Consider the following 115343-nt stretch of genomic DNA (forward strand, 5'->3'; position numbering starts at 1 on the left):
AAGCAGGAACCCCAGTGGAAGAGCCGGGCAGACCGGCAACTCCTGCACGCCCTCACTCCAGCCCCGACATCCTGCCGCCGACAGCGACCTCCTCAGCAGCTCATCGGTGGATCGAGGCTAAGCCAGCCAACCCGCTGAAGTCCGTGCTCTCGGTGGGCGCCCTGGGGCTGCTGTGCCTCGTGGTGCTCGTGCCCATGGCCTGGATGGTCCTCACGGCCTTCAAGGACCGGCCCGAATCGATGCGCCAGCCACCGACGATCCTCCCGGACGCCTGGAACCTGGACAACTTCGTCGACGTCTTCGCCACCGTCCCCTTCGCCACCCAGCTGGTCAACACCGTCATAGTCACCGCGGCGACGGTGGTGCTGACGGTCCTGATCGCGGCGATGGCGGCCTTCGGCCTCGAAGTGGTCCGGGTGCCGGGCCGCAACGCGATCCTCCTGGGGATGCTGATGGTCACGATGGTGCCGGGCCAGATCTTCCTGCTGCCGCAGTACCAGATCTTCGTGGCGCTGGGGATGACCGATACCCTCGCGGCGCTCGTCGTGCCCAGCGTCTTCAGCGCCATCGGCGCCTTCCTGCTGGCGCAGTCCTTCCGGTCCTTCCCCCGCGAGCTGATCGAGGCGGCCGTCATCGACGGCGCCGGCTACGGCCGGATCTTCCTGCAGATCGTGGTCCCCAACGCCAAGGGGCCGCTGACCGCGCTGGCGGTGATGAGCATGCTGGCCTCCTGGGACGACCTGCTGTGGCCCCTGGTGGTCAACCGCTCCCCCGACAAGCTCACCCTCGCCCCCGGCCTCACCCAACTCCAGGGCAGTTACGTGAGCAACGTCCCCCTGATGCTCGCGGCCGGAACCATGGCGATGGTGCCGATGTTGCTGCTCTTCCTCGTAATGCAACGCCAGTTCACACAGAGCTTCACCCAGTCCGGCCTCAAGTAGAAGGACCCCGCGATGCCCAGCAATAACGGTGCCCACCTCTCTCACGACTTCACCCTCACCGCGCACCGCGGTGCGGTGGACCGCGCCCCCGAGAACACCCTGCTGGCCTTCACCGCCGCCGAGGAGCTGGGCTTCCGGGAGGCCGAGCTCGACGTCCAACTGACCCGCGACGGCGTGCTGGTGCTCTCGCACGACCGGACGCTGCGCCGGGTCGCCCGGGACAGCAGCCCCTTCGCGGGGATACCGATCGAGGCGCTCGGACTGGACGAGCTGCAGTCCGTCGACCTGGGGCTGGGGCAGCGGGTCCCCACCTTCGCCGACGTCCTCGACCACACCGCCCTGAACCTGCAGGTGGAGATCAAGGCCCCCCGGGCCGCCCACGCACTGGCCGAGTTCCTGCGCACGCGCAGCGCCGAGGACCGCGCCAGATGCCGCGTGAGCAGCTTCGACCCCTTCTCCCTGCGGGTATTCCATGACACCGGCGTGCAGTTGGAACGCGGCAGCGCCCTGCTGGTGGCCGACGTCCTCAGCGACTGGCCGTACATCGTCGACGAACTACCGGTGACCAACCTCCTGCTCCACTGGCCCGGGTTGACCCGCGAGATCGTCGAGCACTGGCGGGGCCGCGGCTACGGCGTCTGCGCCTCGATGTTCAACGACGCCGGGGACCTGCAGCGGGTCCTCGAGACCGGCGTCGACGGCTCCAGCACGGACCGGCCCCTGCTGGCGCTCTCCCTGCTCGCGGAGGTCCGCGACCGGCAGTCCGACCTGCAGGGGCACTCGCGCGGGTTCGCGAACCTGGTGCTGGACCCGCAGGGCAACCCGGCCGACTCGGTCACCGGCATCCCGCAGCTGACCATCGCCGACGTCGGCACCCCGCCGTACTACGCGGCTGACCAGGGCGGCTTCTTCCACTTCGGCCTGCTGCACGTCAACCCCGACGGCACGGTGCAGTTCGCCGTCGAGCCGCTGCTCAAGTCGGTGGCAATCGACCAGGGCGCCGACGACGCGCTGGCCGTGGGCGAGACCAAGCAGTACACGGCCACAGCCGTGAACACCAACGGTGCGAACATCGCCAACCCGCCGGTCATCCCGGTGGCGAACCCGATGTCGCACGTGTGGACCAGCTCGAACACCGCCGTGGCCACCGTCGACGCCGTGACCGGCGAGGTCACCGCAACGGGTGCCGGATCCGCCACGATCTCGGTCCAGGCCGGTGGCATCACCACCAGCCTGGAACTCACCGTCAGCGGACAGTGAGCTAGGCGGGTCGTTCGATCCAGTGGGGCCGGTCCGAAAGGGCCGGCCCCTTTGGCGTCGGGTGGCTTGTGAGCCAGAACGCGGCGTCGGGGTCCCAGCCGGCCAGGACCGAGGCGACGCCGTCGGCAACTTCCACCGCTACCCCAGCCGTGGTGAGCCAACCGGCGACGGACAGGTGCACGACGTCGGCCTCCCGGGCCACGGCAGCCCAGTCCGGCACCACCCACTCGACGTCGCCGCGGCCGGTGGTGCGGTACCAGTCGTGCCGCTTCGAGGCGGTCACCCGCAGCGGGTGCCGTCGGCAGAGGTCGGCCCAGGCATCGGGTGAGTCGAGCTCCAGGACCCGCACCCCGTCGGGCACCTCGACGGCGGTGACGAGCGCCCGCGTCCAGCCGGTTTCATCCTCCACCAGCCAGAACCCCGCCGGACCGCGGCCTGGCAGGCTGCGAGTGGTGCGGAACAACCCGTGCGGCGGGATGGACCACCACTCCCCGCTGTGGTCGGCCGTGGGGTCGGCGGGCCGGTCCTTGGCCGCGCGTTCCTCCCCCGCCACCTGGTCGCGGCGCCAGGCGTCGAGCACCGCGGCGGGGTGGCCGCTGCTGGCCGGTTGGCCGGGCCCGTCCCAGTCGAGGAGCGCCTGGCCGTCCGCGTCGAACGGAGTGGTCCACCAGCGGGCGTGGGGGGAGTCGGCCACGGCCGCCGCGAGCGGGCCCAGCGCTCGCCGGACGTCGTCGTTTACTGCCAGGACGTCCTCGCCATCGGGTTCCTGCCAGTACCGGGCGTTCGCGACGGCGTCGGTGAGCGCGGCCCAGAGTTCTTCGTCGCCGATCTCTGGGACTCCGGCGGCCGCGATGGCCGCGGCCACTGCGTCGGCGCTGACCTCCGGCGCCTGGGTGTTGCCGAAGCCGAACAGCACCCGCGACGTCCCGGCTCCGGGGTCCATGCGGTGGGAGGCGTAGAAGATGGCGTGCGCGACGTCGTCGCCGAGGCTCCGGCGGGCGAGTTCAAGACAGAGACGCCTGCCGCGCGGACCGGACAGGAGTGCGGCGGCGTCGATGGCCCCGTGGGTTTCCATAGCGGCAGGGTACTTGCGGCCCGGCTCAGGACGCGGCGAACAGCACCAGGCTGGCGGCCACCGTCGCCATCCCCGCGACCATCCCGTAGATCGTCTGGTGCTTGTCGGTCTGGTACCGCCACGACGCCTGCAGCATCTCGTCGAGCGCGAGGAACACCATCATCCCCGCCACCAGCCCGTAGAACAGGCCGAGCACCGACTCCGGCACCACCCAGCTGATCAGCGCCGCGGCCACCAGCGCGCCAATCGGCTCGGTCAGGCCGGAGACGGTTGCCCACCCGAGCGCCTTCTTGCGCGACCCCGTCGCCGCGTACACCGGTGCCGCGACGGCGATCCCCTCCGGCACGTTGTGGATGGCGACGGCGACCGCGAGCGTGATGCCGACGCGCGGGTCCTGGTAGGTGGTGAAGAAGGTGGCCATGCCCTCGGGGAAGTTGTGCAGTCCCAGCACCAGCCCCACCAGCAGGCCGCTGCGCAGGAGCCGGGTGTTGCGGGCCTCGTCGTCGGACTGCATGGCGCCCTCGCGGCCCTCGATCTCGCTGGGGTTCAGCGACGACGGCAACAGCCGGTCGATCACGAGCACCAGCACGATCCCCGCGAAGAACGCGAGGAACACCAGCGCCTCGGCGGTGGCGCGCGGGTAGGTCTGGGTCATCCACGTGATCCCCAGCGGGAGCACCTGCATGAAGGAGATCAGCACCATCGCGCCCGCCGCGAACGCAAGTGCGACGGCGAGGAACTCCCGCCCGAGGCTCTTGCGCTGGATGACGAGCACCCCGCCGATGGTCGTGGCCAGACCGGCGAGGAGCGAGATCAGCAGGGCGAGTTGCATGGTGGACACAGGCTATCCACGCGGTGCCGCTCAGCGCGACAACCGCGCCGCCCGGACAGGTAGCCTCTAACGGGTGAGCATCCGAACCGACGTTTCCGCCAAGCCGTCCGAGGACCAGCCTGTCGTCGCCGAGGAGAGGGAGACCAAACCCCGGGCCGCCGCCCGCCCGGCGCGGACGCCGAAACCGGCACCCGAGAGCGCGCCGGCACCGCAGGCGCCGCAACCGGCAGAGGACTCCGACGAGCTCCCCGAGATCAGCTTCGACGAGCAGCGCTTCGCCGCCCGGCCCGCCAAGCTGAGGCCGCGCGCACGCCGTCGCTTCGCCGACGAGAGCCCGATCGCCCCGCCGTTCGAGGCCTCCGGCGCCAACACCGCCTACGTCGAGTGGCTCGAGGAGCAGTCCATGCTCCACGACGCCTCCCGTGTGGCTCGGCAGCTGGCCGGCAAGCACACCATGTGGGCCCACCCCTACGCGCACCCGGACCCGCGCGCCGCCCTCGCGCAGGCGTCGGTCTGGTACACCGCCTACCCGCTGTCCCACATCACCAAGCCGGGCCAGTCCTACCTCGGCGCGCTGGGGGCTCCCGAGCTGTGGGAGGCGTTCGCGCAGATCGGGATCGACGCCATGCACACCGGCCCGGTGAAGCTGGCGGGCGGCATCGACGGCTGGGAGCCGACCCCCAGCGTCGACGGCCACTTCGACCGCATCTCCATGGCCATGGACCCGATGTTCGGCACCGAGGAGGAGTTCCGCACTATGTGCGAGACCGCCTCCCGCTTCAACGGCACCATCATCGACGACATCGTCCCCGGCCACACCGGCAAGGGCGCCGACTTCCGCCTGGCGGAGCTGAACTACCGCGACTACCCGGGCATCTACCACATGATCGACATCCCCGAGGCGGCCTGGCACCTGCTGCCCGACGTCCCCGAGGGCCGCGACTCGATCAACCTGACCCCCGAGGCCGAGGCCGCGCTCGCCGAGCAGGGCCTGATCATCGGGGCGCTGCAGCGCGTCATCTTCTACGAGCCGGGCGTCAAGGAGACCAACTGGTCGGTCACCCCGCCCATCCGCGACTACAAGGGCAACCTGCACCGCTGGGTCTACCTGCACTACTTCAAGGAGGGCCAGCCCACCATCAACTGGCTGGACCCGACGTGCGCCGGCATGCGGCTGGTCATGGGCGACGCGCTGCACTCGCTGCTGGACCTGGGCTCCGGCGGCCTGCGCCTCGACGCCAACGGTTTCCTCGGCGTCGAGCGCGCTGTCGACCACTCCCCCGCCTGGTCCGAGGGCCACCCGCTGTCGCTGGCGGCCAATCAGCTGATCGGGTCGCTGGTGCGGAAGGTGGGCGGGTTCACGTTCCAGGAACTGAACCTGGCCATCGACGACATCCAGCGAACAGGCGCCGTCGGGCCGGACCTGTCCTACGACTTCATCACCCGCCCGGCCGCGCAGGTGGCGCTGGCCACCGGCGACACCGAGTTCCTGCGGCTGGTGCTGCGCGAGGCCATGGACCTCGGCGTCGACCAGGCCTCCCTGGTCCATGCCCTCCAGAACCACGACGAGCTCACCTACGAACTGGTGCACTTCGCCGCCGCGCACCGCGACGACGTCTACACCCTCGGCGGTGAGGAGTACACCGGGCAGGACCTGGCCGAGCACATCCGCCAGACCATGCGGGACAAGCTCACCGGGGAGGCGGCGCCGTACAACTCGGTGTTCACCCAGAACGGGATCGCCTCGACGACGGCGTCCATCGTCGCCGCCAGCCTGGGCATCACCGACCTCGACGAGATCACCGACGGCGACGCCCGCCGGATCGCCAGCGCGCACCTGCTGCTGTGCATGTACAACGCGTGGCAGCCGGGCGTGTTCGCGCTGTCCGGGTGGGACCTCGTCGGAGCGCTGCCGCTGCCGCGCTCGGAGGTGCGCTCCCTGATCGCCTCCGGTGACACCCGCTGGATCCACCGCGGCGCCTACGACCTGCTGGGCGCGTCCCCGGATGCGAAGAAGTCGTCCTCCGGCATGCCCCGTGCCCGCGCCCTCTACGGCCCCGTGCCTGAGCAGCTGAAGCGGGAGTCGTCGTTCGCCTCCCGGCTGGCCGGGATCCTGAAGGTCCGCAAGCGCAACGGACTGGCGTCGGGGGCGCTGGTGGACGTGCCGGAGGTGGGCAACAAGTCGCTGCTGGTGCTGGTGAACGAACTGGAGATCGGCGCCACGCAGATCACGGCGCTCAACTTCAGCGCCGAGAAGCTCGACGCCCGCGTCCAGTCCGAACTGCTGCCCCCAGGCCGCGTCTTCGACCTCACCACCCGTCGCAAGGTGGGCAAGGTCGACGACCTGGGCGGCTTCAACGTGGAGCTGCCCGCCTTCGCCGGCATGGCGATGGTGATCCGCGACTGACCCCGCCCCGCTGGTCGAGACCCCACCCCCGCTGGTCGAGTAGGGCCAGCGAGCTCTGCGAGCGCCCGTGTCGGGGCCACACCCGCTGGTCGAGTAGGGCCAGCGAGCTCCGCGAGCGCCCGTGTCGAGACCGCACCCGCTGGTCGAGTAGGGCCAGCGAGCTCTGCGAGCGCCCGTGTCGAGACCACCCGCTGGTCGAGACCCCACCCCGCTGGTCGAGTAGGGCCAGCGAGCTCTGCGAGCGCCCGTGTCGAGACCCACCCCCGCTGGTCGAGTAGGGCCAGCGAGCTCTGCGAGCGCCCGTGTCGAGACCCCACCCCCGCTGGTCGAGTAGCCGCGGCGAAGCCCGGCGTGTCGAGACCCCACCCCCGCTGGTCGAGCGGGCCCCACCCCGCTGGTCGAGTAGCCGCGGCGAAGCCCGGCGTGTCGAGACCACACCCCCGCTGGTCGAGCGGGCCCCACCCCCGCTCACTCGACCACTCGTGAGGCCAAGGCCTTCTTCGCCTCCAACAGTTCGCGATGCCACCCGTCACACAGCGCGCGGGCCTCGTCGAGCGCGGCCTGCCGCTCGTCGAGGCGGCGGCTCAATTCCTCGATGATCCCGAGGCCCGCTTCCAGCCGCTGCGCCGGCGAGTCATCCGCGCGTTTGGCGCCGATCACCTCCCTGACCACGCGGATCCCGAACCCGGCCCCGCGCAAGGCGTTGATGACGGCTAGCGCGTCCTGGTCCTTCGTGGAGTAGCGACGGCGACCGCTGTCGTCGCGCTCAGGGCTGAGCAGACCGGCCGACTCGTAGTAGCGGACGGTCTCGACGCTCAGGCCTGCTGCGCGGGCGACTTCGCCGATACCGAGGAACGAACCAGAAGCCATGTGACCAGCATGCCGCTCACGACACCCAATCGGACAACGTGGTGGGCCAACTCGAAGGGTTCGACCCCAGTCAGGCCCACCAGCAGCGGCACGATCAACGCGAGTGCAGAGCCCAGCTTCAGGTTGCGTCGGCACCCGCGCAGCGCCCCGCGCCCCAGCAGCGCTGCCGCGGCCAGGAACAGAAGTGCGATCCACCAGGATCGGGACACCACGGCAATCGCCAGCACCACCTGCAGCACGGCTCCGGCTGCGAACAGGACCCTCAGAACACGCTCGAAATTCTTCATGCCACCGACGCTAGGAGCTGAAGTGCACTTCAGGTCAACTCCGACTGCACGGTGATCTCGGAGGGGCCCAAGGGGGATCTCGACACGCGGCCCGCTCGTTCCTCACGGGCGCTACTCGATCAACGGCGAGAGAGACCCGTTCGTTCCTCACGGGCGCTACTCGATCAACGGCGAGAGTGACCCTCTCGTTCCTCACGGGCGCTACTCGATCAACGGCGAGAGAGACCCTCTCGTTCCTCACGGGCGCTACTCGATCATCGGCGAGAGAGACCCTCTCGTTCCTCACGGGCGCTACTCGATCAACGAAGGAAGCACTCACTTTGGCTCTCGTATACCCCCCGGGGTATATTGGAGCTACCCGACCGAGGAGAACCCAATGGCGAAGATCATCACCCTTGAGACCCCCACGCTGGGCGACCGCAGCTATGTCGTCCACGACGGCGACGCCGCGTTCGTCGTCGACCCGCAGCGCGACATCGACCGCGTCCTGGACATCCTGGAAGAAGAAGGTGTGACCCTCAAGGCCGTCTTCGAGACCCACATCCACAACGACTACGTCACCGGCGGGCTCGCCCTGGCCCAGCGCCTCGGCGCCGACTACTACGTCAACGCCGCCGACGACGTCGCGTTCGAGCGCACCCCCATCGTCGACTCCGAGGTGGTCGAGGTCAGCCCCACCATGTCTGTGAAGGCGCTTGCCACCCCGGGCCACACGTTCACGCACCTGTCCTACGTCCTGCTCGACCCCACCGCGAACGACGACGACGCCCGCGGCCAGGCGGTCTTCAGCGGCGGCTCCCTGCTGTTCGGCGCGACGGGGCGGCCTGACCTGCGCGGCGAGGCCCACACCCACGAACTGGTCCGCCACCAGTACAACTCCGCGCGCAGGCTGGCCGCCGAGCTGCCCGACCAGACCGAGGTCATGCCCACCCACGGCTTCGGCAGCTTCTGCGCCGCCACCGAGACCGAGGGCACCGAGTCCACGATCGGGCGCGAGAAGAAGTCCAACCCGGTCCTGACGAAGGACGAGCAGGAGTGGATCGAGGAAATCCTCGCCGGCCTGGACGTGTACCCGGCCTACTACGCCCACATGGCCCCCGCCAACGCCGAGGGCCCGCATGAGGCCGACCTCTCCGAGCCCGCCCCGGCGGACAAGGAGCAGATCCGCGAGCGGCTGGAGCGCGGCGAGTGGGTCGTCGATCTACGCAACCGCACCGTCTACGCCGCCGGCCACGTGCCCGGCTCGTTCAACTTCCCCGGCGACGGTCAACTGGCCACCTACCTAGGCTGGCTGATCCCATGGGGCACCCCGCTCACCCTCCTGGGCGAGTCACGCGAGCAGGTGGCCGAGGCCCAGCGCGAGCTGATCCGCATCGGTATCGAGCACATCGAGGCCAGCGCCACCGGCCGCCCCGACGACTGGACCGACCACGTCGCCAGCTACCCGCAGGCCAACTTCGGAGACCTGTCCCAGGTCCGGCACCACCGCGAGGTCGCCATCCTCGACGTCCGCCGCGCCTCCGAGTACGGCGACTCCCACATCGACGGCGCCGCCAACATCCCGCTGCACGAACTGCTCAAGCGGATGGACGACGCCCCCGACGGCGAGGTCTGGGTGCACTGCGCCAGCGGCTACCGCTCGTCGATAGCGGCCTCGATGCTCGCGGCGGCCGGACGCAAGGTCGTCGTCATCGACGACGACTTCGGCAACGCGGCCAAGAACGGCCTGCCGATGGTCGGGGGGCATTGACATGACCGAGATCCAAGAAGTCGCGATCTCCGACCTGCACGCCGCCCACAAGCGCGGCGACTTCATCCTCGACGTCCGCGAGCCCGATGAGTTCGCCGAGGGTCACGTCCCGTCCGCGGTCTGCATTCCGCTCGGCGACCTGCCCGACCGCATCTCCGAGGTCCCCACCGACGGGCAGGTCTACGTCGTCTGCCGCAGCGGACGACGCTCGCTGCGAGGCGCGGAGACGCTGGCGGCATTCGGGATCGACGCGGTCTCCGTCCGCGGGGGCACGAAGGCCTGGATCGCAGCCGGGCACCCCGTCTCCGCCCGACCCTGCCTGGCATAGCACCCATGACGTGGTGGCTTATCCCCCTCGCCGTCGCCGTGGGGCTCGTTATGGGCGCCCTCGGCGGCGGCGGCGCGATCATCACGGTGCCGGTGCTGGTCTACCTCGCGCAGCAGTCACCCGCCGCCGCGATGGTCGGGTCCCTCATCGTCGTCACGGCGACGGCGTCGGCGGGACTGGTCGGCCACTGGCGGGCCGGGCACGTGCGGGCTTGGGAGGGCGTCGTGTTCTCCGTGCTGGGGATCGTCGGCGCCGTCGGCGGCTCGCTGTTGTCCATGCGGATGCCCGGCGACGTGCTGATGATCCTGTTCGCGGTCCTGCTGCTGGTGGTGGCTGGCGTGATGGCGCGCAAGTACTCGCGCAAATCGCGGGCCAGGGACACCCCAGACACCCCGCCGATGGTGGAGCGCAACCCCCTGCGCATCAACTGGCGACGGGTGGCGCTCGTGGCCGCGGCGGCCACCGGCGTCGGCCTCCTGACCGGGTTCTTCGGCGTCGGCGGCGGATTCGCGATCGTGCCCGCGCTGGTGTTCGCGCTCGGGTTCGGAATGCAACAGGCGGTGGCGACGTCCCTGCTGGTGATCGTGCTCAACTCGATCGTCGCGCTCGCCACCCGCCTGACGGGTGCCGTCGAGATCGACTGGCCGCTGATCGGCTGGTTCAGCGTCCTCGCCGCAGCGGGGGCCATCGCCGGCGGGAAACTCGGCCGCCGCCTCCCTGCGCGCACCCTTGGGATCGGGTTCACCGTGTTCCTCGCGGTGGCCGCGGTCTTGATCCTGACGCAGTCCCTACTCTCACTCTGAACAGGCGGTCGACAACCGCCTCGAACGGCAACGGAGTAACCCTCCGATGGTCGAGTAGGGCCAGCGAGCTCTGCGAGCGCCCGTGTCGAGACCACACGAACCCACAGCCCTGATCTCGACACATGGCCGGCTCGCTCCGCTCGCGCGGCATTACTCGATCAACGGTGGGGACCACCCCCGCTGTTCGAGACCAACCCCGCTGGTCGAGTAGGGCCAGCGAGCTCTGCGAGCGCCCGTGTCGAGACCACACGAACCCACAGCCCTGATCTCGACACATGGCCGGCTCGCTCCGCCCGCGCGGCATTACTCGATCAACGGGGGAAGAGACCCCTCCCGCTGGTCGAGTAGGGCCGGCGAGCTCTGCGAGCGCCCGTGTCGAGACCACACCCCCGCCGCAACGCTGATCTCGACACATGGCCGGCTCGCTCCGCTCGCGCGGCATTACTCGATCACCGGGGGAAGAGACCCCTTCCCGCTGGTCGAGTAGGGCCAGCGAGCTCTGCGAGCGCCCGTGTCGAGCCCCCCCCCCGCCGCAGCCCTGATCTCGACACATGGCCGGCTCGCTCCGCTCGCGCGGCATTACTCGATCAACGGTGGAAGGACCCGCACCTCGCGCGGCACTACCCGATCAACGGTGAGCGAGACCACCTCCGCTGGTCGAGTAGGGCCAGCGAGCTCTGCGAGCGCCCGTGTCGAGACCCCCCCCCGCCGCAGCCCTGATCTCGACACATGGCCGGCTCGCTCCGCTCGCGCGGCATTACTCGATCAACGGGTGAGGGGCCCGCCCCCTCGCGCGGCACTACTCGATCAACGGGTCGACGCCGCCCACTCGGACACGCGCCGGGCGCTCTCCTCCTCCGAGATGTCCTCCACCTTCGACATCACGGACCACCGCACCCCGAACGGGTCCCGGATGGAGGCGAAGCGGTCACCGGAGACGAAGTCACTCACCGGCTCGCGCACCTTGGCACCGGCCGCGACGGCGCGCTCCACCAGCGCGTCGACGTCGCCGCAGTACATCCCAATCGAGTAGCAGTCCTCGTCCCCCTCGGGTGGCGGCACCAGCTTGAAGTCGGGGCTGGGCTCGCCGAGTTGCAACTTCCCGTTGCCGAAGTCGAGTTCGGCGTGGACGACGACGCCACCCATCTCCGTCACGTCCACGACGCGGGCGCCGAACACGTCGCGGTAGAACTCGATTGCCTCCGCTGCCCCGGGGATCGCGAGGAAGGGGGTGAGGCTCGTGGAGCCGCGCGGGACGCCGTCGATGACGTGCTGCCCGGTGGCACCCTTGCGGGGCTGGTTGTCGGCTGATTCAGGGTTCTCGTTCATGGACGCAACGCTAGGATCGCCAGCGTCTGACCGCTTGGAGATTCGCGACAGGAGGTGCGACGTGGACCCCGACTCCCGAGGGATCCTCTACCCCGCCCGCCTGCCGACGTTCCACCGCTCGCCAGCGCCGCAGCCCGTCGAGGTGTTCGTCCGGTGGTTCTGGCTTCCCAGTTGGCACCTCGCCCCGGGCCGCACCTCGCGTCAGGAGGTGCTGCCGTTCCCGGCGTCGAACCTCACCGTGATGCCCGACGGCGTCGCCGTCTCCGGCCCGACCACGCGGATCTCGCACCGCGACCTCACCGGCACCGGCTGGGCCGTGGGGGCACTGCTGCGGCCGGCGGGAATCGCCGGGCTGGGGATCGCGCCGTCGGCAATCCGCGACGCCGAGTCCCCCGTCGACGCTGCCGACCTGCATCGAGAAGTCGTCGCCGCCATGACCGAGGGCGACCGCGACGCCGCCGTCGGGGCCTTCAGCGCCTGGATACTGGGCACCTTCACGGCGCCGGACGACGGCGCGCTCGCGGCCAACGCGCTGGAGGACCTGGTCCGGACCGACCGGTCAATCGTGCGCGTCGAGCAACTTGCCGAGCACCTGCACCTCTCCGTCCGCAGCGTGCAGCGCCTGGCCGAGCGCTACGTCGGCCGCCCGCCGCTGGCGATCATCCGCCGCTACCGCCTGCAGGAGGCGGCGCAGCGGCTCCGGGAGGAAACGGGCGCGACGGTGGCGCAGGTGGCCGCCGACCTCGGCTACGCCGACCATGCCCACCTGACCGCTGACTTCCGCGACGTCCTGGGCCTCACTCCGCGGAGCTATCGGGCGTCGCAGCCTCCTGCTCCACGAGCTTGACGGTCACGACGTCGTCGCCGGACTTCACGTCGTGCTCGCGGAACGCCTCCACCACCCGCTGGATGACGGCGTCCTGGACGGTGCGGATCTCGAGCTGCCTGGCACCCGACCAGAACCGCAGGTCCATCCGCACGGTGGCGGTGCCGATCTCGCGCAGCAGCGCCTCCGGGGCCGGATCGTCGAGGACCGACGGGATCTGGCTCATGGCCTCCAGCGCGACGCGGCGGGCGTGCGACAGGTCGGTGGCGTCATCGAGGTCGACGGCGACGGTGGAGCGCACCCGCTCGTAGCCGGTCTGGACCGTGACGATCTCGGAGTGCAGCGAGGAGTTGGGGATCAGCACCAGGCGGCCGTCGAAGGTCCGCAGCGCGGTGTGGGACAGGCCCATCTCGCTGACGGTGCCCGCGTGTTCGAGGACTGAGATCTGGTCGCCGACGCGGAAGCGGTCCCGGGCGAGGATTACGATCCCGGCGAACATGTTTCCGAGCACGGTCTGGAACGCGATGCCGGCTGCCAGCGACACGATGGTGATGCCGCCCAGCACGTCGACCGGTTTGACGCTGGGGAACACCACGGTGATGGCAGCGGCGGTGAACAGCACGACGATGGCCACCTGGACCAGCGACGAGAACACGCGTGTGGAACTCTCGCTGCGACGGCGCCAGGTGAGGAACGCTCGCATCAGGAACCGCGCAAGGTAGCCCAGCACGATGCCGACCGCCAGCACACCCAGCCCGACGAGTACCGCCTCCCACGTGATTGGCGGTAGGTCGATCATGCGGAGTGCTCCTTCCGGTATGGCAGGGCTTCATCCACGGAGATGCACCCCTTCGACCCCATCACCCTACGGCGCCTTCGCAGCCGGGGCTACCTGTTGCGCGCCCAGTAGAGGACGGGGATCAGGAGCAACGCGAGCACCCCGACGGCGAGGGAGAGCAAGCCGTAGTTGGTGGCGGCCATGACGACGCCCGACATCACGCCGCTGCCTGCGCCCGTCACGGCGATCCCGACGTCGATGGTCCCCTGCACCCGGGCGCGGTTCCCCGGAACAGTCCCGTCGACCACCAGCGCCGTGCCCGAGATCAGGCCGAAGTTCCAGCCCAGGCCCAGCAGCACCAGCGCCAGGATCAGCAGCCCCAGCGAATCCTCCGGGCTGAGGGCGGCGACGAGGCCGGCTACGAGCAGCGTCAGTCCGGAAGCCAGTGCCATCTTCCTGCGACCGAGCCGGTCCACCAGGATCCCGGTCAGCGGTGAGGGCAGGAACATCGCCGCGATGTGGAAGCTGATCACCAGCCCGACGGCGCCCAGCGAATGGTCGTGGGCCAGCATGTGGACCGGCGTCATCGTCATGATCGCCACCATCGCGATCTGCGCCAGGACCATGACGGCGGCGCCGACGTACGCGCCGACCCCAGCCTTCGGGACCTCGCCGACCTGCGCATCGGTCCCGGCCTCAGCCGCGTCGAGGGCCTTGGCGAGCAGGTAGGGGTCGGGGCGCAGGAGCGCGAGCAGCACCGACCCGGCGCCGAGGTAGGCGACGGCGGCCAGCAGGAACGGGCCGGCCAGGGCCGGGATGCCCAGCGAGGTGGCTAACCGCCCCAGCGGCTCCACGAGGTTAGGGCCGGCCACCGCACCCAAGGTGGTGGAGACCATGGCGACGCTGATCGCGGTCCCGCGTTTCGCCGTCGGCGCCAGGTCCGTGGCCGCGTAACGGGCCTGCAGGTTCGTAGCGGTGCCCGCGCCGTAGATGAAGAAGGACAGGAAAAGCGCGACGATGTTGCCGCTCACGGCCGAGAGGACGACGCCGATCGCGCCGATCCCACCGGCACCGAAGCCCAGCCCGAGTCCGATCCGTCGGCCCCAGCGGTGGGTGGTGCGGCCGACGAGGAGCGCCGTCAGCGCCGACCCAAGGGTGAACAACGCCGTCGGCAGCCCCGCGACGGCGTCGGACCCGAGCATTTCGGCCGCCAGCAGCGCCCCGACGGTGACCCCCGCGGCCAGACCTGCGCCGCCGAGCACCTGGCTCGCGACGACGACCCACAACGTGCGCCGCTGCACCCGCTCCCGCTCGCCCTGCGCTGCCGGAAGTGCGGTTCCCATCTGGTCGGTCTTCACTCGAGAAAGTCTCCCCGCTGCACTGGTCGCTTGCAATGGGGCGTCGGCGCTGGGCCGACCGTGCTGGTCGAGCAGCTGGTGCGAGTAACCTCGCTGGTCGAGTAGCCGCGGCGAAGCCCGGCGTGTCGAGACCAAACCGCGCGGCCCTCCATGGTCTCGACACGGGCGCTCGCAGAGCTCGCCGGCCCTACTCGACCACCGGGGAGGAGTCTCCCCCACCGTTGATCGAGTAGTGCCGCGCGAGCGGAGCGAGCCGGCCACGTGTCGAGATCAGTGCTGTGGGTTCGGGTGGTCTCGACACGGGCGCTCGCAGAGCTCGCCGGCCCTACTCGACCACCGGAGAAAGGGAACCCGCTGGTCCCAGCCCACCTCGCTGGTCGAGTAGCCGCGGCGAAGCCCGGCGTGTCGAGACCACCAGCCGCGGCCCTCCATGGTCTCGACACGGGCGCTCGCAGAGCTCGCCGGCCCTACTCGACCACCGGAGAGGACACACGGGCGGTGAAGGCAACCGGGGTCGCCCCGACTTCCAATTCCCGCTCCTCATCGCCGTAGGCAACCAGCACCTTCCGCGCGACGCCGTCACGCGCGCGCAGCGTCGCGCCGATGAGCACCCCGTCGCTCCACTCCATGTCGACCACGATCCCCGGCCGCGCCACCAGCCCCCACGCCCGACCCGTCGGCAGCTGCTCCGGCAGGGCGGGCAGCAGCTCCACCCGACCACGGTGGCTCTGCACCAGGCACTCCGCCAGGGCCGCGACGTAGCCCAGGTTCCCGTCGATCTGGAACGGCGGATGCGCCGAGAAGAGGTTCGGATACAGACCCCCGCTCATGCCGCCACGATCCTCCGACATCCCGCGCGTGACCAGGCGCAGCAACCGCGTGACCGCAGGGGCGTCCCGCAGCCGGGCGCGCAGCGCGAGCCGCCACGCCAGCGACCAGCCGGTGCTGTCGTCGCCGCGCAAGTCGAGGGACCGCCGAACCGCCGCCTCCAGCTCGTCATCGACGGCGGCGACGCCCGGGTAGGCGAAGTACAGGTGCGACTGGTGCCGGTGCAACGGGTCCACCTGCTCGGGGTCGTCGATCCACTCGCGAACGGCGCCGTCGCGGCCCGCGCTCGGCTGCGGGATCAGCGGCAGCGCCTCCCGGGCGCGGACGACGAGCGGATCGTCGTCGCGTCCGAGGATCCCGGCCAGCAGCACCAGCAGCTCCAAGGTGTCGCGCGACAGGCCGAGGTCCAGCGTCGAGGACCGCCCCGCGGACGCAACCCGGCCGGTCGCGTCCAGGAACTGGTTCTCCGGCGAGGTCGACGGGCTGGTGTCGAGCAGCCCGTCGGGACCCGGGCGCGACCAGGACAGCACGAACTCCGCCGCACCCGCCGTCGGCTCCCACGCCCGCCGCGCCAGCTCTTCGCGGCTGGAGGTGGCAGCGCCGAAGTCGAGGTGCTGCCGGTACCCCTGCAGCAGCCACGCGCCACCGAAGGGCCAGAACGCCCAGCTCGGATCGTGCTGCCCGTGGCCGACGGGGAGGGTATAGCCCCAGACGTCGGTGTTGTGGTGTGCCGCCCAACCAGCGGCGCCGTGCAGCGTCTCGGCCGTCCGGCGCCCCGAGCGGGGCAGCGCATCCACGAGGTCCAGCAGCGGCTCGACGGTCTCGGGCAGGTTGGCGACGTCGGCGCCCCAGTAGTTCATGGGCAGGTTGATGTTGGTGGTGTAGTTGCTGCTCCACGGCGGCCTGGGGTCTGCGTTCCAGATCCCCTGCAGGTTCGCGGGCGGCGATCCCGGGCGCGAGCACGACGCCAACAGGTAGCGTCCGAAGTTGAAGAGCAGCGCCAGCAAGCCTGGCGTCGCCGCTCCCGGCAGCAAGTCAGCACCCACCGGCTCCGGCACCTCGATCCCACACCGGTCGTAGAGCTCGCGGTGCGCGCTCAGGTGCTGCTCGTACAGTTCCTCCGGCGCGACGGCGGACGCCGCGGCCAAGGCGTCGCGGGCCTCGGCCAGCATCTCCGCGAAGTCGCGGACACCGTCGGCGCCCAGACCCGCGAAGGTGGTGGCGGTGGTTAGCCACAGCGTCGCGGAACTGACGCCGTCGGCCGCCAGCAGGTGGCCGTGCGCGGAGTCATCTACGCCGTCGTGGCGCCAGTCGACGACGACGGCCGCCCGCCCCGCCTGCAGCGGATCATTGTCGAAGACGAACGGCTCCTCGTCGGGGTCGTGCGACGGCGCGACGTCGCTGGGCAACTGCATCACGACTACCCTGGGCCCCTCGCCCCCGGCGACCTCGAGCACCGGCCAGGGCGCCTCGTGGCCCACCTCCACACGAAGTCCATCCGGCCGGTCTGTGGAGATCTCCACAACCGCCACCCCTGCGGGCTGGCTCACCCAGGTCCGCTGCGTCAGCGTCCAGCCGCCGCGGGTGCTGGTGGTGGTGTGCGTGGCGGTGGCCAGGTCCAGCTGACGCTCGTAGTGCGACCGCTCCCCCACGTGCCCCTCGAACCGGACCGTCAGCGCCCCCAATGGGAGGAACGCCTGGGTGTGACGGTGCTGCAGCCGATGCAGCGACGGCGTGGCGTCGGCCGCCCGGCCGTCCCGGATCGCCGCCCTTGCCTCGGCCAAGGCCTTGCGCGCGTCCTCCGCGGTCACCGTCGGCCCCCGCAGCTCGGCCGCCGGTCCGCCCGACCACGCCGTCGAGTCGTTGAGGTGAAACTGCTCGGCCTGGTCGTCCCCGAAGACCATCAGCCCCTGCCGTCCGTTGCCGAGCGGGAGGGCCTCGGTCCAGGCCCGGGCGGGCGCCTCGCGCACGATGGCGTGGGTGGCAGTCGTTGTCGGCCTCATCCTCATCCTTTGCGAAAGGGCTTGTCGCGGGTCGCATCCGCGCCCCGACGACACACTCTAGGGTGGGATTGCCGACCCGCCGCCAGACCCGCTAGGAATCACCCATGCTGTCCAACATCCTGCTCCGCGCCGACGGCGTCTCCTTGGCCCTCAGCGCCGACGGCCTGCTGCCGGAGGTGGTCCACTGGGGCGCCGACCTGGGCTCGCTGACGGAGGCGGAGTTCGACGCGCTTGCCCTGGCCCGGACCTGGCCTCTGGCACCCAACTCCCTGGACCGCGAGCCCCGCTACGGGATCCTCCTGGAGGAGCGCTTCGGCTGGCTCGGCAAGCCGGGACTCATCGGCTCCCGGCGGGGCAAGGCGTGGACCCCGGCCTGGGAACTCGCGGAGGTTCTCCTCGACGGCGTCGCCAGCTCCGGCTACGTGGTCACCGGCGCCGCCAGCGTCCGCTACGTCGCCCGGGCGGAAGACCTGGAGTTGCGGCTCATCGTGGAACTGACGGATCAGGGCCTGGTCAAGCTGCGGGCAGACCTCACAAACCTCGCGGACGAGGAGTACGAGGTCGGCGAGCTGACCCTCGCCCTCCCTGCCCCTCGCCACGCCGAGGAGGTCCTCGACTTCGGGGGCCGGTGGGGAGCCGAGCGGATGCCCCAGCGCACCGCGCTCGGGCTGGGCTCACACCGTCGCGAGAACCGCCGCGGCCGGACCGGAGCGGACTCGGCCTACATCCTGCACCTGGGCACGAGCGGCTTCGACTTCTCCACCGGCGAGACCTGGGCGGTGCACACCGCGTGGAGCGGCAATCACATCCACTTCGCCGAACGCGACTTCGTCGGCTTCCAGGCCATCGGCGGCGGGGAGCTGCTGCTCCCTGGAGAGGTGAGGCTCAGCAGGGGTGATAGTTACGAGACGCCGTGGCTGTTCTTCAACTGGGGCATCGGCCTCGACGCCCAGGCCGACCGGTTCCACCGCTACCAGCGCGCGCTGCCCGCTGCCCCCGACTGGAACCGACCGGTGGCGCTCAACGTGTGGGAGGCGGTCTACTTCGACCACGACCTCGACAGGCTCATCGACCTCGCCGAGCGGGCGGCGCGCCTCGGCGTCGAGCGTTACGTCGTCGACGACGGCTGGTTCGGCGCCCGCCGCGACGACTCCGCGGGCCTGGGCGACTGGGTGGTGGCGGCCGACGTCTGGCCCGACGGCCTGCATCCGCTGGTCGACCGCGTGAAGGACCTCGGCATGCAGTTCGGCCTGTGGTTCGAGCCGGAGATGGTCAACCTGGGCTCCGACGTCGCCCGCGCCCACCCCGAGTGGGTCATGCAGCCGGGTGGCCGACTCCCCATCGAGTCGCGCCACCAGCACGTGCTGAACCTGTCGATCCCCGGCGCCTGGCAGCACGTCCACGACCAGCTCGACGCCATCTTGTCGGAGTACCGGATCGACTACGTCAAGTGGGACCACAACCGGGACCTCATCGACGCCGGCACAGCTCCCGACGGGCGCCCCGCCGTCCACGAACAGACCAAGGCGTTCTACCGGCTCCTCGACGCGTTGCGCGCCGCCCACCCGGGCGTCGAGTTCGAGTCCTGCAGTTCCGGCGGTGCCCGGATCGACCTGGAGGTGATGAGCCGCGCGGAACGGGTCTGGGTCTCCGACGTCACCGACCCGGCCGAGCGCCAGCGCATGCTGATCTGGACGTCGCAGCTGCTGCCGCCTGAGTACCTGGGCAGCCACATCGCTGCCGGCGTCTCGCACCAGACCCGACGCTGGCACGGCATCGACTTCCGGGCCGCAACCGCCGTCTTCGGGCACCTGGGCATCGAGTGGGATCTCGCGAAGGCGACGCCGGAGGAACTGGAGGCCATCGGCTGGTGGCTGGCCTGGTACAAGACCAACCGCCGCACGCTGCTGACCGGCCGACTGGTCCGCTGCGACCTCCCGGACCCGAACACCTACTTCAAGGGCGTGGTCACGCCTGAGAAGGCCATCTTCTCGCTAGCTGTGCTCAACACCCCCGCGACTGCCAGCCTCGGGACGCTGCGTTTCCCGGGACTGGACCCGGATGCCAGCTACCGGGTCCGGACGGTCCGGCGCGAGTCGTCGGCGCAACTCGACGTGCCGTGGGCGCGGGAAGAGGGCGGGATCGTCCTGTCGGGCCGGACCCTCGCGACGGCCGGGCTCAACGCCCCGACCCTTGTCCCCGAGTCCGCGGTAATCCTCGAACTCGACCGCCTCGAGGCGGAGTGACCCCGCTGATCGAGCAGGCATCACAACTCCCGCTGATCGAGCAGGCATCACAACTCCCGCTGATCGAGTAGGAGCCCGCGAGGAACGAGCGGGCGACGTGTCGAGATCCCGCGGCCATCACGTCTCCGCTGATCGAGTAGGAGCCGTCGAGATCCCGCGGCCATCACATCTCCGCTGATCGAGTAGGAGCCCGCGAGGAACGAGCGGGCGACGTGTCGAGATCCCGCGACCAGCACATCTCCGCTGATCGAGTAGGAGCCCGCGAGGAACGAGCGGCCGACGTGTCGAGATCCCGCAGCCAGCGCCCGTCACCGCCTCCCCCGGCCGCGGAGGGCCAGCACAGCGACGCCCGACCCTACGACCGCCACCAGCCCGAGCACCACCCAAGCAGGCCCACGGGGAACAAGGCCGCCGGGCACCGCGCCCGCCGCCAGCACCAGCGCGATCCCAACCACACACGCCACCAGGTACCCGAGGGCCCAGGCCACCAGCCGCCGAACTCCCCGGCCCGGGATGGCCGCGTACGACGGCGCCGCCGCGGCCCAGGCTGCGCCCAGGTGCGCGACGGCCAGCAGCCCCGCCACCGACGCCGTCTGCCACCACGCCGCGTCGCCCCCGCCGGCGAGCCACCACAGCCCGACCACCGCCACCCCCGCGAACGGTGCCCACGAACCGGGCCGCGCCCCGGTCCACAACGCCGCCAGCACGACGCCGCCCAGCAGCACCGGCCACACCAGCACCGGGTACCAGGCCAGGCAGGCCAGCCCGGCCCCGACCAGGCCCAGGAAGCCGGCCAGCCGCAGCACCCACTGCGCCGGGTCGGCGATCTGCAGGGCGTAGATCAGGCCGGCGACGCCCTCGACGAGCTCCCTCATCGGGCCACCCCGCGCCGCGGCGCCGAGCGGGCCGCCTCCATCGCCAGGAGCACGTTGGCCAGGCTGCCCGTGCCGCGCCAGGGCGTGACGGGGATGCCGAGCGTTCGCAGCCGGGCGAGCACCTCGTCGCGTTGCAGCCTCCGCACCAGCCACGCCTCCCCCAGGAACGTCTCCTTGCGGAAGCTGCCGACGTCGGCGAACCGGCCGATCCCCTCCGGCAGCGTGTCCACGCCGATCACCTCCGCCCCCAGGCGCCGGAGCCGCACCAGTTCGTCCTGCACCTGCCGGTCGAGCAGCGGCGAGCAGAAGAACACCAGCGTCCCACTGGCGATGCGCGGCACCTGCCGAACCGTGGTCCAGTCGTCGCCGCTGCGCCGCGCGCGGGACAGCACGTTCAGCACGATCCGCGCCTGGCGCGGCCCGGTGCCGGCGCGCACCCGACCGATCCGCCGGCCCAGGTCGTGGACCGCCACCCGGTCCCCGAAGCCGACGTAGTGGTGGGAGATGGCGGCGATCGCCCGCACCGTCGCGTCCAGGCTGGTGGTGCCGTGGGGGTCGGCAGGGGTGATGTCGGCCAGGGTGTCGGCGACGATCAGCACGTCGGTGTCCCGCTCCACCAGCATCGAGTTGACGTGCAACCCACCCAGCCGCGACGTCACGCGCCAGTTGATGCGACGCAGCCGGTCACCGGCGCGGAACTCGCGCACCTCGGCGAGGTCGCTGCCGTCGCCGCGGTGCCGCGACCGGTGCGAGCCGACCATCCCGATCGGGTGCGCCACCCCGCTGCCGCCCTCCAGCGTCGACGACGACGGCCGCACGGTCACGGTCACGGCGTCGGTGCGGGTCTCGGCGCGCCAGGCGCCGCTCGGATCGGTCAGCACCACCAGAGCCGGTGAGAGTTCGTAGCGGCCCCACCGTTCGGGTTCGAAGTCCATGGCCAGCGCGCCGCCCCCGGGGACGTCCAGCGCGGTCGCGGTCTCCGGGTCCCACGCCGCCGACGGGAGCTGGCCCCACTGCGCGGCCACGAGGAAGTCGGTGCGCGGGGTGTCCAACTTGATGCCGACGGAGACCGCGTCGCCCTCGGGCACCACCACCCGACGCGGGGTCGCCCTGGCGGCCACCACCGCCGTCGGCCGCGACACCAGCGCCCACCCGACGTGCACCACGAACGGGACGGCCAGCACCAGCAGGTCGACGCGGCCCAGCACCAGCGCGAACCCGCCCAGCACCAGTGCCAGCACGAACGAGCGGACCAACGCGTGCGTGCCGCGGAACGACATCAGGGCCTGCCCTGCGGCGCATCCGGCACCGGCACCGACCCCAGCACCGCCACCACGACGCTGCTCGGCGCCACGTCGTTCAGCCACAGCTCCGGCCGGATCACGATCCGGTGCGCCAGCGCCGGCACCGCCAGCCGCTTGATGTCCTCCGGCACGACGAAGTCGCGGCCCTCGATCAGCGCCATCGCCCGCGAGCACACCAGCAACGCCAGCGACCCGCGCGGCGACGCCCCCACCAACGTGTCCGGGTGCTGCCGCGTGGCGCGCACGACGTCGATGGCGTAGCGGCCCACCGATTCAGCCACGTGCACCTCCTCGACGGCGGCCTGCAGCGCAAGCAGACCCTCGGCGTCGATGACGGCCTCGACGCTCTGGTCCTCCTGCTTGCGTCCGATCCGCCGGCTGAGCACGTCCCACTCCTCGTCGAGCGTGGGGTAGCCGAAGCTCAGCCGCAGCAGGAACCGGTCCAGCTGCGCCTCGGGCAGCGGGTAGGTGCCCTCGTGCTCGATGGGGTTCGCTGTCGCCAGCACGTGGAACGGCCGGGGCAGGGGGAAGGTGCGGCCCTCGACGGTGACCTGGTGCTCCTGCATGGCCTCCAGCAGCGCCGACTGGGTCTTGGGCGGGGTGCGGTTGATCTCGTCGGCCAGCAGCAGGCCGGTGAAGACAGGACCCTCCCGGAAGACGAACTCGCCGGCCCGCTGCTCGTACATGAAGGAGCCGGTGAGGTCGGCGGGGAGCAGGTCCGGCGTGAACTGGGCGCGGGTGAACTGCAGCCCCAGCGCCTGCGCGAGCGACCGCGCGGCCAGCGTCTTGCCGAGGCCCGGCATGTCCTCCAGCAGGACGTGCCCGCCCGCCAGCACCCCGGCCAGGACGAGGGACATCTGCTCGCGCTTGCCCACGAGGGCGCCGTCGACGGCGTCCAGCACCCGTCCGGCGATGGCGGCGGCTTCGGCGGTGGGGAGGGGATGCGTGGTCACAGTTGGTCGATCTCCTTGAGGTGGGCGTGCAGGGCGCGACGCGTCAGGGGGCGGGGTTTGTCGGCGCGGGCGGCGCGGGCGTAGGCGAGCAGTTCGGGGCTGAGCAGGTCGTGGGCGCGCTCGACGGGGTCGTCGGCGGGGACGTCGTGGTTGCGCACCAGCCGGCGCTCGACCAGTTCCGTGAGCACCCGCGCGACTGCCCCCGTCTCGAACTCGCTTCCCGGTTGAGCGCGGGCGAGCATCGTCGCCAGCCGACGCGTGGTGACGTCGGCGGCGAACCTGGCGCCGTGCGGCGGCGGGTGCGGCTGCTCCCACGCCGGGCGCGGCGGCGGCTCGTCGAACAGCCAGCTGAACCAGGCGACGACCCCGGCGAGCAGTCCGATGACCACCGTCGGCACCGGGGCGAACGCCAGGTTGAGGAACCGGCCCGCGATGGTGACGACCACGGCCCCCGCCGCCCCCACCGCCAACCGGAGCGCCAGACCGCTCCAGGCGAAGTCAGCGCGCATCGTCGCCCCCTCCCCCCTCCGACGTCTCCTCCGCTGATCGAGTAGGAGCCTGCGACGCCCCCTCCGCTGATCGAGTAGGAGCCTGCGAGGAACGAGCAGGCGACGTGTCGAGATCCCCCACCGACGTGTCGAGATCCCCCGCCAACCGCTCCAGACAACTGATCGCGCGCTCGCGTTCGGCGTCGCCCAGGACGTGGCCGGAGAACAGCGCGCGCCGGTAGAGGGCGGCGAGCTCAGCCAGGGCGTTGCCGTCGACGACGGCGTGGCCGAGGATCTCGACGGTGAACTCCAGCGACGTCTGGCTGGGTCCGCGTCTGATCCCGGTCTCTGCCGCGATCCCCTCCAGCCGGTGCCAGCACTCGACCACCGCGTCATCGACGGCCATTCCGGAGCGCAGGGAGGCGATGGTGTCGCTGAGCGACTGGACCACTTCATCCTCGTCGATGTCCGGGATCTCGACGGCGCTCCCGGACGCCTCGCCGGCGCGGTCGAGCTCGCTAGACTGCAGCGCGCGCACCACCCGGTAGACGAACCAGCCCACCAAGGCGGCGACGGCGAGGACCGCGAGCGTGCGCAGCAGGTCGCCCACCCATTCGGGGATCTGGAACATCGGCAGGATGTCGGGCAAGCCATCACCGGGCGGCTCCGACGGCGTGGGCTCCGGCTCCAGCGTGGGCAGCGGACCCGTCTCCACCGGCGTCGGCGGCGGTGGCAGCACTTCCACCACGGGTCCCCAGGAACTGGTGGCGCCCAGCGCGGCCAGGACCAGCACCGCGGCGCAGATCAGACCGACGACCACCGAACGCGTCGGCGGCCGACCCGCCTCCCGCCCTGGATCGCGCACGAGCCCGAGTCTAGGGCGCTGGCACCGCGCCCGGCCGCGACGTCGCCGTCGCCATCCCCGCATGAGCCTCTGCGGCGTCCCCGGGTCTGGATACAAGCCTTGGTGCTGGATACCCGCCGTACACGGCTTGTATCCAGCACGAAGACCCGTATCCAGCGCGGCCCAGGAGAGCCACCAAGCGGCGCGACCACAACCCTTCCCCCACCCCCACGTCGCAGGTTTTCCACAGGCGGGCCCGAGCCCCTTGCGCGACGAGAGAGGCTCGGCTGGAATGCCAGCCATGGACTTCGAGCCAGAGCTGCACTTCACACATGCGCAACTCCTGACCACCGGCCTGAACCACCACGACATCGCAACGCAGATCCGGCAGGGAACGCTCACCCGCGTCCGTCGCGGCTTCTACGCCCCCACCCTGGAGCTGGACCCTCAGCAGGAGCACCTCAGGCTGCTCCACGCCACGGTCCCCACCGTCGACCGGTCCCACGTCCTGAGCCACGTCTCCGCGGGCGTGGTCCACGGCCTTCCGGGGCCTCGCACGGCACTCGACCGGGTGACCATGACGCGACGCACCCCCGGGCACGCGCACTCGTCGCCGGTCCTCAGGCTGTTCGACACCAAGCTCGCCGACGACGAGGTGGCCGAGGTGGGAGGCCTGCCGGTCACGACGCTGGCCCGCACTGCGTCCGACCTCGCCCGGACCCATCCCTACGCGTGGGCAGTCGCGGCCTGCGACGCCGCCCTCGCGCTGGGCCTCCCACCGGATTCTTTGCTCGACGCGCTCGAACGCCACCCTCGGCTGCGCGGCCTCCCCCAGGCGCGGCTGGCTGCGGCGTTCGCGGACGGGCGCAGCCAGTCACCGGCCGAGTCCCTGAGCCGCGTGCAGTTCGCCAGGCACGGGATCCCCGCCCCGGAGCTGCAGTTAGAGGTGTTCGACGCGCAGGGGAAGCTGGTCGCGCAGACCGACTTCGCCTGGCCCGAGTTCAGACTGGTGGGCGAGGTGGACGGGAAGGCCAAGTACGGCGCCCTTCTCAAACCGGGACAGGAGCCCGAGGACGCCATCATGCGGGAGAAGCGCCGCGAGGAGGCCATCCGCCAGGCCGGCTACTGGATCGTCCGGTGGGACTGGGAACTGGCCTCCCAGGGAGCCGCACTCGCGCGTCGGATCCGCCAGGCGATGGCGTGGCAGGGCAACGTGGGACGGGGCTGAGCTACTTACGGGTCCTGGTGCTGGATACAAGCCGTGTACGGCGGGTATCCAGCACCAAGGCTTGTATCCAGCCCGACGGCGCGCGCCCCGCCGACGCTCGCCCCACCTGGCCCGCCCGCCGGCGGCCAGTCAGGCCTTGATCGCGTGGACCCGCTCGATGGCGCCGAAGGTGCGCCGGTCGGACTCCACCAGCCGGAACCCGTGCCCCGGCAGCTTCAGCGAGGGCCGCCGGGTCCAGTGCTCCCCCTCCCGGGGAATCGTGAAGCGCTCGACGAGCCGCTGCAGCCAGCGCAGCGGCGCCACCGTCGAGACCACGTGGTCAGCCAGCAACAGCCGACCCCCGGGGCGCAGCACCCGCGCTGCCTCGGCCAGGGCACCGTCGTCGTCGGGGATGCAGCAGAAGGAGAACGTGCACAACACCGTGTCGAAGGAGGCGTCGTCGAACGGGAGGCCCGCGGCGTCGGCCACCTGGATGTCGGCGTCAACGCCGGTCTCGCGGGCGCGCCGACGTGCCACGACCGCCATCGCCGGGCTCCACTCCACCCCGGTCACGCGGGTGCCCGGCGGGTAGTGGGGGAAGTTGAGTCCGGTACCGACGGCGAGCTCGAGGACCTCGCCGTCGACGCGGCTGCACACCCAGTCGCGGCTGGCCGCCAGCACGCGCCGGTCCAGCGGCGCGATCATCGCGTCGAACCTGCCCGCCTGCTCGTTCCAGTGCTGCCGGAACCGGTCCTCGGTCATTGGCCCTCCTCCAGCATCCGTTGTCCGTTGCCCTGACCCTGTCGAACGGCGACGGCTCCAGTATCGGCGCGGACCGGTGCCACCCTCGCACATCCGGGCGCGGCGCGAGGGCTATGGTGGGAGGAAAGCTGGAGTCGCGCCCCGAAGGAGTGGAAGTGACAGAGGCAGAAACGACCAACCGCCCGACCACGCTGCCCACAACCGGCCGGATTCCCACCCATCCCGGGATCCTCGCCTGGGTGGAGCAGACCGCCGCCATGACGACACCTGATGCCATCCACTACTGCGACGGCTCCGACGAGGAGTGGGACCGCCTCGTCGACGGCCTGGTCGCGGCTGGCACCGTTGTGCGCCTGAACCCGGAGCGCAAACCGAACTCCGTCTACGCCCGCACCGACCCCGACGACGTCGCCCGCGTCGAGGACCAGACCTTCATCTGCTCGGTCCGCGAGGACGACGCCGGGCCCACCAACAACTGGATGGCGCCGGACCAGATGAAGGCCATCCTGCGCGACCGCTTCGCCGGCTGCATGCGCGGCCGCACCATGTACGTGATCCCGTTCTGCATGGGACACATCGACGCCGCCGACCCCAAGTTCGGAGTCGAGATCACCGATTCGGCCTACGTCGCCATCTCCATGCGGATCATGACGCGCATGGGCGCCGACGTGCTGGAGGCGATGGAGGCGAACCGTGCCGCGTTCGTCCCTGCCCTGCACTCGGTGGGCATGCCGCTGGCCGACGGCGTCGCCGACGTCCCCTGGCCCTGCAACGACGAGAAGTACATCGCCCACTTCCCCGAGGAGCGCGCAATCTGGAGCTACGGCTCCGGCTACGGCGGCAACTCGCTGCTGGGCAAGAAGTGCTACGCGCTGCGGATCGCATCGGTGATGGCCCGCGACGAGGGCTGGCTGGCCGAACACATGCTGATCCTCAAGATCACCTCACCGGCGGGCCGTTCGTTCCACCTGTGCGCGGCCTTCCCGTCGGCGTGCGGCAAGACGAACCTCGCCATGCTGCAGCCCACCATCCCCGGCTGGAAGGTCGAGACCCTGGGCGACGACATCGCTTGGCTGCGGTTCGGCGACGACGGCCGACTCTGGGCCGTGAACCCGGAGACCGGGCTGTTCGGCGTCGCCCCCGGCACGGGCGCCGACACAAACCCCAACGCGATGGCCGCCGTCGAGGCCGGCAACTCCATCTTCACCAACGTGGCGCTCACCCCCGACGGCGACGTCTGGTGGGAGGGCATGACCAAGGAGAAGCCGGAGCGCCTGATCGACTGGAAGGGGCGGCCGTGGACACCCGCGGGCCCCGAGGGAGGCCGCGCCGGCGAGAAGGCGGCGCACCCGAACAGCCGGTTCTGCACGCCCATCACCCAGTGCCCCATCCTCAGCGACGAGTACCACAACCCGGCCGGCGTCCCCATCGACGCCATCATCTTCGGCGGCCGGCGCGAGAACACCATCCCGCTGGTGGCACAGTCGCGGAGCTGGGCGCACGGCGTGTTCATGGGCGCCACCTGCTCGTCGGAGACGACGGCGGCGGCCAGCGGCGCAGTCGGGGTGCTGCGGCGCGACCCCATGGCGATGCTGCCCTTCATCGGCTACCACGTGGCCGACTACCTGCGGCACTGGATCGACATCGGCGCAGCTTCCGACGAGGACAAGCTGCCGAAGATCTTCTACGTCAACTGGTTCCGGCGCGACCCCGCCGACGGCAGCTTCCTGTGGCCCGGGTTCGGCGAGAACTCGCGGGTCCTGAAGTGGATCGTGGAGCGCATCGAGGGGCGGGTCGGGGCGCGGACCACGCCGGCGGGACTCGTGCCGTTCCAGGCAGACCTCGACGTCGAGGGCCTCGACATCAGCGCCGAGGACGTCGCCGCCTGCCTGGGAGTCTCCAAGGACGAGTGGGCCGACGAGCTGCCCCGGCTGCGGCGCTGGCTGCGGTCCATGGGCAGCAAGGTTCCGCCGGAGCTGTTCGACGAGCTGTGGCTGGTTGCGGAGGCCGCGGCCCGGCACTAGGACTCGAGCTTGGGGTGGCTCTCCCGCTTCCGGTGGGCGTTCAGCAGCAGTCTGTGAGCCGTGATGACGATGGCCAGCCAGGCGAGTCCCAGCAGCCAGGCGGCCACGACGTCGGTGAACCAGTGGTGTCCGAGGAACACCCGGCTCATCCCCATGGTGAGTGCGAACACCGCTGCCAGCGTGATGCTGAGGACCTGCACCAGCCTGCGGTGCTGCTGCTCCAGCAGGATGACGTAGACGACGATGCCGGCGACCACCGTCGCGTTGAGGGTGTGTCCCGAGGGGAACGACGGCGAGGTCTCGAACGGCGCGACGGCGTCGAGCTCGGGTGGCCGGGTCCGGCCGATCAGCTGCTTGCCCGCGACCGTCATGAGCAGCGACCCGACGCCGGCGCCCGCGATCAGGATCACTGGCGTCCACGACCTGCGCTGCACCGCCAGCAGCACCATGATCCCCAGTGCGAGCAGCGGCATCCCGATGACGCCGCCGACGTTGGTGAAGTAGGTGATGAAGCTGTCCGCCGCTGGGGACCGGAACTGGAGCATGGCGTCGAGGATCGGCCGGTCCAGCAGGGCCACGCCGTTCTCCTGCGTGACCGCCTCGTAGACCTCTGCGGCCAGCGCCGTCATGACAGCGGCGATCACGGCACCGACGGCGATGGTCAGCGCCAGCACCTGGTACGGCCCCAGGAACGAGGTCAGCCTGAGGACGAGTTCTACGATCCGGCGCCACGCCTGCCCGACCACACCCCGCTCGCCGGCGGGACTCTTTTCAGGCAGCTGGTCGGGCATGCATCAACCCTGCCACGGCGGCAGGGCAAGGCGGCGGGTGGAGCGGTAGCGGCCCTGGTGGATGGCGCCGGTGGCCTCGGCCGTGAAGATTCGGGCAGCCTCGGGTGAGGCCTGGACGCGATGGAGCGTCTCGTTCAGCCTTGCGACCTGCTGCTGCAGCGTCTCGACGTGCTCCTCGAGCTGCAGGATCCGCCGGATCCCCTCTAGGTTGATCCCCTCGTCCTGGCTCATCCGCTGGATGTGGCGCAGGCGCCCGACGTCGCGCAGCGAGTACCGCCTGCCGCGGCCGCGGGCGCGGCGGGGCACCACCAGGCCGAGCCGGTCGTAGCCGCGCAGGGTCTGGGGGTGCATGTCGGCAAGCGACGCGGCCACCGAGACGGGGAAGACGGGCGCGTCGTAGTCGAACTGCTGCGGGAGGTTGTCGCTGGTCACTGCGATCAGCTCCTGAACAGCTCGGCACGCGGGTCGCTCTGACCGGACTTCTCCGCGTACTCCAGCAGCGCGGCCTTCGCGGCCTCGCTCAGGTGTTCGGGCACCTCCACCTGGACGGTCACCAGCAGGTCGCCGGTGGTGCCGTCGGAGCGGCGGGCGCCCTTGCCGCGGACTCGCATGGTTCGTCCGTTGGGGGTGTTCGGCGGGATCCGCAGCTTCACGGGGGCGCCACCCAGCGTCGGGATGGTCACCTCGGCACCCAGCGTGGCCTCGGCGAACGTGACCGGCACGTCGAGGGTGAGGTTGCTCCCGCTGCGGCCGAAGAGCTTGTGTGGGGCCACGTGGACGGTGACGTAGAGGTCGCCGGGCGCTCCCCCGTTCTCGCCGGCCGCGCCCTTGCCCTTGATGCGGATGCGCTGGCCGTCGCCGACGCCGGACGGGATGCGGACGTTCATGGACTTGGCGGAGCGCGCCCGCCCGGAGCCGTTGCACTCGGGGCACGGGTCCTCGACGAGGAGGCCGCGGCCCAGGCAGTCGACGCAGGGCTCGCTCATGGAGAACACGCCCCCGGCGGCGGAACTCTGCATGCCGGAGCCCTCGCACGTCGGGCAGACCTTGGGCAGGGTTCCGGCTTTCGCGCCGGTGCCACGGCAGGCCGGGCAGGGGTCGTCGGAGGGGAATCGCATGGACACCGTGGTGCCCTCGACGGCCTGCTCGAAGGTGAGCTTGACCTCGCCCTCGATGTCGGCGCCACGACGGGGGCCCCGGGTGGACGCCCGGCGGGTGGTGCCATCCGCGGCGTTGAACAGGTTGCCGAACAGGTCACCGAAGCCGCCGGCGGTGCCGGTGCCGGCGTTGCGGAACAGGTCCTCGAACCCGCCGCCGCCGGGGGTGGTGCCGGGCCGCCCGAAGCGGATCCCGCCACCGCCGAAGAGGCTGCGTGCCTCGTCGTACTCCTTGCGCTTGGCGGGGTCCGCCAGCACGGAGTTGGCCTCCGAGGCCTCCTTGAACCTGGCCTCGGCGGCCTTGTCGCCCGGGTTCTGGTCCGGGTGGTTGGAGCGCGCGATCTTGCGGAACGCCTTCTTGACCTCGTCCGAAGTCGCATTCTTGGAGACGCCCAGAATCTTGTAGTAGTCCTTCTCGATCCAGTCCTTCGTACTCACTGGGCGTTCTCCTCGAATCTCAGCTCAACTCACGGGTTTGCGACGCCGACTCTCGCCGGGCGGATGACTCGGTCACCCAGCACGTAGCCTTGCTGCATCACCTGGGAGACCGTGGTGACCGACACGCCGCCCTCGATGGGAACTTCCATCAGCGCGTCGTGCTTGTTGGGGTCGAACTCCTCGCCCACCTCACCGAACTGGACCAGGCCGTACTTGGCCGTGACCTTCTCCAACTCGTCGGCCACCAGCTTGAAGCCACCGACGAGGTCCTCGTGTGAGCGGGCCAGGCTGATGCTGTCCAGCACGGGCATGAGGTCGGTAACGACCGACTCGATCCCCGCCTGCCTGGACAGCGACCTGTCCCGGTCCACGCGACGCTTGTAGTTGACGTACTCGGCCTGGAGACGCTGCAGGTCGGCGGTGCGCTCCATGGCGAGCGCCTCCCAGTCGGTCTCCTCGACCTCGTCAGCCGTGGATTCGTCGACGGCGGGCGCCTCGGCGGCCGGTTCCCCGGCCCCCTCGGCGGCTCCTGCAGTCTCCTCGACGTCGGCGTCCTCGTGCGGGAGCGGCCCGACGACTTCCTCATGCGGATGGTCGGTCACTTGTTCTCACCCTGTCCCGACTCTTCCTCGACGATCTCGGCGTCCACGACGTCGTCGGCCCCGGCCTCGGCGCCCGCACCGGCGGCGTTCTCACCGTCGGTCCCCTGCGAAGCCTGCGACTGCTGCGCGGCCTGCGCGGCGGCGTACATCGCCTGGCCCATGGCAGCGGCCTTGGTGTTGAGGTCGTCGATCGCGGCCTTCACCTCGTCGTCGTTGCCCTCGCCCTTCAGCGCTTCCTTCAGCTTGTCGAGCGCCTCGACGACGGGTGCCTTGGTGTCCTCACCGATCTGCTCGGCGTTGTCCTCCAGCAGCTTCTCGGTGCGGAAGACCAGGGCGTCGCCCTCGTTGCGCATCTCGACGGCCTCGCGACGCTTGCGGTCCTCCTCGGCGTGCGCCTCGGCGTCCTTGACCATGCGGTCGATGTCGTCCTTGGCGAGCGCGGAGCCACCGGTGACGGTCATGGACTGCTCCTTGCCGGTTGCCAGGTCCTTGGCGCCGACGTGCACGATGCCGTTGGCGTCGATGTCGAAGGTCACCTCGATCTGCGGGACCGAGCGCGGCGCGGGCAGCAGGCCGGTCAACTCGAAGTTGCCGAGCGACTTGTTGTCACGGGCGAACTCGCGCTCGCCCTGGTACACCTGGATCATCACGGCGGGCTGGTTGTCCTCGGCGGTGGTGAAGACCTCGGAGCGCTTGGTGGGGATGGTGGTGTTGCGCTCGATGATCTTGGTCATCACGCCACCCTTGGTCTCGATGCCGAGGCTCAGCGGGGTGACGTCGAGCAGCAGCACGTCCTTGACCTCGCCCTTCAGCACGCCTGCCTGCAGCGATGCGCCCAGGGCGACGACCTCGTCGGGGTTGACGCCCTTGTTGGGCTCCTTGCCACCGGTCAGCTCACGGACGAGTTCGACGACGGCGGGCATGCGGGTGGAGCCACCCACGAGCAGCACCTGGTCGATCTTGTCCACCGAGGTCTTGGCGTCGGCGATCACGGCGTTGAACGGTGCGCGGCAGCGCTCGAGCAGCGACTGGGTGAGGCGCTGGAACTCGGCGCGCGTCAGCTTCTCGTCGAGGTGGAGCGGGCCCGCCGACGACGCGGTGATGTAGGGCAGGTTGATGGCGGTCTCGGAAGCGGCCGACAGCTCGATCTTGGCGCGCTCGGCGGCCTCCTGGAGGCGCTGGCGGGCCATCTTGTCCTGGGACAGGTCGACGCCGTGCTTGTTCTTGAACTGGGTGACCAACCAGTCGACCACAGCCGCGTCCCAGTCGTCGCCACCGAGGCGGTTGTCGCCCTTGGTGGCCTTGACCTCGAACACGCCGTCGGCGATGTCGAGCAGGGAGACGTCGAAGGTGCCGCCACCGAGGTCGAAGACGAGGACGGTCTGCTCGACGTCGCCCTTGTCCAGTCCGTAGGCGAGCGCCGCGGCGGTGGGCTCGTTGATGATGCGGTCAACGGTCAGGCCCGCGATCTCGCCGGCCTCCTTGGTGGCCTGACGCTCGGCGTCGCCGAAGTAGGCGGGCACCGTGATGACGGCGTTGGTGACCTGCTCGCCCAGGTAGGCCTCGGCGTCGCGCTTCAGCTTCTGCAGCACGAAGGCGGAGATCTGCTGGGGGTGGTACTCCTTGCCGTCCAGCTCGAGCTTCCAGTTGGTGCCCATGTGGCGCTTGACGGAGCGGATGGTCCGGTCGACGTTGGTGACGGCCTGACGCTTCGCGACCTCACCGACGAGAACCTCGCCGGACTGCGAGAACGCGACCACCGACGGCGTGGTGCGGGCACCTTCGGCGTTGGGGATGACGGTGGGCTCACCACCCTCGAGGACTGCGACGACCGAGTTGGTGGTGCCGAGGTCGATGCCTACTGCACGAGCCATGAGTTTCTCCTCTTTGTGTGCAAGATTGTTCGGATCCCTTGAGCGGGTATGACTCAACCTTGCCACCTCAGGCGGGAATCTTCAAGCTGACTTGAGCGTATCCGGCTCAACCCCTAGAGAGATCAGGGTCCTCCAGTTGCTTGTGGGGGCATGAGCGGGCATCCCGATATGGGACCCATACTGGTATGATGTGTTCATGACCATTCAGATCGCGATCCGGCTTCCCGATGACATGGTGGCCTTCCTGGACAAGGCCGTAGCCGCCGGCAGCGCTCCCAGCCGGGCGGCGCTGGTGGCGCGTGCCGTCGAGCGCGAGATGCGGCGCCAGGTTGCCGCGCAGGACGCCGCCATCCTGCGCGAGCGGGGCACCGCTGACGAACTCGACGATCTGGTCGACTGGTCCGTCGCACACACGACCGTTGAGGACTGACGTATGCGCGAAATCTGCCTGGTGCGGCTCGACAAGACACGACCAGCAGTGGTGCTGACTCGCGAGGCCGCACGGGCGGCCATGACGAAAGTCACCATCGCGCCGATCACCTCCACCATCAAGGGCCTCTCCAGTCAGGTTCCGGTCGGAACTGCCAACGGCCTCGACCACGATGGCGTGATCTCCCTTGACAACGTCGTGACCGTCCCGAGCAAGCTGCTGGGCAGGACCGTGGGGTTCCTTACCTACGCGCAAGAAGCCGAGCTCGCCCGGGCGGTCGTCCTGGCCTACGACCTCGACATCCCGCTGCTGACCTGACAACGCACACTGGCCAATGGCCCACTGGCAGGGACAAGCTCCGGGGAAGGTGTTGGGCGAGTCAGTGCCGCTTGGGCTTGGCCAGTTTCACGTCGCTGCCGGCCCACCACAGGAAGCCACGGATGATCAGCGTGCCGTTGGAGCCGTCGCCCCGTGCGTCCCCATGGATGTCGTTGCCCGCCATGATGGCGATCGACTCGTCGACGACGCGCACGCCCTCCGGCACCCAGATGTTGTGGCCCGCCATGATGCAGTGCAGTTCGAGGGTGACCACGACGCCGGGGCCCATCGCGTCGCTGAGGTGGATGTCGTCGCCGCCCCACCAGGCGAAGTTCCGGTACACCTGCGTGCCAGGGAGGATGTCGACCGACTTGCCGGTCATGAAGGTCACCGAGACCGGCTCGGGATTGTTGGTCATGGGCAGATTCGAGATCGGGCGGGGTGCGGGCGCGCCAGCCGCGGGACCAGTCACCGCCGGCAGGAAACCAGCGCCTTCGGGGAGGTCATCGATGAGCGCGGGGAACTCGTCGAGGTATCTCGCCTGCAGCACCGCGTCCTGGCGCTCCCCCAGCTCTTCGACGGTCAGCCGACCGGCCGCGTGCGCTCGCTGCAGGACCGTGAGGACGGCGTCCCGCTCCGCGTCGCTGGCCCGCAGGCGCCTACTCGGGACCGGGTGCTCTGACATGGCCCGAGTCTAGCGATCAGGGGCGCCACCAGTCGTCGAGGATGGTGACCGGAGTAGTGCGCTTGTGCCTTGTGGCGAGGTATTTCGCCTCGATCCGCTCTGCTACCTCGTCCGGGACTTCGTGGCCTTCCAGGTAGGCGTCGATCTCGTCGTAGCTGAGCCCGAGCTCGTCCTCGTCGGAACGCAGCGGCCGGCCGTCGAGCAGGTCCGCCGTCGGCACCTTGGACCAAAGCCGTTCCGGGGCGCCCAGGTGGCGCAGCAGCTGGCGGTTCTGGCCCTTGTCGAGGCCGAACAGGGGCAGGATGTCCGCGCCGCCGTCGCCGAACTTGGTGAAGAAGCCGGTGACGGACTCCGCGCCGTGGTCGGTTCCGATGACCAGCAGGTTGGCCTCGCCGGCCAACGCGTACTGGGCCACCATCCGGAGCCGGGCCTTCACGTTGCCCCGGTTGAAGTCGGTGATGTCCCGGCCGGTGGCGTCCTCGAAACCCTGTTCGAGCCCGTTCACCGCTGCCTCGATGTTGAGCGTCACCTCGGTGGGCGCACCAATGAAGTCCAGGGCCTCCTGCGCGTCGGCCTCGTCGAGCTGGACGCCGTGGGGCAGCCGGACAGCGATGAAGTCGGCCTCGACGCCGTCGGCCTTCAGCTTCTCGACGGCGAGCGTCGCGAGCCGCCCCGCCAGCGTCGAATCGAGTCCGCCAGAGATTCCCAGGACGAACCCCTTGGTTCCCGTGGCGCGGACGTAATCACACAGGAAGGCAACGCGGCGCTCCACCTCGGCGGCCGGGTCGATCTCCGGGCGGACGCCCATCTCCGCGACGATCTTTGCCTGAAGTTCTCGCATGGGCACACACTAGCGCCGCGTCAGTCGAGCTTCGCCCGGATCAGGGCCTTGATCGCCTCGGCGTCGTTCGGGGCCTCAACGACGTGGCGCGGCAGGTCCTCGATCCCGTCGAAGCGCGCGGGGCGGGGCGGGACGATGCCGAGCGCTTCGGTGATGGTGGCCGAGAACTTGACGGGCAGCGCCGTCTCCAGCGCGACGACGGGGCCGCCGAGGACGCCGTCGGCCAGCAGGGTGCGGGCGACGTGCACCGCGTCGGCGGTGTGGGGGTCGATGAGGGTGCCGTCGGCCTCGTAGGTCTCCCGGATCCGTGCCAGCCGGTCAGCGTGCGTGGACGAGCCGCTCACGAAACCGAACCGTTCCGGCTGATCCCGGAACGCGGGCTCCCCGGACAGGTCGAACTGGCCCGACTCCCTGAGTTCCCGCCCGAAGAGTTCGGCCACGCGGGCGCCGTCGCGTTCGAGGAGGTCGGCGACGAAGCGCTCGAAGTTGGAGGCCTTGGAGATGTCCATCGACGGCGACGACGTCTCGTGCGTCTCCGCACCGCTGCGCACCCGGTACCGGCCGGTGCGGAAGAACTCGTCGAGCACGTCGTTCTCGTTGGTGGCCAGGACCAGCCGGTCGATGGGCAGCCCCATCTGGCGCGCGACGTGTCCGGCGGCGATGTTGCCGAAGTTGCCCGAGGGCACCGCGAAGCTGACGGGTCCGCCAACCCCTCCCGGGCCGGCCGAATCCTCGCGCGAGACCTGCAGCCAGGCGGCGAAGTAGTAGACCACCTGAGCCAGCAGCCGGCCCCAGTTGATGGAGTTGACCGCGCCGATGTTGTACTGCGCCTTGAACGCGGCATCCGCGTTGATCTCCTTGACGATGTCCTGGCAGTCGTCGAAGACCCCCTCCACCGCGATGTTGGTGATGCCCGGGTCATCGATGGAGAACATCTGCGCCTGCTGGAAGGGGGTCATCCGCCCCTTCGGCGAGAGCATGAAAACCTGCACCTGCGGTTTGCCCATCAGCGCGTACTCGGCCGCGGACCCCGTGTCCCCGGAGGTGGCGCCGAGGATGGTGATGGTCGCTCCGCGCCGCTCGAGCTCGTAGGAGAAGAACTCCCCCAGCAACTGCATCGCCATGTCCTTGAAAGCGGCGCTGGGACCGTTGGAGAGATGCGCCAGCCACAGCCCGTCGGGCAACTGGGTCACTGGCACGATGGCGTCGTCGAGGAACTTGCCCGGCGCGTAGGCGCGCTCGACGATGCCGCGCAGATCAGCTGCGGGGATGTCGTCGATGAACAGGCTGGTGACCTCGAAGGCGAGGGCGGCGTACCCGTCGGAGCGCAGGACCTCACGGAAGCGCAAGAGATCAGCGGCGCTCACCCGGGGGTACTGCTCGGGGAGATAGAGGCCGCCGTCGGGCGCCAGACCCTCGAGGAGGATGTCGCAGAACGGGCGCCCGGGCAGGCCGGAGGAGTCGCGGGTGGAGACGTAGCGCACGCGGCCAGACTACTTGTCTCCACACCGCCCGCGCGTCCCGCTCATGAGGTCGTGGCGTGGAGGGTCCAGACTGGGAGGACACCGGCCCCCTCCGCGACGGGGAGTTGGACCGCGCCCGCACCTGGCACGGGGTGCCGCGGGGCGCGATCTCAGCGGATGCCGCAGAAGCTGAAACGGAACTGCAGCTCCTGCCCCTCGGGCAACCGGTACTCGGGGTGCGTCAAGGCCCCCCACGTGTCGTCGCCACCCACACCGCGGCGCATCAGCGCCGGCCGGAAGACGGTGCGCTGGATCGGGGGCAGGTCCACCGGGTGCGCAGCGTTCTCGACCTCGAACGGCGTCCACGGCAACGCTGAGAACTCCATCCCCTCGGTGCACTCGAAACGCAGGCCCGAGCCCCGCGCGTCGGTGACCGTCGCCCAACGCACCCCCGTGTGGCTGCCGGCCTCCTGCGGCCGGAGGTAGGGCGTGAGCTGGTCGCCGACCTTCGCCGAGTACACCCCGAGCCGGGCGCCGAGGCGCCGGTCGACATAACACTCGTCGGGACCCTCGCCGTACCAGGTCAGGTTGGCCAGGTCGGCGTCGGCGGTCAGCAGCATGCCGAACTCCGGCATGTCAGGCAGCCCGTCGCCGGGCCGCACCGTGAGCGTCACGTCGACGCGGCCCTCGCTGTCCACCCGGTAGGCGACGTCGCACGCCCCCGCCGGCTGACTCGGCAGCTCATAGGTGTAGCGCACCTCGACATGATCCTCGTGCGTCTCCACCGACGGGCCGCTGCTCGCCCTGGCGTAGCGGCTCGCGAGCAGCCACTGCCCGTCACGGAACGGCATGCCCCAGCCGCGTTCGTTCGACGTCGGCGCATGCCAGAAGTTCGGCTTGGGGATGCTGCGCAGCAACTCCCGGCCGCCGTCGGAGCTCAGCCCGTAGCGGTAGGACACCAGCCCGCCGTAGAGCTTGGAGAAGAGCGCGGTGAAGTGGCGGCCGCGCACTCCGACGTTGTGGATGCCGTCGATGACCTCGGGCGCCTTGCCGGGGCTGCGGGTGGGCACCCCGTCGACCGTGAACACGCCCTGCCCCCAGGCGACCTCGTGGCCGGCGCCTGCCCAGCGCGTGTCCTCCGCCAGACGGAAGGACACGTCGACGGTGTACTCTCCGGGGACTTCGGGGAGGCTGATGGGCAGATCGTGGCTTGCGGTCCCGCCCGGCGCAACGGCGGTGTGCACCCGCTCCCGGGCCAGGACGCGACCCTCGCGGGAGAGGGTGACGACGCAGTCGAAGGAGTCCGTGCTCGTGAACAGGTACCGGTTCGTCACCTCGAACGAGTCCTCGGAGACGACGACCTTCAGGCCCTCGTAGACCTTCTTGACCTCCTGGATCCGCGGGGTCGGGGTGTGGTCGGCGAAGAAGATGCCATTGCCGCTGAACTCCGCGTCGTGCGGTGCCTCCAGGTTGTCGCCCCCGTAGCCGAAGAACTCCCGGCCGTGGCGGTCGGTCATCGCGATGGCCTGGTCCGCGAAGTCCCAGATGAACCCGCCCTGGAACAGGGGTTCGCGGTGGGCGAGCTCGACGTACTTGTCGACGGCGCCGAACGAGTTGCCCATGGCGTGGGCGTACTCGCACAGGATGAACGGCTTGTCGCGGTTCTCCAACAGGTACTCCTCGATGTCGGCGGCCGGGGTGTACATCTGGCTGACGACGTCGGTGGTGTCCGGATACCGCGGATCCCAGGTGATGCCCTCGTAGTGGACGGGGCGGTCGTCGACGGAGCGGAACCAGTCGGCGACGGCCAGGATGTTGGTGCCGCCGTAGGACTCGTTGCCGCAGGACCACATCACGATGCTCGGGTGGTTCTTGTCGCGCTGCAGCATGCTGGCCGCGCGGGTCAGCAGCGACTCGCGCCACTCGGCAAGGCTGCCGGGGACCGCCTGCTCGATGGTGATGCGCTCATTCCTGATCGCGTCCCACATCCCGTGCGACTCGAGGTTCATCTCGTCGATCACGTACAGCCCGTACTCGTCACACAGTTCGTAGAGGAACGAGTTGTTCGGGTAGTGGCTGGTGCGCACGGCGTTGATGTTGGCGGCCTTCATCGCGCGCAGGTCCGCCTCGGTCCGATCCCGGGTCATCACCCGGCCCTGCAATCCGAACTCATGGCGGTTGACGCCGTTGAAAACGACCCGGCTCCCGTTGATCCTGAGCACGCCTTCCTCGATGCCGAAGCGGCGGATCCCGACGCGCTGCGGGATGACCTCGAAGACGGAGCCGCCGGCGTCAAGCACCTCCAGATCCAGGCGGTACATGTGCGGGTGCTCGGCGCTCCACAGGCGTGGCTGGTCGACGGTGATGCTGAGGGTGCCGTCGTCGGCCGCCGCGAGCTCACCGACCCCGTCGAGGACGGCGCGAACGCTGCCCTCGCCCTGCAGCTCGACGGCGAGCCTCACCACGGCGGAGCCGAGGTCGTCGGCCACGTCAGTGGTGATGCGCAGATCCTCGGCGTGCACGGCCGGGCGGCGGTGGAGCACGACGTCGCGGAAGATGCCGGAGAAGCGGTAGAAGTCCTGGTCCTCGATCCAGGCCTGGCCGCTCCACTTGTACACCTGGGCGGCGAGCTTGTTCTCGCCGTCGACGAGGTGGTCCGTGAGGTCGAACTCGGAGGGTGTGAACGCGTCGGTGCCGTAGCCGACGTAGGCGCCGTTCAGCCAGACCGCGATCGCGCTCTCCGCGCCGTTGAAGGAGACGCTGAGCCGCTCCCCCTCGCCCAGTGGCTCCGTCAGCGTGAACTGCTTGACGTAACTGCCGACGGGGTTGTACCGCTCGGGGACCTGGCCGGGCCAGATGTCCTCGAATCCGTCCCAGGGGTGTTGCACGTTCGCGTACTGGGGGCGGTCGTAGCCCTGCAGTTGGATGTGGGCGGGAACGGGGATGTCGTCCCACGCGTCGGTGTCGTAGTCGGGCGCCTCGAAGCCCTGTGGGGCCAGCGCGGGGTTCTTGGCGTGGTGGAACTTCCACGTCCCGTTGAGGCACTGCTCGAAACGGCTGCGCCCGGCGCGGGCCTCTCCCGCATCGCCGAACCACCGGTGGTCCGAATGGGCCGGCATCCGGTTCTCTGCCACGAAGGTCGGCTCGGCGATGCGGCTTGGGTCGAATGTCACTTGATTGCTCCTGTGATTCCTTGGGCGAATTGGCGCTGAAGGACGAGGAAGATCACCATCGCAGGCAGCGAGGCGATCAGCACGGCCAGCATGAGGACGCCGTAGTCGGTGACGTAACCGGCGCGCAGGTTTGAGATGAGCATGGGCATGGTCTGGAAGTCGTTGTTTACGATGACCACCCTTGGCCACAGGAAGTTGTTCCAGGAGAACATGAAGGTGATGACGGCGGCCGCGGCCATCGTCGATTTCATGGTCGGCAGGAAGATCCTGAAAAAGATGGAGACCTCACTGAGGCCATCGAGGCGCGCGGCCTCCACGATCTCGTGCGGGAAGGACCGGGCGGCCTGCCGGAACAGGAGCACCAGCAGCGGGGTGGAGATGAATGGCACGACCACGGCGAACCACGAGTTGACCAGTCCGAAGTCCGCGAACATGCGGAACAGGGGGATCATGGTGGCCGCGAACGGGATCATGATGGCCAGCAGCAGGACCGCCATCAGGATGTCCTTGCCCTTGGAGTGGAACACCTCGAAGCCGTAGCCGGCGATCGAGCACACGATCAGGGCCAGCACCGTGGTGCCGACGGCGATGAGCGACGAGTAGAACATGGCCGAGGCGATGTCCTGCTGCCCGATGAGCTTCGCGAGGTTCTCGAACAGGTGCGTGCCCGGCAGCAGTTTGGAGCCCAGCACCTCCTGGCTGGTGTTGGTCGAGGAGACCACCATGAAGTACAGCGGGAACAGCGACAGGATCGCCGCGACGGTCAGGAAAGCGTACCCGGGGACGCGACGGAGACTCCTCCTAGTCACGCTTGTCACCCACCTTCATCTGGAAAACTGCCAGGATCGCGACCATCACGAGGATCACGTAGGACAGCGCGGCGCCGTAGCCGAAGTTGGGATTGCGCAGGAACGACACCTCGAACAGGTAGTGCGACATCGTCATTGAGGTGTAGGCCGGGCCGCCCTGGGTCAGGTTCCACGACTCGTCGAACAGCTGGAGGGTGCCGTTGGTGGACAGGATCGCGGTGAGCAGGATCATGGGCTTCAGCTGTGGCATCGTCACGTACCAGAAGGTCTTGAAGGGGCCGGCGCCGTCGATCTTGGCCGCCTCGATGGACGAGTGGTCGATGTTCTGCAGCCCGGCCAGGTAGAACACCATGTTGTAGCCGGTCCAGCGCCACAGCAGGCCGAGGATGATGACGAAGCGGGCGGTGTCGGTCTCCCCCAGCCAGTTGATGGGGGAGTCGATGAACCCGAGCGTGATCAGCGCGTCGTTGGCGAAGCCGTCGGTGGCGAACATGGTGCGGAACACCAACGAGTAGCTCACCAGGGAGACGGCGGCGGGCAGGAAGATCGCGGTGCGCCAGAACGCCTTGAACCTCAGGTTCGGATCGTTGAGGAGGTTGGCGAGGATCAGCGCCAGGACCAGCATGATCGGAACCTGGACAATGAGGTAGAGGAAGGTGTTGGTTACGGTCAGCCGGAAGATGTCGTCACTGAACATCCGCTGGTAGTTGAACCACAGCGGGTCGGCGTAGTCGAGCCGGCTGCCGCGGCCGGTCTGCAGCGAGAGCAGGAAAGCCCGGAACATCGGATAGAAGTTCATCCAGAGGATGAGCAGGGCGGCCGGGAGGAGGAACACCCAGCCGGTCAGGTTGCGGCGTTGCTCGATGCCGAATCGGCTGCGCTTGTGGGCGGGCTTGGAGCCCACGCCCTCGGGTGGTGCGGCGCTCCGCCGTTGCGCCACCGGGGTGCTGTGTGACATTTCAGGTCCCTTCAGGCATGGGTGGGGGCCGGAGACCGGCCCCCACCCAGGTGGTTGTCAGCGGAGGGTCACCCCATCGCGAACTCGACGTTGGCCTGGGCCTCCTCGAGAGCGGTATTGGGATCGGCGCCGCCCATGATCTTGGTGATGGCTGCGCTCACGGCGTCGCGGCCCTCGTAGTAGTAGACACCCGTGTTGTTGCTGGGGACCTGCTCGGCGTACTCGATGACCTTGGTGAACACGGGTTCGCCACCGAAGAACTCGTGCGGCTCGGCGTAGACTTCGCTGTCCGCGGCGGGAAGCCAGTTGGCCACGGCTCCGGACGCGGGGAGGATGGTGTCATACAGCTCCGGGGAGCCGGCGAAGGTCTTGCTCAGGAAGTCTGCCGCCAGTTCCTTGTCAGCGCTTGAACTGATGGCCCAGGAGGATCCTCCATTCGCGCTGAAGTGCGTGGCATTCTCCACGTTGTCGAGCTTGGGCAGGTTGGTGATGCCCCACTTGCCGGCCTGATCCTCGGCGGACTGGATCGATCCGAGGATCCACACGCCCTGCATGACACCGGCGACGTTGCCGTTCACGAAGGTACCCACGAACTCATCCCATGAGTTCACCTCGACGAAGACCCCGGAATCCACCAGCCGCTGGTAGACATCGATCGCCTCCAGCAGAGCCTCGTTCCCGACGATGGTGGGGTTGCCCTCCTCGTCGAAGAGGCTCGCTCCGGCGGACTGCAGCATCATCATGATCAGGTCGACCGATCCCGCCATCCCCGACGCGAGCGGCTTTCCGGTCTTGGCGAGGACGTCCTCTCCCTTTTCGATGAACTCACTCCAGGTGATATCGGTGAAGTCCTCGACCGTGTAGCCGGCCTCCTCGAGCACGTCGGTGCGAAGCGCGCTAATGGCAGTACCGTTGTCGAAAGGGACCCCGTAGTTGACGCCGTCGACTGTCGAGTAGGCGACGACTCCCTCAGGGAACTCGCTGAAGTCAACGTCGGTATCCGAGAAGTCACTGAAGAGATCCGGGTAGTTGATCACGTTCTTCTGGAACGCAAGGTTCTGCATCAGGAAGATATCGGGAAGTTCATCGAACTCCTGGGACTGCGCGAGCGTGGTCAGCTTCGCCTGGAGGTCGTCCCACGGGGTCTCGACGACCTCGACCTTGACGTCGGGATTCTCCTGCTGATAGATCTTCGCGGCCTCCTCCATCGCGTAGATGTTGAACGCCGGATCCCAGGTCCAGACGGTGAGGGTGCCGCTGCCCTCGGCAGCGTTGTCCCCGGTTGCACCGTCGGTGTTGCCGCCGGAGTCGCCGCCGCAGGCCGCGGCCGCGAGTGCGAGCGGGGTGAGCAGCGAGATGGCCGCGATCCTCTTCCACTTCGTCATTGAAGACTTCCTTAAAGTCGCTGGTGGACGGTGCCGAAGTAACGCTCTCGGCTCCGCGATGGGCCCGCTTTCGTAGCGAGGTCCATGTTTACGTAAACTTAGCAGCACAGCTGAACCGGTGTCTCCGACCTCGTGTAACGGTCACATAACAATCGAATCGACAGCTTAGGTCTCAGAATCTCGGCATGTTTACCTAAACTTCTCCTCCTCCGTCTAGACTCCTGACCATGCGCGCATCAGGCCTCCCGGGTCGCAAGACCGGCCCGTCCATCCAGGATGTGGCTCGGCTTGCCGGCGTGTCCGCACAAACGGTGTCGCGGGTCTCAACGGGATCGCAACCTGTCCGCCCGGAGACTCGCAGAATGGTGCTCGAAGCCATGGACCAACTTGGGTACAGCCCCAACCGAGCTGCACGAGCGCTGCGAGACGGCACGTTCGGCACCGTCGGGATCCTGGCACACCGCTATGATCGCACCGGCGCTGCACTGACCACGGCGGCCGTTGTCGAGGCAGCTGAGGCGCGAGGCTACGCCGTCTCCCTGGTCTCCATCACGACGCCTGACGCTGACCACTGGGAACAGGGCGCCCACCGCATCTCCCATCAGGCTATCGACGGCCTCATCATCATTCGGGCCGAGACCGCGACGCCCAACACCCTCACCTTGCCGGCCGGGATGCCAGTGGTCGTGTCGGACTCACGGCTGATCGGTCACTACCCGGCCGTCACGGCCGACCAGCTCGGCGGCAGCGCCGTCGCCACGCAGCACCTGCTCGACCTCGGCCACACCACCGTCCACCACGTCGCCGGACCGGAGGACTCCGAGCCGGCGTTCATCCGGAAGTCCTCCTGGCGACGCACCCTCGAGATGGCGGGGATTCCCGCGCCGGAGCCGTGGCAGGGGGACTGGACGCCCCGCTCCGGATACGAGGCGGGCAAGGAGATCGCGGCCGACCCGAGCGTGACCGCCGTCTACAGCGCCAACGACGAGATGGCGTTCGGGCTCATCCTCGCGCTGCACGAGGCGGGGAGACGCGTCCCGGAGGATGTCTCGGTGGTGGGGTTCGACGGGATCCCGCTCGGCGAGTTCTCCCACCCGCCACTCACCACCATCCGGCAGGACTTCCAGCGGATAGGTCGGGAACTCGTGGACCTGCTCCTGGCACAGATTCGCGGCCGGGGCACGGGATATGTACCCGCTGAGCGGACAGTGGTGCCCACCGAACTGGTCCTGCGCTCCACCACCGCCCCTCCCCCTGCGTGAAGCCGCGCGCCGATCAGCGCACCAGGTCCCGGCGCGTGAACACGATCCCCGCCGCCACCGTAACCAGGGTGGTCAGCACCGCGCCGTAGGACGCCGCGTCCCAGAATCCGATCACCTGCACCATCTGTCCCGGGGTCGCCTCCCAGCTCACGAACTCGTAACTGCCGTTGACAACCGCAGCCAGGTTCGGTCCGGGCAGGAACCGGAGCCAGGAGGGGACGTCAGGCATGAACCCCGAGATGATCACCTCTGAGATGAACACCGCCAGGATCCCGATACCGACGGCAACCATCGTCGAGCCGACGGCGAACGTGAGGGACGCGGCGAGCAGCGACACGAACACGGTGGCGAGCAGCAGCCGGAGCATCGACAGGGGCAACCCGGCCGAGGCCGTGACGTCGGCCGCACCGCGAACCAGGAGGAACGAGATGGTACCGAACACCGTCCCCGCCGTGATGTGCGCCAGGGTGAGGGCTGCGGCGCCGACGGTGGCGGCGGTCAGCTTGGCCGCCATGACGTGCAGCCTCCTCGGGGTGAAGGTGAGCTGGGTGGAGATGGCTCCGGAGCGGAGCTCTCCCCCGATCAGGGCGGCGGCCATCACCGCGGCCAACCCCAGCACGACGCCGCCCCCAGTCAGGATCTCACTGAGGTAGGCCTCGTAGTTCTGGGGCTGGCGCAGGAAGTCCTCGAGTTTCAGGTCGCTCCAGTCGCCGCAACCTCCGGGCTCGTACTCGCACGCCTGCAGCTTGTCGGCTTCATACTGCGCGAGGTCCGCGCGGGCCTGCCTGTAGTCCCCCTCATGGAGGGGGCGCACCGAACCGCTGGTGCCGATGGCGATGAGCGCACCGAGCACGACCGCCGCGGCGAACATGGCCCACACCATGCGGCGGCTGACCAGGCGCAGGAACTCGGCTTTGATGAGGTTGGTCATGACACTGCCCCCGTGCGGCCGAACCTGCGTGGACGCGGCGTCCCGGACCTTCCCTGGGTGGCCGTGAGGTGCTCGTCGGCGGTCAGGTCCAGATAGGCCTGCTCCAGCGTCGTCCGCGCCAGCACCAGGTGGGAGGGCCACAGGTCCACATCGGCCAGCACCTTGGCGACCTTACGCGGGTCGGCCCGTTCACCCGCCCGGCAACTGACCTGCAGCCGCGCGCCGACGGCGGCGGACTGGAAGCCGGCGCGCCGCAGCGCCTCCGCCGCGAGCGGCAGGTTGTCCACCTCGACCTCCACGCAGGCACCGTCGCCGGACAGGAACTCCGCCAGTTCACCCTCGGCGATCACGCGCCCGCGGCCAATCACGCTCACGGAGTCCGCCACCTGCTCGATCTCGCTGAGGTCGTGGCTGGAGACCAGGACGGTGCGACCGGCGTCGGCGAGCGCCCTGATGGTGGTGCGGATCTCGTGGATGCCGGCCGGGTCCAGGCCGTTGGTGGGCTCGTCGAAGATGAGCAGCTGCGGCTCCTTCAGGAGGGTGGCCGCGATGGCGAGCCGCTGCTTCATGCCCAGGGAGCACTGCTGGAACCGGGTGTCCCCCCGGCCACCGAGACCCACCTCCAGCAGCACCTCCGTCACGCGTCGGCGGCACACGCCCAATGACATCGCCAGCACCTCGAGGTTTCGGCGCAGCGTCATCGAGGGGTAGAACTTCGGCGACTCGACGATGGCGCCGACCTTGTTGATCACCTCAGGCAGGTGCTTGGGCACCTCCTTGCCGAGGAGCTCCATCCGCCCGTGGTCCGCTCGCACCAGGCCCAGCAGCATCCGCAGCGTCGTGGTCTTGCCCGAGCCGTTGGGTCCGAGCAGCCCGTGGACAGCGCCCTCGGGCACGTGCAGGTCGAGACCGGCGACGGCGACGGTGCGCCCGAAGCTCTTGGTCAGGTCGGCTGTCTGCACCGCCCAGTTGCTGGGGGTGCGACTCCAACGCAGGTCGACTGTCATCGGCCCAACCTAGACGAGGCCGTCGCGGCGACCATCGGCCCGCGGCCCACGGCTCGTCAGACCCTGGTCTGGGGTTGGGAAAACCGGCGTGGCGGCCCGGCGCAGCCGTCGCCACAGCCACCAGGAGGGCACCGCGAGCAGGAACATCGAGTAGTAAGGCGCCATGAAGTCCTGCAGCGCGGGAATCACCGACGCGGCGCACACCACCACCAGCCACAGGTGCTGGGAGCGCAGCCGCGGGTGGGCGAGCACCACGAACGGGACCGCCCAGGTCAGGTACCAGGGTTGCGTGGCCGGGCCGAGCAGGGCGAACGCCAGGAGGGCGCCGATGGCGACCACCCAGGGCCGGCCCGCGTCGTCGGGGGGATGCGGACCGTAGCGCCGCAGCAGCCACACCGTCGCCACCAGGATGAGGGCGCTGGAGATGGTGGTGAAGACGGTGATGACCGTCTCGTCGGACAGCAGCTCGTGGAACCGGGTGAACGACGCCACCCAGGAGATGGGTGAGTTGCTGGTGGCCTCCAGCGGGCTGCCGGCCGTGGGATTGCGCCACCCGAAGCCGAGTCCCGTCGCGAGCGAGACCAGCACGAAGACCGCGACCGCCACCAGGCCCGCGGCCACCGCCCGCCGCGCCAACGCCCACCAGTTGCGACGGCGTGGCTCCAGCCCGGCCGCGGCCGCGGCCCAGGCCAGGGCCACGACCGCCACCCCGGCAACGGCAGCTGACTGCTTGACCAGCATCGCGACACCGAGGACCGCTCCGCCGGCGAGCATCCCGCGGTACCCCCGCCAGCCTGGGGCGTGGGCGACGAGGAACGCCACGGCCACCAGTGCCACCATCACGGCGTCGTTGTGGATGCCGCCGACCCACTGGATGACCACCAACGGGTTCAGCAGCCCTGCCCACAGCACCGTCGACGACGCCACCCCCACCCGGCGCGCCAGCCGTGGCAGGCACCAGGCCAGCACCGCCATGGCCACGAGGTTCGGCAGTCGCATCCCCACCGACGAGAGCCACAGGTCACCGCCGAACAGCCACGACACCGCGCGGAAGATCTCCAGGGAGAGCGGGGGGTAGACCGAGGTGGTCTCGAACCAGTGGATCCCCACCAGCAACCCGGCGTCGCCCGCGTCACCGGAGGGCACCAGGTAGGGGTCCAGGCCGTTGTTCATGAGCCAGCCCTGCGCGGCGTAGGACCAGGCATCGCGGCTGTGCAGGGGTGGCGCCGCCAGCAGGGCAGCGCTCCAGATGGTGAGCGTGACCAGCGGCCGTCGCCAGCCGGGACCCAGTTGCCACCACGCCAGGAGCAGCAGGGCGTGCCCGGGGAGCGTCACCAGCGGGCGCCACCAGCTGGCACCGGTCTCCAGGAAGCCGTCCATGTCGAGGGCGGTGGCGAGCGAGACCGTGACGATCCCCACCACGCCCAGGGCCGTCCACAACCAGCCGGCGGGGCTGCTGGCCGGGTTCGTCCGGAGTCGGAGCGCGGCGGCGTCGGCAGGTGACAAGGCGTGCGGACCTCCCTCGGATGGCTCCGACAGCATACTGGGCGGCGGTTACCCTAGAGCAGGGGAAATCGCCACTTCTCCCACTGAGCGAACGAGAGGAATGGCCATGAGCAGGAAGCGGCACCAAGTCGTTGTGATCGGCTCCGGATTCGGCGGCCTCTTCAGCACCAAGGCACTCAAGCACGCCGACGTCGACATCAAGCTCATCGCGCGCACCACCCACCACCTCTTCCAGCCGCTCCTCTACCAAGTGGCGACGGGGGTGCTGTCGGAGGGCGAGATCGCACCGGCCACCCGCGAGATCCTGCGCCGCCAGAAGAACGCGCAGGTCCTGCTAGGGCTCGTCGAGGACGTGGACCTGGCGCAGAAGGTGGTCAAGTGGCGCTTCCATGACCAGTACCAGGAGACCGCCTACGACTCGCTGATCGTCGCCACCGGCGCCGGCCAGTCCTACTTCGGCAACGACCACTTCGCCACCTTCGCCCCCGGCATGAAGACCATCGACGACGCCCTGGAGCTCCGGGCCCGGATCTTCAAGGCATTCGAGGTGGCCGAGTTCACCACCGACCCGGAGGAGCGCCGTCGGCTCATGACCTTCGTGGTGGTGGGCGCCGGACCCACCGGAGTCGAGATGGCCGGTCAGATCCGCGAGTTGGCAGCCGCGACGCTGAAGCGCGACTTCCGCTCCATAGATCCGGCCACCGCCCGGGTCATCCTCGTCGACGGCGCGGACCAGGTGCTGCCCCCCTTCGGCCCCGAGCTGGGCGAGGCCACCCGGCGCAAGCTCGAAGGCCTCGGAGTCGAGGTGCAACTCAACTCCATCGTGACCGACGTCGACGAGCGCGGCATCAGCATCAAGCGGGCCGACGGCAGCACCGAGCGCATCGAGTGCTTCTGCAAGGTGTGGGCAGCGGGTGTGCGGGGCGACGAGCTGGGCAGGGCCCTGGCCGAGCAGAGCGGCGCCGAACTTGACCGGGCCGGCCGGGTCGTCGTCCAGCCGGACCTGAGTCTGCCGGGCCACCCCGAGGTCTACGTCATCGGGGACCTGATGTCGTTCCCGGGAGTCCCCGGGGTGGCGCAGGGCGCCATCCAGTCCGCCAAGCACGCCGCGAAGGCCATCCGCGCGCGCGTTGAGGGGACACCGCCCCCCGGCGACTTCAAGTACGTGGACAAGGGATCCATGGCCACCATCTCCAAGTACTCGGCCGTGGTGAAGATGGGCCGGATCCGACTGACGGGGTTCATCGCGTGGGTGGCGTGGCTGTTCCTGCACCTGCTCTACATCGCGGGCTTCAAGCAGCGGGTCACCACCCTGCTCAGCTGGACCCTCAGCTTCGTCACCAACGGCCGGTCGCAGCGGGTGGTCACCAACCAGCAACTGGTCGGCAGGCTGGCGCTGGAGCGACTCGGCTCCCACAGCTCCGGCAGGCTGATCCGAGGCAGCGACGAGGCCGAGACCGATGACGACGAGGTCCCCTACCATGAGGGGAACTCGACCGCCGCCGAATAGGAGCAGCCCGCATGCACGCATTCCTCCGAGTCCTGCGCGACATCGGGCTGATGTTGGCCCGCATAGTCGTCGGCGTGGTCCTGCTGGCCCGCGGGTGGCACCGCTGGCAGGTCGCGGGGATCGCGGAGGAGGTCAGCCTCATGGAGAGCGCAGGCATCCCCTCGGCGACGACGCTGATCTGGCTGGTGATCGGCTTCGAGATCATCGGGGGGATCCTGCTGGTGTTCGGCCTGGCGACTCCGCTGATCGGCTTCGGGATGATCGCGCTGAACGTGGGCATCATCGTGCTCCTGCGCGCTGACGAGGGGTTCTACGTCCACGAGCACGGCTGGGAGTACAACGCCGTGCAGGCCGTGATGGGACTGATCTTCCTCACCCACGGCTCGGGCCGGGCGGGGCTCGACAGCCTGTTCACACAGCCGAAGGACGATCGCCAGGAGGAACTGATCGTCGAGGACGCGGACCCCACCCGGATCCAGACCCGCGAGTACTGACCGCGACGTCGGCCGACCCGGCCCCGGTTCGCAGCAGACTCACAGCCGGTTCACAGGAAAGTCTTGGCGAACCCATGGTGATCGGGTGCAGAGTTGGGGCATGGCCCCCGCTGAATCCGAGACCCTGCGCCACCCCGATGGCACTCCCATCCGCGTGCTGACGGTGGACGACGAACCCAGCCTCATCGAACTGCTCTCCATGGCCATGCGCTACGAGGGCTGGGAGGTCCACACCGCCCAGACCGGTACCGACGCGGTGCGGGTGGCGCGCGAGACGCAGCCTGACGCCATCGTCCTGGACATGATGCTGCCGGACTTCGACGGCCTCGAGGTGATGCGCCGGATCCGCACCGAGCGCCCGGACGTGCCGGTGATCTTCCTGACCGCCAGGGACGCCGTCGCCGACCGCATCCAGGGGCTCACGGCCGGCGGCGACGACTACGTCACCAAACCGTTCAGCCTCGAGGAGGTCATCGCACGGCTCCGTGGTCTGCTGCGCAGGTCCGGCGCCACCACCGTCGCCGCCAGCACCCAGCTGGTCGTCGGCGACCTCGTGCTCGACGAGGACTCCCACGACGTCACCCGCGCCGGGGAGCCCGTCAGCCTGACCGCCACGGAGTTCGAGTTGCTGCGCTACCTCATGCGCAACCCCCGGCGCGTGCTCAGCAAGGCCCAGATCCTCGACCGGGTGTGGGACTACGACTTCGGCGGCCAGGCCAACGTCGTGGAGCTCTACATCTCCTACCTGCGCAAGAAGATCGACGCCGGCCGCCCGCCCATGATCCACACGATGCGCGGCGCCGGCTACGTACTGAAGCCGGCCACCCAGTGATTACCCGGGGCACCCTCTCCAGCCAGCTGCGCAACCGCGTCACGCTGCTGGTGGCGGTGCTCGCCATCTTCCTGGCGGCCGGAGTGCTGGCCGCCGCCAGCACCATCCTCTACGGGCAACTGGACAACCAGCTCGACGCCGCCTGGGACCGCCAGCAGGGGGCCGCCGGCGGGCAGGGCACCAGGGCACCCGGCATCGACGTGCCAGGGATGAGCCAGGGCACAATCGTCGTCGCAGTGATGCCCAACGGCGAGATCCGGGGCAACACGATCGGCGCGGCTGCCGTCGAACCGCTCACGGTGGACGCGGCCGAGGCACTGCTCGAGGTGCCCCCGGACAGCCGCAAGCACACCGTCCAGGTCCCCGGCATGGGCAGCTACCGCGTGGAGGCGAGGGCCTACCGGCTCCACGTCATCGTGGCCCTCCCCCTGATCCAGGTCCAGCAGACCCTCGGGGTGCTGGCGCTGTTCGCGGCTGGGCTGGGTCTGGTCTCTGTGGTCGCGGCCGCGTTCGCGACGATGGCCACCGCCGACGCCGCCACCCGTCCGCTGCGGGCGCTGGGACGCGCGTCGGTGGAGGTGTCGCAGTTGGCGCTGGACAGCGGTGAGGTCGAGGTCAAGACCCGGGTGCAGCCCCCCACCGACCTGCCGCCGACGCACGAGGTTGCCCAGCTCACGACGGCGTTCAACCACATGCTCGCCAATGTCGAGGGTGCGCTGGCGGCTCGGCACGCGTCGGAGACCAAGCTGCGCCGCTTCGTCGCCGACGCCTCCCACGAACTGCGCAACCCACTGGCGAGCATTCGCGGCTACTCGGAACTGGCCGAGCGCGCCACCAGACAGGGCGGTGAATCCGCCACCGAGGACGTGGCCTTCGCGCTGGGCCGGATCGGGTCGGAGTCCCACCGCATGACCAAACTCGTCAACGACCTGCTGCTGCTCGCCCGGCTGGACGCCGACACGCCCACCGAACCCCGGCCGGTTGACCTGGTCGAGACCGTCCTGAACGCCGTCCATGACAGCCGCGCGGCCAGCCCCGACCACAACTGGCGCCTCGACCTGCCACCCGACGGCCTGCTCGTCCTCGCCGACTCCGACCAGCTCCACCAGGTGGTGACGAACCTCCTTGCCAACGCCCGCACCCACACCCCAGCCGGGACGACGGTGACCACCACCGTCGCCGCGGTCGACGGGAGGGCGAGGCTCACCGTCGCCGACGACGGACCGGGGATCTCACCGGAGGTACTCCCCCACGTCTTCGAGCGGTTCTCGAGGGCGGACGCGGCGCGTTCCCACACCTCGGAGAGCTCGACCGGCCTGGGACTCGCCATCGTGCGCGCAGTCGTCGAGCGCTTCGGGGGCCACACGACGGTGGAATCGCGGCCAGGGCGCACCTGCTTCACGGTGTGGCTCCCGCTGGCCCAGCACACGGAACCGTTGGCCGAGTAGCCGACGAGAACCCCCAACCGGCCCCCCACCGCTGGTCGAGTAGCCGACGAGGAACGAGTCGGCGTGTCGAGACCACCCACACCGTGGGATTCCAGAACGCAAACCCGGCGTGTCATGGACGGTCTCCGTCCACGACACGCCGAGTTCGCGTTTTCAGATCCCGGGCTGGAACCTAGGCACCGCAGGTGACTCGCGCCAGGGCCCAGTCACCGTGATCGTTGCCGACGCCGTCGCCACCGTCGGTGACCCGCAGGGAAAGGGTCTGGACGCCGGAGATGTCGAGATCCAGTTCCACCGACGGGTCACTGCCCCGCAGCACGCCCGTCTGGTGTATCAGGTTCCCGTCCCCGTACACCGCGAACTGGATGGAGCCCCTGGTCTGGGCGTCATCGACGCCGACGACCGCCTGGAACTGCGTGCACTCCCCGCCCAGGCCGAAATCGACCCGCGAGTAGGCGTGCGCACCGATTCCCTTGGGGTACGTGACCCCGTCGAGCCGCAGCGGGCCGCCGTCGCCGGAACCCTGTTCACCGTTGGCGAGGTCCCATTCGATGGGTCCCCAGCCGTTGGTGGGGGTGCCGACGATGCGGTGCTGCATGTCGGAGAGGTAGGCCTCGCCGGCGGGGAGGGGCGGGATGACCCGCACCTGCGCCGTCGAGGTGACCTCCGCGAGCCTGCCGTCGACCGTCCCGGAACCGGTGAACACGATGGCCCCGTCGCCGGCGTCAGCGGGCACCGCCACCGTCCAGACCTGGGTGGAGGTCTCGCCGAAAGCGAGCGTCGCCGCTCCGGCGGTGGTGACCTCCGCGGTCCAGCCCTCGGGGAGCTGCAGGGCGTGGGTCACCCCGGTGGTCTGCTCGTTGTAGGAGCTCACGGTGGTGGTGACGGTGATGTCGCCACCGGCCTCCACCGACCGCGGCGCCTCGATGCCGCCCGCAAGGCAGGCACCCGACTCCGCGGCCCCGAGGTCCTCCACCCGAAGGTTGTCGATGGTCAGGTTGTGCTGGGTGTTGGGCCCGGTCAGCTTGTCGATCGCGATGAACGGGACACCGCACGACGACGCCGAGAACTCCGCCGAGTACGTGGCGGTCTCGCGCTGCTCGCCGAGCACGTCGGTGACGGCGTCGACCGTGACGTTGCCGCCCTCGGTGACGACGTCGTGGCCCAGGCGGACCCGGTGCTGGTCGGCGTAGGTGGTCTGGTGGTCGAACGAGACCCGGTACTGGCGTCCCGCCTTGAACGGGATCACACCGGGCGCGGTCTTGAGGATCTCGCCGGTGTTCTCGTTGTTGGCCATCAGGGACCAGCGGCCGTCGAGCACGTTGTCGTTGAGCTTGCCGCCCTCGACCACGGAGCCGTTCAGCGCCACTCCCCACCAGCCCCGCTGTGAGTAGGGCTCGTGGACCTCGGCCAGCTGGGTGCGGGCGTCGCCGCCCCGGTTGCCGGCCCCGGTCACGAACGGGAAGTAGCCGGTGTCGATGTTCTCGAAGTCCTCGAAGAAGATCGTCCCCGCCGTCGGTTCGTCGTCGGTGGCCGGCACGTACGCGACCACGCGCAGGTCGTCGACGGAGACCTTCGCCTCACCCGCCTCCGCGGAGACGTTGAGCACGACGGGGCCGCCGGTGGTGGTGAAGGTCACGCGCAGCCGCTGGAAGCCCGTGTCGCGCTTCTCGTCGGAGGCGGTGGCGTTGGGCACAGTGGAGGCCGTGATCCGGTTGGCGACGCGGTTGCCCTTGCCCTTGCCCTCGGCGTAGCCGGCGGCGGTGACGCTTCTGCCGTTGACGCCGACGGTGACGGGCCGCTGCTTGCCCTCCTCGATCTCGATCCAGGCCCAGGCGCTGTAGGTGCCTGCGGGCAGGTCCAGCTGCTGCCCCAAGGACGCCGCCTCCGGGCCGAACTCGGCCTGGAAGTTGCCGCGGTCGGTCCGGACGACGGTGACCTCACCGTCGGTGTCGTAGGCGTCGAGGGTGCCGGAGAAGAACCCCGGATCGGCGATGCCGCTGGCCTGTCCCCAGTCCGGTACCACCGGGTCGGGGGCTTCGGACGTCGGGTAGAGCACGTAGGCGACGCCGTCTGTGGCGTCCAGGGTGATGGCACCGTCGGTGGGTGTGACGGTCCCGACCTCCACCCGGCCCGTGTCGGTGAGCTCGAACAGCGTCAGCGACGTCTGCGAGGCCCACGCGTCGGTGAGCTCCCAGGTGGTCGACCCGCCGCCGATGTTGTAGTGGTAGAGCCGCGGCTCGCCGCCGTCGGTCCACGGCAGCAGGTAGGCGCCGTCGGCGTAGACGGTCGCGCCGTCGAAGTCGATGGTGCGGTCGGTGGGGATCTGCGAGCCGGAGACGCTCTCGACGTCGGAGGCCGCGACGGTCCCGTTGGCGAAGGTGATCTCGTTGTCGGTCCACTTCACGATGTCGGAGCGCTGCAGGAACTTCACCGGCAGGTTGCGCTCCCACACGTTGGCGATGAACTCGTCGTAGTCGACGTGGCCGGTCCAGCCCTCGAAGTCGACGATGTTGGAGTTGGACAGGATGGGATGGGGGTTCCAGGTGTCGCGCTTGGAGTTGTGGACGAAGCGGATCACGTCGGAGTTGATGCCCTTGTTGGAGGCGCCGCCGTAGTTCTCGTCCTGCGACCAGTGGGACCACACGCTCTGGTCGGCCAGCTTGTCGGACCACTCGGATCCGATCACCCAGCCCTGCTCGGCCAGCCCTCTGCCCAGGCGCTGCGCCTCCCAGCCGTTGGGGTAGTAGACGTCCAGGTAGAGCCAGTTGAGGTTCTCGGGGCGCTCGTCCCAGAACTCCTGGAACCGCTCCAGCACCCTGCCAGTGGCCAGGTCCTTGGGGCCGTCGATGTAGTAGGACTGGTTCATCCAGCCCCAGGCCTTGCGGGGCGGCATCTGCAGCAGTTCCTCGCTGAACTCGTGCGCCTCGGAGTAGGACTCGGTGGCGTTGACGTGGACGCCGTAGCTGGTGTTGAAGTCCACGCTCGCCTCAGCCAGTGTGTTCAGGTCCTCCAGCCCGCCGGCCCGCTCGTTGTAGTGCCCGGCGTAGTCGGGGTGCGCGGAGTCGTGGCCCTCGGCCTGGTAGCCCTTGAGCAGCGCCTTCTGGCCGAGGTTGTCGGTGGCCAGCGAGATGCGCTTGGTGTCGTCCAGGGTGCGCAGGAACGGGTGCGTGGCCTGCGAGACGATGTTGAACGGGATTCGCGAGATGACCTCGTCGGCGACCTCGTCGGAGCCGTTCGGGAACTCGGTGATGGCGCGGGCGGCGATCCCGGCGTCCTGCCAGTCCACCAGCTCGTCGGCGTTGGCGTCCGCGGTGACCCGGACCTCCACGAACGGGTTGTCCTCGCGGCCGATCGCGCCGTCGTGGGCCTCCACGGCCTCACTCAGCCAGGTCCACGTCCCGGACCAGACCGAGCCGTACCTGGCGTTGTCGCTGGCAAAGACCTGGCGCTGCCAGCGGTTGTTGTCGGTGCCGACGCGACCCTTGGTCGAGGCCGCACCGGTGTTGTCCTCGACGGCGTTGGTGTCGAACGCCGCAGCCAGCTGGGAGTTGTTGGCCAGCACCAGCCAGGAGCCCTGGACCTCGCCGGCCGGGGTGGCCGCGATGTTCTCGAAGCGGTCGCCGTCGGTGCCACGGTTCACGGTCATCAGGCCGGCGGTGAGCTGGGAGGCCGGGTCACCGGACCAGACGGTCACCAGGTCGTGGCGCGGGATCCGGATGCGGTTAACGTCGCTTCCCGGGTCCACGAGGTTGGCGAACTCAAGGCGCAGGGTGTCGTCGGCGACGGTGGCCACGACGTCGAAGGAGACGCCGGGCAGGCCCGGCAGGGTGATCGCGTAGGTCGCGGTGGCGCCGTCGACGACGGGCGCTGCCACCGTTACAGCCTGCTGCACCTCGTTGACCAGGACTGAGGTCAGCGGGCCGCCAAGCCTGCCGACGAGCTGGTCCTCCCCCAGCCGGTAGTCGACGACCTGCGGGAACTCGGGATGGAGCCGGACGCGGAAGTCGCCGTCGGCGATCTCGACGACGCCCTCAGGGACCTCGGGCAGCAGCGGACCGGAGGCCGGCGGCTCGGAGGAGCCGTCGTCGGATGCGACGTCGGCGTTGAACTCGGCCAGCGACGCGACGGTCTCCGGTGGCGAGATCGGGGAGTCGGCGCTGCGGCCTCCCCATGAGCTGAGGTAGACGAGCTTGGCGCAGTTGGCGGCCACCGGCGCGTCGAGTGTGATGGTCCGCTCCTGGGCGTAGGAGGCGACGTCACCCGGGAATGAGCCGGTGGCGGCGAGCGTGTAGTCGGCGCTGGCGCAGTCGCCGGCGGCGGTCCACAGTTCGTACTCGTTCACGCGGCCGGAGCCGTTGGAGGACTGCCGGGGCGTCAGGCGGACCTGGCCGAGCTGCACGGGCTCGGGAGCGATCCGCACCGTGATGTGGTGCGGCAGTGGGTCCACCCCACCGGCCCACTGGGTGTGCCAGTAGGTGGCGGCGTCGCCGTCGAGCACCAACTCGGCCGGGCCGTTGGCGCCCTCGCCCGTGGTCTCCACCGAGTCGACGTCGACCACTTCCATTTGGCCCTGCGGCAGGGCGGTGTAGGTGACCTCGGCCTGCGCGGGTCCGGCCGGGAGGGCCACCACCCCTCCCAGTGCAAGGCCCGCCACCAGTGCCATCGGCAACAGCGGTCTGGTATTCAGCTTGGACATCCTTGTCCTCTCATCTCGGGTTCACTCTTCAGGAGCCTGATCCCCCATCGGCGTCCCCCGGCAACCTATTTGGGCATCGGGCCAAGTCACCGCGACGCCGGACCATCGATCAGCCGAAATGAGCGGATGGGCGGTTGTACGCTGGTGCCTCACCACGAACAGTCAGGAAGCCAATGGACATCCCCCGCGACGCTCTGGTCAGGATGATCGACCACACCCTCCTGAAGACCGACGCCACCGCCGCGCAGGTCTCCGAGTTGATCGCCGAGGCGCGCGAGCTCGGCACCTACAGCATCTGCGTCTCGCCGTCGATGCTGCCCATCACCGAGGACCTGGGCAGCGTCAAGCTCGCGACAGTCTGCGGCTTCCCCTCCGGCAACCACACCCCCGCCACGAAGGCGGCGGAGGCGGCCGAGTCCTCCAAGCTGGGCGCTGACGAGATCGACATGGTGATCAACATCGGCCTGCTGAAGGCCGGCACGCCAGAGCTGGTGGTCCAGGAGATCGAGGCGGTGCGGGCGGCCACGAGCGGGGTGCTGAAGGTGATCATCGAGTCCGCGGCGCTGACCGACGACGAGATCGTCGAGGCCTGCCACGCAGCCGAGACCGCGGGCGCCGATTACGTCAAGACCTCCACCGGGTTCCACCCGGCCGGCGGGGCCACGGTCCACGCCGTCGAACTGATGGCCAAGACGGTCGAGGGTCGCCTCGGGGTCAAGGCCTCCGGTGGCATCCGGGACTGGGCGACGGCGCAGGCGATGGTGGCCGCCGGCGCCACCAGGCTGGGCCTCTCCGGCAGCCGCGCCGTGCTCGACGGCGCACCGGCCGAGGGAGACGGCGGCTACTGACATGAGTGGCCGTCATGCCTGAGTGGCTCCAGTCCGGACTCACCGGACTCGGCGCGGGCGCGGCCCTGCTGCTCGGCAGCCTGGTGGCGTGGTGGGCACGTATCCCCAGCAAGATCGTGGCCGCCATCATGGCCTTCGGTGCCGGAGTCCTGATCTCCGCGCTGGCCTTCGAACTGGTCGACGAGGCCGTCAACACAGGTGGGCTCGTCGCGACCGTGTGGGGGTTCCTCGTCGGCGCCGTCGTGTACGTCGCGCTGAACCTCCTGCTCGCACGGCACGGCGCCAGGCATCGCAAGCGCTCCGGCGAGAAGCAGGCAGCGGCCGCGGGCGGCACGGGCGGAGCCATCGCCATCGGGGCGCTGCTGGACGGCATCCCCGAATCCATGGTGCTGGGTCTGGGCTTCCTCACCGGCGGCGGCGTGAGCTTCACGATGCTGGCAGCCGTGTTCATCTCGAACTTCCCAGAGGGCCTGTCGAGCACCGCCGGCTGGAAGCAGGCCGGCCGCAGCAAGCTCTACGTGTTCGGCGTCTGGGGCGGGATCGCCCTCATCTCGGGCGTCGCCGCCCTTGCCGGATACACCCTCCTCGACGGCGCCTCCCCGGGGACGCTGGCGTTCGTGAACGCGCTGGCAGCCGGTGCGATCCTGGCCATGATCACCGACACGATGATCCCCGAGGCGTTCCAGGAGGACGCGATGTACTCGGGGCTGCTCTCCACGCTCGGCTTCCTCGCCGCGCTGTCCCTGCACCACCTGGGCTGAGAGCCGGGCCAGAAATCCTTCAGTCCGCGAACTGGCGGGCGTACAGCGTCGCGTACAGGCCCTGTTCCGCGAGCAGGTCGTGGTGCGTGCCCCGTTCGACCACCTGGCCGCCGTTGACGACGAGGATCTCGTCGGCGTCGCGGACCGTGGACAGGCGGTGCGCGATCACGACGGCGGTGCGACCCTCGCGCGCGACGTCGAGCGCCTTCTGCACGAGGTGCTCGGAGTCGGAGTCGAGATGCGCCGTCGCCTCGTCCAGCACGATGACCGGCGGTGCCTTCAGCAGCAGGCGGGCGATCGCGAACCGCTGGCGCTCGCCGCCGCTGAGCCGGTAGCCGCGCTCACCGACGACGGTCCCAAGCCCGTCGGGCAGCCTGCGCACCAAGGTGGCGATCTGCGCCTGCTCCAGCGCTTCCCACAACTGCTCGTCCGTGGCGTCCGGGCGGGCGTAGCGGAGGTTGGCCCCGATGGTGTCGTGGAACATGTGGGCGTCCTGCGTGACGTAGCCGACGGTGTCGTAGAGGCTCTCGAGCCTGAGCTTGCGCACGTCGATGCCGCCCACCTCGACAGTGCCCGAGTCGGGGTCGTACAACCGCGCGATGAGGTTGGTGACGGTGGTCTTCCCGGACCCCGACGGCCCGACCAGCGCGACCGTCTGCCCCGGCGACGCCTCGAAGGAGACCCCCCGCAGCACAGGCTCGTTGGGCGACTCCTTGGTGACCGCACCCGGCTCCAGGGACGCGAGGGACACGGTCCCGGCGTCGGGGTAGGTGAACCACACGTCCCGGAAGGCGATGGTGGCGCCCGCCGGAACGTCGACCGCGTCCGGGGCGTCGACGATGGCGGGCTGAAGGTCAAGCACCTCGAAGACCCTCTCGAAGCTGACCAGCGCGGTCATCACGTCGACGCGCAGGTTGGTGAGCTGCATCAGCGGACCGTAGAGGCGGGCCAGCAGCGTGACCAGCGCCGTCAGCGTCCCGATGGTGAGCTCCCCCCGGATCACCGCGGCACCGCCGAACCCGTAGAACATCGCCGTCGCGAGCGCCGCCACCAGCCCCATGGCCGTCATGAACACCCGCGAGACCATCGCGATCTGCACGCCGGCGTCGGCGACGGCGCGTGCCTGGCCCTCGAAGTGGTCGTGTTCGCGGGTGGGGTCGCCGAAGAGCTTGACGAGCAGCGCGCCGGAGACGGAGAACCGCTCGGTCATCGTCGAGGTCATCTCGGCCTGGTACTGCATCCGGTTCTTGGTGATGCCAGCCAGCCGCGTGCCCACGGCGCGGGCGGGGATCATGAAGATGGGCAGCAGGACGAGGGCGGCCAGCGTCAGCTGCCACGACAGCACCATCATGGAGATCACAACCAGCACGAGCGTGGAGACGTTGCTCACCGCCGACGACAGCGTCGAGGTGAAGGCCTGCTGCGCACCGTTGACGTCGTTCTGGAGGCGGGAGACCAGCTTTCCGGTGTTGGAACGGCTGAAGAACGCCAGCGGCATCCGCTGGACGTGGTCGAACAGCTGGGTGCGCATCAGCAGGATCAGACCCTCGCCGATCCGCGAGGAGCACCACCGTTCCACGATGCCGAGCGCTGCGCTCAGGACCGCCATCCCCGCCACAGCCAGGGACAGCTGGACCACCAGGTCGAGGTTCCGGCCGAGGACGCCGTCGTCGATGATCCGCTGGAACAGCAGGGCGGGGGCGACCGACAGCGCGCTGCCGATGACCAGCGCCAGCAGGAACACCGTCACCAGGCCCTTGAACGGGGCGCCGTAGGCGACCACGCGGCGGAAGGTGCCCTTGGCCAGCTTGTGTTCGGTGATCTCCCTGTCCCTCGCGAGGCCGCCCATCATGGCGCCGCCGCCACCCCCGCGCATCAGCCCACCTGCGCTTCGGTGCTGGACGTGCGCCGGTTGGAGCGCTGCAGCGCCCGCAGCGTCGCCACCCGGAACAGCCGGGCCGTGGGCAGGCCAAGGGGCCGCGACAGCTGCGCGCCGAGCGTCGACCCCGCCGCGAGCGCAAGTCCCACCATGACGGCCTGGCCGAGGCTCACCTGCGCCTGGACGGAGATGGGCCCGTCGAAGGACTGGATCAGTTCGTACAGGCCCCGGTACAGGGCCGAGCCGGGCATCATCGCCACCACGCCCGTGGTGATGAGGGCTATCTGGGGCACGCGCACCTTGCCCGTCACGATCTGGGCGAGGAATCCCACCACAAGGGCGCCAAGGGCAGCAGCGCCCGCCCAGTTCCCGATCCAGGGCAGGCTGAACTGGTAGGTGACCCACCCGACTGCGGCGAGTAGCGAGGCCCACGGGATGGCCTCCAGACTGAGCTGGAACCCGAACCCGACGCCGATGGCGATCATGCACGCCCACAGGATCTGCAAGGCCGAAGGGGTCGCGTACCCGGCGGTGGGTGCGATGTAGCCCTCGACGCCGATCTTGATGCCCACCCAGAGCGTGACCAGCACGCCGACGACGATGCCGCTGGTCTGCAGGACAGCGTCCAGGCTCCGGGCCGTGGCCGTGATGAGGTTGCCGTCCATCGCGTCCCGGGCCGCGGCGACGACACCGACCCCGGCCAGCAGCGACACGATTCCGGAGGCCACTATCAACGACGGCGAGACCGACACGAAGTAGCCCTGCTGCAGTGAGCGCAGGTGCATGATGGCGATGGCCAGCGCGGTGGGGACCGCGGCACCGAACGCCTGGATGAAGAACACCGAGAGCTGGGTGCGGGCCAGCAGGAGCTGCACCAGGTAGAGCAGCGCGTTGGCGATGGCAGCGAGCAGGATCTCCAGGGGGCGGCCGCCCAGGATGGCGGCGACGCCGGCGCCGGTCACTGCCTGACCCAGGCAGATCACCCAGCCACGGTAGGGGCGCACGTCCCGGTAGAGGGCCTCGAGCTGTTCCCTGGCCTCGTCGAGTTCCAGTTCCCGCTCGCCGATCCGGTCGAGCAGCCGCATCAGCCGGGCGATGGTGGTGTAGTTGGTCCGGCGCGTTCGGACGCCGCGGAAACCGGTGATCGGCTCGGCCCTGCCGCGCCTGTGGTAGCTGATGGTGACCGAGGTCCAGGTGACGTCGACGTCGGCACTGAGCCCGTAGGCGGCGGTGACCGTGAGCGCGAACGACGTGGCCTCCGACGTCACGGCCCCGGCCTGGATGGCGAGCTCGGCGACCCGGAGCGCGAGATCGACGACGGCGGCCGCCCGCAGGTGGTCCACCTGCGACGGCGGTGACTGGTCGTGCCTGGTCGGCTCCTCCCGGAACCACCTGCGCACGTTGCTCCGAACCGCTACTGCCATGCTCTGCGCCCCTCTCCGCAGACCAAAGTAGTCGACGGTGGCAGGGGGTCGAAGCCAGCCACTAGGCTCAGCCCATGCTTCTCAGCGACAGGGACATCCTCAAGGGCGTCGAAGAGCGCTCCATCCGACTGGATCCGTGGGAACCGGGAATGGTGCAGCCCTCCAGCGTGGACGTGCGGTTGGACAAGTACTTCCGGGTTTTCGAGAACCACCGCTACCCGCACATCGACCCCGCACAGGAACAGCCGGACCTGACCCGCATGATCGAGGTCCCAACGGGTGAGCCGTTCGTGCTGCATCCCGGCGAGTTCGCCCTGGCCTCCACCTTCGAGCAGGTGACCCTCGGGCCATCCGTCGCAGCGCGCCTGGAGGGGAAGTCCTCGCTCGGGCGGCTGGGGCTCCTGACCCACTCGACGGCAGGGTTCATCGACCCGGGCTTCAGCGGCCACGTGACGCTGGAGCTGTCGAACACCGCCACGCTGCCGGTGATCCTGTGGCCGGGGATGAAGATCGGCCAGCTGTGCTTCTTCCAGCTCAGCTCACCGGCCGAGCACCCTTACGGCTCGGAGAAGTACGGCTCCCGCTACCAGGGACAGCGGGGACCCACGCCGTCGCGCTCACACCTGAACTTCCACCGCACGCAGGTCTGACCCCGCACCCAGCTCTTGGGTGTGGCGCCCCCAGCTCTTAGGTGTGGCGCAAAGGACGAATGACCGTCGTTTCGGCCACACCCAAGCGGCCGGGACGGTCGGGATTCGGGCTCAGGCCCGCTGTGGCCTGCGCAGCACGGTGAACCAGCGGTTGCCGTAGGACACCTGCTGACCCTCCTTGACCCGGACTTGGGTGCCGACGGGGCACGGCTCCAGCTCGCCGCCCTGCGTCACCAGTGCGGTGCCGTTGGTGGAGCCGCGGTCCACGACGTAGACGCCGCGCGGGTCCGTGGCGATCAGCACGTGGGTGCGCGAGATCATCCGGCCGTCACCACCCGAGGGCACCAGGTGGACGTCCGGGTCCCCCTGGGTCTTCTGCGGATTGCGCCCCAGCAGCACGGTCACGTTCAGTTCGACCTCGCGGCCGTCGTCGAGCCGGATGTACCACCCCTCGTCGCCGGGGCGGGCGCCGTCGTTGCCGAGTGGCTTGGCGATCCTCGTGCCGTCGTCGTCCTCCTCGACGGCGCCGAAGTCACGCTGCCGCACGCGCGGCGTCTCCGGAGCCCCACCCTGTCCGGGCGGCTCGATGACCGACGACGGCGTCGGCAACGGAATCCAGCCCTGGTTCACCCGGACCGGCGGCGTCGCCTGGTGGGGTGGGACGGGCGGCTGCTGGGCGGGTGCTGAGTGCTGCTGCTGAGCCGGGGCGGGCACGAATGGTGCGGTGGGCTGGACCAGGGGGTCCCCAATCTGCCCGGCAGCCCGGGAGGGTTTGCCCCAGGGCTGCTGCGCCGGCTGGCCACCCTGACCACCAGCCGCCACCGGCGGCCGCTGCGAGGGCAGTGCTCCGTTGGGTCCCGCCTGCCGGTCACCCGAGGACGGGCGGGTGGCGATGATGGGTTCGGTCTCCAGGTGGGGCATCCAGGGAGGGGGCGCCGGGGACTCGTCCTTGGGAGCGTAGCTGCCCCAGGACTCCCGCGACTCCTGGGGACCCGAGCCGCCGGGCGCGAACGCGCTGGAGAGGTGCGGCGGGAGGCCGACGGTCCTGCCGGAGTTCCCGCGCCGCGCCTGCGTGCTTCGCTCGCTGGCTGAGGCGTCTGGTCTGGGCTCGACGAGCACGGCCCGAACCGCCATGTCGTGCCAGCCCTGGCGGCGCTCATGGATGACCAGGAAGACCAGCAGGGCGATGCCGCCGACCACGGTTGCCATCAGTGCGCCGAAGATCAATTGCCGCAGGAAGAAGCGCCACCACCCGATCGGACGGCCGTCACCGATGCCCACGAGCCGCAGTCCCATCGCCCTGGCACCCAGGCCGGCGCCACGGGAGCCGTAGGCCCACCACTGGACCAGCCCGTAACCGCCGCACAGGACTGCCGCCGCGATCCCGGCGACGAGAACCACGGTGGGTGAGTCAAGGACCTGCAGCACCAACGCCAGCACACCGCCGACGAGGGCGATCGGCAGGGCGTCGATGACGGCAGCGAGGAACCGCTTGCCGATCCCGGCCACCGCGACTCCGCGCGGGATGAACCGACTCACACCTTCCCCTTCCTTGACGGGCGTCTCCCTCGCCAGACTAGCGGCACCCGAGCTTCGACAGCATCCCGCACGCGACTACCTGACCCTGCGGAAGGACTTGGTGGACAGCCTGGAAGCCAACCATCGGGGCCAGCTGACGGAGCGGCGCATTCCGCGGTCCACCTGCTTCGTCGAATCCCAGAACTCACGGACGGTTCGTTCGCTCGGCTCCCCGGGAGCGAACACCAGCCAGTCCGCCTCGGTGGACACCCGGATCGGGTCGGTCTTGTCCGCGACCTTGGGGAAGTCGTCGAGGAGTTGCTGCGCCTGCTCGGAGCGGGTGGCCGACGGCGACGGCGAGCGGCCGAGGTCCCGGGCACGGTCCACCAGTTCGGACCAGGCACCGGCCACCCGGTTGGCCATCTCCGGCGCGTTCCTGCGCCTGGAGCGACGACGCAGCTTGAAACCCAGGATCAACGACACCGGGATCACGACGGTGACCAGCGGGATCCCGGTCAGGGCCATCCAGGCACCGATCTGAGCCCAGTCGATCTCGTCCTGCCGGACCGGCGGCTCCCCCGGGTCCACCGGGAGCTCCTCGTCCGGTAGCGGAGGTTCGGGCTTCTGCGGTGGCGGCGGCGGGTTCTCGATGTGGGGCTTCGGCTTCGGGGGCTGCGGGGCGTCCTCGTTCTCGAGCACCCGGTCCCGGGGCGGCGTCGGATCGAAGACGACCCAACCGAGCTCCTCGAAGTGCAGTTCGGTCCACGCCCCCACGTCCTCGCCGGAGATGATGCTGGACCCTCCGGAGCGGTAGCCGTAGATGACTCGCGAAGGGATCCCGAGTTCGCGCGCCATGAGGGCCATCGCGGTCGCGTACTGCTCGCCGTCACCCACCATCCTCTCCGGGGTGGCGACCAGGGTCAGCAGGCGGGACGCGGAGTGGCCCGAGAGCGACAGCACCTCGTCGGGCTGGCCGTGGCTGAAGTAGCCGGAGCGCAGCTGCGCCTCCAGTGCGAGCGCCTGGGCACCGGCCGTGCCGTAGCTGTCGGCCCATTCATGGGCCAGGTTGCGCAGCTCGTCGGGGACGCCGTCGACCTCCGGTTGCCGGACCCTTCCCGAGCGGGCACCCGCCAACTCGTCCTCCGAAGGACGATCCGGCCGAACGAATGACAACGACCACGTGTCCCCGTCGCCGACGCCCACCGCGTCGACGCCGGTTCCCGTGCTGCGCTGGTAGTAGAAGTTCTCGGCCAGGGCCACAGCCCTCGGCCCACCGAAACTGATCCGGGTGGTCCTGCCGATGTTTGGAACCCAGACCCCGTCCCAGGCCCGCACCGCGACGGTGGCCGAGCCGGGCGTGCCGGGCGTGTCGTCGGCGATCCATTGCCCCACCCTCGTGAACGTGGTCTGGTCGAGGGCCTCGTCGGAGGTGGTGGCCACCCGGAAACTCATGCCGTCGTAGGCGTCCACCGTCGCGACGCGGAGGATGTCGCCCTCCATCAGCCCGGAGGTCTCGAACAGTGTCGCCTCCTCGAACTTGGTGATGTTGCCGCGGAACGCCTGCAGCGGGGAGGCGAACTGCTCCAGGTCGATCGGCGGCTGGACGGCCTGCCGGACGGTGGTGCGGGCGGCGTCCGGCTGGAGGACGGGAAGCGCCGCCCACGTCAGCAGCCCGGCCACGATGACGGTGGCGACGGCGAGCAGGGCGCGCACCGGGCGCAGGCGCTGCGACCGGCCCGTCAGGGACTCGCGCAGGTGGGCCCGTCGGTAGCTCGTCCACAACAGGACGACGACGAAGAAGGACGCGCCGATGACCACGGGCCGGTAGGCCGTGCTCGTGCCGAGCGTCGCGGCCACCAGGTACCCAACGGTTGCCGGCAACCAGGCCAGGGCAGGCCGTTGCGTCCGCAGGGAGACGCTCATGCCGACGACGCCCGCCACCAGCGCGATGAGTCCCGGCACCGACAGCAGGTTCGCGGTCTCGCCGATGGGTGGTTGCAGCGTGAGCATGTCGCGCCACGCAGTGACCGGTCCGACCAGAAGCCCGAAGAGGGAACGCCCGGTTGGCACCACCATGGCGACGCCCGCCGAGGGCATCACCAGGAGGGTTCCCAGACCGAACCACGCGACGACGCAGGCCAGCGCCGTCGCTCCGACGCCCCATGCGCGCCAGGCGGCGAGCGCGGCGATCCCGATGCCGAGCAGACCGAAGCCGGCGACGGTGACCCCGAGCCAGGGCGTCTGGTAGGCGGGCCACAGCGTGGCGGCCGTCAGCCCCAGCAGGACCAGTAGCGCGGCGGCGTCCCACAGCACCCAGGTGGTGCGTCCCCGGGAGCCGAGCGACTCCCAGGGGCTGCGCGCCGGCGCCACGGCGGATCGGCGCGCCCTGGTGGCGGTCACGGTGGTCATTCCATGGCCCTCCGCATCGCGCGCGGGAGTTCCTCAAGGCTGCCCACCTGCAGGACCGTCACGTTCCCGGCCGTGCGGACCCGCAGGTCCGCGCCGGTCTCCACCCGGATCCCCAAGACCCTGGTGTCGACGTCGAACAGTGCGCAAGCTCGGCGCAGGCCGGTCATGCTGGCCGTGGATCCGGTAACCACCATCGCGATCGAGGCCGCTGGCTCACGTCGTCGGGTGGTGTGCACCAGGTCCGCGATCCCGCCGCGGGCACCGAGTTCCACGGTGCACAGTTCGTCGAGCGAGCGGGTGGGGCTGAGGGCCACGAGCGTCTCACTCGAGGTGAGCAGCGCGAGCGGGCTCTCACCGAGCAGCGTCGCCACCGCCACGGAACCGGCACACGACACGCCGAGCTCGAACTCCTCCTCGTCCAGCCAGGACGAGCGGCCAGTGTCCAGCGCGACGACGACCCGCGACATGCGCGACTCCTCGAACTGGCGCACCATCAGTTCCCCGGCGCGGGCGGTGGAACGCCAGTGGACATGGCGCCGGTCGTCCCCGGGGGCGTAGGGGCGCAGGGCATGGAAGTTCATGTCGGCCGCCGAGATGTGGGCGGAGGCGTGGCCCTCGAGGTCGTGGATGAACCCCGTCTGGCGGCCCGGCAGCGGCACGGTGCGGGGGTGGACGTACAACTCCATGGACCCGGTCCACAGCGTCTCGCGGCCGGTGAGGGCGAACGGGTCCCCCTGCACCGACTGCGCCGGCCCGATGTGCACGACGCCACGCCGGTCGGTGGGGATGTGGAACGGCTCGCTCAGGTCCTCATGGGGGCGCAGGCCCGGCACGCTGAAGCTGGCGACGGCGTCCCCGACCGGCAGGTCCAGCCGGGACCCGAGGTGGCGTCTGGAGGCCCGGTTGACGACGTGGAGCAGCCCGCCGGCGGGAGTCCCCACCACCACCGAGTGCTCGTCCAGGTGGAGCCGCACTGCGAAGTCCGGGGTGCCGATGGTGAACAACAGGCTAAGGCCCACGACGATGACGGCCAGCGCCCCGGCGACCTTCAGCTCGGTCCACCCGAGCAGCAGCCCCGCAACGACCGCGACGATGCCTCCGAACAGCCCGATCCAGCCGGCGGTGCGCATGCCGGTGACGCGGTTGAGCGCACGGTAGGCATCCCGAACGCGGTCGAACGAGGGTGGTTCGACGGCTTCGGGCGCCTCCCACCGCTCGGTGGCCAGGGCAGGGGTGGTCATCAGGCGGTCTTGCGCTCCGTCGGCGGCGGCACGGAGCCGATGACGTCGGCCATGACGTCGATGGCCTGCACCCCGTTGAACTCGGCCTCCGGATCAAGGATGAGGCGGTGCGCCAGGCACGGGATGGCAAGCATCTTCACGTCGTCGGGAACGACGAAGTGCCTGCCCTGCGACGCCGCCCAGACCCGGGTGGTGCGCACCAGCGCCAGCGCGCCACGGATGGAAACGCCGAGCCGCACGTCGGCAGCATGCCGGGTGGCCTCGGTGAGGCGTGCGATGTAGTCGAACACCGACGACTCGATGTGCACCGACGCCGCCAGCTGGCTCATCTCCGCCACCTGGGACGTGGGGATGATTGCCGGGAGTGCGGTTGAGCGCGGCCGGGAGCCGCCGGTGGCGAGGATCCGCAGCGTGGCGTCGTGGTCCGGGTAGCCGAGGGTGGTCTTCATCAGGAACCGGTCCAGCTGTGCCTCCGGGAGCCGGTAGGTCCCGGCCTGCTCGATCGGGTTCTGCGTCGCGATCACCATAAAGGGCTGCCCGACGTTGTAGGAGATCCCGTCGACCGTGACCCGGTTCTCCTCCATCACCTCCAGGAGGGCGGACTGCGTCTTGGGCGAGGCGCGGTTGATCTCGTCGGCCAGGACGATCGAGGCGAAGATCGGACCCTGGTGGAACTCGAACTCCCCGTTCTTCTGGTCGTAGATGGTCACCCCGGTGACGTCGGAGGGCAGCAGGTCGGGGGTGAACTGGATCCGGCTGTTGGTGCCCTGGACCGTCTGCGCGATCGCGCGGGCAAGCGTGGTCTTGCCGGTCCCGGGGTAGTCCTCGAGCAGCAGATGGCCCTCGGCGAGCATGCAGGTGATGGCCAGGCGCACGGCCTCCGTCTTGCCGAGGATGACGCGTTCGACGTTGCCGACGAGGGTGGAGAAGGTCTCACCGAACCAACGGGCTTGTTCTGGGTTCACGATTTGTCTGCTTTCTCAGAGGATCTTGTTGCGAACGGTGATGATGTCGGCGCCGCCGCTGAAGTTGCTGTTGGAGCACCGGATGTCAACGCTGTTCGTGGTGTAGTCCAACCCGCCCTCCACCAACTCCGGGTACTGCTTGGTGAACGACGGGGTGGTCCAGGTGTCGGTCACGCCCTCGTTGAAGGTGGCGGTGCAGCTGAGGGGTCCCCGGACGTATTCCAGGTTGAGCGTCAGTGTCCGGGAAGACGCGTCCCAACTGGCCATGAACGGATCCGCAAGCGTGATGGTCTCCGACGCGACGTAGTCGCCCGTCCCCCACCGGGCTGCCAGCGAGACGGTGTTCGAAGCGCTGTCCAGCGCGTCGGTGTCCACGACGAAGTCATGCGATCCGGTCCAGCCGCTCGGGGAGCAGCCGCTGCCGAACCCCTGGACGTCGCACGCGTACTTGTACTGCGCGGGATCCCAGCCTTGGGCTTCCTCCCAACCGTCCACGCTGCCCATGGAGACGTAGACGCCTTGTTCCCAGCCGAGGAACCGGGCCGAACCGTCGACGTAGCCCGGTAGCGGCGGCGCGGCGGCGCGGGGCATCAGGTCGTTCACGGCCGCGGGCGCCGAGGCCCTGTCCCCCGTGATCACGACCCGGACCTCCACGTCATAGGACCTCCCGTTCACCAGTCCGGCCACGAGGCCACCCCGTGGCACGCCGGTCCAGCTGCCGCCGTTGAGCCGGTACTCCAGCCGCGGGCTCGCCTCGGTTCGGCCGTCGAAGTTGGTGGCCACCGCCAGCTGGATGCTGCCGTCGCCGGCCGTGGCGCGGAAGCTGGTCACCTTGGGCAGTTCGAAGGCGGTCTGCCACTGCGGAGTTGCCGCCGCCGACCCCGCGCCGGCCTTGTTCACGGCGACGACCTGGAACCTGTAGGGCACCTGGCCGAGACCCTCGATCAGGACCGACTGGGTGGCCGCTCCCGAGACCGGGACGGTGCGCGCCAGTTCTGCACGGACACCGGACTGGCTGATCGGGGTGACCACGAAATGCCTGATCGGGTCACCATTCGCCGGGATGCCCGAGGCGGGCCAGGAGACGTCGAAGGCGCCGCCGAGCGGGTTCTCGGTGGCGGTGGCGGTGATGGCGGCCGGCGGATTGGGCGGCGCCGCCGGCCAGTTGACCGCCGAGAGGTCCGAGTAGGGCGACTCCCCTGCCTTGTTCCCGGCCAGCAGCTTGAAGCGGTAGCGGGTGCCGTTGGTGAGGCCGGTCCAGGTGTAGCTCGTGGGCGACGGCGGCAACTGGCGCACCTCCACCTGGTTGCCGGCTTCGTCGAGCAGGGCCAGGAGATAGCGGTCCACGGGACTGCCCGGGTTGGAGGGGTCCTCCCAGCTCGGCGGGGCCCAGGCGACGCTGAGCTGTGAGTCCCCGAAGTCGACGGTGGGCGCGGCCGGCGCCAGGGGCTTGACGTCGGGGGTGTAGGCGGCCGATCGGGGCGACGGGTCGGAAGCGCCGGCTTGGTTGGTCTCCACCACTTCGAACTGGTAGGGCTGCCCGTTGGGCAGGCCTCGCATCGTGCAGGTGGTGCTCGGGCACTGCGTGGAGGCAACTTGCGCCCCGGCGGCATTGATGGCGACCGCTGTCCGGGAGAGGATCTCGAATCCGTTGGCGGAGCCCGGGGTGTAGGTGAAAGTCACCGTGCCGTTGCCGACCACGCCGTCGCGCGGGGCGCCGGGCCTGCTGGGCCGGTCCTTGACCGTGACCCGGATGGTGCCGTCCACCCGGCGGTCAGGGTCCTTGGTCGCGTCCTCGATCGTGTACGAGGCGGTGAGGGTGCCGACGAAACCTTCCGATGGCGTGATCGTGACGGAGTCGCCGTCGGTGCTGGCGGTGCCGGAGCCGTTGATGACCTTGGCGCTGCCCGCCACGAGGGTCAGCGACTGGTCCTGGAGGAGGTTGGACTTGTCGTTGAGCAGGGCCGGCACCGACAACTGCTGGCCCGCGATGGCCTCGTCCACGACGTCGGTGACCGCGGTGGCCAGCGGCCGGGTGGAGGAGGTCACCTCGAGCTGGATGGTGAAGGGGGTCCGTGCGCTGTTGGCATCGATGGCTTCGGCGCGCAGGGTCCGGACGGTGCCCGGCGGGGTGTCGACGGGAGCGCTCGCGTACAGCTTGCTGCCGTCACCGGAGACTGTCCAGGTGATGCGCTGGTCGCCGTCGGAATGCGCGAAGTTGTCGAAGTAGAAACTGTCCCCGTCGGGGTCCCGGAACAGCGGCATGAGGTCCAGGCGCGCGTCCCCCTCGCCAGGGCCGACGAGCAGGTGGGGCTGGCTGCCGATGAGCTCGGGGGAGGACTTGGCCACCTCGATCTCCTCCTCGGAGCCACCGTCAGGGCGGTTCGGAGCGGGCAGCACCTTGACGGGGATTGAGATGTAGGCCCGCTTGGCGGTCTTGTCCCCCTCGCTGACCACGTCGCCGACCTCGAAGACCACGGAGGCCGGCCCCTCGTACTCGACGTCGGGCGTGTACTCGATGCGCTGGGCTCCGGGCAACGCCCTGCCGTGCGTCGCGGACACGGTGTCCACGCCTGTCAGGCGCACCGTCCGGCCGGCCGTGCCGGCGACGAAACTGTTCAGTTCGATTCCCAGGGGCTGTCCGGCGACGGCCTCCAGCACGAGCGCGGGGTCCTTGAGGACCGGCACCGAGTCGTTGCGTCCGGGCAGGAGGATCAGGCCGATGTCGCTGCCACCGTCGGCGTCGGTGACGACGTAGCGGAGTTGCTGCATCCGGTCGGTGACCGGCGCCGTCACCTTCGAGCCGTCCTCGGTGGCGCGGGCCGACTCCTCCTCGGGCACCCCGTTGTCGGCGGGAACCGTGATGGTGAGGTCTTCGCGGACGCCGTCGGGATCGAAGTCGTTTGCCAGGACATCGACCTCCACCCAGTCCTTGCCGATGACGGCCGCGACGGACACCAGGTCGTCGCGGGTCTCCGGCGGCAACAGCGGAGCCTCGGGATCCACGACGACGGTCAGGTCCCCCGAGCCGCCCGCACCGCGGGAGTCCTCGATGTAGTAGTTGCCGACGTAGGTTCCCGGCTCCTCGGGGGCGACGAAGGAGACCTGACGGTTGTCCACCACCTCCACGTCCTCGATGCCCTCGAACTCGACGGGATCGGAGGCGACGTAGGCGATGCCGTCGCCGTCGATGTCCAGGTCGTTGCGCAGGGCCGGGATCTGGACATGACGCCCTGGGCGGGTACGGATCTCGTCGGGGACCCCGGTGGGCGAACTGTTGTCCGGCCCCGGCGGCGCGACTCCCACCCGGATCTCTCCGATGCCGATCGCACCGTAGGAGTCGATGACCTGGTAACTGAACACGTCGGTCCCCTGGGAGGAGGGGAAGGCCTCGTAGCTGATCCAGCCGTCACCGGTGGCCAGGACTCGGCCCAGCTGTGGGCCCGAACCCAGGCCGATCAGGCGAACGGCGTCACCGTTGGGGTCGATGCCCTCCAGCGGGACCGCGAGCCGCGACGTCGTGCCCGCCAGCACCCGCTCCACCACTTGGCGGGGTGCTGGCGGCTCGTTCTGCGCGTCCTCGCTCACCACGGTGATGCGCAGCTGGGTGGAGGCGATGGCGCCGTCGGCGTCCCTGATCTGGTAGGTCAGGTTGGCGTTGGACGCCTGGGTTCCCGGAGGGATGGAGACGTTGATGAACTGGCCGTCGATCCAGGCGCGGTCATCCAGCGGATTCTCGACCAGCTTGTCCAGCGTCAGGTCCAACCCGATGGGCGAGGTGTCGTTGGCCAGCACGTTGACGGCCTGCGTGCTGCCGGCACGCACCCTGATCTCGTCGCGCTCCGCAAGGGGCTGGACACTGCCCGTGGTGGGTGTGGGGATGACGACGATGGTGCCCAGCACCGAGTGCTTGCCGTCGCTGAGGCGGTAGCTGAGCGTGACCGGTTCCTCTGGTGTGTGGTGCGCGGTGATGGTGACGAGATGGCGGCGCTCCAGGACCACCTGCAGACCGGGATGCTGGCTGACCGACTGCACCACCAGCACGTCGCCGTCGTCGTCGGTGTCGTTGAGCACCGGGTCGATCATGACGGTGCCGCCCGGCGGGAGCAGGGCGACGTCGAGCGCCGCGACGGGCGCGTGGTCCGTGGTCTCGGCGCGCACGTCGATGCGCACCAGGCCCAGCGCGATGGGACCGTTGGAGACCTTGTAGGTGACGTAGTAGGAGCCCGGGGCATCCGCGGTGAACGTGAACCAGCCCTCCCGGTAGTTGGGCGTCGTCACGCAACCGCAGTCCCCCGCGTCGATCTCGGTGAGGGCCAGGTTGGCGCCGATGTCGTTGGCCAACGGATTGATGGTGACGGTCTTGCCGACGGTCACGGTCTCGTAGTCGCCGTAGGCGATGGGAGCGACGGTGTCGTCGGTGACGATTACCACGAGTTCGCCATCGGTCTCGGAGTACCCGTCGGAGACCCGCACGAACACGGTCTTCGTGCCCGTGGTCTTGCCGATGTCGAGGAAGGTGACCTGCCCGTCGGGGGTGAAACTGACCTCGTCCTCCGCGTCGGGTGGGAGCCAGGCGTCGACCAGGATCAGGCTGTCGCCCTCCGGGTCCCGCCAGTCCAGCAGCACGCGCTTGCTCACGGTCTGGCCCAGCTGGATGGTGACCGGTTGCGCACGCTCATGCTTGTAGGGGGCGTTGTTCTCGAGGTGCGGGTCGGCCGGCAGCACCCGGACCGTCACGTTGGCCGTGTCCTTGCCGCCGCGCCCGTCGTCGACGGTGTAGCTGAAGGTGAGCGTCCCCGTCGTCTCGGCCTCGACCGTCACCTGCAGCCCGGAGCCGCCGCGCACGGTCTGCAACGACGCTCCCGTGAGATCGGGCGGAGCGGTGATGGTGAGCACGTCCCCGTCGGGATCGGTGTCGTTGTCGAGCACGTTCAGCACGGTCGAGCGCCCGGCACGGGCAGCGAGCGTGTCGTCTGCGGCCACCGGGTCCTCGTTGGCCTTGGTGCGGTCCGGGGGAATGACCGTCTCCGTCTCCTCGACGTCGTCGTCCCGATCGTCCTGCGGCGGCACGACGCGCTCCCAGTCGGTGATCCGGAGCATGTCCTTGTCGACCATCCAGATGGTGCCGTCGGAGGCGTCGTTGAGGGCCACCGTGCCCCGGTTGACCTGGAAGGAGAGCAACGGATCCGAACCGATTCCCGGGATCTCCCGCACCTCGGGCTCGGAATCCCGGCATAGCTTCACGAACTGGTCACCGAACGCCCCGTAGATGCACCCGCCCACCTGCACCGGCTCGATGGGGGTGGCATTGAGGTTCCCGGACAGCGATCGGGGGCCGTCGGGAGTCAGCGCGATGAGCCCGGCCTGGGTGGCGTAGATGGCATCGGCCCCGTCCCGGCCACCGAGGGCGTCCGGGGCGGCGGGCACCAGACGCGCCGAGGAGGCACCGGACACCTCGAAGACGTCGTCGGTGCCCTCCATCCAGATGCGGCCCGACTGCCTGTCCAGGACGACGGCGAGATCCCCGACCGCGCTCAGCGCAACGGTGGCGGCGTCGTCGGCGGGGGTGAAGGGCAGCGCGGTCCTCGTGACGGTGTCATCGGCACCCGCACGGACGAGGACCGACTCGGTCACGTTGAGGCCGATGACTTCCCCGGAGGCGGTCACCGTGGCGGTACCGAACTCGCCGACCTCCAGCTTGGCCTTCTCCTTCTGGAAGTCGTAGCCGAGGACGGTCTCCGGATCCCCGAACCAGACCCGCCCGTTGTCTGGGTTGACCACCAGGAGCGTGCCTCCGGCGAGCTGGACCGTGGCGTCGCTGGGCAGCTGGACGGGCGATTCCATCCGGTTTCGAGCTGGGTTGTAGCGCACGAGCGTGGAGGACTTGAGCCCGTGCACCAGCACGAGGTCCTCCTCCTGGAGGATCGTGAACTCCGAGTCACCGACGGCGGTGGCCGCCGCGAGTTCGTCGATCTGCGCGTTGACGATGCCGATCAGGCCGCTGTCACGCTTCGCGGCGTGGACGGTTCCCTCATCCAGGTGCACGTCGGCCTGCACCAGGCCGGGGCTGAGGAAGGCGAGCACGCCGAGCGCGATGGCGAGCACGCCCACGACGAGGGCCTGCCAGGAACGTCGCACGAAGCGCCCGACGAGCCGGGCACCGCGTGAGAGCTGCTTCTGGGGTACCGCGCGTTCAGCTGCCATGGGTGGCGATCAGCCCCTCGGTGGTTCGATCCGGAGGGAGACGCCGTCACCCAGGTCCAGCACGGTGCCGAGCTCGACCTGCACCGAGTCCCCGTTGGCCAGGACGAACGGTTGCTCGCCGACGGGCATCACCGTGGTGCCGTTGGTGGAGTTCAGGTCCGTGACGATGATGCTCCAGTCCCGGGGCGTGACCAGGAGGTGGCTGCGCGAGATGTCGCTGCTGGGGCTGGGCACACGCATCAGATGGGACCCGGCAGGCGCCTTTGAGGGGTCCGGGGAGCGGCCGATCAGGACCCCGTTCAAGATGTCGGCGAACTCGCCCTGGTTGCTGTGCACGCCCGCCAGCGCGGGTCGACGGATGAGGCGTGGACTGGAGGAGTCCACTGGGGAGTTGCACAACCGGCAGTGCCTGCTGCCGGGCGCGTTGGCGTGCCCACGCGCGCACGGCACCGCGAGCACCTGCGGGTCCGACTGCACTTCGGCATCCGCGGCGGGCTTGTGCGTCGCCGCCAGACCGGTCGAGAAGATGGTCCCCTCCTCCTCGGGCTCCTCGGCCTGGGTGAACGCGCCGGGGACGACCACCGGCCCCAGGGGTGGCGCCGTGGGTGCGGAGGGTGCCGGTGCCGGCGGGAGCGCCTGGGTGGGCGCCTCCGAGCCGGGCGCCGGGGGCACGGGAGGTCCGGGCGCGGAGGCCGGCGGCGTGGACGCGGAGCTCATGGACGCGGGCGTGTCCTCGTGCGGCGTGAAGGCCAGTTCTCCGGTGCCGATCGCATCCGGATCCGTCGGGGCATCCAGGTGGGACTCGTCCTCGGCGGAGGACCGGCGAGCCGCCGGAGGGACAGCCGCAGCCTGGTCCTCCTCAGGAGCGCCGGCCACGGTCTGCTCCGGCGCGGGAGCGTCCCGCTTCGGGAAACGGACCACCTCGTCGTCGTGGGTGGTGAGGTAGATGGCGGATGCGGACACGGCGCCCACGAGCAGGGGCAGTTGGAGCACCGCCTCCTGGTCCACCGGCTCCATGTCGATGCGCAGGCGGCGCGCGGTGCCCAGGTTCTCCTCCCGCCAGGTGACAGCCCGTTCCCCGTCCACCGCGAGTTCGCCGGTGTCGGTGTCGGTCACCTTGATGGCACCCCGCGCGAGGCCGTGCAGGCCCGCGTCGTCCCAGAAGAAGGCGGCGAAGTCCGGCATGCTGTCCAGGCCATAGGCGTTGAGCAGTTCGAGCAGGCCGTTCACGGAACTGGCGCTCACGACGTCGGTCCACAGTCGGTTCACCAGCCCTGACATCCGGGCCGGGGCGGGCAGCATCACCACCAGCATGGTGGGGCCGGAGAGCACCAGCCAATTGCCCGGCGTGTAGGTCACGCGCCAAGCAGCCATCGGCACAGTCATGCGGTCCTCCCGGCCCTACCTAAACATGGGTATCTGACGAGAAGGTTACGAGATCGGGCGCGCATCCTCCAGATTCGGGCCTGCCGCCCCTGTGTCCACGGTTCTCAGAGGCTCGCCGCCATCCGCTGCACGCCCTCGGTGATCAGGGCGGGCGAGGTGGCCACGTTCATCCGCACGAACTGCTTGGCGGCGGCGTCGAAGTCGGTGCCGAAGTTGAACCTGACCCGGCCGACGTCGTGGAAGTGCCGTCCCGGATGCTCCAGGCCAAGGGCACTGCAGTCCAGCCAGGCAAGGTAGGTGCCCTCCGACGGCTCGTAGCTGACCTGCGGCAGGAGCCGCTCCAGCTCGGAGCGCAGGTGGAGCTTGTTCAGGGCGATCTCCGCGGTGGCGCTACGCAACCAGTCACGGGCACCGGTGAGCGCGGCGCTGTGAGCCTCTATCGCCACGTGGCTGGCGGATTCGGCGACGTGTCCCGGCAGCGCCGCCATGGCTGGGCGCGCCTGCGGTCCGGCCACGATGAGGGCGGCCTTCAGTCCCGCGAGGTTCCAGGACTTGGACGCGGAAGTCACGACGAAGGACCTCTCGGCCCCTGGGAGGGTGGTGAAGGGAATGTGCGCCGCCCCTGCCAGAGGTGCGTGGATCTCGTCGGAGATGACGGTGACGTTATGCTGCGCAGCCAGGGCGGCGAGCGCCGTCAGTTCCTCACGGGTGTGGACGGTGCCGTTCGGGTTGTGCGGCGAGCACAGCAGCATGGCCTTGGCCCCGGCCTCGAAGGCCGCCGCGAGGGCGTCGAGGTCCAGCCTGCCGGCCGGCGTCATGGGGACCTCCACCAGTCGACGCCCCGTGTCGCGGCACACCGCCCGGAAAGGCGGGTAGATCGGGGGGTTGATGACCACCGCATCGCCAGGCTCGGTGACCGCCAGGACGAGTTCGCGCATGCCGGACATGACGTCGCCCGCCAGTTGCAGATCCGCCTCGGGGTCCAGCTCCCAGCCCCACATCCAGTCCGCGAAGTCGGCCCAGGCATGCTGGTAGACGGGCTGCTCGGGGTAGCCGAAGTCGCCGTCGGCGATCAGGCCTTGGAGGCGCTCGGTGATGGCGGGGGCGGGGTCGACGTCCATCTCCGCCACGAACATCGGCAGCACGTCCGGCTCGAACCGGCTCCACTTGATGCTGGTGCGGCGGCGGAGACGATCGAGGTCGACGGAGAAGACGGACATGGCCCCCATCCTGCCGTATCAGCGCTGGGCCCAGCAGCTTCGCAGACTGCCGCCTCCCTCTGCGTTCCGTCGGAGAAGGCTGCCCGGACCCTGCGCGTCCGACCGGCCACATGGGCGTTGGTGACCAGCACCCGGTCGCCGATCACGACGGCGGAACCGGATCCCTCCCTACCCTGCTCGCCGACGACGTACAGGCTCGCCACAGACGGGCCCACCGCCCGGACCACCTTCGTGACGGCAGCCGAGTAGGCATCAAGGGGGTGCTCAGCGTCCATGTCAACTCCTGTTCGGTCAGCCCTGCTCCTCCTGGGCGGCGAGCTCGGCGATCCGGCGAGCCTGCTCCTCGGGCGTCACACCCGGACCGTTCCACGTGATCGGCAGTCGGCCCAGGCCGACCTCGGCCAGCAGAAAGGGCGGCAGCTGCGAGGCAAACCTGGTCAGCAGGCGCAGGTAGGTGTCCACCTCGTCGGGTTTGCGACTTCCCGAGGTGGCCACCAGCAGGCAGCCGTTCTCGAACCACAGCTCGGAGAACTCGGGCACCTCACCGCTCTGCAGCCACGCCATCATCCGAGGGTGCACGACGTCGTGCGCGAACCGCGGGGACTCCCCCTTGATGCGCCATTCCCGGTTGAACTGCGCGTCCTCGAACTGGATGTCGCCTGAGAAGGTTCGGGTGGCCCAGTTCTCCCGGCCGATCTCCAGCCTGGGGAAACGCCCGCCCAGGCGGAGGACGTCGACGTGGAAGTAGTGCGTCCGCCTGTCATCGCCTGACCCGGTGGAGTACTGGTAGTTGAAACCATGCACGGGGAGCCCATCGAAGGTGCCCTCGTACCCGAAGGAGGCTCGGCGGCCGGAGCCCGTGTTGAAGGGGCCACCGCGAAAGGTCCGGGCCATCTCCGGCCATTTCTCGTGGAACACCCAGTTGCGAGCCTTTGACCACCTGGCCCACAGCTTCTTGTTCCGCTGGTGGGTGACGTAGGCGATGATGAAGATGGCCACCACCGCCAGCGCGATGAACGCGAACCAGAACAGTCCCATGTACTCCATCTGCCGAACTCCCGAATCCTCGTCGACCCCGCGTGCCTGTCCATGCCAAGACTAGGACAGCCGGAGCGCCTCGCAGGGGCCGCACGGCGCCCGGCTTGTCGGCGACTTGACGCGTCGCGCATAATTGGGGCGTCGCAAGGCGAGGATGGGGCCATCACCCCGGAGCCGCCGGAAGAACGGTCCTCCACGGACCCAGTAGAACCGGCAGCGGCACAACCGAGCGGGATGCGAACTGCATCCAAGGAGGGTGGTACCGCGGGCCCCGGCTCGTCCCTTCACCGATCACCGATCGATTGAACGAAGAGGACCAGATGACCACCCGCAGCTACCGCCCCGTCCCGGCGTCCGTCGACTTCCCCGCCATGGAGCGGGAGATCCTCCAGACCTGGGCTTCCGAGGGCACCTTCGACGCCTCCCTCGAGGCGACCGCGGGTGGCACGCCGTGGACCTTCTACGAGGGTCCGCCGACTGCCAACGGCATGCCCGGCACCCACCACATCGAGGCCCGGGTGTTCAAGGACGTCTTCCCCCGCTTCAAGACCATGCAGGGCTACCACGTCGAGCGCAAGGCAGGCTGGGACTGCCACGGGCTACCCGTCGAGCTCGCCGTCGAGAAAGAACTGGGTTTCTCCGGCAAGCCCGACATCGAGGCCTACGGCGTCGAGGAGTTCAACGCCAAGTGCCGCGAATCCGTGCTGCGCCACGTCGACGCGTTCACCGAACTCACCACCCGCATGGGGTACTGGGTCAACATGGACGACGCCTACGTCACCATGACGCCGGAGTACATCCAGTCCCTGTGGTGGGCGCTGAAGCAGATCTTCGACAAGGGACTCCTGGAGGAGGACTACCGGGTGGCCCCCTACTGCCCCCGCTGCGGCACCACCCTGTCCGACCATGAACTCGCGCAGGGCTACCAGGACGTGCACGACCCGTCGGTCTATGTCCGATTCCCGCTCACCGGCGGACCGCTCGCGGGCGACGTCGACATGCTGGTGTGGACGACGACGCCGTGGACGCTGGTCTCCAACACCGCCGTCGCGGCACACCCGGAGGTGACCTACGTCGTCGGCTCCAAGGACGGCGAGAAGTCGCTGCTGGTGGCAGAACCCCTCTTCGACAAGGTGCTCGGTGAGGAATGGACACGCGGTCAGAGCTTCACCGGAGCTGACCTGGAGCGCTGGACCTACCAACGGCCCTTCGAACTCGTGGCCTTCGACGCGCCCGCACACTTCGTCGTGCTGGCCACCTACGTCACCACCGACGACGGCTCGGGCCTGGTGCACCAGGCGCCCGCCTTCGGCGAGGACGACATGGCCGTGTGCCGGGCCTACGGCCTGCCGTTGGTCAACCCGATCCTGCCCGACGGCACCTTCGAGCCCGGTCTGGAACTCGTCGGCGGCCAGTTCTTCAAGACCGCCGACGCCGACCTGGTCGCCGACCTCGAAGCCCGCGGCCTGCTGTTCCGCAAGCTGGACTACCTCCACAGCTACCCGCACTGCTGGCGCTGCCACACCCCGCTGCTCTACTACGCCCAGCCGTCGTGGTACATCCGCACCACCCGGATCAAGGACCGCCTGCTGAGCGAGAACGAGGAGACCAACTGGTATCCAGACAACATCAAGCACGGCCGCTTCGGCGACTGGCTGGAGAACAACGTGGACTGGGCGCTCTCGCGGACCCGGTACTGGGGCACGCCCCTGCCCATCTGGCGCAACGAGGCCGATCCGAAGGACCTGATCTGCGTCGGATCCCTGGCTGAGCTGGGTGAGCTCGTCGGGCGTGACCTGGCGGACCTGGACCCGCATCGTCCCTTCATCGACGACGTCGTGATCACCCGCGACGGCGCCACCTACCGTCGCGTCCCCGAGGTGATCGACGCGTGGTTCGACTCCGGCTCCATGCCGTTCGCCCAGTGGGGTTACCCGCACGCGCCGGGCTCGGAGGAGAAGCTGCGCAACAACTACCCTGCCGACTTCATCTGCGAGGCCATCGACCAGACCCGCGGCTGGTTCTACTCGCTGATGGCCGTCGGCACGCTGGTCTTCGACGAGTCGTCGTACGAGAACGTGCTGTGCCTGGGCCACATCCTCGCCGAGGACGGCCGCAAGATGAGCAAGAACCTGGGCAACATCCTCGCGCCCATCCCGCTTATGGACGAGCATGGCGCGGACGCGGTGCGCTGGTTCATGGCATGCTCCGGTTCGCCGTGGTCGGCGCGGCGGGTGGGTCACACCACCATCCAGGAGACGGTCCGGAAGGTGCTGCTCACCTACTGGAACACCGTCGCGTTCCACACCCTCTACGCCGGTGCCTCCGACTGGACTCCCACGGGCGAGGCGCCCGCCGTCGCAGATCGGCACGTGCTGGACCGCTGGCTCGTCTCGGAGACGGCCGCCCTCGTCACGGGCGTGACGGCGGCGCTGGAGGACTTCGACACCCAGCACGCGGGCACCCAGGTGGCAGCCTTCGTGGACCACCTGTCCAACTGGTACGTGCGCCGCTCCCGCCGTCGCTTCTGGAACGCCGAGCCGTCGGCGATGTGGACGCTGCACGAGACCCTGAACGTCCTGACGCGCCTGATGGCGCCGATCATGCCGTTCGTCACCGAGCGGGTTTGGCGCGACCTGTTCGCGGCAACGGACCCAGACGGTCCGCAGTCGGTCCACCTGACCTCGTGGCCCGAGGCGGACCGGTCGGTGATCGACGAGGAACTCTCCCGCTCCATGGGGGTGACCAGGCGCCTCGTCGAACTGGGCCGCGCTGCCCGCGCCGAGTCCAAGGTGAAGATCCGCCAGCCCCTCAGCCGCATGCTGGTGCCCTCCGACGCCCTGTCGAGGCTGAGTCCTGAACTGGTCGACGAGATCCGCGCCGAACTCAACATCGTGTCGGTTGAGACGTTCGCAGCAGCCGGAGACCTCGTGGACCATTCGGCCAAGGGCAACTTCCGCAACCTGGGCAAGCGATTCGGCAAGCAGACGCCACAGGTGGCCGCCGCCATCGCGGGGACCGACGCGTCCCGGCTCGCCGCGGAACTCGCGGCCACGGGCACGACGTCGGTGGAGTTCGAAGGCGAGCAGCTCACCCTGGGCGCCGACGACGTGATCCTGACCGAGCGCCCGCGCGAGGGGTGGTCGGTGGTCAACGAGCAGGGCGAGACGGTGGCGCTGGACCTTGAACTGACACCGGAGCTGGTGCGCGCCGGACTGGTGCGGGAAGTCATCCGCACTGTGCAGGAGGCACGCAAGAACACCGGTCTCGACGTCTCCGACCGGATCCACCTGGCGCTCAAGGCGGGGCCGGAACTCGCCGTCGCTGTCGCGGAGGGCTCCCAGCTGATCCGCGACGAGGTGCTCGCCCTCTCCCTCGAGTTGGCCGACGATCTGCCCGAGGCCACGCACACCGACGAGGAACTCGGTCTGGCCCTGAGGCTCACGAAGGCCTGAGGGGACTCCCTCGGACCGGATACAAGCCTTGGTGCTGGATACCCGCCGTACACGGCTTGTATCCAGGCCCAAGGCTTGTATCCAGGCCCAAGGCTTGTATCGAGCATCAAGACCCGTATCGGGGAACCCCCTAGGCTGTGTCCATCACAACGAAGGGGACCCGATGTTGGCGGAGGCAAGGCGCCAGTTGATCCTGCAGGAGCTGCAGAGCAACGGCGGCGTTGAGACCGAGGCCATCGCACAGCGCTTCGAAGTGTCCGTCGAGACCATCCGGCGCGACTTCGTCGAACTGGAGCGCCGGTCCCTGGCCCAGCGGGTCTACGGGGGCGCCGTCGCAGTGGGGGCCTGCACAGAACCTTCGCACGTCGAGCGGGAACGCGTGGCCGCCGCCGAGAAGCGGCAGATCGCCGCACTCGTGGCTTCCCGGATCCCCGATGAGGCCACGGTCTTCCTCGACGACGGCACCACCGTCGAGGCTGTCGCCGCAGCCCTCCACCAAACTTTCAGGGGCACTGTCGTCACCGCCTCCCTGCGGGTGGCGACGGCGCTCGCAAAGCTCCCCGCCTGCAACATCATCCTCACCGGCGGCAATCTCCGGAAGAGCGACCTGTCCCTGGAAGGCAGTGCCCCGGCGTCGTTCCTGGAGGGCGTCTACCCGGACGTGGGACTAATCTCCGTCGGCGCGATAGATCCGACAGCCGGTGTCACGTTGTTCGAGCGCGACGAGCTCCAGTTGAAGAAGATCGTCCTCGCCAACGCCGTCACCTCGGTCGTGGTGGCGGACTCCGGCAAGTTCGGCAAAGTTGCGCCCTTCAAGCTGTGCGACGTCGCGACACCCTCCTGCATCGCCACCGACGGCGGGCTCACCGCGAAGAGCGTCAAGGCCCTCAAGGACCGCGGCGCCCACATCCTGCAGGCGTGAGGCTGTCCGGTGCTCAGACTGCGCGTAGTCCATCGAAGGCAATGAGTCCGCGTCGACTCTGCCACGGGCGACCCGCTGCCATCTCTCCGGCCACCAGTCGCCGCAGTGAGCTGTCGACGGGAAGGGAGGCCGGGTCGACACCGTCGCGCCGGTTCCAGATGAAGAACACGGCATCGCTGTCGCAGTCCCGGCCGACGCCGTCGAGCCGCCACAGACCCTGGAAGCGGGCTGTGTTCGACTCCGGGGAAAGCTGTGCGAGTCGGGGGTCCAGGAGCCAGGAGTCGCAGTGGAACTCGCTGACCGGGAAGTCCGAGAAGTGCTCGGCGAAGAACGCCTTCGCGCGGTTGAAGGAGTCCGTCACCGCCGCCGGCTCCAGCGCCCCGGTGGCCGGGATATGGGTCGAGAGCACCCAACGTGGTGCGGGTTCCGCCACCGGGTTCCCGGGGCTGCCCGTCGGCTCGTACCAGTGGAGGTTGAACTGCAACCTCCCGAGCCAGTACAGGGCACCTGACCACGCCGTCAGGAGCCAACCGTGAGCGTGCAGCCCGAACTCCCCGTAGGTCAGACGGTGCACGCGGACCTGTTGCGCGAGGTCGCCCAGCGTTGCCCAGGAGACGGCGTCGGGAATGCCCCTGGCGCGGTGGAACGACCGCACCTCGGGCACAGCCGCGGCCAGCGCGAGGACTGCCGCCACGCCCCACCCGTGGCCCGGAACGCCCGTAGCGGCGAAGGCCTCCGCCTCCTTGTCGCCGAAGACGCCGGAGTGGGTACGGAAGCTGCCGACGATCGCGCCCAGCCCCGCCGCGGCGTCGGCCACTGATCGCTGCCGCGCCCGCGCGTCGGCGTCGGCGCCCGAGAGCAGGCCCGAGGCTGCGGCGCGGACGTCGGCCAGGTCCTGGCCACGGAACCCCAGACGCTCCCAGAGGTCGGAGGCCGGCACCAGCCGGGAGCCGAGCCACTCACAGGGCTCATCGATGGGAGCGGGGCTGGTCGGTGGGCGGCTCACTTCCTCATCGTTTCACAGCTGGCTCGGCCGATGGTTCGGCCGTCGTAGGCTCGGAGCAGTCAACCGAAGGAGTCGCCCGTGAAGCACCAGGAGCAGGTGGACATTCTGGTCATCGGTTGGGGCAAGGGCGGCAAGACCCTGGCCGGGGCGATGGGCCGGGCGGGCAAACGGGTCGCGCTGGTGGAGCAGGACCCGATGATGGTCGGCGGCACCTGCATCAACGTCGCCTGCGTCCCCACCAAGGCCCTGATCCACGACGCCGCCGCCCGCCGTCCTCAGGACGAACCCTCCGCCTGGTTCAGCGACGCGGTGGCCCGCCGCGACGAACTCACCGCAGCCATGCGCAAGAAGAACCACTCGCTGCTTGATGAGGTGGACACCGTGCTGCTGGTCTCCGGTCGGGCCGTGTTCACAGGACCGCGGGAGGTCACGGTGGCGCAAGGTGCTGACGAGCTCAGGATCGTCGCCCGGACCGTCGTGATCAACACCGGGTCCCGGCCGAACGTCCCGGGGATCCCGGGGCTCGACGGCGCCCCGCTGGGCGCGACCGTCCACGACTCGACCACCCTCCAGCACGCCGATCCCCTCCCACGCAGTCTCGTGGTCGTCGGCGGCGGTTACGTAGGACTGGAGTTCGCCTCGATGTTCAGGCACTTCGGCTCCGAGGTGACGGTCCTCGACCGCGGCTCCCGACCGCTCAGGCGTGAGGACGACGACGTGGCCGCCACCGCCGTCGAGATCATGGAGGGCGACGGCGTCCGCTTCGTCGCGGGCGCGGCAGTGGCAAGAATCGACCCGGGCACCGACCGGGCGCGAGTCACCTATGAGGCCGACGGTTCGCGGGAGTCAATCACTGCCGAGGCTGTGCTGCTCGCCGTCGGACGCACCCCCGCAACGGACGGCCTCGGACTGGAGGCGGCGGGGGTTGAGGTCGACGAGCATGGTTTCGTCGTCGTCGACGACCACCTGCGCACCTCAGCCGAGGGCGTGTTCGCCATCGGTGACGTGAAAGGTGCCCCCATGTTCACCTACACCTCGCTCGACGACTACCGGATCGTTGCCGACCAGCTCGTCGGCGACGGCGTCCGAACCACCGGTGATCGCGTCGTCCCCTACACGCTGTTCCTCACTCCCCCGCTCGCCCGCGTCGGCGTCACCACCAAGCAGGCTGAGGACTCAGGCCGCGACGTTCTGGTCGCCACGAGGAAGGTGGCTGACATCGCCGCCATGCCCCGTCCGAAGATCGAGGGCGACTCGCGGGGAATCGTCAAGTTCGTCGTCGACGCCGCCACCGACGAGGTGCTGGGGGCCGCCATGATGCACGTCCACGCCGAAGAGGTCATCAACCTGGTGGCCATGGCCATGCGGCACGGCATCACCGCAAGCCAGCTTCGCGACGGCGTCTACACCCACCCGTCGGCCACCGAGGCCCTCAACGAAGTACTCGGGGGCCTGCGTCCGATCCCGTCCCGGGATGGTTCAATGGGCCAGTCGTAGTCCTTCGAAGGGGGCCCCGGATGGCCAAGCTGCCAAAGCTGAACCTGTTGCTGCAGGTGCTGATAGCGATCGTGCTGGGCATCGCGCTCGGCTCGTTCCTCCCCGAGTTCCTCGTGCGGCTCTTCGTGACCTTCAACGGGATCTTCGGCAACTTCCTGGGCTTCATCATTCCCCTGCTCATCGTCGGGCTCATCACGCCCGCCATCGACGAGTTGGGCAAGGGCGCCGGCAAGTGGCTGGCAATCACCGCCGGGCTTGCCTATGTCTCCACCATCCTCGCTGGCCTGCTCAGTTGGGGGACCAGCATGCTCGTGTGGCCGAGGGTTCTCTCGGGCACGGGCGTGACCGAGCTGGCCGACCCCGAATCCGGCCTTGCCACGGCCTTCTTCACCATCGAGATGCCGCCGATGTTCCAGGTGATGACGGCGCTGGTGTTCGCGTTCGTCGTCGGCGTCGCCCTCACCGCCTTCGACGCGCCGGTGCTGCACCAGGTGTTCGTCGACTTCCGGCACGTCATCAACATCGTGATCAGCAGGATCATCGTTCCCCTGCTGCCCCTCTACATCTTCGGCATCTTCCTGAACATGACCTTCGCGGGGCAGGTGTGGGAGGTCATCACTGCGTTCTTCTGGGTGGTGGTGGTCGTCTTCGCGCTCACCGTGATCTGGTTGGTGTTGCTCTACACCGTCGCCGGCTCGGTCTCGAAGAAGAACCCCTTCGCGATGATCCGAGCCATGCTGCCCGCCTACGCGACGGCGCTGGGAACCTCGTCGTCGGCCGCGACCATCCCGGTCACGCTCCGCTCGGCCATCAAGATGGGGGTCTCGGAGAACATCGCGGCCTTCGTGATCCCGCTGTGCGCCACCATCCACCTGGCTGGCTCCACCATCAAGATCACGGGCTTCGCGCTCGCGATCATGTTCATGTCCGGGATGGAGACGCCACCGCTGCTGATCCTCGGCTTCATCCTGATGCTGGGCATCGCCATGGTGGCGGCCCCCGGAGTCCCGGGCGGCGCCATCGTGACCGCAGCGGCCCTGCTGGAGTCGCAACTGGGGTTCTCCCCGGAACAGGTCGGCCTCATGATCGCCACCTACATCGCGATCGACTCCATCGGCACCGCGACGAACGTGACCGGCGACGGCGCCCTGGCGGCCATCGTCGACAAGCTGGCCGGGCACCCCGGCCACCGCGACCTCGGCCTCCACATCCCCGGCACCGACCCAACCCCCGACCCCATCGTCTGACCAGACCGTTCGGTTACGCGGCGCCCACTAGTTGCGGCCGCGGCGGCCGGTTGCATGGGCGCCGACTGGCTGCGGCCGCGCCGGCCGGTTGCAGGGGCGCCGACTGGCTGCGGCCGCGCAACTCGCTGCGCCGCACCCACTCGCTGCGATCGCCAACACTCGTTGCCTGGGCGCGCCGACGGTGGGGCCCGGTCCCCCGGTTTACCAGCGTTATTGCGCACCACCAGCCTTGTACGGCTGGTGCCGAGCGATAACGCTGGTCAACGCCCTAGAGCGCTGGTCAACCGGGGGAAGCGCTGGTTAACGCGCGGAAGGGCTGGTGATGGCACAGCGGAGTCGACGTCGCCACCGACGGAGCCGCGCATACCCCGCAGGGCCCCATCCGCCCACTCCCCGTTCACCAGCGTTGTTGCTCGCCACCAGCCCTACAAGGCTGGTGCCGAGCGATAACGCTGGTCAACGCACTGAAGCGCTGGTCAATCGGCGATAACGCTGGTCAACCCGCGGAACCGCCGGTCAACCCGCGGAACCGCCGGTCAACCCGCGGAACCGCTGGTCAACGCGCGTGGAAGCGAGGTGCGCCCCCGCAGACCTGGGCGCATCGGAAACGGGCCCGGTCCGTTCACCCCCATAACCTTCCGGCGGACGCAGCCAACTCAGACCTCAACCACCGCTTCCCGGTGTTCGATCCCCATCTGCGCGAGGCACTCCTCCAGGACACGCATGACCTCGACGGTGTCGTTGAGCGGCATGATCGGCGACTCGGTGTCGCCGGCGAGGACCCGTTCGGTCACCTCTGCGACCTCGTGGGCATACCCACGGCCGGTCATGTTGGCCTCGATCACTCGCGGCAGCACCCCGGTGCGGTGCACCGACAACGTCGTCGGGTGATGGAACCTCGGTTCGACCTCGATCCAGCCCTTGGTCCCGTAGATCGCCATCCGTCCGGGACCGTGTCCGTCGAAGCCGCACGCCAGCGCCGACAGCCCGCCGGTGGCGTACTCGATGCTCATGGCCGCTGCCGCGTCGACGCCGTTGGGCGCGTACCTGCCGACGCACTGAACGGTGCGGGCCTGGCCGAGGAAGGCCTGGGCGAAGGAGACCACGTAGACGCCGAGGTCGAGGATGGCACCGCCTCCGGTCGCAGGGTCGAAGAGACGGTGGTGGGGATCGTATTCACGGTAGGCACAGAGGTCTCCCTGCACTCCCAGCACGTCACCGATCCGTCCCCAGGCGACGACCTCGCGCGCGGCCGAGATTGCGGGCAGGAACCGGGTCCACATGGCCTCCATGCAGAAGACCCCTTTGGCCCGGGCGGCATCGACCACCTCGCGGGTCCCTGCGAGGGTGGCCGTGAAGGCCTTCTCGACCAGAAGCGCCTTGCCCCGTTCGATGGCCGCGAGCGCGACGTCGCGGTGGTGCGGGTGGGTGTTGGCGAGGTAGACGACGTCGATGTCGTCGTCCTCCAGCAGTTCCACATAGCTGCCGTAGGCCTTGCGCACACCGTGCTTGGAGGCGAACTGCTGGGCGCGTCCCAGATCGCGGGAAGCGACGGCCGCCAGCTCGGCGTTGTGGACGAACCCGAAGTCAGATGCCATGACGTCGGCGATCCATCCCGCTCCGACGAACCCCCAACGAATGGTGTCCATGCGGCACAGGGTACCGGTGCGCGGACTGGCGCTCGGCAACTTCGGACAACAGTGACTAGTCTGGTCCAGCAGCAGGAAGGAAGTGCATGGCACGCATCGTTCAGAAGTACGGCGGCTCATCCGTGGCGGACGCCGACTCCATCAAACGGGTCGCCCGCCGGATCGCCCGCACCCGCAGCGAGGGCAACGAGGTCATCATCGTGATCTCCGCCATGGGCGACACCACCGATGAGCTGATGGACCTGGCCCTGCAGGTCTCGCCCCGGCCCAAGTCGCGGGAGCTGGACATGCTCCTGACCACGGGCGAGCGTCAGAGCGCCGCCCTGCTGGCCATGGCCCTGTCTGACCTTGGTGTGGACGCGGTCTCCTACACCGGCTCCCAGGCGGGCGTCATCACAACACCCACGCACGGCAACGCCCGCATCATCGACATCACGCCCGGACGCGTGGAGGCCGCGGTGCAGGAGGGCAACGTCGCCATCGTCGCCGGCTTCCAGGGCGTCTCGCAGTCCACCAAGGACATCACCACGCTCGGCCGCGGCGCCTCCGACACCACCGCCGTCGCGCTGGCCTCGGCGCTGGGGGCCGACTACTGCGAGATCTACAGCGACGTCGACGGCGTGTTCACGGCGGACCCGCGGATCGTGCCCGCCGCCCGTCCGATCACCGAGATCAGCTACGAGGAGATGATGGAGCTCGCGGCCTCCGGCGCCAAGATCCTCCACCTGCGCTGCGTCGAGTACGCGCGCCGCGAGAACGTCAAGGTCCACGTCCGCTCGTCGTTCACCGACAAGCCCGGAACCTGGGTCAAGTCCCACGAAGAGGTCCAGAAAGGTGCAGAAATGGAAGAAGCCATCATCACCGGCGTCGCCCACGACCGTGGCGAGGCCAAGGTCACCATCGTCGGCGTCCCGGACCGCGTCGGGGAGGCCGCGCTCATCTTCAGGGCCATCGCAGACCACGACATCAACATCGACATGATCGTGCAGAACGTCTCGCGCCTGTCCGACGTCAAGACCGACATCTCCTTCACCCTCCCCATGACCGACGGCGGCCGCGCCATTGAGGCGCTGGAGGCCATCAAGGACCAGGTCGGCTTCGAGGAACTGCTCTACGACGACCAGGTGGGCAAGATCTCCATCGTCGGCGTCGGGATGCGCTCCCACCCCGGGGTGACTGCCACGTTCTTCCAGGCGCTGGCCGGGGAGGACGTGAACCTGCAGATGATCTCGACGTCTGAGATCCGGATCTCGGTGGTGGTGTCCTCCGACGACGTGGACCGGGCCGTCCGTGCCGCCCACACCGCCTTCGGTCTGGATGCCGAGGAAGAGGCCGTCGTCCACGCCGGCACCGGCCGCTGACCGGGCCCCGACAGGCCACCCTTCGACAACTTCTCCGGTGTCCGGTCGGGCTCGGCGCACCCAGACCCAGCGCCCTCCAGCCCAAAATGACCATTCGGGCTGATCGTTGGGTAACGATTGCGTGTACTTCCCGATGTGACAGCCCATTTCGTATGGGCCCTGCCGTATATTCCAATCAGTTCAGCGGGGCGAAGTAGCCCCACCAAAACCTGAGCAGGACTCGCTGGTGAGGCCAGCGCAGTAAAGGAAAAGGAGATCTTCCATGAGCTACTCCCTGCAACGCCGCGGATTCCTGAAGGGCGCGCTCGCAGCGGGCGCCCTCGCGCCTCTCGCGGCTTGCGCCGGCGGCGGCGACCCCGAGGAGACGCCGACCGACGAGGGCTCCGCGCCCGAGGAAACGGGATCCCCCGAGGAGACCACGGCCCCCGGCGACGACAACAACCCGTTCGGCCTGGAGATCCCCTCCGAGGTCGAGGCGATCATCTTCAACGGCGGTTACGGAATCGCATACGCCGAGTTCGCCGGCAAGGTGGTCGAGAAGACCCATGACGGAGTCACCGTCTCCGTTGAACCCACCACGCAGGTGGCGCAGGAACTGCAGCCCCGATTCACCGGCGGCAACCCGCCGGACGTCATCGACAACGCCGGCGCCGGCAAGATCGGCCTGAGCGCGATCGTCGACCAGCTCGAGGATCTCACCGAGGTCGTCGACGCACCGAACCTTGAGGGCACGGTCATCCGCGACACCCTCTACGCGGGTGCGCTGGAGCCGGGCATCGTCTCGGGCAAGCAGGTGGCTCTCAACTACGTCCTGACCGTCTTCGGCCTGTGGTACTCCGCCTCCCTGTTCGAGGAGAACGGCTGGACCCCGCCCAAGACCTGGGACGAGGCCATCGAGCTTGGCGCCAAGGCGAAGGAAGCAGGCAAGTACCTGTTCCTGTGGGGACTTGAGGCTGCTGACTACTACGGCGAAATGGCCATCACCTCCGCCATCAAGGAGGGCGGACACGAAGTGCGCGTCGCCCTGGACAACCTTGAGGAGAACTGCTGGAGCCATCCCGCCATCCAGGACGTGCTCACCAAGCTCAAGGAGTGCGTGGACAAGGGCTACTTCAAGCCGGGCGGTTCCGGAACCCAGTTCACGGCCGCGCAGGCGTCGTGGTCCAACGCCCAGGAGGCGCTGCTGTACCCCTCGGGTGCCTGGATCGAGAACGAGATGAAGGACCAGACCAAGGACGACTTCCAGATGACCGGCACCCCGGTGCCCACGGTCAGCGGCTCCTCGGCCCTTCCCTTCGAAGCCATCCACTCCGCGGCCGACGAGCCCTACATCGTCCCGTCGCAGGGCGCGAACGTGCCCGGCGGCAAGGAGTTCATGCGCGCCATGCTCTCCCAGGAGGCGGCGGCGAACTTCGCCGAGACCATCCTCTCGCCGACGATCGTCAAGGACACCATCCCCGAGGACGCATTCGGTTCCACGGCCCTGGCCTCGCAGATCGCCATGCTGGGCGCTGCCGGTGAGGACATCTTCACGTGGCGCTTCAACGCCTTCTACGGCATGGGCCCGGACCACGTCCAGGCCTGGAACTCCTTCCTCGACGGCCAGCTCGACGTCGCCGCGATGACGACGGCCCTGCAGGAGGTCACCGACAGGGTGCGCAACGACGACGCGATCGAGAAGTACGAACCAGTCTCGTGACTCCTGAATCAACGACTGTGGCGGGCGGCGGGGACTCAACCCCCGCCGCCTCCGCGGTGGACCCCGATACCGCTGTCATTTCCCCGAAGCGACGCCGCAAGGGCCGCTGGAACTTCGACCGGGTGAGCTTCATGGCTGTCTTCCTGGGCGTGCCGCTGCTGATCTACCTGGGCCTGGTGATCTACCCGTTCATCCAGGCGGTGCACTACTCACTGACGAACTGGCGAGGCTTCGAACCGATCTCGGAGGCCGAGTACGTCTGGTTCGACAACTACGCCTACCTGCTCAGCGACGCGCAGTTCATGAAGGCCCTCGGCAACAACGTCATGCTGGCCGTGTTCCTGCCGCTGATAACCATCATCCTGGCCCTGGTCCTCGCGATCGTGATCACCATGGGCGGCCCGTCACACGGCAATGTGCGCGGCATCAGGGGGGCGGGCTTCTACCGCGTCGTCTCGTTCTTCCCCTATGTCATCCCCGGCATCGTCATCGGCTTCATGTGGCGCCTGCTGCTGGACCCCAGCTCCGGGTTCGTCAACGGCATCCTGGTGGCGCTCGGGTTCGAGCAGTTCCGCAACTTCGCCTGGCTCGGCAACGAGACCACCGCCATGCCGGTCTCGATGTTCGTCATCATCTGGGGATTCGTCGGCTTCTACATGCTCCTGTTCATCGCGGCCATCAAGGCCGTGCCCGCGGAGATCTACGAGGCCGTGCGCATCGACGGCGGCGGCAGGTTCGTGACCGCGACGAGGATCACGATCCCCCTGATCCGGGACAACATCCAGACCGCCTACATCTACATGGGCATCATGGCGCTCGACGCGTTCATCTACATGTCGGCCCTGAACCCGCGTGGCGGACCGAACTTCTCCACCCTGGTGATGAGCCAGCAGTTGTTCACCACCGCGTTCGGCGGCAACAACCTGTGGGGCCGGGCCTCGGCCATGGGCGTCGTGCTGGCCGTTGTCACCCTCGCCTTCGCCGGCCTGGTCTTCCTGGTCAATCGCCTCACTGGCGGAAAGGACACGGTGACCTACTGATGAGCACCGAAACCGTACCCGCCACCACGGAGGCTCCCCTGGTCACCCGCAAGGTGAAATGGAGTACCGGCGACAAAGCCTTCACCACCTTCGCCCACGTCATCCTGATCATCTGGGCGCTGCTGGTCGTTGGTCCCCTGATCTGGACGTTCATGACGTCGTTCAAGACGTCGTCGGAGATCTTCGCCTCCGCCTTGGCGTTCCCCCAGGAACTGCTCGACGGCAGGGTGTTCGAGAACTACGTGAACGCCTGGACGAAGGGCAACTTCGGCCAGTACTTCATCAACTCGGTCGTCGTGGTGGCGCTCTCCATGTTCCTGGTGATGCTCCTCGGCGCCATGTGCGCCTACGTGCTCGCGCGCCACTCGTTCCCCGGCAGCCAGCTGATCTACTACCTCATGCTCGCCGGCCTGACGTTCCCGATCTTCCTGGCGATCGTGCCGCTGTACAAGGTGCTGCAGAGCCTGCCGCTGCCCTGGGGTGGCGGTGACCAGTCGCTGTTGGGAACCCACGCCGGCCTGATCCTCACCTACGTGGCCTTCGCGCTGCCGTTCACGGTGTTCTTCCTGTACGCGTTCTTCAAGACGTTGCCGGACGAGATCGCGGAGGCGGCTGCCGTCGACGGCGCGGGCGAGTGGACGACGTTCTTCCGGATCATGCTGCCGATGGCCAAGCCCGGCATCGCTTCGGTGGCCATCTTCAACTTCCTCGGTCTGTGGAACCAGTACCTGCTCCCGGTGGCACTGAACACCTCCGAACCCAAGTACGTCCTCTCCCAGGGAATCGCCAGGTTCGCCTCCCAGATGGGCTACTCCACGGACTTCGGCGCCCTGTTCGCGGCCGTGATCATCACGGTCGTCCCCGTGCTGATCGTCTACATGCTGTTCCAGCGCCAGCTGCAGGGCTCGGTGTCCCAGGGCACCATGAAGTAATCCCCTCAGACAGCGATGGGGCGGGGCCGTGACCACACGGCCCCGCTCCTGCGTTTTCGGGCGGATTCAGCGTCTGCGCCCGGTGCCGAACAGCCCGCGGGCGATCTCCCGGGCAGCCGTGCGCATGAACTGCTTGAAGGCCGACGACTTCGCCACGGACTCCACCAGGCTGGGCTCGCGCCTGGTGCTGCGACGGCTTCCTGCTCCCTCCGACGGTGCGGTGCCGGCCTCGCGCCGTCGCCGCTCGGATTCCTGCTCGTCGGATTCCCGTTGCGCCTGCTCCTCGGCCGCCCGGGCGCCCTGCTCGACCTTGCGGATCAGCATCTCGTGGGCCGAGTCCCTGTCGACGGCCTGGCCGTAGCGAGCCATGAGCTGGGATTGGGCGACCCCGGCGCGCAGCGCCTGCGGATCCGTTGGCCCCATCAGCGACTCGGGAGCCCAGATCCGGGTCCAGGCCACGGGGGTTGGTGCGCCGTCCGGGTCCATGACGGTGACGATCGCCTGCCCGGTTCCCAGTTGCTGGAGCACCTCCTCCAGTTCGTAGCCGGAGTTTGGGTAGGTGGAGACGGTGGCCTTCAACGCCTTGGCGTCGTTGGGGGTGTGCGCGCGCAGTTGGTGCTGCACCCTGCTCCCCAGTTGGGCCAGGACGTCGGAGGGGACGTCCTTGGGCGTCTGGGTGACGAAGAACACGCCGACGCCCTTGGAGCGGATCAGGCGGACGGTCTGGGTGATGGAGTCCAGGAACGCGTCGGAGGCGTCCTTGAACAGCAGGTGGGCCTCGTCGAAGAAGAACACCAGCTTGGGCTTGTCGATGTCGCCCACCTCCGGCAGTTCCTGGTAGAGGTCGGCCAGCAGCCACATGAGGAACGTGGAGAACAGGTCGGGCCGACTGGCGAGGTCGGGCAATTCGAGGAGGGACACGATCCCCCGCCCGTCCGGGGCCACCCGCAGCAGCTCCGACGGCTCGAACTCGGGTTCGCCGAAGAAGACGTCGCCGCCCTGCTGGGTCAGCGTGATCAGGTTGCGCAAGATCACGCCCACGGTGGCCGAGGAGATGCCTCCGATGCCCTTCAGCTCGGGCTTGCCCTCTTCGGAGGTGAGGTACTTCAGGAGTTCGGTGAGGTCCTTCAGGTCCAGCAGCGGCAGGCCCATGTTGTCGGCGTAGTAGAAGACCAGCCCGAGCGAGGACTCCTGGACCTGGTTGAGACCGAGCACCTTGGACAGCAGAATCGGCCCGAACGAGGTCACCGTCGCCCTGATGGGGACCCCTATGCCCTGACCACCGAGGGCGAAGAACTCACACGGGTAGGCGGTGGCCTCCCATGGCTGACCGTTCTCTGCGGTGCGCGCCAGCAGTTTCTCACCGCCGGAGCCGGGGCTGGCCATGCCGGAAAGGTCACCCTTGATGTCGGCCGCGAACACGGGCACCCCGGCCGCGCTCAGTGCCTCGGCCATGACCTGCAGGGTGACGGTCTTCCCGGTGCCCGTCGCACCCGCGACCAGACCGTGCCGGTTGAACATTGAGACGGGGATCCGCACGGGCGCGTCCACCACCGGGCCGCCCGCCTCGAGGACGCCGAGCTGCACCGACGGCGCGTCGAACGAGTAGCCCTCCCTGACGGACCTGATCACTTCATCGTGCGCATTTGCCTCAGTCACGCCCCAAAGCCTGCCACATCGCCGCGTGGGAACCTCCCGAGGGCCGTGGATCGCGGCTAAAGTGTGCTGGGTGATCTTCAAGCGAGTGGGTGAGGGGCGCCCCTACCAGGACCATGGCTACAGCCAGAAGCAGTGGGCTGCCATCGCGCCCCACCAGGTCCGTCTCGACGAGTTGACCACAACGAAGCGCACCCTGGACCTGGAAACCCTGCTGGAGGAGGACTCCACCTTCTACGGGGACCTGTTCGCCCACGTGGTCTCCTACCAGGGTGAGTTGTACCTGGAGGACGGACTCCACCGGGCGCTGCGCGCCGCCCTGCAACAGCGGCAGACACTGCATGCCCGCGTGCTGGAGTTGGACTAGGTTTGACCGCACCATGATCAATGACGAGCAGAGCTGAGCCGGACGAGTGCGCATTTTCAGACTTATCGCGACGCCCGTGCTGCTGCTGGCCCTGCTCGCCTTCCTGGTCTGGGGCGCGTTCTGGGGCTGGCGCAACCTGACCGCCCCGCTGCCCACCCCTGACCCCACGCCTTGTGTGACTGTGACCTCGGAACTGGTCAACGTGACGCAGGTCTCGGTGCGAATCTACAACGGCGGCTTCACCAGCGGCCTCGCCCGCCGTCAGGCCGCGCGCCTGGAGGACGTCGGCTTCAAAGTCATCCGCGTGGGCAACACCGACGAACGAGTCACTGGCACGGTGGTCCGCGCCAACGAGAAGGACGCCCCCGCCATCCGTCTGATCACCTCCTACTTCAAGGAGGTCAAGTTCGAGAACGACGACAGGACCGACGGCACCGTCGACGTCCTGCTGGGCTCGGAGTTCGCGGGCGAGGGCGAATCCCCCATCTTCCAGGTCTCCCCGGGCGAGGCCGGCACCGTGTGCCTGCCCCCCAGCCCGTCGCCCTCAGGCTCACCGTCCGGATCCCCGTCGCCGTCGCCACAGCCCACCGACGCCTGACGGATCTGACGCAGGTCTCCCGTGCTGTACCGGCCCCGCGCAACAATGGGGCCATGAGCATCCAGACCCCGCAGCCCGAAAGCGCAGACATCGGTGTGGTCGGAATCGGCGTGATGGGCACGTCCTTGGCACGCAACCTGGCACACCACGGGCACGCCGTCGCCGCCTACGACCTGTCGCCCGGCAACACCGCACGCCTCGTCGCCGAGCACGGCAGCGAGGGGACGTTCGTGCCGGCGGAGACGTTGGCCGATTTCGTGGCAGCGCTTCGCCCGCCGCGCGTGGCGATCATCCTCGTGCCGGCCGGCCCTCCCACCGACTCCACCATCGCGTCGCTGCAGGAGATCATGGAGCCCGGCGACATCATCATCGACAGTGGCAACACCCTGTTCACCGACACCCAGGAGCGCGCCGTCGCGCTCGCGGAGACGGGGATCCAGTTCGTCGGCATGGGGATCTCCGGAGGGCAGGAGGGCGCCTTGACGGGGCCGTCCATCATGCCCGGAGGCACACGGGAGTCCTACGCCCGGATCGGGCCGATGCTGGAGTCGATCGCTGCGCAGGTCGACGGCGAACCGTGCTGCACCTACATCGGCCCCGACGGCGCGGGGCACTTCGTCAAGATGGTCCACAACGGCATCGAGTACGCCGACATGCAGCTGATCGCCGAGGCCTACGACCTGATGCGACGGGGCCTCGGCATGGAGGTGCTCGAGATCCGCGACGTGTTCGCCTCCTGGAAGGAGACCGAACTGGACTCCTACCTGATCGACATCACCACCGACATCCTCGGCCACGCCGACCCGGAGACGGGGAAGCCGTTCGTCGACGTCATCTCCGACGTCGCCGCCCAGAAGGGCACCGGCGCCTGGACGGTGAAGACCGCCCTCGACGTCGGCATCCCGGTACCGGCCATCGCCGAGGCGACGTTCGCCCGCTCCCTGTCCGGTTCCATCCAGGAACGCGACGACATCAGCGGGCTGGGCATCGACGTCGCCACCACCCCCATCTCCACCGACGACCGTGCCGCACTGGTGGACGCCATCCGGGACGCGCTGCTGGCGTCGAAGATCTCCGCCTACGCCCAGGGCTTCGACGAGATCCAGCAGGCCAGCCAGGAATTCAAGTGGGGTGTCGACAACGCCGCTCTGGCCCGGATCTGGCGGGGCGGGTGCATCATCCGCGCCGGCTTCCTCAACTACATCTCCGACGCCTACGAGGCGGAGCCGGAACTGCCCTCGCTGCTGGCTGCCGCCTGGTTCACCGACCGGATCGCGGCCTGCCTGCCGGCCTGGCGACGAGTGGTGGCGTTGTCGGCCACCTCCGGCATCCCGGCACCGGCCTTTGGCTCCTCGCTGGCTTGGTACGACGCCCTGCGCTCGGAGCGGCTCCCAACGGCTCTGGTGCAGGCCCAGCGCGACTACTTCGGGGCCCACAGCTACAACCGGGTGGACAAGTCCGGACGGTTCCACACCCGTTGGGAACTCGATCCCCGCGTCGAGGAGCAGTGGGACTGAAAGTCAGGTAGACGACGCGGCCGACGCGCTGGCGTCGGCCAGGTCTGAGGCCAGCGCGTCCGCCAGTTGGTCGTCGAGGTGGTGGACCGTGAGCCTCAGGTGCCGCGACGGGCTCTGCGGCTCGACGGCGAACTCGTCGCCCGTGCGGGCGAGCCAGCCGCGCCGCATCAGCTGCTCGGAGACCGCTCGGGCGTCCGCTTGGACCGGGACCCACAGGCTCAACCCATCCGGTACCGGCGCATCGATTCCGCACCGGGCCAGGCGGGTGACGAAGGCCTCGTTGCGCTCGGCGTAGTGCGCGGCGGCGCGGGCGATCGTTTCGAGGGCGCGATCCTGCGTGAGCAGGGCGTGGGTGAGCCGCTGCAGCAGGTGACTGACCCAGGTGGTTCCCGGGCTGAGCCGCATGGCGAGCCGCTCGGCCGTCTCGGGATCGGTTGCGGTGACTGCGAGCGACATGTCCGGACCGAGGAACTTCGAGACCGAGCGGACCAGCGCCCACCTGCGATGCCCTGGACCGATGATCGAGCGGTACGGCTGCCGCGAAAGCATGGAGAAGTGGTCGTCCTCGATCACCAGGACGAAGGGATGGTCCGCCAGCACGGCACGCAGTTCTGCGGCGCGGCGCTCGGTGAGGCTGGTGCCGGTGGGGTTCTGTGCCCGTGGTGTGCACAACACGGCGCGCACGCCCTGGGCCAGGGCCTCCCGCAGCCCAGCGACCGTCATGCCCTCGTCGTCGACGGCGACTGCGACGGGCCGGTACCCGGCGAGCCGGACCGTCCGGATGCTGGCCAGGAAGCAGGGGTCCTCGAGCGCGACGGCGTCATCGCGGGTGAGGGCCTGGGCCAGCAGGCGCTCGACGGCGTCGAATGCGCCGCCCGTGATCGTCAGCCGGAAGTCCCCGCGGACGTCGGTTGCCATCCACTGCCGGGCCCACGCCTCCAGGCCGCCGTCGATGACCGGCTCGCCGTAGAGCACCGGTCGCCCGGCGAGCCCGGCGAGGGCCTCGGTCAGGTCCGGGATGAAGGCCGGGTCGGGGTTGCCTGCCCCGACGTCACGCAGCACGCTGTCGGCGGCGTACCCGTCCTGTGGCACGCGGGACACGGCCGTGACGCGGGTCCCTGCCCTGCCTCCGGTGACCACGAGGCCCGCCTGCGCGAGCTGCCGGTACGCCGACACGACCGTGTTGCGGTTGATCCCCAGCCGGTCGGCCAGCGCGCGGACCGGGGGGAGGAGCGCGCCGGGCCCCAGCTCGCCCCGCTCGATCAGGGCGCGCAGGTCAGCTGCGATCTCGGCGGCCGACCGGCCCCGGACCGCGTCTTGGATCTCAGCGTGCTCCATCGCGAACGAGCCTACTGCCAGGACGTGTTATCTTTTGGCCTATGCCAAACATCACCACTGTCAGCACGGGAACCGGTCGCGTCAAGCGCGGCCTCGCAGAAATGCTCAAGGGCGGCGTCATCATGGACGTCGTCACCGCGGAGCAGGCCAGGATCGCCGAGGATGCCGGCGCCGTCGCGGTCATGGCGCTGGAGCGCGTGCCGGCAGACATCCGGGCCCAGGGCGGCGTCGCCCGGATGAGCGACCCAGACCTCATCGACCAGATCATCGCGGCCGTGTCCATCCCGGTCATGGCGAAGGCCCGGATCGGGCACTTCGTCGAGGCCCAGGTGCTGCAGGAACTCGGGGTGGACTACATCGATGAGTCCGAGGTCCTCTCCCCGGCGGACTTCGTGAACCACATCGACAAGTGGGCATTCAACGTGCCGTTCGTGTGCGGCGCGACCAACCTCGGCGAGGCGCTGCGTCGGATCTCCGAGGGTGCGGCGATGATCCGCTCCAAGGGCGAGGCGGGCACCGGCGACGTCTCCGAGGCGACCAAGCACATCCGCACCATCACCGGCGAGATCAACATGCTGCGCTCCAAGACCAAGGACGAGCTCTACGTCGCGGCCAAGGAGCTCCAGGCGCCCTACGAACTGGTGGCCGAGGTGGCGGAGACGGGCAAGCTGCCCGTCGTGCTGTTCACTGCCGGCGGCGTCGCAACCCCTGCGGACGCGGCGCTGATGATGCAGCTCGGCGCCGACGGCGTGTTCGTCGGCTCCGGCATCTTCAAGTCCGGGGACCCCGCCGGGCGCGCCGCGGCCATCGTCAAGGCCACCACCTTCCACGACGACCCGGCGGTGATCGCGGAGGTGTCGCGCGGGCTGGGTGAGGCGATGGTGGGCATCAACGTCGCGGACCTCCCGGCGCCCCACCGGCTCGCTGACCGGGGCTGGTGACAAGTGGCCCCACTCCGCGTAGGAGTGCTGGATCTGCAGGGTGACGTGCGCGAGCACGTCGCCGTGCTGGAACACCTCGGCGCCGACGTCGTAAGCGTGCGGCGCCCCCGCGAACTGGCCGCCGTCGACGGGTTGGTGCTGCCCGGCGGGGAATCCAGCGTTATCGACAAGCTGGCCCGCGCCTTCGACCTGCGGGAACCGATCGTCGAGGCGATCACCTCCGGGCTGCCGGTGCTCGGCACCTGCGCCGGACTCATCCTGCTCGCCGACACGATCACCGACGGCATAGAGGGCCAGCTCACCTTCGGAGGACTCGACGTCGTGGTCCGGCGCAACGCGTTCGGCCGGCAGACCGAATCGTTCGAGACCCTGCTGCAGATCCCGGAACTGGGAGAACCCCCGGTGGCCGCGACGTTCATCCGTGCCCCGGTCGTGGAAGCTGTGGGACCTGCGGCGCATCCTCTCGCCGCCCTTCCCGACGGGCGCGTGGTGGCCGTCGAGCAGGGCGGGCTGCTAGGCATCTCCTTCCACCCCGAGATGAACGGCGAGGACCGCTTCCACAAGCGGTTCCTCGGTTTCGTCCGCGCCGCGGCCTGAACGCCTGCCGCGCCAGGCGCCCGCCGGCCACGGCCTTCGCCGGAGTAGACTCGCGCCATCCCGGCCTGTCGGTCGGGCACAGTTCCAGGAGGTCCGGCCAATGAAGATTCTGTCGCTGCTGACACGTGCCGCCATCGGTGCACCTTTCGTCTTCCTCGGCTACGACGCCGTGAAGGAACCCGGAATGCGCGTGAAGATGGCCACCGACTTCGGGGTGCCGGAGGAGTACGGCGAGCTCGCCGTCCGCGCAAACGGAGCTGCGATGGTCCTGGGCGGCCTGTCCGTGATCACGGGACTGCTCCCCCGCCTGGGCGCCGCTGCCGTCGTGGCCTCCATGATCCCCACGACGCTGGCCGGTCACTCCTTCTGGAATGACACCGACCCCAAGCAGCGCAAGACCAACACCATCCAGTTCCTGAAGAACGTCGGCATGGTCGGCGGCCTTCTCGCCGTCGCAGCCGCCCCGAAGCCGTCCAAGGACTGAGAGCACGAGGAAAAGGCCCGGACCTGCACATGCAGGTCCGGGCTATTCCGATGTCTTGCGACATCACACGGCGGTGACGGAGGGATTTGAACCCTCGGTGGGTTGCCCCACACTCGCTTTCGAGGCGAGCACTTTCGGCCGCTCAGACACGTCACCGTCGAGTAGTTTAACGGCACCAGCGCTGGTCTTTCCAATCGCCGCCGCACGAGAAGGGGCCAGGTTGCCACCGTCGGCCGCGCTAAGTGTGGCCGGAAGGACGGATGACCGTCCAAAAGGCCACAGTCAAGCGGCCAAGCGCGGGTCAGCGCCGGTCGTTGAAGAAGTCCAGCAGGAGTTCGGCGCAGTCGTCGGCGAGGATGCCGCTGGTGACCTGGGGGCGGTGGTTCAGGCGCGGGTCACGCACCACGTCCCACAGCGACGACACCGCGCCCGCCTTGGGGTCGAAGGCGCCGAACACGAGCCGGGAGAGCCGGGCGGCGACGATGGCCCCAGCACACATGGTGCAGGGCTCCAGCGTCACCACCAGCGTGCAGTCCTCCAGGCGCCACTCCCCCAGCGCCGCGGCCGCGCGCCGGATGGCGACCACCTCGGCGTGCGCCGTCGGGTCCCCGGTGAGTTCGCGCTCGTTGCCGGCCGCGGCGAGGACAGCGCCGTCGGGTCCGAGTACCACCGCACCGATCGGGACGTCGCCGTGCGTCAGCGCCTGCCGCGCCTGCTCGATGGCGAGGCGCATCGGGTCCGACCAGCGGTTGGCCACCTCAGGCGTCAAAGGCCTCGACGGCCTTGGCGAACTGGTCCCCGATCTTCAGCTTCCGCGCGATCTGCATCAGCAGCTCGTCGGAGTCCTCGTCGTAGTCGGTGGCGATCGACTCCAGCTCGAACGCGTTCAGCCCGCTGGCCGCGAACATCTCAAGGTCTCCGGCGGGGGCGGACTCGTCCTCCTCGTCGGGCACATCCTCGCCGAGGTAGTCGACGACGTCACGCGCCAGAGGCCAGTCGTTGGCCGCCGTGGCGTCGTTGAGGAGCACCTCGACGGAGCGCCCCCGCACGCGGCAGATCACGAAGAACTCCCCAGCGACGGAGACGAACCCGTCTGCCCCGGAGTCACCCGGCAGGCGGGTGAGCTGGCGGATCAGTTCGTCGAGGTCGTTGGCGAGTTCGAAGTCGAGCGGGACGACCTGCGGCTGACCGTCCTCCCGGTAGACGGCGACGACGAGGTCGATGTCGTCCTCGGTCGCGTCCTCGAGATCATCGTCTTCGAAGTCGTCGTCCGATTCCTCCTCGTCCGACTCCTCGTCGTCCTTGAGGTCGAACGGCTCTGCGTCTTCGTCGAACACGTCCACGTCGATCTCCCTTGCTTGATGTGCAGCCCCCATGATTCCAGACAACCAACCACAAGTCAGCCCCGGGTTGCCAACCCGGTGCAACAGCCCTTGGGATGATGTGTAAGAGTGGGCCCGTGGAGATCCGCGTCATCGAACACCCGCTCGTAGATCACAAGCTGACAAAGCTGCGTGACAAGACCACCGAACAGCCGACGTTTCGTCGCCTGGTCGAGGAGTTGGTCACCCTGCTCGCCTACGAGGCCACCCGCGGAGTGCGGGTGGAGGACGTGGAGATCGAGACGCCCGTGGCCCGCACCACGGGAACCCGACTGATGGATCCGGCGCCGCTCGTGGTCCCCATCCTCCGCGCGGGACTGGGAATGCTCGACGGCATGCTGCGGCTGGTGCCCACCGCGGAGGTCGGCTTCCTCGGGATGATCCGCGACGAGGTGACGCTCATGCCCGCCACCTACGCCGAGCGCCTCCCACAGGACCTGTCCGGCCGGCAGTGCTACGTGCTCGACCCCATGCTCGCCACCGGCGGCTCGCTGGGCGAGGCCGTGAAGTTCCTGGTCGGCCGCGGAGCCGACGACATCACCTGCATCTGCCTGCTGGCCGCACCCGAGGGTCTGGTCAACTTCCAGGAACTTCTGGCAGACCTGCACGCGCCATGCACGCTGGTGGTGGCCGCCGTCGACGAACGCCTCAACGAGATCGGCTACATCGTGCCTGGGCTCGGCGACGCCGGCGACCGCCTCTACGGCCTGGCCGACTGACCTCCCGGACCGCTCAGAAGAGCGACCAGTAGAGCTCGGTGCGCATGGCCTCCGGGTCCGCCTCCGTGGGGTCGTCCCGGTAGATCTCGAAGACCGTCTGCCCGGAGGTCCGGTCCTGGTCCTGGATCCACTTGCCCAGCGCCTCCCAGGACCTGCTGAGCGTGCCGTAGGAGCCGACGTGGGTGAACGTCGCGTACTCGCCGCCGGGCAGCTCTCCGGCCTCCACCTCACCGGTGGGGCGGAAGTCGCCGTCGACGACGAAGCCAACCTCGAGCTCGGCCGTGTCGTCGTTCATGGCCCCGTAGAGCCCGAAGGCGTCACCGGGCCGGAGCCCCTGCTCACCCAGCGCCTCGGCCACGGCCGGGAACGCGCGGTCGTAGAACGCGGTCAGCTCGTCCATGCGTTGGGTCCCGCGCACGACGGCAGTCCCGACGGTGTCGCGCGTGATGATCCGCGGTGCCTCGCTGGTGTGCTCAGACATTGGTCCTCCTCGTCGTGCGGCCCCTCGGCCGCCCACACCACGCTACTCGCAGGACAGGCCAACCGAGGAGGTCCGCCCACCATCGGGCTTCGGCGGTGTAGCCGCATACGAGCGGCGCATTCCTTGCGTGCATGCTCTTGAGATGAGCCAGGGCGGGTCTCATGATGGGAGGGCCGACGCGTCTCCCCGTCTGTTTTTCAAAAGCCGGGAACGGGACTGGTGCCGGAACAGCGAACGGGGCATTTCGTGTTAGGAGGACCTAGTGGCTGATCCACTACTGCTGGCTCCGGTGGCACTGTTCGTGGCCGCAACCGCGTGTGCCACATCCTTGGCCGCCAGCGAAGACCTGCGCGGGGAGCCATTCGGCCTGCGCGTCCCCGGCGGGGTCCGCGCACACCTCGCGCTCGGGCTCGGCTCGGCCATCTCGGCCCCTTGGCCGATGCCCGCGCTGGCGACTTGGGCAGCGGTCCGGGCCGCCCCCGGCACCAGGTGGGCGGCACGCACGGTGGCGATTGTCGGCGCCTGTATGTGGGTGGGAATCGCTTCCGAACCGATCACCTGGCGGCGCCGGCCCGCCTCTCGGTTGGCCGCGACACTGATCCCGCTCCATCTCGCAATCGGCGCCGCCATGGTGTCCGCCGGCCTCTACCGCCTCCTGCAGCCAAAGCTGCGACCGCCTCAGTGAACATCAGTAGTAGTACGGAAACCGCGACCAGTCCGGTTCCCGCTTCTGCAGGAAGGAGTCGCGGCCCTCGACCGCCTCGTCGCCCATGTAGGCCAGACGCGTCGTCTCCCCCGCGAAGACCTGCTGCCCGACCAGACCGTCGTCGATCAGGTTGAAGGCGAATTTCAGCATCCGCTGCGCCGTGGGGGACTTGCCGCAGATCTTGGCCGCCCACTCCAGGCCGACGTCCTCCAGTTCGGCATGCGGCACCACTTTGTTCACCATGCCCATGCGGTAGGCGTCCTCGGCGTCGTAGACGTCGCCGAGGAAGAAGATCTCGCGAGCGAACTTCTGGCCCACCTGGCGCGCGAGGTAGGCCGAGCCGAAGCCACCGTCGAAGGAGCCGACGTCGGCGTCGGTCTGCTTGAAGCGCGCGTGCTCGGCGGAGGCCAGCGAGAGGTCCGAGACGACGTGCAGCGAGTGCCCTCCCCCGGCGGCCCAGCCGTTGACCAGCGAGATCACCACCTTCGGCATGAACCGGATGATGCGCTGCGCCTCGAGGATGTGCAGCCGGCCCAGCTTTGCCGGGTCCACGGTTTCGGCGGATTCGCCGTCGGCGTACTGGTAGCCGGCGCGGCCACGGATGCGCTGGTCGCCGCCCGAGCAGAACGCCCAACCGCCGTCCTTCTCCGATGGCCCGTTGCCGGTGATCAGGACGCAGCCGACGTCGGAGGACATCCGGGCATGTTCGAGCGCCTGGCAGAACTCGTCGACGGTGTGCGGCCGGAACGCGTTGCGCACCTCGGGGCGGTCGAAGGCGATCCGGACCGCGGGCACTTCCTTGGCCCGGTGGTAGGTGATGTCGGTGAAGTCGAAGCCGGGCACGCCGTCCCACAGCTCGGGGCGGAAGGGGTTGCTCATGACCAGCAGGCTAGCGACTGCGACGGCTGACGCGGCGGGCGCGGTCCGGGAAGTTGGTGATGATCGCGTCGACGCCCATTGCTGTGAACTGCTGGATCTCCTCGTCGTCGTCCACGGTCCAGACGTGCGCCTTGATCCCGGCCTCGTGGCACAGCCACATGTAGTGCGGCTGCTTCAGCGCGAGCCGGCTGGGGTGGACCGCCCCGGCGCCGTAGAAGTTGGCGTAGGTCCAGGGCTCGAACAGCGCGTCGGAGTAGAGGAGCCCGAGATTCTCGGGCTCGACCTTGCCGCGGAGGTTGGCGAGGCTGACGTGGTTGAACGAGGAGAACACCACCTGCTCCAGGACGCCCGCCTCCTCCACCAGTTCGAGCGCCTCGAGCTCCATGCCCGGGTACAGGACGACAGTGTTCTTCAGTTCGATGTTCAGCCGCACGCCGGTTGGCCCGAGCAACTGAAGCGTCTCCTTGAGGGTGGGGATGCGGGTGTTGCGGAATCCGACGAAGCCGTTGGAGAAGTCGCAGCGACGCAACTCCTCCAGCGTCAGGTCGACCACGCGACCAAAGCCGTTGGAGGTGCGGTTGATGGACTCGTCGTGGATGACGACGAGGTGGCCGTCGGCAGTGCGCTGCACGTCGAACTCGATGCCGTCGGCGCCCTGCTGCACCGCCGTCTCGAATGCGGGCAAGGTGTTCTCCGGCGCGAACGCCGGGGCTCCGCGATGGGCCCAGATCTCGGTCATGGCACCGTCCCTTCCACTCATGATCCTAGTCAGCCTGCGGGGCGGTGCTGACAGCAGAAATCCCGGCCCCTGCTGGGACCGGGATCACTCTGCGCGCTCGGAGGGACTCGAACCCCCAACCTTCTGATCCGTAGTCAGATGCTCTATCCGTTGAGCCACGAGCGCAGTGCCGCGTAGGCAGTTGCCAACTATACGTCACGGCGACCCGACAGGGCAAAACGGCCGCCCGTCAGGCACGCGGCCCGGATCCGACGAGCGGGTCCGGGCCGATTGGATGCCAGTGACATCTGCAGCGGAGGTGGCGGGATTTGAACCCGCGATGGGGTTTAAGCCCCAAACCCGATTAGCAATCGGGCGCCATAGACCGTACTAGGCGACACCTCCACGACGGCACAAGGTTAGCCGAGCGGTTGATTCCGCGCCAAACGCCGTTTCGGTGCGGCGCGGGCCCCCGTTCTACACTTGTGCACCATAAGGGGGGACCACCTACCGATGACGGAACCGAACCAGCACCGCCCACGCCGGGCTCTGCCTCCGCTCGACGACGAGCACGCCTCCGGCGTCGGTGACCTCTACGGCCCGGTGTTCCGTCCCGCCCGGGCCGCAAGACCCGAGCAGCCCCCCACCCCACCACCCTGGGAGACACCCCGGGCCGAATCGCCCAAGGGCGCCGTCCCAGCCGCCGGCAGGAAGCCGTCCTTCGCCCGCAGCCTCGGCCTGACCGCACTCAGCACCGTCCTCCCAGGGGTAGGGCTGCTCGGGGCCAGACCCCTCGCGGCCAAGGTCGTCGGTGTCGTGGCTCCGCTCAGCTTCCTGGGGGCGCTGGCCGCCATCGGCTGGTCCGCCTACAGCAACCTGGGCAACTTCGCGGGCTTCGCCGTCGACCCCGGTGAGCTGCAACGCCTCTCCCTGGTGCTCGCGGCGGTCGGGATCGTCTGGGTGACACTGATCGCGGCCACCCACATCCTCACGAGACCCAAGGGCCTGGGCCCTGGCCGCAAGGCCACGGGAGCGGTCCTGGTCACCGTGCTCAGCCTGTTCATCTCGGCGCCCATCGCGGTGGGGTCGCGCTACTCCTTCGACCAGCAGAAGCTCGTGGAGACAGTCTTCCCCGACGAGGCCCAGGTGACCGCCACCAGTCGTCCCTCCATCGATGCCGAGAAGGAGAACCCCTGGAAGGATCACCCCCGCCTGAACATCCTGCTGTTGGGCGCCGACGGCAACGCAGTCAGGGACGCCCAGTGGGGCATCCGCACCGACACGATCATGCTGGCCTCCATCAACACGGCCAACGGCAACACCGACATCATCCAGATCCCCCGCAACGTGCAGTACGTGCCGTTCCCGGAGGGGTCGGAGATGGACCAGTGGTTCCCCGACGGGTTCAGGGGCGAGGGCGACTCCGCGAACTGGTTCGTGAACAACATCTGGCACACGGTGGAGAGCGGCGACTACCCCGACATCCTCCCTGACCAGACCTACCGCGGCGCCGAGGCGCTCAAGCAGGGTGTCGAGGGCATCACCGGCCTGAAGGTGGACTACTTCGCGCTGCTCAACATCGACGGCATCCAGGCGCTCATCAATGCAATGGGTGGCGTCACCGTGAACATCAACGACCGGCTGCCGATGGGCCGCGACACCGGAAACGGACCCTCGGGCGGCTACCTGGAGCCCGGGGCGGACCAGCACCTCAATGGCTACGAGGCCATGTGGTACGCCCGGTCCCGCTCGGGATCCAGCGACTACGACCGCATGGCCCGCCAGTCCTGCCTGGTCAACGCCATCATCAAGCAGGCCAACCCGGCCACCATGCTGACCTCCTACGAGGCCATCGCCGCGGCGTCGGCCAAGATGGTGATGACCGACATCCCGCAGCAGGTGCTCGAGCCGCTGGTCGAGCTGTCCATGACGGTGAAGGACGCCGACATCGAGCGACTGGTCTTCACCCCCGGCAAGAACGGCTACGACTTCAACGACCCGGACTTCGATGCCATGCGCGAGGCGGTCACGGAGGCGATCTCGGATGAGGAGCCCGCGCCGTCGGCCACCGCCACCAGCGAGGCTCCCTCCCCATCGGAGACCCCCAGCAACAGCGATTCCGAGGAGCCGGATCCGGAGCCCAGCGCGTCGCCGACGTTCATCGAGGGCAGCCAGTCCGTCGCGGACGCCTGCGCCTACAACGGCGGCTGACCACTTCTCGCGGGGTCGGTAGCGTCCGTGAGGAAGCAACGACGCGCACCCACTCCCCGCTGGTCGAGCAGCGTCCGTGAGGAAGCAACGACGCGTACCCACTCCTCGCTGGTTGAGTAGCGTCCGTGAGGAAGCAACGACGCGCACCCACTCCCCGCTGGTCGAGCAGCGTCGCGTGAGGAAGCAACGACGCGCACCCACTCCTCGCTGGGTCGAGTAGCGTCCGTGAGGAACGAACGACGCGTACCCTCCCCGCTGGTCGAGTAGCGTCCGTGAGGAACGAACGACGCGTGTCGAGACCCCTCTAGACCCTGCGTCCAGCCATCCGCTCCAACCGGCGACCTCAGGCGAAGTTGGTGTACCCCTTGGCGGCATCCAGGCGCTCGGTCATGTCCTCGAGCAGATCCGCGACCTGGGCGTCGTTGCCGGGGGCGAACACCAGGTGGTGGCGCGTCTCGGGGCCCTCGTGGATTGTGATGTGGCGGCCCGCATCCGACTGCGTCACCCGGGTCACCAGATCCCAGTCACCGGTCTCCCTGCCCCGGGGACCCTCCAGCACGTAGCCGTCGTCGTTGAAGGTGATGCTTACCCGGTTGCGTCCGCTGGCCGCGAGGCCGGCCACGAAGAGCATGATGCCTGCCACCAGGACGACGATGCCGAGCGCAAGCAACGCCCAGTGCCAATCATTGAGCAGTGACAGCACCAGCAGGACCGCACCCGCGAGGCTCCCGACGGCGGCGATGCCGTAGGCGCGCAGCGGAGGACGCGGCTTGATGAGGTAGTGGGTCTCGGACATGCCCACACACTACCGGCGGGCACTGGCAGCGTCGCGGCTGGGCGGCCGTGTCACGGCACCGGGATGTCCGCGCCGGTTCGGCGGTGACAGGGCGCTTTCGCGACGATCACCGGTGCGGGGTGGCGGCGAGGGTGGGATTCGAACCCACGGAGCGTTGCCACTCGGCCGCTTTCAAGGCGGCTGCACTAGTCCACTATGCGACCTCGCCACAGCGCCTTGCGGCGCTCAGCACATGTTACCGGTAGAAAGGAGGACGTGCCTCCCAAGTCCCCGCTCCCCCCACGCCACGGTCTGCAGGCCGCTTGGGTGCGCACCCCTGACCGGGACCCGGGCAACGCCCTGCCCTGGCCGACGATGCGCGACTTCCTGCGCGACAAGCTCGGGCCTGGGCGCGAGGCCGTTGACGACATGCTGGCCCGTGGGGACTTCGTCGACGACGACGGCCACCCCTGGACTGGGCGCGAGGTCTACCGCCCCCACACCTTCGTGTGGTTCCACCGTGAGCTCCGTGACGAGCCCGAGGTCCCCGGGGAGGTCAGGGTGCTGTACCGGGACGAGCGGATCGTCGTCGTCGACAAGCCCCACTTCCTCTCGACGATCCCGCGCGGCCGACACGTCACCCAGAGCGTGGTCGTGAAGGCCCGCGTGGCCCTGGACCTGCCGGAGCTGACGCCGGCGCACCGGCTGGACCGGGGGACCGCCGGTGTCCTTCTGCTTACCACCGAGCAGCGTTGGCGCGCCGCCTACCAGGACGTGTTCCGACGGCGGGAGGTGCGCAAGGTCTACCACGCCGTGGCAGGGTACCGACCGGAGCTGGAGTTCCCCGCGACGGTGGAGTCCCACCTGGTGAAGCGGGTCGGAACGATGCAGGCAGAAACCCGGGACCTGCCCGCCAACTCCCGCACCGAGATCGACCTTCTGGAGGTCCGCGGTGACCTGGCTCGGTACGAGGTTCGGCCGCTGACCGGCAAGACCCACCAGATCCGGATGCACTTCAACTCCCTGGGGATACCCCTGCTGGGAGACCCGCTCTACCCCGAGGTTTCCGACACGCCGATCGACGATTTCTCCACCCCACTTCGGCTTCTGGCGTACTCGCTGGAGTTCGTGGACCCGGTCGACGGACGAGCCCGACGGTTCGCGTCAGGCCGGGAACTGGAGTGGTGATTGTGGCAGAGTGACCCGCATGCGTGCAGTCATCGTTGCCGAGCCCGGCGAAGTGCAAGCCCTCGAGATCGGGGAACTGCCCCGCCCTGAGCCCCAGCCCGACGAGGTACTCGTTCGCACAGTCGCCTCCGGGGTGAACCGCGCCGACATTCTGCAGCGTCGTGGCCACTACCCGCCACCCAAGGGCGTCACGGACACCATCGGCCTGGAGGCCTCCGGGGTGGTGGAGGCAGTCGGCTCCCAGGTCACGCGGTGGCAGCCCGGCGACGAGGTGGTGGCCCTGCTTGCCGGCGGCGGCTACGCCGAGTACTTCGTCGCCCCCGAGGGCCAGTTGCTGTCCCCGCCCAGTTCTGTCGACCTCGTCACCGCAGCCGGGTTGCTGGAAGTGGCCGCCACCGTCGTGTCCAACATGGACGTCGCCGGTCTGATGGCCGGTGAGACGCTGCTGGTCCACGGCGGCGCCGGCGGCATCGGCACCTTCGCGATCCAGTACGGCAAGGCGCTCGGCTGCACCGTCGCCACCACCGCCGGCAGCGCGGCAAAACTCCAGCACTGCCGCGACCACGGCGCCGACATCGCCATCGACTACCACGACGACTGGGTGGGTGCGCTAAAGGAGGCGACCAAGAGCCACGGCGCCGATGTCGTACTCGACATCATGGGCGCCAAGTACCTCGAGATGAACGTGAAGGCGCTGGCCCGGGGCGGCCGCATGGTGGTCATCGGGCTGCAGGGTGGCACCAAGGGCACGCTGAACCTGGGCCTGTTGCTCGCGAAGATGGGCACCATCCACGCCACCTCGCTCAGGTTCCGTCCCAAGCCGGAGAAGGCGGCCATCTGCAAGCGCGTGGCCGATACCGTCTGGCCCATGCTCGACGCCGGCCAGATCAGGACGTCACCGGAGACCCGCATCCCGTTCGACGAGGTCCGCAGGGCCCACGAACTGCTCGACAGCGGGGACAACGTCGGCAAGATCGTGCTGGTGCACTGATGCGCATCACCAGACGACTGGCCATCGCACTGGCCACCGGGCTCACCGCCGCCTTCGCCGTCGCGCTTGGCCCCGTCGCACCAGCACAGGCCGAGGTTGACGTCTACACCACCCACGGCGACCACACCGTCAACGGGCGCCAGTGGCGCACGAGGTGTTCCCAGTACTCCAGCACGGTCGAGCGTTGCCGCACCGAGATCTGGGCAACCACGACGACGTGGAACGGGAGGACCTTCGTCAACACCAACGGCTGGGTCTTCAACAACCTGACCTACAAGCCCAGCCCGCGCGCCCAGTGGCTGGCCAACCCGCTGGCCACCAGCGGAGAGCACATCATTGACGGCCGACGCTGGAAGACCGAGTGTGACACCTCCTGGACCGGCAAGAACGGCTGCCGCTCATTGATCTGGGCCACGGCGCCCGAGCACTACGGGTCGGGTTACCGGATGGTCAACAAGTGGGTGTTCAACAACATCGTCAACTTCCGGCAGCCCGCCGCACCAGTCGGCCGCCCGTCGGGACCCGCGGCGCCGAGCGGGGCCGAGGTCGGCATCAGCAACGTCGTGCACCCGGGTCACCCGAGCACCACCCTCTACCGTCAGGTGGCCCCCATCTCCGTCAGCGGCAGGGTGAGCGGAGCCCCGGCCGGCGTCGTCGTCACCGTCACGCTGCGCGACCACGCGGGAGACGTCTGGGACACCGGGTACGCGACGACGAACGGCGAGGGCGTCTACTCCACCCAGATCGACGCGAGCTTCGCGGGCTGGGCCAGGATCACGGCTGGCCTCGACAACGGCAAGGTGGCCGCCTTCGAGACCACCATCGCCAGGCCGTCGGCAACGCTCTCGGCCCCGGCCTCCATAGATTCCCTGGCCACACCGCAGCTCACAGGGGCAGTGGTCCCAGCCGTCGCGAACGTCGCGGTCACGCCGCAGGTCTTCGTTAACGGCACCTGGACCGGGCTCGGCCCGGTCCGCACGGACGCGAACGGCCGCTTCAGCGCCACCTACGACTACGGGGTCGGCGGGATCGGTGCCGTCACCGTCCGCGTGCAGGCCGCCACCACCTCGGGAGCGGTGTGGACGTCGTCGAACAGTGCGGTGGTCACCCGCTCCGCGAAGCCCAACACCGTCATCACGGCCACCACACCCGAGGAGGTCAACCACACCTGGCGGCTGGGTTGCCCAGTGGGAGCATCCCGGTTGAGCACCATCCGCACGAACTACCTGGGACTCGACGGTCTGGTGCACCGCGGCGAGATCATCGTCCGCCGCGACCTGGCCAGCACCGTCGCGAATGTCCTCGAGCGCTCGCTGGCAGCCAGGTTCCCGCTCGGGCAGATGCGCAACCCGAACCACTGGAACGGGGATGACAAGGCGATGATGGCCGCCAACAACACCTCGGCGTTCAACTGCCGCTCGGTGGTGGGCAACCCGAGCGCGCAGTCGCCGCACTCCTACGGCATCGCCGTCGACATCAACCCGTGGCAGAACCCCTACCGCGACCCCACTGGCAAATGGTGGCCGTCCACGGACCACGTCCAGCGCACCCCGGTGGTTCCCGGCCAGCTCACCACGTCGTCGGAGCCCGTGCGGGCCTTCCGGGACCACGGCTGGGCCTGGTACAGCGGCTGGGACTGGCACCACTTCCAGTACCGCGGCTCCAGCACCACAGCGACGGCGACCTCCACCGAGCTGTCCCCCGCCGCCACCACGGCCGGAACCCTCGCCTCCGATGACCTGCCGCAACCCAGCGGCTGGGACGGCGTCGCGAGCGAAGACGGCTCCCTGGAGGACGGCTGGGTGGGCAACGGCGCCTCCGTCCACGAGGTGGACCCCGGGCGCAAGTCCGTGGACCTGTTCGCGCTGGGCTGCGTCGCCCAGCCGGACCTCGACGCACCTGTCGCGGCACTGGAGGAGACCCTCGCCGACGACGGCCGGCCCGGCGTCGGCCTGGCGCTGGAGTTCGCCTCCGACGACGCGGCCGCCCACTGGCTGGCCACGTGGCAGTCGGCCAACCGGGGCTGCGCAGAGGTGAGCGTCGCCGTCGACGAGCCGGGCGCCTGGGAGGCCGAGCGCGAGTTGCACGACGGCCTGTGGTCGGAGACCGCCCAACTGGAGGGCACCGTCGTCGCGATCACCATGCTTCAGGAGGCCTGAGACTACCGAGTGTGGGTTGTTTGCTCCACGAATGGTCAAACAACCCACACTGGGCGAACAGCGTCAGGCCGGGGTGACCTCGGTGGCCCCGAACGGGCCCTCGGGCTTGGCAGGGACGAAGTTTGTCAGGCGTCCGAACGCCGCCAGCAGACCGGGCTCGTTGCTCTGCCAGGAGTACTTCTGCGCCAGTTCGTGGAGGTGTTCCTGCGGCACGGGGTTCGCCAGCGCCTTGGTCACCTTCTCCGCCAGGTCCCGAGCATCGTCGGTGCGGAAGACCTCCCCCATGCCGTTGAACCGGACGAACTCGGCCATCGTCTTCGCGTCCGACGACACCATCGGCAGCTCTGCGTGCAGGTACTCGAACAGCTTGTTCGGCAGGGTGCGGTCGTGGTTCGGGGACCCGCCCGGCAGCGGGTGGACGGCCAGGTCGGCGCCGTGGAGGTAGTAGCTGAGGTTCGCCTGGTTGACCGGGTCGACGTAGTGGATGCGGTCGCGCACCCCCAGCTCCTCGGCCAGCGGGTCGAGCTTGGTCTGCATCGGGTGCGGCAGCGGCATCGTGACGATCGCCAGGTGCACCGACTCATCGATGTGGGCCATGGACTCGATCAGCGTCTCGATGCCCCGGGCCCAGCTCATGATCCCGGCGTAGACGATCAGGGGCGTGGCGTCGTCAACTCCGGCCGCCTCGCGGACCGTGACGTCGCCCACCATCGGCTGGAAGACGGACATGTTGACGAAGGTGTCGGGAAGTTCGTCGAGCTTGTACTTGTCCTTGAGGAGATGCGCATGGGACTCGGTGACGGTCATCACGTAGTCCACCTTCTTCATGAAGGCCCGCTCGGTCCCCAACAGCGCCTCGTGTCCCGCGGGGTTGCCGATCTCCTTCTTCGGCAGACCGGCGAAGTCCTCCCGCACGTCGTAGGAGAGCTTGACGTCGACGCCCTGCTCGCGCAGCGCCTTGGCGGCCTCCCAGGCCACCGGCAGCACGAGCGGGTTGTGGGCGTGGAGCACATCCGGGCGCAACCCGACGAGCAGGTCACGCAGGGTGTGGATGAGATTGTGTGCCACCGGAAGGTTGGTGGGCAGGTCCAGGGCGGCGAACGGGTCGTCGGAACCCTGCAGCCGTGCGCGCAGTGCCTTGCCGACGGTCATCAGCCGGTCCTTCAGGCTGATGGCACCGACGGCGACCAGCTTGCCGTTGGTGATGGCCCACTTCGCAGCTGACTTCGCCGACGCCTTGTCGGCGCCCTTGACGCGGCTGGCGTGGACGGCGCGCTGGCGCTTCAGGCGCGCGGCCCGGCCCGCATTCGGCGACGGCTTGGCCGCCATCCGGCTCTCTGCCGGCCAGACTGTCAGCGGTACCCGGATCACTCGGATGTTGCCACCCAGCAGGTACTCGCCCGAGTCACCGCCGATGGGTTCGGTGGAGATCACGATGGGTTCGAACCCCCCGCGTTGCAGGGTGGTGGCGATCCGTTTGATGCGCGAGTCGTAGTCGATCGGCGCATGCCGGAACAGCACGATGCGGGGTTTCGCCGCCACGGTCAGTTCCCCTTTCCGAGGGTGATGAGGGTGGTCCGGGAGAAGTTTGCGGCGTCCAGCACGCGTCGTCCGTCCACGACGACCGCGACCCCCGGGAGATCGTCGGCGCCCAGTTCGCGGTACATGGCGTGGTCGGTCTGCACGATGGCGACGTCGACGGGCTCACCCAGGCGGTGCGGCAGGAACCCCATCCGCTTGAGTTCGGTGTCGGTGTAGAGAGGGTCGTGGACGGTGACGCGGGCTCCCCGGTCCTGGAGAGCGCGGACTACGGGGAACACGCCCGAGAGAGCGGTCTCCTTCACACCCCCGCGGTAGGAGGCGCCCAGCACGACGACGCGACGCCCCGCCAGCCCCCCGGCCGCCTTCTCCGCAAGCTCGACGGCGTAGGACGGCATCTCCGCGTTGGCCTCTCTGGCGGTGGCGACGATGCTGGCCTCCGGATCCGTCCACAGGTAGAGGCGCGGATACACGGGGATGCAGTGACCGCCCACGGCGATGCCCGGGCGGTGGATGTGGCTGTAGGGCTGGGAGTTCGAGGCCTCGATCACCTGGAACACGTCGATGCCGTTCTTGCCGGCGAAGCGCGCGAACTGGTTGGCAAGCCCGATGTTCACGTCCCGGTAGGTGGTCTCGGCCAGCTTGGCCATCTCGGCGGCCTCCGCCGTTCCCAGGTCCCAGACTCCGTTGCCCCGTGCCAGGTCCGGTCGCTCGTCGAACTGGAGCACCGCCTCGTAGAACTCGCGGGCACG

The 115343-nt window shown here is 69.2% G+C and carries 92 protein-coding genes and 4 tRNA genes (1 of these 96 running past the window's edge); 40 read left to right on the forward strand and 56 right to left on the reverse strand.

All coding sequences use genetic code 11. The annotated features are described in order from the left end of the window. The first annotated feature begins 143 nt into the window (after nucleotides 1-143). Both LKO27_RS13575 and LKO27_RS13580 read left to right on the forward strand, forming a co-directional pair. Nucleotides 144-941 (forward strand): carbohydrate ABC transporter permease, encoded by a 798-nt coding sequence (locus LKO27_RS13575; RefSeq protein WP_227738055.1) that lies wholly within the window; start codon nucleotides 144-146, stop codon nucleotides 939-941. A gap of 12 nt (nucleotides 942-953) precedes the next feature. Beyond that, nucleotides 954-2201 carry a glycerophosphodiester phosphodiesterase family protein gene (locus LKO27_RS13580; RefSeq protein ID WP_227738056.1) on the forward strand — a complete coding sequence of 416 codons (1248 nt, stop codon included), beginning with the start codon at nucleotides 954-956 and terminating at the stop codon, nucleotides 2199-2201. A gap of 1 nt (nucleotide 2202) precedes the next feature. Here LKO27_RS13580 and LKO27_RS13585 read toward each other — a convergent pair whose 3' ends face one another. Both LKO27_RS13585 and zupT read right to left on the reverse strand, forming a co-directional pair. Then, nucleotides 2203-3276, reverse strand: coding sequence for a hypothetical protein (locus tag LKO27_RS13585; protein ID WP_227738057.1), 1074 nt, complete (start codon nucleotides 3274-3276; stop codon nucleotides 2203-2205). A gap of 25 nt (nucleotides 3277-3301) precedes the next feature. Beyond that, nucleotides 3302-4108 carry a zinc transporter ZupT gene (zupT, locus tag LKO27_RS13590; RefSeq protein WP_227738217.1) on the reverse strand — a complete coding sequence of 269 codons (807 nt, stop codon included), beginning with the start codon at nucleotides 4106-4108 and terminating at the stop codon, nucleotides 3302-3304. A gap of 73 nt (nucleotides 4109-4181) precedes the next feature. Here zupT and treS point away from each other — a divergent pair, with 73 nt between their 5' ends. Then, nucleotides 4182-6515, forward strand: coding sequence for a maltose alpha-D-glucosyltransferase (treS, locus tag LKO27_RS13595; protein ID WP_227738058.1), 2334 nt, complete (start codon nucleotides 4182-4184; stop codon nucleotides 6513-6515). Between the two features lie 468 nt (nucleotides 6516-6983). Here treS and LKO27_RS13600 read toward each other — a convergent pair whose 3' ends face one another. Continuing rightward, nucleotides 6984-7385 carry a MerR family transcriptional regulator gene (locus LKO27_RS13600; RefSeq protein WP_227738059.1) on the reverse strand — a complete coding sequence of 134 codons (402 nt, stop codon included), beginning with the start codon at nucleotides 7383-7385 and terminating at the stop codon, nucleotides 6984-6986. Next, nucleotides 7331-7672 carry a hypothetical protein gene (locus LKO27_RS13605; protein WP_227738060.1) on the reverse strand — a complete coding sequence of 114 codons (342 nt, stop codon included), beginning with the start codon at nucleotides 7670-7672 and terminating at the stop codon, nucleotides 7331-7333. Before LKO27_RS13605 ends, LKO27_RS13600 begins: the two co-directional genes overlap by 55 nt. 376 nt (nucleotides 7673-8048) lie before the next feature. On the opposite strand from LKO27_RS13605, the gene LKO27_RS13610 reads away from it, so the two are divergent. The 3 genes from LKO27_RS13610 to LKO27_RS13620 are packed head-to-tail and all read left to right on the forward strand — an operon-like array spanning nucleotide 8049 to nucleotide 10553. Next, nucleotides 8049-9422 (forward strand): MBL fold metallo-hydrolase, encoded by a 1374-nt coding sequence (locus tag LKO27_RS13610; RefSeq protein ID WP_227738061.1) that lies wholly within the window; start codon nucleotides 8049-8051, stop codon nucleotides 9420-9422. A gap of 1 nt (nucleotide 9423) precedes the next feature. Beyond that, a complete protein-coding gene (locus tag LKO27_RS13615; RefSeq protein WP_227738062.1) occupies nucleotides 9424-9750 on the forward strand; it encodes a rhodanese-like domain-containing protein in 327 nt (108 codons plus the stop codon). 5 nt (nucleotides 9751-9755) lie between these two features. Further along, complete coding sequence (locus LKO27_RS13620; protein ID WP_227738063.1) at nucleotides 9756-10553, forward strand: sulfite exporter TauE/SafE family protein; 798 nt, start codon at nucleotides 9756-9758, stop codon at nucleotides 10551-10553. A gap of 807 nt (nucleotides 10554-11360) precedes the next feature. Here LKO27_RS13620 and LKO27_RS13625 read toward each other — a convergent pair. Further along, nucleotides 11361-11882, reverse strand: coding sequence for a glyoxalase/bleomycin resistance/extradiol dioxygenase family protein (locus tag LKO27_RS13625; protein ID WP_227738064.1), 522 nt, complete (start codon nucleotides 11880-11882; stop codon nucleotides 11361-11363). Between the two features lie 61 nt (nucleotides 11883-11943). On the opposite strand from LKO27_RS13625, the gene LKO27_RS15645 reads away from it, so the two are divergent. Continuing rightward, nucleotides 11944-12729, forward strand: coding sequence for a helix-turn-helix domain-containing protein (locus tag LKO27_RS15645; RefSeq protein ID WP_227738065.1), 786 nt, complete (start codon nucleotides 11944-11946; stop codon nucleotides 12727-12729). On the opposite strand, the gene LKO27_RS13635 is transcribed toward LKO27_RS15645, so the two are convergent. The 3 genes from LKO27_RS13635 to LKO27_RS13645 form a co-directional block, all read right to left on the reverse strand. Beyond that, nucleotides 12680-13507 (reverse strand): mechanosensitive ion channel family protein, encoded by an 828-nt coding sequence (locus tag LKO27_RS13635; RefSeq protein WP_227738066.1) that lies wholly within the window; start codon nucleotides 13505-13507, stop codon nucleotides 12680-12682. The genes LKO27_RS15645 and LKO27_RS13635 overlap by 50 nt on opposite strands. 89 nt (nucleotides 13508-13596) lie before the next feature. Continuing rightward, nucleotides 13597-14844 carry an MFS transporter gene (locus LKO27_RS13640; RefSeq protein WP_227738067.1) on the reverse strand — a complete coding sequence of 416 codons (1248 nt, stop codon included), beginning with the start codon at nucleotides 14842-14844 and terminating at the stop codon, nucleotides 13597-13599. A 467-nt stretch (nucleotides 14845-15311) separates the two neighbouring features. After that, entirely contained in the window at nucleotides 15312-17675 is a 2364-nt protein-coding gene (locus LKO27_RS13645) for a glycoside hydrolase N-terminal domain-containing protein (protein ID WP_227738068.1), read from the reverse strand. 104 nt (nucleotides 17676-17779) lie between these two features. On the opposite strand from LKO27_RS13645, the gene LKO27_RS13650 reads away from it, so the two are divergent. Continuing rightward, nucleotides 17780-19921, forward strand: coding sequence for an alpha-galactosidase (locus tag LKO27_RS13650; protein WP_227738069.1), 2142 nt, complete (start codon nucleotides 17780-17782; stop codon nucleotides 19919-19921). A 308-nt stretch (nucleotides 19922-20229) separates the two neighbouring features. Here the strand turns inward: LKO27_RS13650 and LKO27_RS13655 are convergent, their stop codons facing one another. Genes LKO27_RS13655 through LKO27_RS15655 form a run of 5 tightly spaced genes read right to left on the reverse strand, consistent with a single transcriptional unit; the run spans nucleotide 20230 to nucleotide 24406 of the window. Then, nucleotides 20230-20796 (reverse strand): hypothetical protein, encoded by a 567-nt coding sequence (locus tag LKO27_RS13655; protein ID WP_227738070.1) that lies wholly within the window; start codon nucleotides 20794-20796, stop codon nucleotides 20230-20232. After that, the gene (locus LKO27_RS15650; RefSeq protein ID WP_227738071.1) at nucleotides 20793-22163 is read right to left on the reverse strand and encodes a DUF58 domain-containing protein; all 1371 of its coding nucleotides are present in this window, start codon (nucleotides 22161-22163) and stop codon (nucleotides 20793-20795) included. Before LKO27_RS15650 ends, LKO27_RS13655 begins: the two co-directional genes overlap by 4 nt. Then, on the reverse strand, nucleotides 22076-23053 hold the full coding sequence (locus LKO27_RS13665; protein WP_227738072.1) for a MoxR family ATPase: 978 nt from the start codon (nucleotides 23051-23053) through the stop codon (nucleotides 22076-22078). The genes LKO27_RS15650 and LKO27_RS13665 overlap by 88 nt, the downstream gene beginning before the upstream one ends. Then, on the reverse strand, nucleotides 23050-23562 hold the full coding sequence (locus LKO27_RS13670) for a hypothetical protein (protein WP_227738073.1): 513 nt from the start codon (nucleotides 23560-23562) through the stop codon (nucleotides 23050-23052). Before LKO27_RS13670 ends, LKO27_RS13665 begins: the two co-directional genes overlap by 4 nt. After that, nucleotides 23552-24406: a DUF4129 domain-containing protein gene (locus tag LKO27_RS15655; RefSeq protein WP_227738074.1), complete on the reverse strand. Its 855-nt coding sequence runs from the start codon at nucleotides 24404-24406 to the stop codon at nucleotides 23552-23554. Before LKO27_RS15655 ends, LKO27_RS13670 begins: the two co-directional genes overlap by 11 nt. 280 nt (nucleotides 24407-24686) lie before the next feature. Between LKO27_RS15655 and LKO27_RS13680 the strand changes: the two genes are divergently transcribed. After that, a complete protein-coding gene (locus LKO27_RS13680) occupies nucleotides 24687-25613 on the forward strand; it encodes an endonuclease domain-containing protein (RefSeq protein WP_227738075.1) in 927 nt (308 codons plus the stop codon). Nucleotides 25614-25742: 129 nt separating this feature from the next. On the opposite strand, the gene LKO27_RS13685 is transcribed toward LKO27_RS13680, so the two are convergent. Further along, nucleotides 25743-26354: a class I SAM-dependent methyltransferase gene (locus LKO27_RS13685; RefSeq protein ID WP_227738076.1), complete on the reverse strand. Its 612-nt coding sequence runs from the start codon at nucleotides 26352-26354 to the stop codon at nucleotides 25743-25745. Between the two features lie 113 nt (nucleotides 26355-26467). Here LKO27_RS13685 and LKO27_RS13690 point away from each other — a divergent pair, with 113 nt between their 5' ends. After that, nucleotides 26468-28378 carry a phosphoenolpyruvate carboxykinase (GTP) gene (locus LKO27_RS13690; RefSeq protein WP_370630031.1) on the forward strand — a complete coding sequence of 637 codons (1911 nt, stop codon included), beginning with the start codon at nucleotides 26468-26470 and terminating at the stop codon, nucleotides 28376-28378. On the opposite strand, the gene LKO27_RS13695 is transcribed toward LKO27_RS13690, so the two are convergent. Genes LKO27_RS13695 through dnaK form a run of 5 tightly spaced genes read right to left on the reverse strand, consistent with a single transcriptional unit; the run spans nucleotide 28375 to nucleotide 33240 of the window. Further along, nucleotides 28375-29169, reverse strand: a complete 795-nt coding sequence (locus LKO27_RS13695) for a phosphatase PAP2 family protein (protein ID WP_227738077.1) — start codon at nucleotides 29167-29169, stop codon at nucleotides 28375-28377. The genes LKO27_RS13690 and LKO27_RS13695 overlap by 4 nt on opposite strands. Nucleotides 29170-29172: 3 nt before the next feature. Beyond that, nucleotides 29173-29601: a heat shock protein transcriptional repressor HspR gene (locus LKO27_RS13700; RefSeq protein WP_227738078.1), complete on the reverse strand. Its 429-nt coding sequence runs from the start codon at nucleotides 29599-29601 to the stop codon at nucleotides 29173-29175. A 5-nt stretch (nucleotides 29602-29606) separates the two neighbouring features. Then, nucleotides 29607-30764, reverse strand: coding sequence for a molecular chaperone DnaJ (gene dnaJ, locus LKO27_RS13705; protein WP_227738079.1), 1158 nt, complete (start codon nucleotides 30762-30764; stop codon nucleotides 29607-29609). 29 nt (nucleotides 30765-30793) lie between these two features. Then, nucleotides 30794-31366, reverse strand: coding sequence for a nucleotide exchange factor GrpE (locus LKO27_RS13710; protein WP_370630032.1), 573 nt, complete (start codon nucleotides 31364-31366; stop codon nucleotides 30794-30796). After that, a complete protein-coding gene (dnaK, locus tag LKO27_RS13715; RefSeq protein WP_227738080.1) occupies nucleotides 31363-33240 on the reverse strand; it encodes a molecular chaperone DnaK in 1878 nt (625 codons plus the stop codon). The genes LKO27_RS13710 and dnaK overlap by 4 nt, the downstream gene beginning before the upstream one ends. Before the next feature lie 196 nt (nucleotides 33241-33436). Between dnaK and LKO27_RS13720 the strand changes: the two genes are divergently transcribed. Then, nucleotides 33437-33670 (forward strand): ribbon-helix-helix domain-containing protein, encoded by a 234-nt coding sequence (locus LKO27_RS13720; protein ID WP_227738081.1) that lies wholly within the window; start codon nucleotides 33437-33439, stop codon nucleotides 33668-33670. 3 nt (nucleotides 33671-33673) lie between these two features. Further along, nucleotides 33674-33988, forward strand: coding sequence for a type II toxin-antitoxin system PemK/MazF family toxin (locus LKO27_RS13725; RefSeq protein ID WP_227738082.1), 315 nt, complete (start codon nucleotides 33674-33676; stop codon nucleotides 33986-33988). 61 nt (nucleotides 33989-34049) lie between these two features. Here the strand turns inward: LKO27_RS13725 and LKO27_RS13730 are convergent, their stop codons facing one another. The 7 genes from LKO27_RS13730 to LKO27_RS13760 all read right to left on the reverse strand — a co-directional run bounded on the left by LKO27_RS13730 (nucleotide 34050) and on the right by LKO27_RS13760 (nucleotide 43302). Then, a complete protein-coding gene (locus LKO27_RS13730; protein ID WP_227738083.1) occupies nucleotides 34050-34673 on the reverse strand; it encodes a DUF1707 domain-containing protein in 624 nt (207 codons plus the stop codon). A gap of 16 nt (nucleotides 34674-34689) precedes the next feature. Continuing rightward, complete coding sequence (gene nadE / locus LKO27_RS13735; RefSeq protein ID WP_227738084.1) at nucleotides 34690-35514, reverse strand: ammonia-dependent NAD(+) synthetase; 825 nt, start codon at nucleotides 35512-35514, stop codon at nucleotides 34690-34692. A gap of 20 nt (nucleotides 35515-35534) precedes the next feature. Next, nucleotides 35535-36998, reverse strand: a complete 1464-nt coding sequence (thrC, locus tag LKO27_RS13740; RefSeq protein WP_227738085.1) for a threonine synthase — start codon at nucleotides 36996-36998, stop codon at nucleotides 35535-35537. 149 nt (nucleotides 36999-37147) lie between these two features. Next, on the reverse strand, nucleotides 37148-40150 hold the full coding sequence (locus LKO27_RS13745) for a glycoside hydrolase family 2 TIM barrel-domain containing protein (protein WP_227738086.1): 3003 nt from the start codon (nucleotides 40148-40150) through the stop codon (nucleotides 37148-37150). Then, on the reverse strand, nucleotides 40147-40959 hold the full coding sequence (locus LKO27_RS13750; RefSeq protein ID WP_227738087.1) for a carbohydrate ABC transporter permease: 813 nt from the start codon (nucleotides 40957-40959) through the stop codon (nucleotides 40147-40149). Before LKO27_RS13750 ends, LKO27_RS13745 begins: the two co-directional genes overlap by 4 nt. Further along, nucleotides 40952-41917 (reverse strand): carbohydrate ABC transporter permease, encoded by a 966-nt coding sequence (locus LKO27_RS13755; protein WP_227738088.1) that lies wholly within the window; start codon nucleotides 41915-41917, stop codon nucleotides 40952-40954. Before LKO27_RS13755 ends, LKO27_RS13750 begins: the two co-directional genes overlap by 8 nt. Before the next feature lie 68 nt (nucleotides 41918-41985). Beyond that, on the reverse strand, nucleotides 41986-43302 hold the full coding sequence (locus tag LKO27_RS13760; protein WP_227738089.1) for a sugar ABC transporter substrate-binding protein: 1317 nt from the start codon (nucleotides 43300-43302) through the stop codon (nucleotides 41986-41988). Between the two features lie 227 nt (nucleotides 43303-43529). On the opposite strand from LKO27_RS13760, the gene LKO27_RS13765 reads away from it, so the two are divergent. Next, complete coding sequence (locus LKO27_RS13765) at nucleotides 43530-44564, forward strand: LacI family DNA-binding transcriptional regulator (protein WP_227738090.1); 1035 nt, start codon at nucleotides 43530-43532, stop codon at nucleotides 44562-44564. Between the two features lie 13 nt (nucleotides 44565-44577). Here the strand turns inward: LKO27_RS13765 and LKO27_RS13770 are convergent, their stop codons facing one another. Genes LKO27_RS13770 through mptB form a run of 3 tightly spaced genes read right to left on the reverse strand, consistent with a single transcriptional unit; the run spans nucleotide 44578 to nucleotide 48008 of the window. Next, nucleotides 44578-45495 carry an ABC transporter permease subunit gene (locus LKO27_RS13770; RefSeq protein ID WP_227738091.1) on the reverse strand — a complete coding sequence of 306 codons (918 nt, stop codon included), beginning with the start codon at nucleotides 45493-45495 and terminating at the stop codon, nucleotides 44578-44580. Beyond that, nucleotides 45492-46502, reverse strand: a complete 1011-nt coding sequence (locus tag LKO27_RS13775; protein ID WP_227738092.1) for an ATP-binding cassette domain-containing protein — start codon at nucleotides 46500-46502, stop codon at nucleotides 45492-45494. Before LKO27_RS13775 ends, LKO27_RS13770 begins: the two co-directional genes overlap by 4 nt. 9 nt (nucleotides 46503-46511) lie before the next feature. After that, nucleotides 46512-48008 carry a polyprenol phosphomannose-dependent alpha 1,6 mannosyltransferase MptB gene (gene mptB, locus LKO27_RS13780; protein ID WP_227738093.1) on the reverse strand — a complete coding sequence of 499 codons (1497 nt, stop codon included), beginning with the start codon at nucleotides 48006-48008 and terminating at the stop codon, nucleotides 46512-46514. 106 nt (nucleotides 48009-48114) lie between these two features. On the opposite strand from mptB, the gene LKO27_RS13785 reads away from it, so the two are divergent. From LKO27_RS13785 to LKO27_RS15660, 4 genes are all read left to right on the forward strand, one after another. After that, a complete protein-coding gene (locus LKO27_RS13785) occupies nucleotides 48115-49518 on the forward strand; it encodes an NAD(P)/FAD-dependent oxidoreductase (protein ID WP_227738094.1) in 1404 nt (467 codons plus the stop codon). 11 nt (nucleotides 49519-49529) lie between these two features. Next, nucleotides 49530-50012 carry a DoxX family protein gene (locus tag LKO27_RS13790; protein ID WP_227738095.1) on the forward strand — a complete coding sequence of 161 codons (483 nt, stop codon included), beginning with the start codon at nucleotides 49530-49532 and terminating at the stop codon, nucleotides 50010-50012. A 100-nt stretch (nucleotides 50013-50112) separates the two neighbouring features. Then, complete coding sequence (locus LKO27_RS13795) at nucleotides 50113-50844, forward strand: response regulator transcription factor (RefSeq protein ID WP_304650907.1); 732 nt, start codon at nucleotides 50113-50115, stop codon at nucleotides 50842-50844. Then, nucleotides 50841-52292: a HAMP domain-containing sensor histidine kinase gene (locus tag LKO27_RS15660; RefSeq protein ID WP_227738096.1), complete on the forward strand. Its 1452-nt coding sequence runs from the start codon at nucleotides 50841-50843 to the stop codon at nucleotides 52290-52292. Before LKO27_RS13795 ends, LKO27_RS15660 begins: the two co-directional genes overlap by 4 nt. A gap of 172 nt (nucleotides 52293-52464) precedes the next feature. Here LKO27_RS15660 and LKO27_RS13805 read toward each other — a convergent pair whose 3' ends face one another. Continuing rightward, on the reverse strand, nucleotides 52465-56991 hold the full coding sequence (locus LKO27_RS13805; protein WP_227738097.1) for an endo-alpha-N-acetylgalactosaminidase family protein: 4527 nt from the start codon (nucleotides 56989-56991) through the stop codon (nucleotides 52465-52467). Between the two features lie 173 nt (nucleotides 56992-57164). Between LKO27_RS13805 and deoC the strand changes: the two genes are divergently transcribed. Together deoC and LKO27_RS13815 are read left to right on the forward strand one after the other, a co-directional pair. Beyond that, entirely contained in the window at nucleotides 57165-57839 is a 675-nt protein-coding gene (gene deoC / locus LKO27_RS13810; RefSeq protein WP_227738098.1) for a deoxyribose-phosphate aldolase, read from the forward strand. 14 nt (nucleotides 57840-57853) lie between these two features. Further along, entirely contained in the window at nucleotides 57854-58600 is a 747-nt protein-coding gene (locus LKO27_RS13815; RefSeq protein WP_227738099.1) for a ZIP family metal transporter, read from the forward strand. Between the two features lie 19 nt (nucleotides 58601-58619). Here LKO27_RS13815 and LKO27_RS13820 read toward each other — a convergent pair whose 3' ends face one another. Both LKO27_RS13820 and LKO27_RS13825 read right to left on the reverse strand, forming a co-directional pair. Continuing rightward, nucleotides 58620-60476: an ABC transporter ATP-binding protein gene (locus LKO27_RS13820; RefSeq protein WP_227738100.1), complete on the reverse strand. Its 1857-nt coding sequence runs from the start codon at nucleotides 60474-60476 to the stop codon at nucleotides 58620-58622. Further along, entirely contained in the window at nucleotides 60476-61903 is a 1428-nt protein-coding gene (locus LKO27_RS13825) for a threonine/serine exporter ThrE family protein (RefSeq protein ID WP_227738101.1), read from the reverse strand. The genes LKO27_RS13820 and LKO27_RS13825 overlap by 1 nt, the downstream gene beginning before the upstream one ends. Before the next feature lie 74 nt (nucleotides 61904-61977). Between LKO27_RS13825 and dcd the strand changes: the two genes are divergently transcribed. Further along, nucleotides 61978-62553 carry a dCTP deaminase gene (gene dcd, locus LKO27_RS13830; RefSeq protein ID WP_227738102.1) on the forward strand — a complete coding sequence of 192 codons (576 nt, stop codon included), beginning with the start codon at nucleotides 61978-61980 and terminating at the stop codon, nucleotides 62551-62553. A gap of 111 nt (nucleotides 62554-62664) precedes the next feature. Here dcd and LKO27_RS13835 read toward each other — a convergent pair whose 3' ends face one another. The 8 genes from LKO27_RS13835 to LKO27_RS13870 all read right to left on the reverse strand — a co-directional run bounded on the left by LKO27_RS13835 (nucleotide 62665) and on the right by LKO27_RS13870 (nucleotide 78546). After that, entirely contained in the window at nucleotides 62665-64092 is a 1428-nt protein-coding gene (locus LKO27_RS13835; protein WP_227738103.1) for an RDD family protein, read from the reverse strand. A gap of 75 nt (nucleotides 64093-64167) precedes the next feature. Next, nucleotides 64168-66480 (reverse strand): transglutaminase domain-containing protein, encoded by a 2313-nt coding sequence (locus LKO27_RS13840; RefSeq protein WP_227738104.1) that lies wholly within the window; start codon nucleotides 66478-66480, stop codon nucleotides 64168-64170. Continuing rightward, a complete protein-coding gene (locus LKO27_RS13845; protein WP_227738105.1) occupies nucleotides 66477-67721 on the reverse strand; it encodes a DUF58 domain-containing protein in 1245 nt (414 codons plus the stop codon). The genes LKO27_RS13840 and LKO27_RS13845 overlap by 4 nt, the downstream gene beginning before the upstream one ends. Further along, the gene (locus tag LKO27_RS15665) at nucleotides 67721-68686 is read right to left on the reverse strand and encodes a MoxR family ATPase (protein WP_227738106.1); all 966 of its coding nucleotides are present in this window, start codon (nucleotides 68684-68686) and stop codon (nucleotides 67721-67723) included. Before LKO27_RS15665 ends, LKO27_RS13845 begins: the two co-directional genes overlap by 1 nt. Before the next feature lie 15 nt (nucleotides 68687-68701). Further along, nucleotides 68702-74893, reverse strand: coding sequence for an Ig-like domain-containing protein (locus LKO27_RS13855; protein ID WP_227738107.1), 6192 nt, complete (start codon nucleotides 74891-74893; stop codon nucleotides 68702-68704). A 9-nt stretch (nucleotides 74894-74902) separates the two neighbouring features. Continuing rightward, nucleotides 74903-76279 (reverse strand): FHA domain-containing protein, encoded by a 1377-nt coding sequence (locus tag LKO27_RS13860; RefSeq protein ID WP_227738108.1) that lies wholly within the window; start codon nucleotides 76277-76279, stop codon nucleotides 74903-74905. 104 nt (nucleotides 76280-76383) lie between these two features. After that, the gene (locus LKO27_RS13865; RefSeq protein WP_227738109.1) at nucleotides 76384-77499 is read right to left on the reverse strand and encodes a MalY/PatB family protein; all 1116 of its coding nucleotides are present in this window, start codon (nucleotides 77497-77499) and stop codon (nucleotides 76384-76386) included. A 291-nt stretch (nucleotides 77500-77790) separates the two neighbouring features. Continuing rightward, the gene (locus tag LKO27_RS13870; protein WP_227738110.1) at nucleotides 77791-78546 is read right to left on the reverse strand and encodes a hypothetical protein; all 756 of its coding nucleotides are present in this window, start codon (nucleotides 78544-78546) and stop codon (nucleotides 77791-77793) included. 281 nt (nucleotides 78547-78827) lie between these two features. On the opposite strand from LKO27_RS13870, the gene ileS reads away from it, so the two are divergent. Both ileS and LKO27_RS13880 read left to right on the forward strand, forming a co-directional pair. Continuing rightward, nucleotides 78828-81992: an isoleucine--tRNA ligase gene (gene ileS, locus LKO27_RS13875; protein WP_370630044.1), complete on the forward strand. Its 3165-nt coding sequence runs from the start codon at nucleotides 78828-78830 to the stop codon at nucleotides 81990-81992. A gap of 163 nt (nucleotides 81993-82155) precedes the next feature. Continuing rightward, nucleotides 82156-82914, forward strand: a complete 759-nt coding sequence (locus tag LKO27_RS13880) for a DeoR/GlpR family DNA-binding transcription regulator (RefSeq protein WP_227738112.1) — start codon at nucleotides 82156-82158, stop codon at nucleotides 82912-82914. Between the two features lie 13 nt (nucleotides 82915-82927). Here LKO27_RS13880 and LKO27_RS13885 read toward each other — a convergent pair whose 3' ends face one another. Next, complete coding sequence (locus LKO27_RS13885) at nucleotides 82928-83920, reverse strand: acyltransferase domain-containing protein (protein WP_227738113.1); 993 nt, start codon at nucleotides 83918-83920, stop codon at nucleotides 82928-82930. 78 nt (nucleotides 83921-83998) lie between these two features. Between LKO27_RS13885 and LKO27_RS13890 the strand changes: the two genes are divergently transcribed. Next, nucleotides 83999-85417 (forward strand): FAD-dependent oxidoreductase, encoded by a 1419-nt coding sequence (locus tag LKO27_RS13890; RefSeq protein WP_227738114.1) that lies wholly within the window; start codon nucleotides 83999-84001, stop codon nucleotides 85415-85417. A 20-nt stretch (nucleotides 85418-85437) separates the two neighbouring features. Further along, complete coding sequence (locus LKO27_RS13895; protein ID WP_227738115.1) at nucleotides 85438-86664, forward strand: dicarboxylate/amino acid:cation symporter; 1227 nt, start codon at nucleotides 85438-85440, stop codon at nucleotides 86662-86664. A 656-nt stretch (nucleotides 86665-87320) separates the two neighbouring features. Here LKO27_RS13895 and LKO27_RS13900 read toward each other — a convergent pair. After that, nucleotides 87321-88313 (reverse strand): Gfo/Idh/MocA family protein, encoded by a 993-nt coding sequence (locus LKO27_RS13900; protein ID WP_227738116.1) that lies wholly within the window; start codon nucleotides 88311-88313, stop codon nucleotides 87321-87323. Between the two features lie 86 nt (nucleotides 88314-88399). Here LKO27_RS13900 and LKO27_RS13905 point away from each other — a divergent pair, with 86 nt between their 5' ends. From LKO27_RS13905 to LKO27_RS13920, 4 genes are all read left to right on the forward strand, one after another. Continuing rightward, complete coding sequence (locus LKO27_RS13905) at nucleotides 88400-89674, forward strand: aspartate kinase (protein WP_227738117.1); 1275 nt, start codon at nucleotides 88400-88402, stop codon at nucleotides 89672-89674. A gap of 262 nt (nucleotides 89675-89936) precedes the next feature. Further along, nucleotides 89937-91373, forward strand: a complete 1437-nt coding sequence (gene ngcE, locus LKO27_RS13910) for an N-acetylglucosamine/diacetylchitobiose ABC transporter substrate-binding protein (RefSeq protein WP_227738118.1) — start codon at nucleotides 89937-89939, stop codon at nucleotides 91371-91373. Beyond that, a complete protein-coding gene (locus tag LKO27_RS15670) occupies nucleotides 91370-92413 on the forward strand; it encodes a carbohydrate ABC transporter permease (RefSeq protein ID WP_227738119.1) in 1044 nt (347 codons plus the stop codon). Before ngcE ends, LKO27_RS15670 begins: the two co-directional genes overlap by 4 nt. Continuing rightward, entirely contained in the window at nucleotides 92413-93345 is a 933-nt protein-coding gene (locus tag LKO27_RS13920) for a carbohydrate ABC transporter permease (protein ID WP_227738120.1), read from the forward strand. Before LKO27_RS15670 ends, LKO27_RS13920 begins: the two co-directional genes overlap by 1 nt. Before the next feature lie 66 nt (nucleotides 93346-93411). Here LKO27_RS13920 and LKO27_RS13925 read toward each other — a convergent pair whose 3' ends face one another. Further along, nucleotides 93412-95004 (reverse strand): helicase HerA-like domain-containing protein, encoded by a 1593-nt coding sequence (locus LKO27_RS13925; protein WP_227738121.1) that lies wholly within the window; start codon nucleotides 95002-95004, stop codon nucleotides 93412-93414. A gap of 70 nt (nucleotides 95005-95074) precedes the next feature. Here LKO27_RS13925 and LKO27_RS13930 point away from each other — a divergent pair, with 70 nt between their 5' ends. The 3 genes from LKO27_RS13930 to gndA are packed head-to-tail and all read left to right on the forward strand — an operon-like array spanning nucleotide 95075 to nucleotide 97483. Next, nucleotides 95075-95368 carry a type II toxin-antitoxin system VapB family antitoxin gene (locus LKO27_RS13930; protein ID WP_227738122.1) on the forward strand — a complete coding sequence of 98 codons (294 nt, stop codon included), beginning with the start codon at nucleotides 95075-95077 and terminating at the stop codon, nucleotides 95366-95368. A 46-nt stretch (nucleotides 95369-95414) separates the two neighbouring features. Then, the gene (locus tag LKO27_RS13935) at nucleotides 95415-95966 is read left to right on the forward strand and encodes a LytR C-terminal domain-containing protein (RefSeq protein ID WP_227738123.1); all 552 of its coding nucleotides are present in this window, start codon (nucleotides 95415-95417) and stop codon (nucleotides 95964-95966) included. 53 nt (nucleotides 95967-96019) lie between these two features. Next, entirely contained in the window at nucleotides 96020-97483 is a 1464-nt protein-coding gene (gene gndA / locus LKO27_RS13940) for an NADP-dependent phosphogluconate dehydrogenase (RefSeq protein WP_227738124.1), read from the forward strand. A 3-nt stretch (nucleotides 97484-97486) separates the two neighbouring features. On the opposite strand, the gene LKO27_RS13945 is transcribed toward gndA, so the two are convergent. Further along, on the reverse strand, nucleotides 97487-98821 hold the full coding sequence (locus LKO27_RS13945) for an aminotransferase class I/II-fold pyridoxal phosphate-dependent enzyme (protein ID WP_227738125.1): 1335 nt from the start codon (nucleotides 98819-98821) through the stop codon (nucleotides 97487-97489). Between the two features lie 41 nt (nucleotides 98822-98862). Here LKO27_RS13945 and pdxS point away from each other — a divergent pair, with 41 nt between their 5' ends. From pdxS to LKO27_RS13960, 3 genes are all read left to right on the forward strand, one after another. Beyond that, nucleotides 98863-99762 (forward strand): pyridoxal 5'-phosphate synthase lyase subunit PdxS, encoded by a 900-nt coding sequence (pdxS, locus tag LKO27_RS13950; protein WP_227738126.1) that lies wholly within the window; start codon nucleotides 98863-98865, stop codon nucleotides 99760-99762. Nucleotides 99763-99765: 3 nt separating this feature from the next. After that, nucleotides 99766-100359 (forward strand): pyridoxal 5'-phosphate synthase glutaminase subunit PdxT, encoded by a 594-nt coding sequence (gene pdxT / locus LKO27_RS13955; protein ID WP_227738127.1) that lies wholly within the window; start codon nucleotides 99766-99768, stop codon nucleotides 100357-100359. Nucleotides 100360-100459: 100 nt separating this feature from the next. Continuing rightward, nucleotides 100460-100843 carry a DoxX family protein gene (locus tag LKO27_RS13960; protein ID WP_227738128.1) on the forward strand — a complete coding sequence of 128 codons (384 nt, stop codon included), beginning with the start codon at nucleotides 100460-100462 and terminating at the stop codon, nucleotides 100841-100843. 71 nt (nucleotides 100844-100914) lie between these two features. On the opposite strand, the gene LKO27_RS13965 is transcribed toward LKO27_RS13960, so the two are convergent. The 3 genes from LKO27_RS13965 to LKO27_RS13975 form a co-directional block, all read right to left on the reverse strand. Continuing rightward, nucleotides 100915-100999, reverse strand: a tRNA-Ser gene (locus LKO27_RS13965). A gap of 145 nt (nucleotides 101000-101144) precedes the next feature. After that, entirely contained in the window at nucleotides 101145-101576 is a 432-nt protein-coding gene (tadA, locus tag LKO27_RS13970; RefSeq protein ID WP_227738220.1) for a tRNA adenosine(34) deaminase TadA, read from the reverse strand. Nucleotides 101577-101601: 25 nt separating this feature from the next. Further along, on the reverse strand, nucleotides 101602-102219 hold the full coding sequence (locus tag LKO27_RS13975; RefSeq protein WP_227738129.1) for a tRNA adenosine deaminase-associated protein: 618 nt from the start codon (nucleotides 102217-102219) through the stop codon (nucleotides 101602-101604). Nucleotides 102220-102302: 83 nt separating this feature from the next. Between LKO27_RS13975 and upp the strand changes: the two genes are divergently transcribed. Further along, nucleotides 102303-102944 (forward strand): uracil phosphoribosyltransferase, encoded by a 642-nt coding sequence (gene upp / locus LKO27_RS13980; RefSeq protein ID WP_227738130.1) that lies wholly within the window; start codon nucleotides 102303-102305, stop codon nucleotides 102942-102944. A 13-nt stretch (nucleotides 102945-102957) separates the two neighbouring features. Here upp and LKO27_RS13985 read toward each other — a convergent pair whose 3' ends face one another. After that, the gene (locus LKO27_RS13985) at nucleotides 102958-103425 is read right to left on the reverse strand and encodes a GyrI-like domain-containing protein (protein ID WP_227738131.1); all 468 of its coding nucleotides are present in this window, start codon (nucleotides 103423-103425) and stop codon (nucleotides 102958-102960) included. 262 nt (nucleotides 103426-103687) lie between these two features. Here LKO27_RS13985 and LKO27_RS13990 point away from each other — a divergent pair, with 262 nt between their 5' ends. Next, nucleotides 103688-104110, forward strand: coding sequence for a hypothetical protein (locus tag LKO27_RS13990; RefSeq protein WP_227738132.1), 423 nt, complete (start codon nucleotides 103688-103690; stop codon nucleotides 104108-104110). 3 nt (nucleotides 104111-104113) lie between these two features. On the opposite strand, the gene LKO27_RS13995 is transcribed toward LKO27_RS13990, so the two are convergent. The 4 genes from LKO27_RS13995 to LKO27_RS14010 form a co-directional block, all read right to left on the reverse strand. After that, the gene (locus LKO27_RS13995) at nucleotides 104114-105010 is read right to left on the reverse strand and encodes a 1,4-dihydroxy-2-naphthoyl-CoA synthase (protein WP_227738133.1); all 897 of its coding nucleotides are present in this window, start codon (nucleotides 105008-105010) and stop codon (nucleotides 104114-104116) included. A 10-nt stretch (nucleotides 105011-105020) separates the two neighbouring features. After that, nucleotides 105021-105749, reverse strand: a complete 729-nt coding sequence (locus LKO27_RS14000) for a glycerophosphodiester phosphodiesterase (protein WP_227738134.1) — start codon at nucleotides 105747-105749, stop codon at nucleotides 105021-105023. Between the two features lie 92 nt (nucleotides 105750-105841). Next, nucleotides 105842-105914: transfer RNA gene (locus tag LKO27_RS14005), tRNA-Arg, on the reverse strand. Between the two features lie 128 nt (nucleotides 105915-106042). Next, nucleotides 106043-106133: transfer RNA gene (locus LKO27_RS14010), tRNA-Ser, on the reverse strand. Nucleotides 106134-106241: 108 nt separating this feature from the next. On the opposite strand from LKO27_RS14010, the gene LKO27_RS14015 reads away from it, so the two are divergent. Next, complete coding sequence (locus tag LKO27_RS14015) at nucleotides 106242-107939, forward strand: LCP family protein (protein ID WP_227738135.1); 1698 nt, start codon at nucleotides 106242-106244, stop codon at nucleotides 107937-107939. Between the two features lie 343 nt (nucleotides 107940-108282). On the opposite strand, the gene LKO27_RS14020 is transcribed toward LKO27_RS14015, so the two are convergent. Continuing rightward, nucleotides 108283-108735 (reverse strand): hypothetical protein, encoded by a 453-nt coding sequence (locus LKO27_RS14020; RefSeq protein WP_227738136.1) that lies wholly within the window; start codon nucleotides 108733-108735, stop codon nucleotides 108283-108285. Between the two features lie 120 nt (nucleotides 108736-108855). Beyond that, a tRNA-Ser gene (locus LKO27_RS14025) sits at nucleotides 108856-108943 on the reverse strand. Nucleotides 108944-109089: 146 nt separating this feature from the next. Between LKO27_RS14025 and LKO27_RS14030 the strand changes: the two genes are divergently transcribed. From LKO27_RS14030 to LKO27_RS14040, 3 genes are read left to right on the forward strand one after another with little or no spacing between them, the layout of a single operon-like run. After that, nucleotides 109090-109902: a pseudouridine synthase gene (locus LKO27_RS14030; protein WP_227738221.1), complete on the forward strand. Its 813-nt coding sequence runs from the start codon at nucleotides 109090-109092 to the stop codon at nucleotides 109900-109902. A gap of 19 nt (nucleotides 109903-109921) precedes the next feature. Then, nucleotides 109922-110893, forward strand: a complete 972-nt coding sequence (locus LKO27_RS14035) for an NAD(P)H-quinone oxidoreductase (protein WP_227738137.1) — start codon at nucleotides 109922-109924, stop codon at nucleotides 110891-110893. Further along, a complete protein-coding gene (locus LKO27_RS14040; RefSeq protein ID WP_227738138.1) occupies nucleotides 110893-113052 on the forward strand; it encodes a M15 family metallopeptidase in 2160 nt (719 codons plus the stop codon). Before LKO27_RS14035 ends, LKO27_RS14040 begins: the two co-directional genes overlap by 1 nt. A gap of 63 nt (nucleotides 113053-113115) precedes the next feature. Here LKO27_RS14040 and LKO27_RS14045 read toward each other — a convergent pair whose 3' ends face one another. Both LKO27_RS14045 and LKO27_RS14050 read right to left on the reverse strand, forming a co-directional pair. Continuing rightward, nucleotides 113116-114594 carry a glycosyltransferase family 4 protein gene (locus LKO27_RS14045; protein ID WP_227738139.1) on the reverse strand — a complete coding sequence of 493 codons (1479 nt, stop codon included), beginning with the start codon at nucleotides 114592-114594 and terminating at the stop codon, nucleotides 113116-113118. A gap of 2 nt (nucleotides 114595-114596) precedes the next feature. Then, nucleotides 114597-115343 carry the 3' portion of a nucleotide sugar dehydrogenase gene (locus tag LKO27_RS14050; protein ID WP_227738140.1) on the reverse strand. Its footprint extends 546 nt past the window's final position, so 747 of the gene's 1293 nt are visible here — the last part of the coding sequence; its start codon lies off the right edge, out of view; its stop codon occupies nucleotides 114597-114599.

The organism is Tessaracoccus sp. OS52 (genome assembly GCF_020687685.1).
Lineage (GTDB): Bacteria > Actinomycetota > Actinomycetes > Propionibacteriales > Propionibacteriaceae > Arachnia.

Coding starts and splice junctions, on each gene's coding strand:
- LKO27_RS13580 (WP_227738056.1), top strand. CDS start 954: ATGCCCAGCAATAACGGTGCCCACCTCTCTCACGACTTCACCCTCACC.
- LKO27_RS13585 (WP_227738057.1), bottom strand. CDS start 3,276: ATGGAAACCCACGGGGCCATCGACGCCGCCGCACTCCTGTCCGGTCCG.
- zupT (WP_227738217.1), bottom strand. CDS start 4,108: ATGCAACTCGCCCTGCTGATCTCGCTCCTCGCCGGTCTGGCCACGACC.
- LKO27_RS13600 (WP_227738059.1), bottom strand. CDS start 7,385: ATGGCTTCTGGTTCGTTCCTCGGTATCGGCGAAGTCGCCCGCGCAGCA.
- LKO27_RS13605 (WP_227738060.1), bottom strand. CDS start 7,672: ATGAAGAATTTCGAGCGTGTTCTGAGGGTCCTGTTCGCAGCCGGAGCC.
- LKO27_RS13610 (WP_227738061.1), top strand. CDS start 8,049: ATGGCGAAGATCATCACCCTTGAGACCCCCACGCTGGGCGACCGCAGC.
- LKO27_RS13615 (WP_227738062.1), top strand. CDS start 9,424: ATGACCGAGATCCAAGAAGTCGCGATCTCCGACCTGCACGCCGCCCAC.
- LKO27_RS13620 (WP_227738063.1), top strand. CDS start 9,756: ATGACGTGGTGGCTTATCCCCCTCGCCGTCGCCGTGGGGCTCGTTATG.
- LKO27_RS13625 (WP_227738064.1), bottom strand. CDS start 11,882: ATGAACGAGAACCCTGAATCAGCCGACAACCAGCCCCGCAAGGGTGCC.
- LKO27_RS13635 (WP_227738066.1), bottom strand. CDS start 13,507: ATGATCGACCTACCGCCAATCACGTGGGAGGCGGTACTCGTCGGGCTG.
- LKO27_RS13645 (WP_227738068.1), bottom strand. CDS start 17,675: ATGAGGCCGACAACGACTGCCACCCACGCCATCGTGCGCGAGGCGCCC.
- LKO27_RS13650 (WP_227738069.1), top strand. CDS start 17,780: ATGCTGTCCAACATCCTGCTCCGCGCCGACGGCGTCTCCTTGGCCCTC.
- LKO27_RS13655 (WP_227738070.1), bottom strand. CDS start 20,796: ATGAGGGAGCTCGTCGAGGGCGTCGCCGGCCTGATCTACGCCCTGCAG.
- LKO27_RS13670 (WP_227738073.1), bottom strand. CDS start 23,562: ATGCGCGCTGACTTCGCCTGGAGCGGTCTGGCGCTCCGGTTGGCGGTG.
- LKO27_RS13680 (WP_227738075.1), top strand. CDS start 24,687: ATGGACTTCGAGCCAGAGCTGCACTTCACACATGCGCAACTCCTGACC.
- LKO27_RS13685 (WP_227738076.1), bottom strand. CDS start 26,354: ATGACCGAGGACCGGTTCCGGCAGCACTGGAACGAGCAGGCGGGCAGG.
- LKO27_RS13690 (WP_370630031.1), top strand. CDS start 26,468: ATGGTGGGAGGAAAGCTGGAGTCGCGCCCCGAAGGAGTGGAAGTGACA.
- LKO27_RS13695 (WP_227738077.1), bottom strand. CDS start 29,169: ATGCCCGACCAGCTGCCTGAAAAGAGTCCCGCCGGCGAGCGGGGTGTG.
- dnaK (WP_227738080.1), bottom strand. CDS start 33,240: ATGGCTCGTGCAGTAGGCATCGACCTCGGCACCACCAACTCGGTCGTC.
- LKO27_RS13720 (WP_227738081.1), top strand. CDS start 33,437: ATGACCATTCAGATCGCGATCCGGCTTCCCGATGACATGGTGGCCTTC.
- LKO27_RS13725 (WP_227738082.1), top strand. CDS start 33,674: ATGCGCGAAATCTGCCTGGTGCGGCTCGACAAGACACGACCAGCAGTG.
- LKO27_RS13730 (WP_227738083.1), bottom strand. CDS start 34,673: ATGTCAGAGCACCCGGTCCCGAGTAGGCGCCTGCGGGCCAGCGACGCG.
- nadE (WP_227738084.1), bottom strand. CDS start 35,514: ATGCGAGAACTTCAGGCAAAGATCGTCGCGGAGATGGGCGTCCGCCCG.
- LKO27_RS13755 (WP_227738088.1), bottom strand. CDS start 41,917: ATGTCACACAGCACCCCGGTGGCGCAACGGCGGAGCGCCGCACCACCC.
- LKO27_RS13760 (WP_227738089.1), bottom strand. CDS start 43,302: ATGACGAAGTGGAAGAGGATCGCGGCCATCTCGCTGCTCACCCCGCTC.
- LKO27_RS13765 (WP_227738090.1), top strand. CDS start 43,530: ATGCGCGCATCAGGCCTCCCGGGTCGCAAGACCGGCCCGTCCATCCAG.
- LKO27_RS13770 (WP_227738091.1), bottom strand. CDS start 45,495: ATGACCAACCTCATCAAAGCCGAGTTCCTGCGCCTGGTCAGCCGCCGC.
- LKO27_RS13775 (WP_227738092.1), bottom strand. CDS start 46,502: ATGACAGTCGACCTGCGTTGGAGTCGCACCCCCAGCAACTGGGCGGTG.
- LKO27_RS13785 (WP_227738094.1), top strand. CDS start 48,115: ATGAGCAGGAAGCGGCACCAAGTCGTTGTGATCGGCTCCGGATTCGGC.
- LKO27_RS13790 (WP_227738095.1), top strand. CDS start 49,530: ATGCACGCATTCCTCCGAGTCCTGCGCGACATCGGGCTGATGTTGGCC.
- LKO27_RS13795 (WP_304650907.1), top strand. CDS start 50,113: ATGGCCCCCGCTGAATCCGAGACCCTGCGCCACCCCGATGGCACTCCC.
- LKO27_RS13805 (WP_227738097.1), bottom strand. CDS start 56,991: ATGTCCAAGCTGAATACCAGACCGCTGTTGCCGATGGCACTGGTGGCG.
- deoC (WP_227738098.1), top strand. CDS start 57,165: ATGGACATCCCCCGCGACGCTCTGGTCAGGATGATCGACCACACCCTC.
- LKO27_RS13815 (WP_227738099.1), top strand. CDS start 57,854: ATGCCTGAGTGGCTCCAGTCCGGACTCACCGGACTCGGCGCGGGCGCG.
- LKO27_RS13820 (WP_227738100.1), bottom strand. CDS start 60,476: ATGCGCGGGGGTGGCGGCGGCGCCATGATGGGCGGCCTCGCGAGGGAC.
- LKO27_RS13825 (WP_227738101.1), bottom strand. CDS start 61,903: ATGGCAGTAGCGGTTCGGAGCAACGTGCGCAGGTGGTTCCGGGAGGAG.
- dcd (WP_227738102.1), top strand. CDS start 61,978: ATGCTTCTCAGCGACAGGGACATCCTCAAGGGCGTCGAAGAGCGCTCC.
- LKO27_RS13840 (WP_227738104.1), bottom strand. CDS start 66,480: ATGACCACCGTGACCGCCACCAGGGCGCGCCGATCCGCCGTGGCGCCG.
- LKO27_RS13845 (WP_227738105.1), bottom strand. CDS start 67,721: ATGACCACCCCTGCCCTGGCCACCGAGCGGTGGGAGGCGCCCGAAGCC.
- LKO27_RS13855 (WP_227738107.1), bottom strand. CDS start 74,893: ATGGCAGCTGAACGCGCGGTACCCCAGAAGCAGCTCTCACGCGGTGCC.
- LKO27_RS13860 (WP_227738108.1), bottom strand. CDS start 76,279: ATGACTGTGCCGATGGCTGCTTGGCGCGTGACCTACACGCCGGGCAAT.
- LKO27_RS13865 (WP_227738109.1), bottom strand. CDS start 77,499: ATGTCCGTCTTCTCCGTCGACCTCGATCGTCTCCGCCGCCGCACCAGC.
- LKO27_RS13870 (WP_227738110.1), bottom strand. CDS start 78,546: ATGGAGTACATGGGACTGTTCTGGTTCGCGTTCATCGCGCTGGCGGTG.
- LKO27_RS13880 (WP_227738112.1), top strand. CDS start 82,156: ATGTTGGCGGAGGCAAGGCGCCAGTTGATCCTGCAGGAGCTGCAGAGC.
- LKO27_RS13895 (WP_227738115.1), top strand. CDS start 85,438: ATGGCCAAGCTGCCAAAGCTGAACCTGTTGCTGCAGGTGCTGATAGCG.
- LKO27_RS13900 (WP_227738116.1), bottom strand. CDS start 88,313: ATGGACACCATTCGTTGGGGGTTCGTCGGAGCGGGATGGATCGCCGAC.
- LKO27_RS13905 (WP_227738117.1), top strand. CDS start 88,400: ATGGCACGCATCGTTCAGAAGTACGGCGGCTCATCCGTGGCGGACGCC.
- ngcE (WP_227738118.1), top strand. CDS start 89,937: ATGAGCTACTCCCTGCAACGCCGCGGATTCCTGAAGGGCGCGCTCGCA.
- LKO27_RS13920 (WP_227738120.1), top strand. CDS start 92,413: ATGAGCACCGAAACCGTACCCGCCACCACGGAGGCTCCCCTGGTCACC.
- gndA (WP_227738124.1), top strand. CDS start 96,020: ATGAGCATCCAGACCCCGCAGCCCGAAAGCGCAGACATCGGTGTGGTC.
- LKO27_RS13945 (WP_227738125.1), bottom strand. CDS start 98,821: ATGGAGCACGCTGAGATCCAAGACGCGGTCCGGGGCCGGTCGGCCGCC.
- pdxS (WP_227738126.1), top strand. CDS start 98,863: ATGCCAAACATCACCACTGTCAGCACGGGAACCGGTCGCGTCAAGCGC.
- LKO27_RS13960 (WP_227738128.1), top strand. CDS start 100,460: ATGAAGATTCTGTCGCTGCTGACACGTGCCGCCATCGGTGCACCTTTC.
- tadA (WP_227738220.1), bottom strand. CDS start 101,576: ATGCGCCTCGCCATCGAGCAGGCGCGGCAGGCGCTGACGCACGGCGAC.
- LKO27_RS13975 (WP_227738129.1), bottom strand. CDS start 102,219: ATGGGGGCTGCACATCAAGCAAGGGAGATCGACGTGGACGTGTTCGAC.
- LKO27_RS13985 (WP_227738131.1), bottom strand. CDS start 103,425: ATGTCTGAGCACACCAGCGAGGCACCGCGGATCATCACGCGCGACACC.
- LKO27_RS13995 (WP_227738133.1), bottom strand. CDS start 105,010: ATGAGCAACCCCTTCCGCCCCGAGCTGTGGGACGGCGTGCCCGGCTTC.
- LKO27_RS14000 (WP_227738134.1), bottom strand. CDS start 105,749: ATGACCGAGATCTGGGCCCATCGCGGAGCCCCGGCGTTCGCGCCGGAG.
- LKO27_RS14015 (WP_227738135.1), top strand. CDS start 106,242: ATGACGGAACCGAACCAGCACCGCCCACGCCGGGCTCTGCCTCCGCTC.
- LKO27_RS14020 (WP_227738136.1), bottom strand. CDS start 108,735: ATGTCCGAGACCCACTACCTCATCAAGCCGCGTCCTCCGCTGCGCGCC.
- LKO27_RS14030 (WP_227738221.1), top strand. CDS start 109,090: ATGCGCGACTTCCTGCGCGACAAGCTCGGGCCTGGGCGCGAGGCCGTT.
- LKO27_RS14035 (WP_227738137.1), top strand. CDS start 109,922: ATGCGTGCAGTCATCGTTGCCGAGCCCGGCGAAGTGCAAGCCCTCGAG.
- LKO27_RS14040 (WP_227738138.1), top strand. CDS start 110,893: ATGCGCATCACCAGACGACTGGCCATCGCACTGGCCACCGGGCTCACC.